We start from the raw sequence: 115343 nt of genomic DNA on the forward strand, positions 1-115343 counted from the left end.
CAGCAAGGAAAGCCCGGAAAGGTCGCACTTGTCGCCGTCATGCGTAAAATGATCATCATCCTAAATGCTAGAATGCGGGACGCAAACGCAACGGTGCTTGACGCCTAACACCGTTGCTTTTTGCATCAGCCTATGCTTGCACTCCTCGGCAAGGCTGGAAATGCTCTAGAACAGCGATGCGATACTCTGAACGATTGCCCAGCCTAGAAACGTTGCCGGTACGCTGAGTGCCGCAAGCATGATGCCGAGAAACACGTAGGCAGCCTCATTGGGCGAGCGCTTTGTTTGCTCCGGGGCCTTGTGCCATTGAGCAGGTACACCATCGAACATTGTATAAATCCTCCTTCTCCCTCAATTTGATTATTGATGAGAAGGCGATATGTTCAAGTCAAAATAAATAGATGTATTTATTGATGTTTTTATGTTAGAAGCAGCCCAATTCACGATGAGGAACATGTGAATATGCCGATCTTTGGACCTTAATTTGTGCTTATATATTTGATAGAAAATAATTTTACTTTTGTACTGTAAGTATCGATATATCCGAAGTTTCAAAAATATCTGAAAACTCGTTTGGTGGCGAGTCTTCTCTGCGTCAAAATGGCACGCAATGGGTGGCCTGATTTTACCGGCCAAATTTGACTGATACTCGGCTCAATAAAAGCTGTTGGGAAAATAGCGCAGGTAGAGCTCAGTCAGCGTGCCTTTCTGCTGCAATGCCTGGAGGGCATTGTTAAAGGCACTGACAAGGGAAGCGTTTTTCTGAGCAACTGCAATGCTAAGACCAGAACCAAGATATTGTGGCGCAAGGTAGGGGCCAGCTGCGAAGGAGCAGCATGCATGACCTTCTGGGCTGTTCAACCACATGGAAAGTGACATGCCGTCGTGGAAAACAGCGCCAACCTTGCCGCTCTTGAGGTCAGCGAGCATGAGTGAAGCATCCGCATAAGGCTTGGCCAGAGCTTGAGGAAAATAGCTTTTCAGCAATTGCTCATGAGCCGTGCCTGCGACCACGCCAACGGTCTTGCCCTTCGTGGCTAAAACTGGATCATCGTTGAAGGCATTTGCATTGGTCGTCGCAAATCGTGCAGGCAGTCGCATATAGGACCGCGAATAGACGAACTGCCCCCGGTTCATTTCGGTTGGCTTCCACCCGGCTATGATGGCTTCTGCCTGTCCGCTAAGCAGTCGTTCTTCAAGTTCATTCCAGGGGACAGCTTCAATCTGACAGATATCGTCGACACCCAGTTGACGGCAAAGGGCTTTGGCAAGGTCGACATTATAGCCTGCAAGTTGGCCCTGATCGCCCAGCATGTTGAACGGGGGGAAGTCGACGGTTGTAATGAATCTCAGACGGTTGAGCGCTTGCAGGGACGGCAATGGCAGGCGCTCCTTCTGGTTGATAAAGGAGGGAGCTTCCGGCTGTCTGTCTGAAGCCTGAGCACCATGAACGCCACATGCAAATACCAGCGCGATCAGCAGTCTTGGAAGGTAGGATTTCATGGCCCGATTTTGCTCCGTTTCCCTATAATTTCGCGTTAACTGAAAAATTGAGCGACGAGCAATATTCAACGAAGGTTCAATGAAAATAAAGGTTGCAATTCTTTTACAGTATAATACCTTCCGATTGTAATTTTACCGCAATAATCATCTAATAAAACTGGCGGTAAATAATATATAAGTAAATTAATAAAACATAACATATGAGTATTCAGTAGTTCGGGGGTGCTATGAGTAGCGGATCGATTGCATTCGATCTGGAGATATGCAGTGCCATATCAGCCAGATTGGAACAATGTGGCGTGTCTAGAGATGCGTTGTTGGCGGCCTATAGTGCGGCCACTCACCATGGAACATCTTATTGCGTGGAATTGGTTCAGCGAGGTGCCGTCGCAGAACCCATCATTTATGAAGCTATTGCCGATCTTCTCGGACTGGAATTCACAAACGAGGCCTTACCGTCTCGCATTTTCGTTTCGGGCGAAGAGAAACCATCGGCTTTCGTTGAGGTCGGGCAGGTTATAGTGCTCGGTGCAGACGGAGGTAGCTACCTCTACATTGCGCCATCGGAAAGCCGTATCAGAACGCTTCGAGATCATATTCTTGCGTCACCGCAGTTGAAGAACCGGATACGTATCTGCACGCCGACACTTTTGAAACAGATCATGCGGCAACGACATCAGAAGGATCTGATAGCAAGGGCCCATGAAATGACGCCGCAGTCACTTTCGGCTGCACGCGTTCTGGATACGCCGCAGGCATTTATCATTGCCATGGCACACTACGCGGTCTTCGCCTGCATGTACAATTGGCCGGGGATCACTCTTCTGGTGCTCCACGTTGCGCTGTCGGTATTCTTCTTCGGTTGCGTGATGATCCGTTTGTTCGCGGCTGTTGCCGGGCAACGATTGAAGTTCCTTGAGATCAGGAAATCCAAGCCACGCGATTTACCGAACTATTCTGTTCTGGTTCCACTCTATCGCGAGCAGGACGTGGTTGGTCAGCTCATCTCGAGCCTGAAGCGATTGAACTGGCCAGCCAGTAAACTCGACATCAAGCTTGTCTGCGAAAAGGACGACTTCGATACAATATCGGCGATACGTCGTGAGCAGCTTCCATTAAATTTTGAATTGGTCCTGGTGCCGTCCGGTGGCCCAAAGACAAAGCCAAAGGCGCTCAATTACGCATTGCAGTTTGCACGCGGCGAGATTGTTGCGGTCTTCGATGCGGAGGATCGTCCGCACCCCGATCAGTTGCTTGAGGCGTGGCAGACTTTTCAGGCGGAGGGCGACAAGCTGGCCTGTGTGCAGGCGCCCCTCATTATCGGAAATTTCCGTCATAATTTGCTGACGCGAATGTTTGCCTTTGAATATGCCGCACTTTTCCGCGGGCTCTTGCCGTGGCTTGCGTCTCGTGGGCTTGTCATTCCGCTCGGCGGTACATCCAATCATTTCCGCCGATCTTGCCTGGAACAAGTTGGCGGCTGGGATGCCTATAATGTCACGGAAGACGCCGATCTCGGTGTGCGGCTCGCTCGATTTGGCTATCGCATTGGCGTCATCACGCGTGGAACTATTGAGGATGCACCCGTGAACTATGATGTCTGGCGCAAGCAGCGAACACGCAGGCTCAAAGGCTGGATGCAGACATGGCTCGTTCACGGACGCCAGCCGCATAACACTTGGCGCGAGCTCGGCTGGTTCAGATTTTCCGTCAATCAGATCTACACATTAGGCATAATCAGTTCGGCGCTTCTACACCCGCTCATGCTGGCCATGTTCGCAATCTTGCTGACCAGCATGTTGTTCGGCCCCCTGACGACACATGGTATCTGGTTGTTGGGGATCGATGTGACGAACATATTGCTGGCTTATCTGAGCTTTTATCTTCTGGGCGCGAGAACGATGGAGCCAACGGAGTTGGGAGGTTATGCATACCTGTTCTCAATCCCGATATACTGGGTGTTGATTTCGATCTCGGCCTGGCGCGCACTATGGCAGCTGGTGCGTGTGCCTCATCTGTGGGAAAAGACGCCGCACCAGCCAAGTTTGTTTTACATTTCCGGGAATGACGAGGTGAGAAATGTAGAACCACGCCCGATGATCGATTGATCCTCGGCCCCGATTGCCTGTAGGTCTCGGCCTTCATAGGGCAATGTCAAAAGGATGCGCCGGATTGCAGCCAGTCTGGCGCGCCTCTTGTCATTGGAGCGAATGATCGTCCAGGGTGAGTAGCCCGTATCGGTCCTCTCGAGCATAGTGTGCAAGGCGTCGGAATAATCATTCCAGCGGGAAATGCCTGCCACATCCATCGGTGAGAATTTCCAGTTCTTGAGCAAGCTATGGCGGCGCTCGTGAAAGCGCTTGAGCTGCATTTCCTGACCGATATCCAGCCAGAATTTGAAAAGGTGGATGCCATCCGTAACGATCATGCGCTCGAAATCTGGTGTTTCGGTCAGGAACGTTTCAAGCTGCGTCGGAGTGCAGAAACCCATCACCCGTTCCACGCCAGCACGGTTGTACCATGAGCGGTCGAAGGTAACGAACTCACCGGCTGTTGGAAAATGCGCGACATAACGCTGGAAGTACCATTGCCCCTGTTCAGTTTCGGTTGGCTTCGGCAAGGCGACATTGCGTGCGGTTCTGGGATTCATGAACTCGCGGATTGTAAAAATGGTGCCGCCCTTGCCAGCAGCGTCCCGGCCCTCGAAAACGCTGATGACGCGTCCGCCCGTCTCTTGAAGCCAATATTGCAGTTTGACGAGTTCAATCTGAAGCCGCTCCAGCGTTTCTTCATATTCGTCCGACTTCATCTTGGAGGGATAGGGGTATCCGCCTGATTGCAATGCGTTGTCATCGATCCATTTCGGCAGCTTCGGATCGTTTATGTCAAACGACTGCGCCTCACCTCCAATTTTCAGCTTGATTGGCTTGTCGCTTGATTTTGCCTCGTCTTTTTTGTCTTTCTTTTTGTTAGCTGTCTTCGAACTGTCACCCACGGCAATTCCCTTTCGTTTATATCAAAGCATGATATGGGCTGTTTGGAAGCCGCGTAAAGGACGTTCGAACATTTCCGGTTAAAGTCGATGCCACAACCGCAGAAGGAAGCAGCATGAGCGAGGCAGGCAACCATACCGATCCAGAACGACCGGCTGAGAAGTCGATTTTTGAACCGCTTCTCCGGGTCAAGGGCATTTTGATTGCCAGCATGGTTCTTGCCGTCTGCGTGCTGGCTCTTGATCTTCCGTTCTGGTTTCGCGCTGGTCTGTTGGCCGTTGTCGTGCTCGGCGCGGTCTGGCTCGCAAGCGAAGTTGCAAGCACAGAACCAGACGACGTGCCAGTAAAGAATATAGTGCCTAACGAAATGGCGGGCGTGTCCGGCGAGCGTCTGGCCGATCTCCTGACCGACCCGATGGTCATCTTCGATCACAGCGGCACCGTGTTGTTCACCAATTCTGCGGCCATCGAAGCATTCCAGTCATTGGAAACCGGCACAGCGCTCTATCTGCGGTTTCGTGCGCCGGAAATGCACGCGCTTATTCAAGGCGTGATCGCAGATGGCGAAGCGCGAAGCATTGAGTATTTTGAGCGCGTCCCGATTGATCGCTGGTTCAAGGCAATGGTCAAGGCTTTGCCGGGCAAGGATGGAAGACCTGAGCTTTTTGTTCTGCTGTTTCGCGACCAAAGCGAGACGCGTCGCATTGATCGTATGCGTTCGGACTTCATCGCAAATGCGAGCCACGAACTGCGCACGCCGCTGGCCTCGCTACGCGGGTTCATCGAGACGTTGCAAGGACCCGCTCGAAACGACACGGCTGCTCGCGACCGCTTTCTGGATATCATGCAGAAGCAGGCCGAACGCATGTCGCGCCTGATCGACGATCTTTTGTCCTTGTCGCGTCTCGAAATGCGGGCGCATCTGACGGTCAATGAATGTGTCGATATGACCTCCATTCTCAATCATGTTGCCGATACGCTGACGCCGTTAGCGGCTGGTCTGGATATCAGTATCGAGCGTCAATTGCCGGATCATTCCGTGAATGTTACAGGCGCACGTGACGAACTCATTCAAGTGTTCCAGAATCTCGTTGAAAATGCTTGCAAATATGGGCAGGCGGGCAAACGTGTCATCGTAAAGCTCGATGAAGACGACAGTGGCAGTTCGCCGGAAGTCGTTGCATCCGTTCAGGATTTTGGCCCAGGTATCGCCGCTGAACATTTGCCACGTCTGACGGAACGTTTCTACCGGATCGACGTGGAGACAAGCCGGGCTCAAAAGGGTACGGGCCTTGGGCTTGCGATCGTCAAACACATCCTCGCGCGCCATCGCGGTCGGCTGGTTGTTCGCTCACAATTGGGCGAAGGATCGACCTTTACTGTGCGCCTGCCAAAGCGAGCGGCGTAAGCTTTATCGAAATTTGCGTAGCAACCGCCATTTCAGTGGACGCAGTTTTTTATAGAACGGCGTCGCGCGCATTCTTTCCAGCGCATGGGCGAGGATAAGAGATATGCGTCCTCGAAGTGTGAGCGGGCGAATATAGTCGCGCAAGAACGTCGTCTGGTCGCAGAGCTCGGTTTTCCAAGGCTCGTCGCCGTAGCCAAGATCGAAACAGGTGTAATCCTGCGCCTTCAGTTCTGATAACAGGCGCAACATCAGTAGTTTCCCCGGCGAGAACCTGCCCCAGTCACCGTTTTCGAACGTTGTAATCATCGCACAATAGTGGCCCTTACGGACGATGCTCCACATCGTGGCCAATATTGTTTCACCAACTTTCAGCGCCGAAAGATGCAAGGCATCACGCTGGGCAAGCTCCTTCGTCGCCGCTTCGAAAAAACGACGCTTTTCGGGATGGGCATCGAAACCAGGAACCATGGTTTCTTCAAAACGTCGCTGTTTCTGGCGCAACATGACGTTCAGAACCAATTGTCTTTCATCTGCGTTCTGCGCGATAAAAAACTGGTATCCTTCCATCCGCCGAAGCGCTCGGTCGTGTTTCTTTAAATTGCCGATACTTCGTATGGAGCGTTCTATCTCGTCCAGGGGACGTGTCAGGGAGATGGCATGTGCAGATGCGCCTGAAGGCAGGTTTGTCACCAGCCATAGATGATTTGCAGAGCCTTCAATGCGCTCCGGCATTTTGCAGAGCGCAATGACATCATGCGAGGGGACTGCTGCGATAACAGCGTTGAGGATAAGTGCTGCCGTTTCGTGTGAAAGCTTCGCTGCTGCTGGAAACACGATGGGCGCGTTATAATCGCTCACGCCGTCATCGATGAATGAAAGCACCCTGGAACCGTAGATACGTGTAACAGAAAGCGGCAGAAAGAGAAGTGGAGTGCCATCGGACTGGCGAACCTCAGTCAGGCATAGCTGCACTCCGGGTTTCTGCCCGTAGGTTGTTTCCCAAGCTTTCAGGAATGATTTGGACTGAAAGACAAAGAATGCGGCGCCGGTTCTGTCATCGGCATCTGGCCAGTCGGCGGATAGCTGTCCCGTACTGCTAAAAACTCGAATGTCAAAATTATTGGTCAGCATAAAAGTCTTTCAGAAACCCCCAGTTTGGGAAATTTCAATTATGTAAGTGCACCGAATCTCATTTTATAGTTGAAGTGTTTAGTAGATTTGAAACCTAAGGAAACTATGAAATGCTAGTGGTCTGATTCCGACATTTGCGTCCCTCTGATACAGGCGCCGAGCAAATGTCGAAATCGCAAAGACCACTAGTAACTTTATGTATCTAGTGGATTTTGCGAATTTGACGTTTGAAACAGCGTCTCATTCAGTCGGGATTCGAACGTCAAATTCAATCCACTAGCTTGACTAACTTCTGCCAATTGATCGCTTCGCATGTGCTTTCTCGCAAATAGGGCAATGATGTCTGTTTCGATTATCATCAAGACTTTGAACGAGGAAAAGCGTATCGCCGAGGCTGTGGAGAGCGCCTTGAGGGCTTTGCCTGGCGGAAAGGTGGAAGTTATCGTAGCGGATAGCGGGTCTAAAGATCGCACGATAGAAATCGCGCGAACCTATCCGATCAAGGTCGTGCAGATCGAGCCCCCCGCGCAAGCCAGCTGCGGTCTCGGCCCGCAACTGGGCTTTCAGTATTCAACACAGCCCTATATCTGTCTGATCGATGGCGACATGATAATCGAGCCGGATTTTTTGCCGGCAGCGCTCGATTATCTCGACAAGCACCCGGATGTCGGTGGCGTGACTGGTCATGTCGTGGACCAGATTCTGGAAAGCCTGGAGTTCCAGCGTCGTGCGAAGCGGCATTCGCCGGAAGCGCGAACAGGTGATATCGACCGCATGAATGGCGGCGGACTTTACAGGCGCAGCGCGATTGAGCAGGCGGGATATTTTTCAGACCGCAATCTTCATGGCCATGAAGAGTTTGATGCGGGTGTCCGCCTGCGCAGCAATGGCTGGAAGCTCTATCGCCTGGATCGGCCTTTTGTGCAGCATTTTGGCTATACGATGAACGCCTACAAGCTTCTGGTTCGCCGCTGGAAAAGCAAATATCTGCGTGGAACCGGTGAGGTGTTGCGCGCTGCGATAGGGCAACCGCATCAGAAAAATCTGTTCCGTGAACTGCCGGAACTACGGCTTTGGGGTGCAGTCTATCTTTGGTGGCTGGCAATCATAGCAGCTCTTGTTTTTCTGCCGGGATGGCCGCTGGCAATTCTGACAGCCGCGGTAATTGCCGTGGTTCCATTTGTGGCAATGTCGGTCCGGTCGCGTAGTATAGAGCTTGGTGTCTATGCGGTGGTGGCATGGATATTCCACGCAGCAGCCCTACCGCTCGGCTTTTTTCAGCCGCGCCGCAAGCCTACAGACTGGATTGAAAGCAAGGTTATAAGAGAGCCTTGATGAGAACCCCGCGACTGGCCATATCCGTTTCACTTCTGGCCCTCGCAATGTCCGGTGCCGTTGCCGAGGAATGGCTTCCGGTCAAAGAAAACAATCTCGAAATTTCCTCAGGAAGCCCACTCGATTTTTCGGGATTTCTGACAAACATCCCGATTGAAGAGAAAAATCGTTTAGTCGCAAATGCCGACGGACGTTTCGCGCAGGCAGACACGCCTGACCAGGCGATGCGACTGCAATGCGCGGCGATTGCCTGGGGGCCTCCATCATCCGGCGTGGTAGATCATGCCTTCATTGATCGATATGTGCGACAGCTTCGTCTGCATGGCTACAATATAGCTCGTTTCCATTTCGTTGATGCCGATCTGATGCTTGAGCAGGCAGGCGATTTCGATTTCCGACCTGATGCTCTCGACCGGATGCGCTACCTTATGGCGGCGCTCAAACGCGAAGGCATCTACTGGATCATTGACGGGCTTACCTCTGAAAGTGGCGCTTTGGGCGGAAAGGACATTGACCGCTGGGGTCCAGAAGGAAATGTGAAGCGCCGAACCTATGTGGACGATGCAGCATTCGATCACTGGTTGCGCTTCCAGAAAGAGGTCTACGCCACAGTCAATCCCTATACAGGCCTTGCACCTTTACAGGATCCCGCGCTCGCACTGGTCATTCCGTTTAACGAAAATGGCATCGAGTTTACAAGCTTTGTGCACGAGCACGACGACGGTACAACATTTTGGCCGGGCTATCGTCCCGCGTTCAATGCATTTCTGAAAAAGCATTATGCGGATAGTTCCACCTTGTCCCGAGCCTGGGGCGGGTTGGCACCCGATGAAAATCTGGAACAACAGACCGTCCAACTGCCCGTAAGCCGTAGTGGTGGAGGGAGACGGCTGCGAGATTTTCAGGCTTTCGTCGTTGAGAGCGAACGTTCGCTGGCGCAACGGATGGAGCAGGCGCTACGCGATCTTGGCTATCGCGGTCTCATCGCCTCCTATAACAACTTGTTCACCGTCCAAACCGCTCTTTCAAGACAAAACCAGAAAGCTGTGGTCGCCAACACCTATCAAGACTGGATCGGAACTCTCAACCCCGGAACGGAAATCAGGCATACGAGTTCGATTGGCGACACTGCTTCCTATGTCAGTGAAATCGCTGTCGGGCGCTGGCTCGGTCGACCGTTTCTTGTGACCGAATACGAGCATCTGTTCTGGAGCCGTTATCGATATGAGGCGGGTCTGGTGTTTCCAGCCTATGCCGCATTGCAGGGCTGGGACGGCATCTGCCGTCATGGGCAAGGACCGTTAACGCTTGCGTTTGATGAGGCCGCCCCATTCCGTCAGCGTATCGTTCCCTACACTTTTGCCGTCGATCCTGTAGCGCGTGCAGGCGAAACGCTGGCATCACTTCTGTTTCGTCGCGGTGACGTAGAAACTGCAGATTTCAATCTACCATTCATGATGCAAGGCAAGGCGAGCCTTGGTGAATCGCTTGAGTTTCGAGAACCGGCCCGGCTCAAGCCGTTAGCACTTGTGGGCGGGGTTGGTCTTGCCACGAAAGAACTGGCTTGGCCGCAAGGCTTGCAAAAAAAAGTCGCGGTCGATTATCGAAATGTATCACTCGATAACGTGTTGCAACGTCTGAAAGCGGCAGGACTTCTTGCAGATGACAACATAACCAACCCTTCGCAGGGCTTGTTTGAAAGTACTACGGGTCAAATCCGGCTCGACCGCAACAAGCTGCGGATGCAGGTCGTTACGCCGAAGACCGAGGCCGTTGCTTTTGCCGAACTGAAAGATCACCTGACTTTGAATGAGCTGTCCCTCGGCAATGCCGAGGAGCGGGGGCTGTTCGCTGTTTCGGCAATAGACGAGAAACTGCTGAAGGATAGCGAAAAGCTGCTGATAATTTTCGCGAGCGACGCTCGCAATAGCGATATGCGTTTCCGCGACAAGGCAGAGAAAATCATAGAGGATTGGGGGCGACTGCCGGTCACTTTGCTACGCAATCGAGTGGACGTAAATCTGGCACAAGACACGGTTTCGTGGACAATTTCGCCGGTCGGTCTTGATGGAAAGATTCATGAAAAGATTGCTGCCGGGTCTGGCCCCATTGCTTTCCGGCTGGATAATGGAGCTGGCAAAGCGGGGCCGACGACGTTCTTCCTTCTTGAACGGAAGCTTGCAGCTCAATAGAAGTCCGTGGACAGTCTGCTCCAGCTTTCGCCGGCAAGCCCGCCAATAAAGATATCATTACGCTGAACGGCGTTCAGCATATCAGCATTTGCTGTGGCCACACAGACATTGGCTTTCAAGCGAAAGAACATGATCGACTGCTGTGAAAGTGCGTTGAGAAAACGCGGGTCAACTCTGCCTTGTGCTGCGATATGCCCCTCATCCTGCAGGTGGAGTAGCATCGCATCGACGGCATGTTTTTCCATTCCGGCTTTTGCGAGGATGTTGAGAACTTCGGCAATGCCATTGGAGCGGACGTAATAACAAAAAAAGCCGCTTGGACTGCCGGTGCGGTCGTTGATCGCACAGAACCGCAAGGTACCGGCAGCCAGATTGTCTGACGCCATCAGGAACAGCCAGTTGATGTCGCTTTCTGTCCAATCTGGATGGGCCGAATAGTTTTGCAGGTAACCGGGAACCAGAGATATCGCTTCTTCTTGCGCAATTTCCGTCACATTCGCCCGGGGCTTGGCGGCCCTCGTGATCGCAGGAATGGGGAAAAGCGGGTTGAGCATTTTGCCCACTGAACTGGTAGCCCATCCGCCGAGGATCGGACGCCGTTCGGCAACGTAACTGGCCACATAGCTGGCAGCTTGGAATACGCGTGTCCATCCAAGCCCATGTGTGCTGAGTGTGATTCCCCCGATCGCTTCGGAATGTTTGAGGCTTACCGGCGCTGCACTGTCGGTGAAGTTGAGTATCTTTTCACTTGGACGCAAAGTGAGTGTCAGTTCGGCGGCACCGCGCGGCGACATTTCCGGCTTCATCATGAAAGCGCAAAGCAATCGCCCCATGATCGATTGGCCATTGACCCTATACGGAATGGGCAGGACCGAGATCGCGCTATCGATCTCACCGTGTTCGTCCTCATGAATCACGCTACCAATCGCAGGGTCGTAGTAGGGGTTTTCAAAAAAGAACTTCTGAAAATACTGATCGAAAGTCTTGTCGCATGACTTTGAGTGTGGACGAAAAACTCGCTGGAACAGCGTGCGGACCGCAGGAATATCATCAATATGCATCGCGCGAACACGTCGCGACTTGATATCACTTGCTGGTGTAGAGATATGCGTCATCTAAGCCCCCGCTTGCTTGAAACCGCCTTTTTTCTCTTCTGCGTCACGACTCCGGCGAACGAGGTAGATAACGCATCCCCATGATGCCAACACGATACTGATTTCAATTACGTAAATGGCTGCGAAAGTTCCTGTAATAGGTGCGTACCAGGTGGCCAGCGCCAGAAGCGGTGCGCCTAGAATATTGCCTGTGTTCAGGACCGCCGTGCGATAGCTGTGTTGGCTCGCAGCCCCCAGAAGATCGACCGCTATCGACCACAGTGCAACAAACACGGTAATCCAGCAAAGCGTTCGGCAGAAGGAAACCAGCGTGTCATATTCACTGCCGAACAGATAGGGTAAATACGGCGCAATGATAAAGACGGCGAGCGAGGTGAATATGCCTATGGCGAATGCAGCGCCGAGCAGACGCATTGTGATCGGTAGAGCATGATGGATGCCGTTTGCGCTGGCACGAGCCAGATGCGGGTAGACGAGACGGTTCATCGCCTCGACGGTCAATGTGCTGCTGTCGATGATGCGGCGCGTAACACCGTAGCTGCCGACAACGCTTGGCGGCATCAATGTCCCGAGCAGCAGAAGGTCGGCATTCTGGCGCACTGCCTTGAAGATGAATTGCGATGCGAACATCACGCCAAGCCGCAGTTCGTCGCGCACGATTGTATATTGTGGCCGACCGAGCCTACGCAGAAACAAGGCATAAACCACGGCAACCAATACATGGACACCGAACTGCCAATAGGCCCATCCGACAACAGTGGAGACACCGAATACAAGGCACGCGATGGCAGCGGCAATGGTGCGCGCAATAGCAAACCCGACCACGGAAAGATTGGCGGATATGAAGTCGGTATGTGCGATGTAAATCTGCTCGACCAGCAGGATTAGGCGCACCAGTACAATATTCGTGACAAGCAGCAGGAACAGCCCAACCAGATTTCCGGAAAATTCAGGAGTGCTGCTCAGCCAGAACGGCAAAATCAGCAGTCCAGCGGCGACGAGGATGACGCCGGTTATTGCGATCAAAATGAGATTGTGACCGAGCATTGCCGGATAAATCGCCCGATCCTGCGCCACACGACGGACGAGACATTCCGCTCCGCCAAGGCCGCAGATGAAGGTGGCGATGCTGGTTACCGCCATGACAGTCACGAACAGACCAAACTCGTGAGAGCCGAGATAGCGCGCCAGAATAGCGAATGTAAAAAGCTGCGCGATGTTTGCCGCAAAGAGGCTGCCGCTAGAAGCTGCGTAGGACAGTAATGTCGACCAATGGCGTTTCAAGTTTCCATACCGAATTTTCGGGCTGCTCGGGCCCAGCGTGCTTCTGGGAGGATGAAAGACGCTTGGAATTTCAAGAGAATATTATGGCAGAGAACCGGATTATTTTCCGTAAAGTTTCCGGTGGTGAGGCACATGCTTCATTTCCTCTTAATCCCGAAGAACATGAGGTGCCAAGCATGTTGCGTGAAATTTATCAGAAACTGCATGAGTAAATGACCTTCATTTGCATTTTAGTGACACTCTTGCAGATGATTGCCTTTCATTAACCGAATTTTTTAATCTTTAAGTCTAAGGAAAACAGTAGCGCCATGTTTGCGCTATCGAGTGAACTTTAGGGGCGACTAATGTACACCTTGCGCGACCTCGCTTCGAAGGCACGGGTAACGGAGACCGCCAGTGAAAGTCTGGTTCCTGTCGACGACCGGCTGCGTGCCGTTCGCAGCGAAACGCATATCGTCTACGAAGAAGAAAAGATCACTGAGACAAGCGCCACCGCAAACAAGGGGCTGATGCTGCCTGAACTTGACCTGTTCGAGGCGCTTGCCTGGATGCGTGCGCGTTGGATTTTGATCGCAGCGCTGGCGATAATCGGCGGTTTGGCGGGGCTTGCTTACGGCATGACGGCAAAGCCACGCTATACAGCCTATACCGATTTGCTGGTTCCACCATCCGGGCTTCAATTGCTGCCCAATGATGTCTATGCCCAGAGCCTTCAGGCCGACAGCCAGATTCTCGACATTGAAAGCAAGATGCGCATCCTGACCTCCGGCAACGTCCTGCGGCGGGTTGTGACGGATTTGAAGCTGAATGAGGATGAGGAGTTTGTTCCCCCGCCGCCGGCTTTTGATCTTCGGGCCATGTTGGGGCTCAGCAAACCGGTGGGGCCGAAAGACGATACGCTGACTGCGGTTCGCGCATTGTCGCAGCGAATTACGGTTGCGCGTCCTGAACGATCATATCTGGTTACGATTGCGGTCTGGACCGATAATCCCGAGAAATCGGTAAAAGTTGCAGATTCTCTGGCCAATGCCTTTCAGGAAGAAATTGCACAGGCGGATGCCGACGGTGCAGGACGCGCTGCTTCGGCTCTGTCCGAACGTTTGGCCTCGTTGCAGAAGGCTGCAACTGAAGCGGAAGAAAAGGTTGCTGCGTTCCGCAGGGCACATGGTCTGCAGACCGCGGGTGGCGAACTCGTCAGCACCCAGTCGATGACGCAGATCAATTCCAAACTGGTCGATGCCAAGGCGCGGCTTGCCGAGGCAAGCACGCGTTATGAAGAACTGACGAGGGACACAGGCAGTACCGTCAGTCCGGCAAGTACTTTACAGTCGTCCACGATGACGAATTTGCGTGGACAATATGCATCGCTGAAGCAGCGCTACGATGCTCTGGCCATGACCTACGGGCCGCGTTATCCGGAACTGATAAATACGGAACGCCAGCTTGCCGGTCTGGAACAGCAGATGGCGCAGGAGCGGGCACGTATCCTGCAATCGGCCAAGGTTGATCTCGATCAGGCAAATGCTGTCGTTGCGGCTCTGAATGCGCAGGCAGCTTCCGCACGTTCCGCTGTCGCACTCGACAATGATGCGCAAGTTCAGCTTTCGGACCTTGAACGTGACATGGCAGCCAAAGTAGCGATCTACAACACATTCCTGACCCGCTCTTCGGAGACCAGTCAGCGCCAGCAGCTCGATGCCACCAACATTCGGATCATTTCGACGGCCATTCCTCCGATTGGTCGAAGCTGGCCACCCAAGACCGTGGTGTTGGGGGCTGCGGGCGGCATTGCCGGGATGGGGCTCGGTGTCGTTCTCGTACTCGGTTTGGGCTATCTTGGCGCATGGCGCAGAAATCGCGAAAATCTAGCCTGACTTGACCGCACTTATCGGTTCATTAGAGCGCCGATCTGATTGAATCAGATCGGCGCTCTAGCTGTTTGTTTTGACACGCATCTTGTTCCGAAAGCCGTTTCACACTTTTCGGGATGCGCTCTAATGTGAGGAGATATAGTCGCCAGCCGTCGGGCGTGCGATTTTTCTGTATGTTCTCATTCATCTGGATAAGCCCAAGTCTCTATCCAGATATTGACGTTGTCACCGGCGCGATTCATCGGAGTACTGATGCCTTAGAGCCCATATTGGCCGGTGCGGGGCATAGTTATTGCGCGCACCGAAACGTCGCGGCCTTCAATCCGCATAATTCTTTTTTGAATATGATGATCAATGCTGGTGTTATCGGTTTAATTCTGACACTTATCTGGGTAACGGCCTTTCCGCATCGATATATTAAGGAAGCGGAAAGCACAGATGACGACCCTATATTAACGCTCCTTCATATTCGCCTTTGGCTTTACGGATTATACATGTCTTGTATGAAAAATACGTTCTTCCAGAATGGTGGGGCATTGTGGTTTTGTATAATGATTGCTGTCTTCGGAACGCGCTTGCAGGCAAAGGCAAGTCTTGACTGAAGCGGCATTTGGGGGAGTTGGGGCACTGGTGGAAATGGATAGTCTCGAGAGGGCACGCAGTCGTCTGGAATGGTATGCCATTCGGCTGAACGATAGTATCAGTCGTCGGTTTCCGCTGCGCCCGTTCTGCCTGCCGAAGAACGAGCGGATCATCACTTTCACATTCGATGATGTGCCTGATACGGCGGAAAGCGCCGGGGCTACTATTCTCGACAAGTACGGGGTCCATGGCACTTTCTATATTGCCGGGAATATGGTTGGCACGAAAGAAGCCAAAAGGAACCTGATCACGCAGGAGGGGTGCAGGAAGCTGGTCGAGCGTGGGCACGAATTAGGGTGCCATACCTATAACCATCTCAAAGTTCCTTACTTCGGCGCTCAGGAAATAGTGTCCGACCTTGATCGCAATACTGCCTATCTCGATGCATTCGAGCCAGATCGTGAGGAACCGCGCAATTTCGCCTATCCATATTGCGCATCTTCCATGATGTCGCGTCGGCTTTTTGCTGATCGTTTCGCAACATGTCGCGGCGGTGGCAATCGCATCAATCGCGGCATGATCGACCTTGCCTTTCTGCAGGCCGTTGAAATCAGGCAGCCGGATGACAATGCTGCGCGCCAGACCCGCTGGATCGATGATCTGAATGCCAATCCCGGCTGGCTCGTTTTCTACACCCACGATGTTAGCGATACGCCGACCGAATTCGGGTGCAAGCCTGAGACATTTGAACGCCTCGTATCTCACGCGGTGAGAAGTGGAGCGACTGTTCTTTCTGTTCGCGAGGCCGTGGCGCGCCTTGGCGCGCAACGAGGTGCTTCTTGACGCATGTAAATGATAAAGAACATCGCCTGCTGGCGATCAACAACTACTTTTATCGGCGCGGTGGCGCCGAAACCGTTTTTCTCGACCATATAAAACTGTTTTCTGAGATCGGCTGGCAAACAGCCCCTTTCGCGATGCAGCATCCAGATAATTTTGCATCCGACTGGTCTTCCTATTTCGTTTCGGAAATTGAGTATGGCCGGGAAAGCAGCCCGCTCACCAAAGTCGTGCAGGCGGGCAAGATCATCTATTCATGGGAAGCGCGCGACCGGATTAAAGCGTTGATCGAACGCTTTCGCCCGAATGTGGCGCATGCACACAATATCTATCATCATTTGTCGCCGTCGATTTTTCCGGTACTGAAGCAAGCTGGTGTGCCGACGGTTATGACGGCGCATGATCTGAAACTGGCATGTCCGGCCTATAAGATGTTGTCACATAACCAGATCTGTGAACGTTGCAAGGGCGGGCGCATCTACAATGTGGCGCTTCACAAATGCATCAAGGATTCAACCGCTCTTAGTGGACTGGTTTTGGTTGAAACCGCAATCCATCGCATGCTCGGCCTTTACCGCAATACACTTGACCGCATCGTCGTGCCAAGCCGCTTTTATATAGCGAAGCTAGCAGAATGGGGCTGGCCGGAAGAGAAGCTGGTCTACATCCCCAATTTCGCCCATACCGACGATCTGAAACCCTATTCGGATGAGGGTGATTATTTCGCCTATGTCGGAAGACTGGCACCCGAAAAGGGGATCGGTACCCTCATTCGTGCAGCGGCCATTGCGGGTCAGAAACTCGTCATTGCAGGCACCGGCCCTGAAGAGCAATCATTGAAGGCACTTGCAATTGAGACGGGGAGCGACGTTACATTCGCAGGCTATGTCTCGGGCGAGCGGTTGCATCGGCTCATCGGCGAAGCGAAGGCGCTCGTTTTGCCGTCTGAATGGTATGAAAATGCCCCGATCAGCATTCTGGAAGCCTATGCACTTGGGGTGCCGGTGATCGGCGCGGACATTGGTGGAATTCCCGAAATGATTATCGAAGGCGAGACTGGAATGGTTTCGCGTGCAGGTGATGTCGATGACCTCGCCCGCGTTCTTGGCGATTTCGCGGGATTATCTCAGCAGTCCCGGCGCAAGATGGGAAATGTAGGGCGGGTCTGGGCCGGTAACGAATTCTCTCCGCAGGCATACAGAAATCGGACATTGGAACTTTATGCCGAGTTGGGGGCGCTTTGATGGTCCGAAACGATAAACGACCTCGCGTCATGATGCTCGGCCTGCGCGGAGTCCCAAACATACAGGGCGGGGTGGAAAAACATGTCGAGGAGCTGGCTCGGCTCTACGTGACGAAGGGATGGGACGTCGAGGTCATCGGGCGCCGTCCTTATCTGGAAAAGAAACGGCCTTATGTCTGGGAAGGGGTGCAAGTTACACCGATCTGGGCTCCGACTTCCATGAAGTTCGAGGCGATTGTCCATACGGTATTGGGCGTGTTGCGGGCGGGTTTCAAACGTCCGGACGTTCTGCATATTCATGCAATCGGCCCGGCTCTCGCCGTTCCGCTGGCGCGTCTGCTGGGCTTGCGTACGGTCGTGACGCATCACGGTTTTGACTATAATCGTCAGAAGTGGGGGCGTCTGGCGCGTACGATGCTGAAGCTTGGCGAATGGTGCGGAATGCGCTTTGCAAATGCGCGTATCGCAGTGTCCAACGACATCGCGCAAACCATGCAACAGCATTACAATGTGCCGATCACTTTCATCCCGAATGGCGTCACACTTCGTCCTGCCTGCCGCGACAAGGCGTGGCTGGAGAAGCATGGCCTGTGCCCCGAGCGGTATATCGCTCTCGTCGCGCGAATTGTTCCGGAAAAACGCCAGCTTGATCTCATCGAGGCTTTCGAAAAGCTGTCCGATCCTTCTTTGAAACTGGCTCTTATCGGGTCGGCGGAATACACGGCCGAATATGCCGGAACGGTTCGCGCAAGAGCTGAAGCTGTGCCGGGTGTCGTTCTGACAGGCGCGCTTCAGGGGGAGGAACTGTCAGCCTTGTTCAGTCAGGCCTCATTGTTCGTCCTGCCATCCAGCCATGAAGGTATGCCGATCGCGCTTCTGGAGGCGATGGGGTATGGCTTGAACGTGCTCGCAAGCGATATTACCGCTAATGTTGAAGTGGGGCTTGCGAAGGAGAGTTATTTTCCGCTTGGCGATGTCGATGCATTGAAGGATGCGCTGCGGCAGAAGATCGATCTGCCGCTGACTAGCGAGCAGTCGCAGGAAATGATTGACTGGATTGCGCGCGATTATAGCTGGACCGGGATCGCCGACCGTACGCTGGACGTTTACACATCCATTTTGAAATAAATGCTGCCTATTAGAGCGTCGATCTGATTGAATCAGATCGACGCTCTAACTGTTTGTTTTAACGCGCGTCATATCCGAAAACCGTTTCACACTTTTCGGGATGCGCTCTAACACAAATGGCCCCGGAGTTTTGCGCTCCGGGGCCATTTGTCTCAAATCTTATGCGCGTATCAACGAGCCCGGCGGCGTTCCGCAGTCGGCTGAAAGGCCATGCGCGAATGATACTTGCAATATGGGCTGGATTCACCCGATTCATGTCCGCAGAAATGGAAATCTTCGTTCAGCGGATCGCCGATCGGCCATTTGCAGGTGCGCTCGCTCAGTTGCAGCAGCGAAAGACGACGCGAAATCGGCACCACCACATCAGAAGCGGGCTTCACCACGGTTTCCGCAACGACGTCTACGGCGTAGTCCATCTGAAGGGCAGTGGCGCCAACCGTCTTGGTGACCGTAGCCGTGCGCATCGTCGTCGTATGCACGCCGGTTGAATGTTGTGCTGCAGGACGTGGCGCTGCGGCAACCGTATTGACCTTCTTGCTGCGCGGAGCAGCGGTCGTGGTCTTGCCACGGCCTGAAAGCTTCAAACGGTGCACTTTGCCGATCACTGCATTACGGCTCACGCCGCCAAGCTGCGCTGCGATCTGGCTTGCGCTCAAGCCTTCGCTCCACAGTTTCTTCAGTAGTTCGACGCGTTCGTCTGTCCAGTTCATCGCCCTGGGCTCCAATCATTTTCGTTATCCGGAATCCACCAGTGTTCTCGGATTACTCCAAGCGCAAACACCATATCTATCCGGGTGACTAGGTCCGCCGCACGAAATGTAGCTTTAATCTCTAAAAAGAAACTACAATATCCAACGACTCCATGACAAGGGATAGCCTTGTCAGGCAGATTCCATTTTTATGGTTTTCCCCAACTTGGGTGTCAAAGACGGTTTTTCTTTGGTCCGCGCCGAAATTTTGCTCGCAATTGCTCCTGAACTGAAAACCCGGATTGTTTCAGGATGGAACATCGCGAACTTGCGGAGCGGACCTGCCGTCTGGCAGCCTCAGCCGAGGAGAGGCCTTTCTCTATAGAGTGTGGACGCGCGCGTAAAGTCACCTTCGACGGGCGATTGTTACAAGAACGCGAAAATGCATGAACTCATGCTGAAAGATGGCCTTTAAACCGTGTTTGCTTTGATTGACATTTTTTCTATGAACGCCAATATACGCGCGAGATAAATATGCCGCCCTGGGGGCGGTTTTTTATTTCTGCCGGATGCTCAGGCGAGAAGCATGAGTTTTCTGGGCCATTCCTCTCATGTCTCATTATACTTTTTGGCAGTTGGGGATGGAATATCGGCGCTTTTTGAAGGGTGGGAACCGTTTCGGGCGCTTGAGGACTGTTTATGGGAAACACAGCTTTGCCGGTGCTGCCGGGTAAGCTGCTAAAAGGGCTTTGGAGGCCTGACGCTATGACCGACGCGACGACCGTGCAACCGCTTTACGACACCTATAATCGTGCGGCTCTGCGCTTCGAGCGAGGTGAAGGCATCTGGCTTATTACCGAAGACGGCGACCGCTATCTCGATTTTGCAGCTGGTATTGCTGTGAATTCGCTTGGTCATTCGCATCCGCATCTGGTGGAAACGCTGAAGAGCCAGGCGGAAAAACTGTGGCATCTTTCGAATGTGTATGAAATTCCGGCGCAGGAAAAGCTCGGACGGCGTCTTGTCGAGAGCACTTTCGCTGACAAGGTGTTCTTCACCAACTCCGGTGCTGAAGCCCTTGAATGCGCGATCAAGACCGCACGGCGCTATCAATATGTAAGCGGCCATCCGGAACGTTTCCGCGTCGTGACCTTTGAAGGCGCTTTCCATGGCCGCACGCTGGCCACAATTGCTGCTGGCGGTCAGGCCAAGTATCTTGAGGGTTTCGGTCCGAAGGTCGATGGTTTCGATCAGGTTCCGTTCGGCGATGAAGCGGCGTTGCGTGCCGCTATCACCGACGAGACAGCAGCGATCCTGCTTGAGCCCGTGCAGGGTGAAGGCGGTCTGCGCGGCTTCCCTGAAGAATTCATGCGCATGCTGCGCCAGCTCTGCGACGAAAAAGGCCTCTTGCTGATCCTCGACGAAGTGCAGACCGGCGTTGGCCGCACGGGCAAGCTTTTTGCGCATGAATGGGCCGGTATCAAGCCTGACATCATGGCTGTGGCCAAGGGCATTGGCGGCGGTTTCCCTATGGGTGCCTGCCTTGCGACCGCAGAAGCTGCCAAGGGCATGACGGCAGGCGTACACGGTACGACCTATGGCGGCAATCCGCTGGCCATGGCCGTCGGCAACGCCGTGCTTGATGTTGTTCTGGCTGACGGCTTCCTCGAAAATGTTCAGGCAACCGCTCTGGTCATGAAGCAGGGGCTTGCTTCCATCGTTGACCGCTACCCGGGCGTCGTTTCGGAAATCCGTGGTCGCGGCCTGCTGATCGGTATCAAATGCGTAGTGCCGAATACCAGCCTCATTCAGGCCCTTCGTGACGAGCATTTCCTCAGCGTGGGCGCTGGCGATAATGTTGTTCGTCTGCTTCCGCCACTGGTTACGACGCCCGAAGAAGCGCGCGAAGCGCTGAAGCGCATCGAAGCGGCGGTCGAACGGCTCGCAACTGCAAATCCGATCAGCAAGACGGCGTGATATTATGGCTAACGATAACGGGATTAAACACTTTATCGACCTCTCTGCCGTTCCTGCGTCGGAGCTTCGCGCAATCATGGAAGACGCCAAGGCACGCAAGGCGCGCCTGAAGGCGGGCGAAATCGAACGACCTTTCGCAGGCAAGGTGCTTGCGATGATTTTCGAAAAGCCATCCACGCGCACACGTGTGTCGTTCGATGTGGGCATGCGCCAGCTCGGCGGCGAGACGATTATGCTGACCGGTTCGGAAATGCAGCTCGGACGCAGCGAAACCATCGCCGACACGGCAAAGGTTCTGTCGCGCTATGTCGATGCGATCATGATCCGCACTACCTCGCATGAACGCATGCTGGAACTTGCCGAATATGCGACCGTTCCGGTTATCAATGCGCTGACGGACGATACACACCCTTGTCAAATCATGGCTGACGTTCTTACATATGAGGAACATCGCGGCCCGATCAAAGGCAAGACCTTTGCCTGGATGGGGGATGGCAACAACGTCCTCCACTCACTGGTCGAAGCTGCGGCGCGTTTTGATTTCAACGTCAATATCGCAACGCCGGAAGGCAGCGAACCCAAGTCGCAATATGTCAATTGGGCGAAAGCCAACGGCGCGAGCATCATGTCTACCATCGATCCGGAAAAGGCGGCCAACGGTGTGGATTGCATCGTGACCGATACGTGGGTTTCAATGGGGCAGGAAGATCATGCTCGCGGCCACAACGTTTTCATGCCCTATCAGGTCAATGCGCGACTGATGGCACAAGCTGACCCAAAGGCGCTTTTCATGCACTGCCTGCCTGCCCATCGCGGCGAGGAAGTGACGGATGAAGTGATCGATGGACCGCAATCGGTCGTATTCGATGAAGCGGAAAACAGGCTCCATGCCCAGAAAGCCATTCTGGCCTGGTGCCTGCAAAGCCGCGATCTGGGAGCATAATTTGGCTGACAAGACCAGCAACGAGCATACAGAAGTCGAAAACATCCAGGTCAATCTGGGCGATTTCGACTTCGCAGGTGATGACGCCGTGGTGCCCTTTCAGGTGGAAGGTCTCGACGTGCGTGGTCGCGCGGTTCAGCTTGGCGCGAGCATCGACGGCATACTGAAACGCCACAACTATCCGGAAGAAGTCGCTCGCCTGCTGGCGGAAGCAACGGTTCTGACCGTTTTGCTGGGCACTTCACTCAAATTCGAGGGTAAGTTCATCTTCCAGACGCAGTCCGACGGTCCCGTCGATATGCTGGTGGTTGATTTCCGCACCCCGCGTTCGGTCCGCGCCTATGCACGTTTCGATGCGGAGCGCTTGCACGAGGCGGTTGCCGCTCACAAGACGAAGCCGGAGGAATTGCTCGGGCGGGGCACACTTGCCTTTACCGTGGATCAGGGTGCTTACACTCAGCGTTATCAGGGCATTGTTGCGCTTGATGGTTCGACACTGGAAGAAATCGCCACGACTTATTTCCGTCAGTCGGAACAGATACCGACCGACCTGAAATTGAGTGTTGCCAAGCTTGTCGAGCGCGGTGCCGATGGAAAGCCTGTCGAGCAGTGGCGTGCTGGCGGACTGATTATCCAGTTTCTGCCGGAATCCGAACTACGCGCACGTATCCCCGATCTGCCAGGTGGCGATGAGGATGAAGCCGAAGTCGCCTTTCATCCGGAAGACGACGCATGGGACGAAGCCCGCTCGCTGGTCGACACGATTGAAAGTTCGGAACTGACGGACCCGCAAGTCGGTTCAGAACGCCTGCTTTATCGCCTGTTCCATGAGCGTGGTGTGCGTGTGTTCGACTCTGTGCCTGTGCTGGACGAGTGCTCGTGCTCGCGTGAAAAGATTTCCGGTGTGCTGTCAGGTTTCACAGCCGAGGAAATTGCGGAAAGCGCAGACAGTGGCAAGATTTCCGTGACCTGTGAATTCTGCTCGAAACGTTATGAGTTCGATTCGGCGGAGTTCGAGAAGTAATGGGCGAATGAATTTTTAGATTAGGAATTTATCCCCATTGTAGGGTGGGCTGTTAATCTTCACAGGTCAACTGTGGAGATACGATATGCCTGACATTTGGTTACCAGTTACCCAGCAGAATCTCGAGATTGCGGCTGGCAGTCCGCTCGATTTTTCGACGGTTCTATCGAATCCGGCGATTAACGAAGAGCGACGGCTCATCGTTAATCCGGACGGTCACATCGCATTGCGAAGCGATCCGTCCGTTCCATATCGGCTGTTGTGTGGCACCATCGGCAGCATTCCCGACAACGCGACGGCTGATAAGATGGCCGTCCAGTTGCGCCGCCATGGATATAACAGTGTCCGATTTCATTTTCTCGACATTGCTTTGATGGACGGACAACTTCAGGAATTCGGATACCGACAGGATATTCTTGATCGGTTCCGCTACTTCATGGCCGTATTGAAGCAGAATGGTATCTACTGGATCGTAGATGGCCTCACATCCAATGCTGGAGCGTTGGGCAGCATAACGGACCGCTGGGGAATTGAAGGCAGGTTGAAGCTGAAGACGCATGTTGAAAATGCGTCTTTTGGCCACTGGTTGCGCTTTCAGGTCGATATATTCGGCACGGTTAATCCTTACACTGGGCTTGTGCCTTTTGAGGACCCGGCAATGGCGGTCGTTGTGCCATTCAACGAAAATGGCTTGTCGTTCAACTCGTGGATTTATGCCGACGGCGATCTACAGGCTTTGACCGAATTGTTGATGCCTTTCAACCAATGGCTTCGCGAACGCTACAGTACGACGGCTGGTCTGGCTAATGCGTGGGGTGGCGAGCTGGCACCGAACGAGAACCTGGAGAACAGCACCGTCGTCTTGCCTGCAAATCGCTATGCCAGCTCGGTTCGACTGCGAGATTTTGCCCGTTTTCTCGTGGATATCGAAACACGCACCATGGAGAAGATGGGCGACTGCATTCGGGCCATGGGCTTCAAAGGCGTCGTGGCACCCTACAACAATTGGACAGGTATCCAGCCTGCCCTGACGCGTGGCAATCAGTCAGCCGTTGCGATGAACACCTATCACGACTGGATTGGCAATGTGTCGCCAGGTGGCCAGATACAGCAGGAGAGTTCGCTCGCCAATGCGGTGGAATACTTCCGTCTTGCGGCCTCGGCACGCGTTTTCGGCAAGCCGTTTGTGGTGACGGAATACGACCATATGTTCTGGAACCAGTTTCGGTACGAGGCTGGCCTGGCGATGCCTTCCTACGCCGCTCTTCAAGGATGGGATGTGCTTTGCCGCCACAGTAATGGAGCGTTGATCCTTGGTTATGGAGGTAGCGACTTCAACGAACAATATATCCGTCCCTATAGAACTGCGCTTGATCCCGTTGCCCGTGCTGGCGAAACCCTGTCGGCATTGCTGTTCCGGCGCGGGGATGTTGCAAAGGCGGCTCATCAGGTCGTGGCGCAAATACAGGATGTCAGTAATCTGGTTGGATTGGACACACAGGAACCGGACGCCGTTACCGTCATGTCTTTGATGACGGGTTTCGCACAAGGAGATGTTGCGCTGGCACCTGGCGCAGTATCGGTCGGATCACCCCGTCAGATAAATTCCGAAGCGGCTGCGATCACGTTCCTGCGTAACAACGGCGTGCTGGCGGCTGGAAATCCCAGCTCAGCGACTTCCGGTATCTATGCCAGCGATACTGGAGAGATCAGACTCGACATAGCTGCAAAGCAGATGAGAGTTGTTACGCCGCATACGGAGGCAGTAGCCTTTGCATCGGTTAACCAGCCTATTTCTCTGGGTCAAATGACTGTCTGGAGTGCTTCCGGCGCGAGCTTGTTTGCGGTCTCGTCGCTTGACGGACAAGCCGTGGCACAAAGCAGCAAACTTTTAATTGTCATGGCTACGAATGCCCGAAATACCGGCATGACTTTTTCCGATGCGGAACAGAAGATCGTCTCCAATTATGGGGCACTGCCTGTCGAAATCAAAGTCGAGTGGGTGCAATTCTCAATACCAACTGATCGCCCATGGAGAATTTCCCCTATCAATCTCGACGGGGTGGTACAGCCACAAGTCGTGTCCGGAGACGGGACTTCTCCAATAGGTGCACAGCTCTGGAACAATGTTTCCTCCCTGTCTGTATCACCTGGGCCGACGACATATTTCCTGCTTGAACGTCTGTAGGAGTTGAAAACGAGCGCCGGTCTTGGCGCTTGTTCCTATTCGCTATGCGCTTTAATCATGCGAGGTTTGGTTCCCGCTGATAGGTCTGTCTTACTGCCGTTGCAGACTTTTTATGCACGGTGCAGGCATGCAGCCGCAAACCCATGACCGCTGTAAGCACGCTGAACCAGACTGGTCCACGCGCGACGAAGAACGGGGTCTCCAGATTAGCGTAGAACATTATGAACAACCAGATCTGAAGATACATGAGCGCCAGACTGGAGGAGTTGCCTGATCGTTGTGCGCGGTGGAAATCGAGAAGGGGGCAGATCCCGATCCACCAGATCAGTGCAGCCAAGCCAATGAAACCCGTCGTAATCGTTATGTTGAGATAGGCATTATGTGCGTGGCCTGCGCGGGCCGCCCATGTTTCAATGTCGTATCCACCATTCACCAGCCGCGAGGTGCCCCAGAAAGCATCGTAGCCATAGCCTACCAGCGGATGGTCCGTAAGTTGCCTGATAGCGAATTTCCATATCTCGGTACGGCCGGTGAAGGTGGGATCGGAGGCGAAGCTTTCGACGAGGCTTTTGGCTGAAGGAAAAAGAACAGTGCCCAACGTCAGATAGGCCGTGATCAGAAGAGGGACATAAACCATCAGCGCTTTCACGGCTAAGCTTCGCGTTCGCAAAAGGCAATATGCGAGGGTAAAGGCCAGTACAACCAGGCCGATCGAGGTCTTGTTGTTTGTTTTGTAAAGAAAAAAGAGCGCGAGTATGGTGATTAGTGTCCCGCTGAGCCGGGTTTTTGACCGCCAAAGATACATGCCGTAGCAGCTCAGTACCACCATTGCTGGTCCGGCGATGTTCTTATGGGCGAAATGTCCGCGCCACGAGCCGGCATTCGTCAACTCCAGCACCTCCGCCAGATTGTGGATGGAAACGGCAGGCAAGAAGATCACGCCGAAATAGGCCAGTCCTAATACGAACAGTGAAAGCGGCTTGATGAGCCGGATGAAATGGTTTTCGTCCTCCGGCAGAAGCAGCCAGGCTAAAGCGGTAATAACGACCGTGACACTGAAAATATAGCGACGAAACGAGAGATCTGGTTGGGTGGAAAGGATTACCGTTATGAACTGCCATCCCAACAGTATAACAAGGTACGGAAACAGCACTTTACCGACCAGATTGCGGTTCTGCCAGAGAACCGCGAGGCTAAGCGCGGTGAGCAGCAGCGAAAGCACCTGTTGCATCGCATTTCCCGCTTCCTGAGCGAGAAGAACATCCGGATTGCGCAGATCAATGAAAGGGGAGAGCGTGATCCAGTACAGACAAAAGATGCCAATGAACAGAATGTTTCTGTATGTTCTGCTCATATGCAATCCGTCGGGAAATAAGGTGAGAAACGCCTCAATTCAGTGTAGGTCGCAGGTCCGGCATGTCAAGCGAGAAGGCGGGAATATCGACCTCGAACAAGCTGCCGCTGTTGCCTTGCATCTGATAGCGCCCAACCATGACGCCTGAAGTGGTGGTCAACGGGCAGCCCGATGAATATTGAAAAGAGTCGCCCGGTTCGAGAGTTGGCTGCTCGCCGACCACGCCAGGGCCGCGCACTTCCTCGACATACCCATTCGCATCGGTAATTTGCCAGTAACGTGAGCGGAGCTGCACGGTTTCCGTGGAGTTGTTGGCAATCGTTATACGATAACCCCACACATAACGGTTTTCGTCGGGCCCGGATTGGTCTTCCAGATAGAAAGGTTCGACCAAAACTTCGATCCCTCGCGTTACCGCTCTATACATGTGCACCCGCCCTACATTCGCATCGGCCTCGGCACCCTGTAATCTGGCGAAGCCGGATCACAATGGTGCTCGTTTATTCAACGGTTCGCCGGTTCTAGGACGCCGTTTTTCATCCCACCTATCGCTAAAGTTGCGGGGGAGGTCAACAATTCGGAGCGGCAAATATGCGGCAATTGCCGAAATGTTCCGGCAATTGCATTGTTTGTGCTTCTGTTTGCAGCCTAAAAGCCACAGTATCGAGATATAGCAGCTTAGCGAGCGATCTTGAGGGCTGCTTCCACGTCTTCCACGAGATCATCGGTATCCTCAAGGCCTAGCGAGATTCGCAGGAGGCCGTCCGAAATGCCGAGTTCAGCTTTCGCCTCGTCGCTAAGGTTCTTGTGCGTCGTGGTTGCCGGGTGAGTAATAAGGCTTTTTGCGTCCCCCAGATTGTTGGAGATGCTGAAGACCTGCAATGCGTTCTGGAACTTGAACGCTGCCTCCTTGCCACCTTCCAGCTCAAGAGCAATGAGGGTCGAACCACCCGTCATCTGCTTGGCGATGATGTCGGCCTGCGGGTGATCGGCCCGTCCCGGATAGATCACGCGCTTCACGCCCGATTTGCCTGCGAGGAAGTCGGCAACCGCGGTCGCCGATAGCGTCTGCTGGCGTACACGCACTGCCAATGTTTCAAGGCCTTTCAGCATGATCCACGCATTGAACGGGCTAAGGCCTGGACCTGTATGACGGAAATAATCCTGCAAGGTGTTTTCAACCCATTCACGGTCGGAGAGAACTACGCCGCCAAGGCAACGTCCCTGACCGTCAATGTGTTTTGTTGCAGAATAAACAACGATATGCGCACCAAGCTCCAGTGGCTTCTGGAAAAGCGGTGTGGCGAAAACATTGTCAACGATCAGCTTGGCGCCCGCTTCATTGGCGATCTGTGCGACGGCAGCAATGTCGATGATTTCGAGCGTCGGATTGGATGGGCTTTCAAGGAACATCACCTTGGTGTTCGGGCGAACAGCCGCTTTCCAGTTTTCAATATCGGAGCCGTCGATGATCGAGATTTCGACGCCGTATTTAGGCAAGATCGTCTCAACGATGTAGCGACAGGAACCGAAAACGGCGCGGGCAGAAATCACGTGATCGCCGGCCTGCACCTGACACAGGATGGCGGCTGCGACCGCCGCCATGCCGGATGCGGTTGCACGGGCTTCTTCAGCGCCTTCCAGCGCGCACATGCGCTTTTCGAACATGTCGGTGGTCGGGTTGGCATAACGCGAATAGATGAAACCCGGGTCCTCACCCTTGAAACGCGCTTCAGCGGCTTCGGCATTGGGATAAAGGAAGCCCTGCGTCAGAAACATCGCTTCGGACATTTCGGCAAATCCGGAACGCAGCGATCCAGCGTGCACGAGTTCGGTTGCAGGGCGAAACTTGCGGGTATTCTCAGTCGTCATTTTTCCAACCTGTCGAAAGCTGGTCGGCCGGGGCAGGGTAATCGAGCCTCGGCGGCCAATAAAAAACCGGCCTTGCGAAAACGCAAAAGGCCGGTAACGAACCGCGGCCTTTTTTAGCGAATTCTTTAACGTGGCTGCAAGCCGGCCGGCCAAATCACCACGGAACAGTTTTTCATTATGCCTGTTGTGTAGAGCCGTCAATGCCGAAGCCGCCCCATTTTGGGAAAATCGCATCCCTCGCGCCGCATCAATGCTCGGATTCCTGCGGAAAACCCGGTTTCAAGCCGTTCCGAGGCTTGGCATTGACGCCGCCAGCGGTCAATGGTCTTTGTCAAGCAAGGGTTAGAGCATGTCTCCCGAAAGTGGGAACCAGTTTCGGAATAAAGGCATGCGTGAAAACAAGAGATTAAAGCATGTCGCTTGAATACGACATGCTTTAGGCTACGGAGTGTGGGGTTGATGATGCAGAAAGATGCTGGGATTCTGGCGGATGCGGATATTTCCGCGCTGTTTGAAAGCGGTTTGCTGGCGTCTCCACGCCCGCTCGATCCCGATCAGATACAGCCTGCAAGCCTTGATCTGAGGCTTGGTGCGAAGGCTTATCGTGTCCGCGCCTCCTTCATGCCGGGGCCGGGAACGCCGGTTATCGAAAAGCTGGAACGACTGAAGCTGCACGAGATAGACCTGACGGCAGGGGCTGTTCTGGAAACGGGCTGCGTCTATATTGTTCCGCTCCTCGAAGGACTGGCGTTGTCGCCAGACCTTTCCGCGTCGGCAAACCCGAAAAGTTCAACAGGCCGTCTGGATATATTCACCCGCGTCATCGTGGACGGAGCGCAGGAATTCGACAAGGTGCCTGCCGGATATAGTGGCCCGCTTTATCTGGAAGTCAGCCCGCGCACATTCCCGATCGTCGTGCGCACGGGGTCTCGCCTGTCGCAAATACGTTTCCGTAAAGGGCGTGCCCAGCTTGATGAAGCTGAACTCGCCGCACTGCATAATGCCGAAACGCTGGTTGCAGCCGAGATGCCGAATATCTCCGGCGGCGGCATCGCTCTTTCGGTCGATCTTTCCGGCGGCCCTGACCGGCTGATCGGCTATCGCGGCAAGCACCACACGGCTGTGGTCGATGTGGACAAGCGCGCAGCGCACGACGTTCTCGATTTTTGGGAACCGATCTATGATCGCGGCGCGCGCGAGCTCGTACTTGATCCGGATGAATTCTATATCCTCGTTTCACGTGAGGCCGTGCATGTTCCACCGCTCTATGCAGCGGAAATGACACCATTCGATCCGCTGGTTGGCGAATTCCGTGTTCATTATGCGGGCTTCTTCGATCCGGGCTTCGGGCATAGTGCTGCAGGCGGAACCGGCAGCCGCGCCGTTCTGGAAGTCCGCAGCCATGAAGTTCCGTTCATTCTGGAGCATGGGCAGATCGTCGGGCGTTTGGTTTACGAGCATATGCTGCACCGCCCATCCGCGCTTTACGGTGTCGATCTCGGCTCCAACTATCAGGCGCAGCAGTTGAAGCTTTCCAAGCATTTTCGTTGACTATATCAGCCTCCTCCAAGCAGATATAATTACGGGTGGAGGAGAGCGACCTAAGTGACAACTGGAATTGAACGGGATCAGGACAGGAAGCTTCAGGCGGCAACGGATGCTCCGCAGCGCAGGCTATCGGTCGGCATTGTTGCATTGCCGGGTTTTACGCTGAGTGCACTTAGCCTTTTCCTCGATCCTTTTCGCCTTGCTGCAGATGATCGCGACAAGAGCCGCCAGATACGCTGCGCATGGAAAATTTGTACTCTATCAGGAGACCCCGTAACCTCCAGTTCTGGCATGGTAATCGAGCCGACTGCGCCCATGGGAGAGCTCGATGATTGTGATTATGTTGCCGTTGTCGGCGGGCTGCTTGCGCAGTATCGGCCAAGGCAGCAGGCACTGATCGATCTCATCAAGCGTGCGGACAGGCGCGGCAAGACCGTGGTAGGTCTTTGTACAGCCGCCTTTCTGCTGGCGGAGGCCGATCTGCTGCCGGATCGCAATTGCTGCGTCAGCTGGTTCCATCGGGACGATTTTCTGGAGCTTTTCGACGGTTATTCCGCCGATACGACCAGCCTTTTTCATCGTAGCGGAAGACATTTCACCTGTGCTGGTGGGCTTGGTACGGCGTCGCTGGCACTTTCAATCATACAGAACGAAATTTCCGAGGAACTGGCGCGCAAGAGCGCATCTATCCTCATGATCCCTTATGAGCTTGTTCGTTCAGAGCAGCCTGCTCTGAGCTTTAACGGCGTGCGCTCGCCAATGATCCGCAAGGCGATCCGTATTTTTGAGGAAACGCTGGAAGATCCGGTGCCGATGATTGACGTCGCGCGGCGACTGGGGATTTCCGTCCGCCAGATGGAACGTGGTTTCAAACTCGCCCTAGAGCGAACGGCATTCGAGGTTCGCGAAGAGCTTCGGGTGAAAAAGGCCAAGGAACTTTTGTCGGAAACGGGTCTGTCACTGCTGGAAGTGGCTGTTGCGAGCGGCTTCACGGATACGCGCAGCATGAACCGCTCATTTTCACGACAAAAGCAGAAAGCGCCGCGCGATTACCGCAAACAGCGATAAACGCGTGTGGAACTTGCGAAGGTTGCACGGACGGCCTATTTCTTGCGCGATGAATCTGTCGCTTTGACCAAAACCACTCAGGAGATTTGCATGTCGGATGGTGTGAACCGTTTTCTTGGCGATACGCCCGCCCGTATCCTGATCAAGCTGGTGCTGATCTCGCTGGTCGTCGGCGTGGTCATGAGTGCGTTCCACTGGACGCCCTATGATATTTTCTATGGCATTCGCGATTTCTTCCTGCGCCTTTGGAATATGGGCTTTTCAGCGATTGCAGGCTTTGTCGATTATTTCATTCTTGGCGCGGCAGTCGTTATTCCTGCCTTTATTTTGCTCCGTATCCTCAGCTACCGGAAATGAACTCAATTCGGTAATTGGATAGCTCAGACAGGCAATGCAGCAAAAACAAGGATTTACACTCAACCGACGTGGTTTTTTGGTCCTGGTCGGTGGGGCGCTGGCGGTATCAGCAGTGCCATTGAACATGGCGCTGGCTGCCGGAGACAATGATCCCACCCCGATTTTCAACGCTATTCGCAAGGCGAACGGTTTGCCTTTGATGGCGACGGATTCCAAGCTTGAGCAGGCGGCGCTGTATCAGGCCAGACGTATGGCGAGTTATGGCAAGATCGGCCACAGTGTTGGTTGGGGGAACGGTTTCGTTGCGCGATTGCGTCAGGCGGGGATTCGCGGACCGGCAGCCGAAAACGTGGCATCGGGACAGCGGGATACACAAGCCGTCTTCGATGCATGGATGAAATCTCCCGGCCATCGCAAGAACATGCTTGATCCGACTTTTGAGCATTATGGCCTTGCCTGGGCTACGCCCGAAAACAAACCCACTTATATATATTGGGCCATGATGCTCGGACTGTAACGGTCTCATATCTCCTGACGGTCCGCTGTCAGGAGCTGCGACAATGCGGTGGCCGAATTATCTGTAGTTCCGATTGATTCCAGAGTAGATGATCCTGATTAGAGGGAATGCATTCGGGACAAGCACAATGGATCAGTCGCTGCAACGTGTTGGTGGCGTAACAAAGCCGTTCGACGTAACGCACCGAATGGTGATGCTGATCGCCATTCCCATGACGCTTGCCGCGATCACGACCCCGCTTCTGGGGCTCGTGGACATGGGTGTTGTCGGCCAAATGGGTCAAGCCGAGCTGATCGGCGGTCTGGCGATTGGCGCGCTCGTATTTGACTTCCTGCTGTCGCTGTTCAATTTCCTCCGCTCCGGCACAACCGGACTTGTTGCGCAGGCCGTAGGTGCGGAAGATGCCGTGGAAGAACAGGCAATCTTCTGGCGCGCGATCATTATCGCGGTGGTGGCTGGCAGCTTGATGATCCTGTGCTTGCCGATCATCATAGCCGTCTCGTCCACCTTCATGCATCCGACGTCCGCCACGCAGGAAGCAATGGCAACCTATGTCTCGATCCGCATGTTGTCGGCACCGGTTGCTCTCATCAACTATTCGATCCTCGGACTCGTCCTTGGTCGCGGACAGGGCCTTGTCGGCCTCGGGCTTCAAGTGCTGCTCAACGGCATCAATATCGTGCTCTGCATCATCCTTGGGCTGGAATTGGGCTGGGGCGTTACCGGTGTTGCCTGGGCCACTGTGACCGGTGAAACCGTTGCAGCACTTGTCGGCATGTTCATTGTGCTGCGGCATTTCCGTAAGGATGCATCGCTACGTCCCAATCGGGCACGAATCTTTCAGAAAGAGGGTATTTTGCGCATGTTCGCGGTCAATCGCGACATCATGATCCGTTCATTTCTGCTTCTCACGGCCTTTGCCTTCTTTACCCGGGCGGGGTCCGACCTTGGCCCGATTACGCTTGCGGCCAATGCTGTCCTGTTGAACTTCTTTCTCGTTGCCGGTTTCTTTCTGGACGGCATGGCGGCGGCTGCCGAACAGATTGTTGGTCGGTCGATCGGGGCGCGTTACAGCCCGGCCTTTGTACGCGGTGCGAAGCTCACATTTGTTTGGGGGCTGGTCATGGCGAGCATTATCGCCTTTTTCTTGCTGGTGTTTGGCGATGCGATCATCGGGCTTCTATCCAAGGCGGAAGATGTTCATGCCGAGGCCCTGAAATATTTGCCATGGGCAGCGCTGACAGGCATTACGGGCTTGCTGGCCTTCCATATGGACGGGGTTTATATCGGCGCCACGTGGTCGCGCGACATGCGCAACATGATGTTCCTGTCGCTCGCATTCTTTCTGGTGGTTCTTTATGCAGCAAAGCCCGTGATGGGCAATCACGGGCTTTGGCTGGCTCTCAATCTGTTTCTGTCAATTCGTGGCGTCACGCTTCTGGCGATCCTGCCACGACGCTATCGTACAGAATTCATCGCGTGATCAAAGCATGTCTCCCAAAGGTGGAACCGGTTTGGGATAAAGACACGCATGACGCCTTATGCAGTCAGTTCGCGCCGGGCCCAGTCTTTGGTGTCCCGGTCGCGCAGTGCGGCGATGTTCGCGACACCTTCGCGTTTTACAGCGGCTGAAAGGCCACGAACGATTTCAGCAGGCAAGTTCGGGCCACGATAGATCAGTCCCGTATAAAGCTGGACGAGATCGGCGCCTGCCTTGATCTTGGTCAGAGCCGTCTCGGCGCTATCCACGCCGCCGACACCAATCAGCGGCATGTCAGGGCCGACGCGCTCGCGCATGCGGGCAAGGACGATGGTGGAGCGGTCGAAAATCGGTGCGCCGGAAAGCCCACCTGTTTCATCGCGGTTGACGGCGCTTTTCAATCCGGCACGTGAAAGCGTCGTATTGGATACGGTGATGCCGTCCAGCTTCTGTTCGGTTGCCTCAGCCGCGATATCGTCCAGTTCTTCGTCTGCAAGATCGGGCGCGATCTTGAGGAAAACAGGACGCTTCAGCGTGCACATCTTGCCTTCTTCGTTTCGGGCTTCCAGTACACGGCTCAACAATTCGCGCAAGCTGTCGCGAGCCTGAAGATTGCGCAGACCCGGCGTGTTGGGCGAAGAGATGTTGACCGTGAAATAACGCGCCAGTTGATAGAAGCGACGGATACCGGCGACATAATCGGCAATGCGGTCTTCGGCATCCTTGTTGGCGCCGATATTGACACCGACGATCCCGCTCTTGCCTGCACGTTGCGACAGGCGTTTAAACGCTGCGTCATGGCCTTCATTGTTGAAGCCAAGGCGATTGATAACCGCTCTATCTTCCACAAGGCGGAAAATGCGCGGGCGCGGATTGCCACTTTGAGGGCGGGGAGTGATAGTGCCGATTTCGGTGAAACCGAAGCCGAGTTTCAATAGCGCATCGGGCACTTCAGCATTCTTGTCATAACCCGCTGCCATGCCGAGCGGATTTGGAAACTGCAGTCCCGCAACCTTGACGGAAAGAGCTGGATCGTTTGGCGCACCGCAGGTAACGAGGCCCGTCTTCAGGCCTGCGATGGAAAGGCCATGCGCCTGTTCCGCATCGAAGGCAAAAAGGGCGCGTCGCCCGAGAGTTTCAAAAAGCCCGCTCATTAATCTTCCAGCTCCGGAAAAATGTGAAGACCATCATCGCCCAGTGGCAAGGGTTCAGCCTTTAAAACCGCTGCAAGCGGCAGCTCGCCGTAAAGATGAGGAAACAGGGCCCCGCCGCGTGAAACTTCAAACTTCAATGCTGCGCCAAGCGCGGAAGCATTCACACTGATCAGAAGCAAATCCTGCTGGCTCGCAAAATGCCTGGCTGCCGTTTCCCGCACCTGTGTTGCGGTAGAGAAATGGATATAGCCATCGGCAATATCAACCGGAGCCCCGGTAAAACTACCAGCCTGTTCTGCTTGTGCCCAAAGGTCGCGTGGAGCGATCTTATAGATGATCTTATTGGTCATGGCTGCTCTCTAGACCGAAATTCTTCGGAAATCAAAGTCCCGCATGTTCGATTTTCGTCGTAAACGTCCCATATGATGGGGACATCTCAAAGAGAAGCTGAAGGGAATTGCATAATGTTGAACAGAAAGACACTGATGGTTCGTAATCTGGCTGCTGTTGCTCTTCTCGGTTCAGCGCTTGCCCCGGCTAATGCGCTTGCGCAGGAAAACGGGCGCTATCGGCTGGAAGGCACCGAGACAGGCTATGTCCGTCTGGACACACGAACCGGAGCACTCTCGACCTGCACGGAACAGCAGGGACAGCTCATCTGCAAGATGGCGACCGAAGATCGCGAAGCTTATGAGAACGACATTGCCGACTTGCAGGATCGCGTGAAGAAGCTTGAAGACAAGGTTTCTACGCTTGAAGGGAAGGGTGGAAGTGCCGCTTCGGGCCTCCCGAGCGAACAGGAATTCGAGCAGTCCATGAGCTATATGGAACGCTTCATGCGCCGCTTCATGGATATTGCGAAAAGTTTCGACAGCGAGCCGGAAAGCCCTGGTGGTGGAGCGACACCTGGTGGTCGGACCTGACGATAAAGAAAAAAGGCGCCACGCGGCGCCTTTTCATTAGAGCATTTCCAGCAAAAGTATGAAGCGATTTTGCGTAGGATAGTGCATAAAAACAAGCAGATAGAGCGGAATAGCGAGCGAATGTGAGTGCTTTCGGCTCTATTGTGCGAAACGCTTTGTTGCCTCGATCAATTCATGGGTGATGCCGGGCTCTGTGACGGCATGTCCTGCATCCTCGACGGTTCTGAGATCTGCTTCAGGCCACATTTTCTTCAACTGCCATGCGTTGATAAACGGCGTGCAGATATCATAGCGGCCATGGATGATCACGCCGGGAATATGCCGGATGCGATCCACATTGCGCAGAAGCTGGTCATCGGAATCGAGGAAACCTCGGTTCTGGAAATAGTGGCATTCGATACGCGCAAAGGCGATGGCGTACTGGTCTTCACCGAAGGCATCGACGCGGGCCGGGTCGGGCAGAAGTGAAATGACCGAGCCTTCCCAACGCGCCCAGCGCCGCGCTGCTTCAAGCTGCACCTGCGGGTCACGATCAGTCAGGCGCTTGTAATAGGCAGCGATCATGTCGCCGCGCTCGGCTTCGGGTATATGCTCCTGATAAGCCTCGAAATGGTCCGGAAAGAGAATACTTGCGCCGTTGGAATACATCCAGTCGACTTCGAAACGACGGATCATGAAGATGCCACGCAGAATAAGCTCAGCCGCGCGATCCGGATGGGATTGCGCATAGGCAAGGCCAAGGGTTGATCCCCAGGAGCCACCGAAGACCTGCCACTTCTCGATGCCGAGATGCGCGCGGATATGCTCCATATCCGCCACAAGGTCCCATGTCGTGTTTTCACGCAGTTCTGCATGTGGGGTCGAACGACCGCATCCGCGCTGGTCGAACAGGATGATGCGATAGCGCTCTGGATCATGCAGCCGGCGCATGGTTGGCGTGATGCCGCCGCCGGGGCCGCCATGGATCATGATGACCGGCTTGCCGTCCGGATTGCCGCATTGCTCGACATGGATTCGATGCAGCGGAGAAACCTGAAGCATCTCTTCCTTGAACGGTTGGATTTCTGGATAAAGCGTATTGCGCGTCATGAAATGCCTTTTTGGTTCCCTTCCATTTGGCTGGTCGGGCCGCTCTTATGTTATTTTCGACACCCAGCCTAACATACAATGCGGCCAGATGGCGGCAATGCGTATTGTGAAAAGGGGTTAGCAACGTGAATTTTGGTTGCCCGAGCCAAAAAACGGCATAAAACGGAGTGATTGGCTGATTGGCCTGCACCGCGAGGGGAGGAGACCTGAAACAATGGCGCGCGAGGCACATGCATTTCATCATCGCTGACGATCACCCGCTTTTCCGGGGAGCACTGAGGCAGGTCCTTTCAGGACAGTCGAAGAGTGTCGAAATCATCGAAGTCGGCGATTTTGACGCCGTCAAGAAACTGGTCGGCGAACGAGAAGATATCGATCTTCTGTTGTTGGATTTGACGATGCCAGGCGGAACCGGGCTTTCCGGTCTGGTGACGTTAAAGGCCTTGCAACCGGCGCTTCCGATCATCATCGTCTCGGCGACGGATGACGCTGCCACGATCCGTCATGCTGTGGAGCTCGGCGCTTCCGGCTTCATCTCGAAATCAGCCAGCATGGAAACCATTGGCGAGGCTGTACATGCCGTTCTCGCTGGCGATATCTGGACACCTGCCGACATTGAGCTGGATCATCCGCACGACCCTGAAATTGAGGCTCTCATTGCGCGACTGCGTACATTGACGCCACAGCAGACGCGTGTGTTGACCATGCTTGCCGAAGGGCTGCTGAACAAGCAGATAGCCTATGAGCTTGGTGTGTCGGAAGCCACGGTCAAGGCACATGTTTCGGCAGTGCTGCAGAAACTTGGAGTCGACAGCCGCACGCAGGCGGTCATTCTTTTGTCGCGCATCGGCAATGATGCGCTGAGCACGGATTAGATATTGCTCTGTTACTGAGCGGCATTCTGTGCAGATGCGTTGTCTTGCCGGGCATGATGAAAATGCGATAATAGGGAACGCAATGCAGCGGGTCTAAGCGGCTTGTGTAAAACCGTGACATTTTCGTCCTCAGCGCGCTGACGGACTTCCTTTGAGCGATCGGCTGTCAGGAGAATGGCGGGTATCTCGACCTGAAAGGTTTCGCGCGCAAAGCCGATCATATCCAGCCCGTTTTCATGTAACAGATGATAGTCTGCGACGATCACGTCGGGAGCGGCGTGGTCGGCACAATAGTTTTTCAATTCTGTTCCGCTGCGTAGCGTCGTGACGCGGCAACCCCACCCACGAAGCAGCGTTTCCATACCCGATAGAATGCTGGCATCATTGTCGATGCAGAGGACGTCAAGCCCGGTCAGTTCCAGCGCCCGTTGCAAGCCGCGACGGTTTTTCACTTCATCGGCGGGCACTTTTTCCTGCGAAATTGGAATGCGCAGGGTGAACATGGTTCCCTTATCGGGCGTAGAGGACAGAGATAGCGGCAGCGACAGCAGCCTTGCGATACGGTCGACGATGGAAAGGCCAAGGCCAAGGCCTTCTGCTTCCCGCATCCCCTCATCCAGTCGTGTGAACTCCCGGAAGACAAGTTTCAGCTTTTGCGGAGGGATGCCTATGCCGGTATCGAATACCTGCAACTCTACAAAGGAGCCGCGACGCCGGACGCCGAGCAAAATACCGCCCTTGCGGCTATACTTGATCGAATTGGAAACAAGATTCTGGATCAGGCGCCGCAGCATGTTGCGGTCCGTTTTGACGACGATGCTTGACGGCACAACGCGTAACTTTAGCCCTTTGGCGGCTGCAAGAGGCGTAAAGTCGGTAGCAATCTGGCTCATCAGCTTGTCGAGGCGGAACACTGAGACGTCGGGCTTGAGCGATCCGGTGTCCAGCCGGGAAATATCCAGCACCATACCCAGGATGGCTTCCACGGCTTCCAGCGAGGAATCGATATTGCGCGCGAATTCGCTGGTTTCCGAGCGTCCGAGTTTTTCAGCGAGCGCGGTGCTGTACAAGCGTGCCGCATTGAGCGGTTGCAGAATGTCGTGACCGGCAGCTGCCAGAAATCGCGTCTTTCCCTGATTGGCTTCTTCCGCAGCGGCTTGCGCCTTGGCGAGCTGCTGGTTGACGCGTGTCAGTTCTGCCGTGCGATCCGCAACCCGCTGCTCCAGCATTTCTGCTGCTTTCTGGCGTGTGACATCGGCTTCGACTGCCGCCGTGATATCGGTATATGTCGCGACAATGCCACCGTCCGGCATCGGATTGGATTGAATTTCCAGTACTTTGCCGGTCGATTTCATGTTGATGCGCCATGGCTGGCGCACAGCAGCGAGCGAGCGGATAACCCCGTTCTGGGCGTTGAACGATATATCGCCGCGGCGGTGCAGTTGTTCCACGATTTCCGAAATGGGTATCCCGACCTGCATCACTTCATCGGGAAGATCGAAAAGCTTGCGGAACTGCCGGTTCCAGAATGTCAGTCTCAGATCCTTGTCGAAAACGGTAATACCCTGTTCCATCTGATCGAGGGCTGTCTGCAGCAGATTGCGGTTTTGCTGCAAGGCGGTCGAAGCGTCATCGAGCAGCTGTCGTGCATCGCGCCCGGACGCCTCATTCTTCTGCAACAACAATGATAGGACAAGGCGGGCCGACGCAGAACCGACAGCCGTGCCGAGAAGCTGCTCCGCATAGCGGATCAGTGGCGTGTCGACGGTCATGCCTGGATCGAGACGCCGCTGTTCTCTGCCTTCAAAGCGAAGAAAGGCGCGTTCGACGCGTTCAGCGCCGAGATAGCGCGCCATGGTGGCTTTCAGTTCCGCGACCGTGACGGTGGTACGGAAGCGCTTGAGTGTCGGTGTGCCGATGAAATAACGCGGCAGGAAGATACTGGCCTGAATGCGTTCGAGCGGTGTCGAGGCGCGTGAAAGGGAACCGAGGATGTAGAACAGCGTGTTGGCCGCAAGGCTCCACAGCACCCCATTGGTCAACGGGAGCGCATTGGTTCCGAAAAGCGCTTCTGGCCGCAGCGCCGTAAAGCCAAGAAAACCGTCGCGTAGGATGGCGGCATTTTCCGGCGCCATCGTTGGCAGCAATAGTGTGTAAGCCCAGACAAGGAATCCGGCTGATAGCCCCAGCATTGCACCGCGTCCATTTGCATTGCGCCAGAACAAACCGCCGATGAAGGCGGGAACGAATTGCGCAATTGCGGCAAAGGACACGAAGCCGATCGAAGCCAGATGGATGTTGTTGGAGGTAAAGCGATAATAGGCGAATGCCAGCGCCAGAATGCCGATAATGGTGAGGCGGCGCGTGTTTAGAATGACCTTGGTGAGGTCGCGTTGTTCTGCAGCCTGTTGCTTTGCCAGTCGTCGGATAAAAAGCGGCAGCACGAGATGGTTGGAAATCATGATCGAAAGCGCAACACAGGCGACGATGACCATCGCGGTTGCTGCCGACAATCCGCCGAGAAACGCCACCAGTGCGAGCCAATGGGCACCCGCTGCCAGCGGCAGTGCCAGAACGTATAAATCTCCGCTGACATTGGCTCCGAGCGTCATCACACCAATCAGGGCGATGGGAAATACGAAGATATTGATGAGGACCAGATAAAGCGGGAAGAGCCAGGAGGCTGTTCGCAGTTCTTTTTCACTCCGGCTTTCCACCACCGTCACATGGAACTGTCGCGGCAGCATGATGATGGCGGCGGCACTCAGTGCGCTTTGCACGATCCAGGTGCCGATGGATGTCTGGTAGTGGAACGCTTCCAGCGCTTCCGGTGATTGGGAAATCTGATTGATGAGCTGCGATGGAGCGCCGAACAGAAAGAAGGTGCAGGCAAAACCAACGGTCAGGAAGGCGCAAAGCTTGATGACCGATTCCAGAGCCACAGCCAGGATGAGGCCGTTCTGGTGCTCCGTGGCGTCGGTATGGCGCGTACCGAAGAGGATTGCAAAGACAGCGAGCACAGCGGCAACGGGCAGCGAAATATCGCCGAATATGAACACTGACGGATCGACTGCCGATCCATAATGCTCCATGACCAGCCCGACACTTCCGGAAACGGCCTTGAGCTGGAGAGCGATATAGGGGATTGAGCCGACGGCTGCGATGCAGGTCGCGAGAGATGCTACACCAAAGCTTTTGCCGTAGCGGGCAGCGAGAAAATCGGCGATTGAGGTGATATGTTCGGACTTCGCCAGCCGCACGATATGCCGCAGCAACCGGTTGCCGAGCGTAAAGACGAGAATGGGGCCGATATAGATCCCGAGGAATTCGAGGCCGCGCTGAGCCGACAGGCCGACCGAGCCGAAGAAGGTCCATGACGTGCAATAAACAGCCAGGCTGAGCGCATAGATATAGGGGCGTGGGGCACTGTTCCAGCGCGAGGTGCGCCGGTCGCCGATGCTGGCTACCGCAAAGAGCAGCAGCAAATATAAAAAGGCGGCGCCAATGATACCCCAGCCCTGCATAAGCGGCTTATTCCCTCACTCCTCGATTATGATTTGACGCAAGCACTTTCGGCAGGTTCGTGCAAGATTAAAGCGCATCCCAAAAAGTGCGAAGTGGTTTTTGGATAAGATGCGTGTGGGAATAAATTGATAGAGCATCTCCAGCGATTCCAGTGGAACTGGAGCCGCTCTGTTGATGAAAAACAGTGCATTTTCGCTGCTTCATCTTTTCTTTGGTAATTTTCGCCTACACACTAGAAGTGTGATCCTGAAAAAGTGCACGTCACTTTTCAGGGTAGCATTTGAAATGGCAAAACGTTTTTCAGTTTCGTATTCGGAAAGTCGGTTTGCCATCCACTGCCAGTTTATCTGGTGCCCGGGTTGATTTGGCGAACGCCACCGCAGCAGGACGGCCCCAACGGTCCGCGTTCGTGAGGGAGACAGGCTTATGCTAAAAGAATTCAAGGAATTCGCCCTGAAGGGCAACATGGTCGATCTGGCCATCGGTGTCATCATTGGCGGGGCGTTCGGCGGCCTCGTCAATTCCATCGTCAACGACATCATCATGCCGATCATCGGCCTGATCACTGGCGGTATCGATTTTTCGAATATGTTCATTCAGCTGGCAGGTGAGCCCAAGACCACACTGGCAGCTGCCCGTGACGCCGGTGCGACGATTGCTTACGGTAACTTCATCACGCTTCTCATCAACTTCCTGATCATCGCCTGGGTGTTGTTCCTTGTGGTGAAAGCGATGAACCGCATGAAGAAGAAGGAAGAAGCAAAGCCAGAACCTGAAGCACCGCGCGAAGAGGTCCTGTTGACCGAAATCCGCGATCTTCTGGCAAAGCAGAAAGCCTGATTGATTCAGAACGGGTAAGTGAAAACGGGGCCTTATGGCCCCGTTTTCTTTTGATCCATAAGTACGCTTGATCGGACCATCACAAAAAGCCGCGTGATTTCGCTGGCTGGCCTTGATAAGCACGAAATCAAAATCGAAGTTCAACGCGGGGAAATCATGACGCTCATAGCCAATCTTCGTCGGGAAGCAGCTCAATCACCGGAAAGCGGGATTGTGGCGGTTGCCAATCACGGGCGCGCGCGCGAAGGGCTTATTCCGCTTTGGGTCGGCGAGGGCGATCTTTCGACGCCCGATTTCATCCGCGCTGCGGCTCAAAAAGGTATTTCTGACGGCGAGACCTTCTATACTTGGCAGGCTGGCATCCCGGAACTGCGGGAGGCGCTGACTCGCTATCACGCACGTCATTTCCCGCTGCCCCTGAAACCGGAGAACTTCTATGTCACCGGTTCCGGTATGCACGCCATCGAAATGGCGCTGACCGCAACCGTTGGATCGGATGAAGAAGCGATTTATCTTTCCCCGGCCTGGCCCAATTTTGTTGGCGCAGCGGGGCTGGCAGGCGCTGTTCCGGTTCCGGTCGAGCTGGAATTCGGTGCCAATGGCTGGATGCTTGATCCCGAGAAGATCGCAGCCGCCATCACGCCGCGCACAAAAGCGCTCTTCATCAATACGCCGTCCAATCCCACTGGCTGGACGGCGGACCGTGAGACATTGCAATTCATCCTTGATCTTGCGCGCAAGCATGGTCTCTGGATCATCGCCGACGAGATTTATACCCATTTCTATTATGGTGGCGGTCGCGCTCCGTCCTTCATGGATATTATGGAGCGGGATGATCGCATCATCTTCGTCAACTCGTTCTCCAAGAACTGGGCGATGACGGGCTGGCGCGTCGGCTGGATGACAGTGCACCCGTCGCTGGGGCCGGTCATCGAGAATCTGATCCAATATTCGAATTCCGGCGTCGCACAATTCATGCAGCGTGGTGCCGTTACGGCTCTCGATGAAGGCGACACCTTTATTTCGATGCAGGTTGAACGGGCACGCTCTACGCGCGACAACCTGTGCGCGGCGCTGTTATCGACCGGTAAAGTTCGCCTGACGCCTCCACAAGGGGCGTTTTATCTTTTCTTCGGCGTGGATGGTGTCAGGGATTCTGTCAAGGCAGCCATTGATATGGTGGATAATGCGAATGTAGGGCTGGCGCCTGGCAGTGCTTTTGGCCTCGGGGGCGAAGGCTTCTTCCGCCTTTGTTTCTGCCGCGATCCGGAGCAGGTGGACGAAGCCGCAAGGCGGCTCGTGAGCTGGATTGAAAAGCTCTGACAAAAAAGGCCGCTTCAAGCGGCCTTATTATTTGAAAATTCTAGAAATTGTCAGCCGCCAGCTTTGGAGACCATCAGCGGAATGATCCGCTCGGAGCTGGCTGGCTGCGAAACCGTCGGTTCGGCGTAAGGAATGCCCAGCGTATTCCAAACCTCCAGCAAGGCATCCTTGAGGCCGTCAATCAAAGCGTCGTCATGCAGAGGCGATGGTGTGATGCGCAGCCTTTCCGTGCCACGCGGTACGGTCGGGTAATTGATCGGCTGGATATAGATGCCATGCACTTCCAGCAAACGGTCACTGGCTTTCTTGCAAAGTTCTGGATCGCCGACCAGAATAGGCACAATATGCGTTTCCGACGGCATGACAGGAAAACCAGCTGCAGAAAGCACATCCTTGGCGCGCTGGGCCTGACGCTGCTGGCCGTCGCGTTCCACCTGCGAAGTCTTGAGGTGCCGGATGGCTGCCGTCGCGGATGCAGCCACTGCCGGTGGCAAGGAAGTCGTAAAGATGAAGCCCGGTGCATAGGACCGTACGGCATCGACAATTGCGCGCGAACCGGTGATGTAGCCGCCGAGAGCACCAAAAGCCTTGGCCAGCGTGCCTTCGATGATATCGATACGATGCGCCAAGCCATCGCGTTCGGTAATGCCGCCGCCACGCGCGCCATACATGCCAACAGCATGAACTTCGTCGATATAGGTCATGGCATTATATTTGTCGGCCAGGTCGGCAATTTTCTCGATTGGTGCGATATCACCATCCATTGAATAGACGGATTCGAAAACGATCAGCTTTGCGCGCGCCGGATCGGCGGCCTTCAAAAGCTGTTCCAGATGTTCGACGTCATTGTGACGGAAAATCTTCTTCTCCGCACCCGAACGACGCACGCCTTCGATCATCGAAGCATGATTCAGTTCGTCGGAAAGGATAAGACAGTTTGGCAGTAACCGCGCAATCGTGGAAATCGAAGCTTCGTTGGAAACGAAGCCCGATGTGAAAACGAGACCGGCTTCCTTGCCGTGCAAATCGGCGAGTTCGTTTTCCAGTTCGACGAGCGGATGGTTATTGCCGGAGATATTGCGCGTACCGCCGGAACCTGAGCCGGCATTGCCAGCCGTATCGCACATAGCCTTGATGACATCGGCGTGGTGCCCCATGCCGAGATAGTCGTTGGAACACCAGACGGTGATTTCACGGGCAGTGCCATTGTTGCGCCAGATAGCTCGGGGGAAACGTCCGACAATGCGTTCAAGATCTGCAAAAACGCGGTAACGCTTCTCGGCGTGCAACTGGTCGATCGCTTCTTCGAAAAAACGGCGATAGTCCATAATGCGCTCCTTAGTCTGTGCCCTAACTAGCGCTTTTGGCACTTGCCGTCCATGGCGCATTGATGGGCAATTTGCCACGTTTGAGTGAAGCAGCATTGATTGAAATCAAGCAAATAGGCTCGACACCCAAAATAGTGGCGACCAATTTTCCATCACGAACCATGACGGAATATCGCGCAGAGTGATCGGCTTTGACACAGAGTTGCTCCAATGCGGCGCTAGGAACTACGGGCGGGGTTTTTAACATTCTTTGAAGGCCCGCACCTTTATGAAACCAACGCACACGATGATGAACTACCCTGCCTCGACGACAGGGGATTGGACAGCATATTGGCGTGCTTCACCGATGCGGCATCTGCGGTTGCGATGGCAGCATGTGCAGCTTTCGGTTCCGAACCGCAAGAACAAGGCAAACTTGATTGCCAGGTCTGGAAGTTTCGAGGCTTTGCATCCAGACGACCTGCCGCTTGTCTGCGTGGTTCGTAATGCTGCACCCTACATGAAATCATTCCTGCGTTACTATCGCGAGATGGGGGTTACTCGTTTCATCGTGCTGGATGACCGGTCTGACGATGGCACGACCGAAATCTTGTCCAGTTCGAGCGACGTTGATTTGTTCTCTTCGAGTGTACGATATGCACAGGCCGACCGTGGGCGTGCATGGCGCGACGCTCTGTTCAATCTCTACGGGCGGGGACGCTGGTATCTTTCGGTTGATGCGGACGAGTTCTTAGTATTTCCCAGAATGGAGCAGCGGAATATCCGTTCATTTATCACCGAGCTGGAGCAAAACGGAATCCGTCGGTGTCTCGCCCCGATGATCGACATGTATCCCGGCGGTTTGTTGCGAGACGGGATCTTCGTCGACGACGGAACCAAATATCCGTTCGAAGTTTCCTCACATTTTGACGGTGACGGCTATACCGCGACACCAGAGAAATTTGGGGTCGCTGTGCGTGGTGGACCGCGTTTACGCCTATTCGGAAGGAGTATGCGGCTTTCAAAATTCCCGCTGATATGGGTCGACAAAAAAACGGATTACCGCCGGGGCAGCATTCACGGGCCGGGGCCGTGTTTCCGGAACTTCCTTCCGGCAACGGGGGCTCTTCTTCATTACCGCTTTTCGTCGCTTTCTCTCAGCGAGTTCAAGCGTATTGCATCGGAAAAGAGCCATGCGGGCGGTGCTGAACATTACAGAGCAATCATCGAAAGCGAGCGTTTCACGGATGACCTCTCGCTCGTCTATGAAGGCTCGGTCCCATACACAGGTGCCGATTGTCTGGTTCAGCGCGGCTTCATGGCCGATTTGGGCGACATCAAGCTTGGAAGCAGGCCGAAGTGCCGAGTTAGCGCGTAAATGTCTTGCGCAGAAACTGCAGCAATATGTCATTGCGCCTGATTGTGAGGCGTGGGATGCCGAACGGATCGTCAGTTGATCGTGCGCGGCGCTTTTCGGTCGTTGTCGCGTTTGTATATCCTGCCGCTTCGACAATTTTGCGTGTTGCTGCATTTTCTCCGCCATAAGGATAGGCGAAAGATGTGACTTCACTGCCGAGCAGGTCTTCGATCTTTATGCGCGATTGCTGTATTTGCGATATGGCTTCCTGCTCGTTTGCTTCCGGCAGGAAGATGTGGTCGAGCGTATGGGAGCCGACCTCGTGACCAAGATCCGCCCATTCGCGCAATTCGGCAACACCCATGCAGTTGGCGCGCGCAACGCCGATCTTCTGATCCCACAGATTGAAGCCGCCGATCTGGTTGGCGACGAAATAGTTTGTGGCCGTGAAACCGAATTCCTGCAGCACGGGCAGGGCGTTGTGGAAAACATTCTCAAAACCGTCGTCAAAGGTGATGACGGCGACTTTGCCCTGCTTCCCGCCGTAGATGTACGGCATTGCATCACGCACCGACAGGCCGCGATAACCCAACCGCTTCAGCCAGGACATCTGCTGGCGAAAGCGATCTGGATGCACGGTCATGCTGCGATAGGGCGCGCGGTGCGCGGGGGGTACGTCAATCTGGTGGTAAAGCAGAATCGGAACGGGCACGGGAAACCTCAGAGATCTGCGCGCGAGCGCGATTTTATCTTCCAGCGATAAAGCGGGCGCAGAATTTCACGCTTCAGCTTGTCCGGCAGGGAGCGCGATTTCTGGATGGTGCTGCCGCCAAGGCGCACCGAGATTTCCTTCACTCCGCCCGGAAGGACTGACAGCGGTTTTAGCCCGGTGACCCAGTTCATCTGAGCTGTGGTATCGACCGGGCGGTCGAAAATTTCTGTGGCCGATAGCAATCGCTGCGCGGCTTCACGCCCGATAAGCTGTGCAACCATGCCAAGACCCACCGGCACTGGCTCGATGATCCGCGAAGTTTCCGTTGTCAGTATTGCACGCCCGCTTTCCCGCTCACGAAACGGAAAGCGGATGAAACTATCGATCTTGAGAACCTGACATGCGGCGGAATAGGCTGCGGCAAATTCCGGCGTCAGTTCCACGTCGTCTTCGAGGACGAGACCGGCATCCAGTCCCTGATCAATGATCGCCTGCCAGGCCTTTCGATGTGAAAGAAAACACGCGATTTCGTTCGTGCTGAGCTGGAATGGATAGTGGGGCTTGTGCGCAGATCGCCGATAGACACGGCTGATCGTTTGCGCATCGAGCGTGCGCCCGTCAACGGCGTTCACCACATCCGTCTTTACCGGCAGCTTTCGAATAAGTTCTTCGACTTGCGGCTGTCGGTCGGTGGCGCGCTCCAGATGGATGATGAAAGCCTTGACGGCCCTCTGTGGGCCGTCATTCGGAGTGATGTCGGGACGCGTTTCGTTCATGGTCCCTATCTACCTTGCAGCGCGCCAAAAGCTCAAGGTATTTTGCAAATCAGACCGGCTTCCAGCCCGGCTCGACACTATCGGCTTCTGCCCGCCACAAATCGGCATAGTCGACGTTCTGCCAATCCTTGAACCACGGGCCGCCGCGCGTGTAATGCACGACTTTCGGCAGCCCGGTTTCCGGCTTCTCGTTCCAGCCTTCCAGCCAGTTGTAGTCCGTTGGCAATGCGCCGATTTCATCATCGGCAGCCCATTGCATACGGTGCAGATAAGCGCCGGTTTCGCTGTTGACCAACTCCGGCGTCAACTGGCGTGTCGAGGGATGTTCGCAGTTGAACAACATGCAGGAGGACCAGTTCTTGCGCGGATAGCTGGTCTGTACCTTGCCATCCATTTTCACGCTGTCTTTGGGTTGATAATCGTGCTGAACGCAATAAACGGCCTTCGAAGGATCATTGTAAGATTGGAGACCAGCAATATCGCCAAGGAAAAGGAAGTCGCAATCGCAGAAAAGCGCCCATCCCTTATAGCCCGCAAGCCATGGCGTGAAAAAACGCGAATAGGTAAACTCTGTCGATGCCAGCGGATCGACGTCCCGTGTGTAGACCCCTTCATCGACAAGGTCCTGCAACTTGATCGGTACGATCTCCAGCGGGATAGAGGAATATTTCAGTGCTGATGCCTTGGCGACTTCATATGCGATGGGTTCGCGAGAATCCCACCCGATGAAAATGCGTAACGGTTCACTCATTCATATGCTCCTTCAAAGAGATTGTGTCGTGATCGTCCCCACGTTTTCTGCCGGAAATTATAATTATGTGCGCGATTACTGGATGAGGCTGATGCGTCCGGATTTGACCTTCTGCTCAACCCAACTGCGCTCATCTCCCCAGGTGTGGCGTTTCCAGCCTTCCCAGGTGAAGCCGCAGATTTTCACGTCCCAGCTTTCCTCCGGACATTTTCCGAGCATGTACCAGATGCCAAAAAAGCCAGTGCTTGGAAAGGCTTTGCTTATATTCTCGTCGGTTACGCCCAGCTCTTTGCACCCGGCCAGATAGAATTGGGGTGGCATGATCCGGATTTCCTTGCCTGCGGAACCAACGACTTCGATGGTTTGCATGGTCCAGTCTCCGCGCCTTCCCTTGAGGCGAGAGAGGAAATTGGGACCGGGGTGATATTTGCGGATGATGCTTGGATGATAAGCAAGCATCACTTCCTTGGCCGCCTTGAACGTCGGTGTTTGTACGAAGCCCGGATCGCGCAGCCGTCGCTGCATGGGCTTGCTGGACGTCGCCAGCATCAGGAGGTCCGTCCGGGTGCCGCTCATGCCGATAGATTGTTTGGGCTCATTGAAACGGACGACAAAATCCGCTGCATCTACTTCGGCAGAAAGATCGCGCGGTAAAGGCGCGTTGCCGACGATGAACAATGTCTTTTTCATGCACTCCAACTTTAATTAAAGCGCATCCCGAAAAGTGTGAAACGGTTTCGGACAAGATGCGCGTTAAAACAAACCATTAGAGCGCCGATCTGATTCAATCAGATCGAAATGCGCTCTTGAATGAATCGGTGCCAGCTTCGACATAGAAGATATAACTAAATTAGAATTACATAATGATTACAATATTGGGAGACTATTTTCTCGGCGACATCGGAAATCCGGGTAAAGCGCTAGGATTTCGCTGCAATCACGGCAGCCATGCAGGATATGCACTTCTCAAAAGGTGGAGAAAGACGGAAGCTCATTGTTGGGAGGAAGATAAAAAAGGGGATACCACCATGAATCTTCGCACCCATTTCCATCGCTGGATGCAGTATCGCGAAAATATTCGCGAATTGAGCGGCTGCACAGATCGCGAGCTTTCCGATCTAGGCCTTTCACGCACCGATATTCATCGCGTCGCACGCGAAGCCGCTTTTGCCTGACGCAACAAATCAGAGCCGGTTTACCATCTCGGCAATCGGCCCTGCTTCAATCTGCAAATTCTTCGAAAACTCACACGTCACCCGGCTTCTTGAAGCGGATGTGGATGTTATCGCTTGCGAGATCGAAGCCTGCATAGTTGCGTTGAAAGGCAATGAGCGCATCGTTGACGCCCTTTGAAAAATCGTCTTCCTGCACGTCGATATGGTGTCGGTAGAGGATTCTGTCGTCCTTATAGAATATAACCTGACCTTCCATCATAGCCTCCTTCTGATAACGCGCAGAGCAGAAATCCGTCGGCGGTTTCAGGCGTCGCGCGCTTTGAAACGGGTGGGTAGAGCAGCGTCTACACACGGGCCTATGGCTGAAGAGGTGCCAAGGGCACTTATCCAGTCGGTATATCTATTTGAAATAGGCGATATGGCGGGCGTTTCAAGATGAAGTGGTGCCGGTTCCGGCTTTGCTCAGCTCGAGCCATGCACGAGCCGCGTGAGACAGGAATGCCCCTTTTCGCCAGATCAGTGCCAAATGCCAGTTCACATTGGCACCTTTGATCCCGTGGATGCGCACGCCCGGGTGATACCGCTGTTCCGCGATCATTTTCGGCAGGAAGCCGATACCCATGCCTGCCGCTACAAGTTCAACGATGAAGTCGATCTGACTGGAGCGGACCGCAACGTTTGGAGAGAATCCATGCGAACGACATGCATCAAGGATGATATGATTGAGGGCAAAGCCGCTCTCGAAAAGGATGAACGGCAAGCTGGCAATATCCTGCAGCGAAACGCCGTCGCCATGTGCAAGCGCGTGGTTTGTCGGAAGCAGGGCCACAACCGGTTCGCATCGCACGTCCTGCCATTCGAAGCTGTCTTCGACGGGCAGAAGCGACGCCGCGAGTTCTACATCTCCGGCAAGCAGCAATTCTTCCAGCCTTCTGCTGCCATGCTCAACCAGCTGAATGTCGATTTCCGGATAGAGCTTCGTATAGGCCGCAAAGACGGGAGCGAAAAGCACACTGGAGCCAATGGGTGGCAGGCCGAGTTTCAGGAGGCCGCGCTTGAGGCCGCGCAACTCGCCCAACTCCGCCAGCATGTCGTCTTTTTCCGCCAGCATGGCAATCGCGCGACGGAAGACAATCTCGCCTGCTGTCGTGAGGCGAGAGGGCGAGATTTCACGATCCAGCAGAACCAACCCCAATTCGTCTTCAAGCTGTCTGACCGCCTTGCTGACGGTGGACTGGGTCGCGTTGATGGTTTTTGCGGCGGCGGAAAAACCGCCCTGCCGCACCACTTCGACAAAAGCCTGGAAGCTGCGCAAGTTCATGAGCCATTCTATTATCGAATAGCTGCAATGAAATCAATTCATTTCTAGAATATGGCGCAAAGGCCTATATCCATCGATGAAAATGCATCAGTCCCCATTGGAAAAGCACATGAACGCCCACAGCCTTTTGATCCGGTTTCGTTACGCACTGCATCACAGCCGTCTGATGCAGATCGCGACGCTGGTTGGCTTCTGGCTGGCTGGTGAGCTTTTCGTCCGACTGGTCGGCTTGCCACTTCCGGGCGGCATTGTCGGCATGGGGCTGGTGCTGGCCTTGCTTCTGAGCGGTCGTGTCAGCCTGTTCAGCATGAAACGCGGCGCAGAATGGTTTCTGGCAGAGATGCTACTTTTCTTCGTTCCCGCGGTGCTTGCCGTTCTCGAACATCAGGAGCTGATCGGTCTGCTAGGCCTGAAAATCATGGCTGTGATTTTGCTGGGTACGTTGACGGTCATGAGTGTCACTGCATTGACGGTTGATCTTTGCTACCGCTGGAGTTTGCGTTATGTCGCTAAGTAACCCGCTTGTAGCGACACTTTTCTGGTCTGCCGCAACGATCCTGCTTTATCTTGCCGCCAAGCGCGTCTACCGCCGCTTTCCCATGTGGTGGCTGACGCCGCTCGCCGTTACGCCATTGTTGCTGATGGCGCTGGTCATTGGGCTCAATCAGAATTATCGCGGCTATTTCAGCGCCACCCATTGGCTGGTCGCGCTGCTTGGGCCTGCAACGGTTGCTTTTGCGATCCCGATTTATCAGCAGCGCGCAACGATCCGCCGCTACTGGCCGGTGTTGCTGGCGGGTGTGGTCGTCGGAAGTTCGTCTGCCATGGCTTCGGCATGGGGTCTGGCGCATCTGCTGGGTCTCAATGAAGCAATCAGCCTCAGCTTGATGCCACGTTCGATGAGCACACCATTTGCGATGACTGTTTCCGGCGACATCGGCGGCACGCCTGACCTGACTGCAATCTTCGTGGTGCTGACTGGTGTATTCGGTGCAGCTCTCGGTGAGGTCATGCTCAACTGGTTGCCGATCCGTTCGGCACTGGCACGCGGAGCCCTTTTCGGCATGGGCGCACACGGAGCCGGTGTGGCCAAGGCTCACCAGATCGGCAGTGAGGAAGGTTCCATTGCAGGACTGGTCATGGTGCTTGTCGGTCTGGTGAATGTGCTTGCCGCCCCTTTGATTGCCCACTTTTTGTAAGAGCCTAATTTTACAGACGATTCTTTAAGAATCGCCCGGTTTCCGGGCGTTTTCTGTATGAGCGAATCTGCCTTTTTCTCGAGCGTCAACGTCTTTGCATAACTGATATGCATTAATGGCCGTTGCTGCAGGGAAGGGGAGCAGGTAAATATCCCTTCATCGAGTTCACTCCTCCTCCCAGAACTCGATAAGGAATACGGCACTCCTCCTCCCAAGCCGTATTCAAGATCAGGCCGCGCATCCTCCTCCCGCGCGGCCTTTTTCTTTTTTCAGCTCCCTGCAATCCTGCTTCGCTTTCGTCTCCATACGTTGACAATGCGTAACCGCGCGGTCCCATAGGCAAGCTCCGTCATCTGCTCTATTTCTGAAGCAAGTTCTGAAACGGGGAGACAGCGTCCATGACAAGCGGCATCCACCACATCACCCTCATCACCCGGAAAGTGCAGGCGAATGTCGATTTCTACGTCGGCTTTCTGGGCTTGCGTATCGTCAAGCAGACAGGCGGGTTTGAAGATGCCGAGCAGTTGCATCTGTTCTATGGTGATCGCTCGGGCACGCCCGGCTCCTTGATTACATTTCTGGTATGGGAGGATGGCTCCAAGGGCCGTGTCGGCCATGGTCAGATTAGCGAAATCGCACTTGCCATTGATCGTACTGCCATCGGTTTCTGGCTCGAGCGCGCCTTGCGTTATCACGTGCCTTCCGAGGGACCGGTTCAGGAGTTCGGCGAGCCCGTTCTGCGCCTGCGCGATCCCGACGGTGTGATCGTCAAGTTGGTCGGTTGCGATCTTGCCGCCAATGATGCGTGGGAAAGCGAGGGCATTCCGGCAGCTTTCGCCGTTAGGCGTTTGCGTGCCGCGACCATTCTGTCCGAAGCGCCGGAACAGACTGCGGGTTTCATCGGACGCTATTTCGGTTTCAAGCCCTCGGCGAAAGAAGGCACGATAGATCGTCTTCTGTCAGATTCCGGCGATGCTATCGACGTGCGCGATGCGGGCGGCTTCTGGCCAGGTATCCCCGGCACCGGCATTGCCGACCATGTCGCTTTCCGTGCTGCCGATACCGGCGAAGTGGAAACGGCGGAGAAGGAGCTTTCGAAGCTCAACTCGAGTGCCGTCAATGTGCACGACCGCAAATATTTCACGTCGCTCTACGTCCGTGAACCGGGCGGAACGCTGTTCGAATTTGCAACCGATGCACCGGGCTTCACAATAGACGAGCCGGTTGAAAAACTGGGCCAGTTCCTGTTTGTGCCGCCGGGCAATGAAGAAAAGGCGGATGCTATCCGGGCACGGATGCCGCAATTCGCACTGCCGGGCGAGGAGCGCATCATCTATCGCGACCTGCCTTTCGTTCACCGGATACACCAGCCGGAAGAGCCGGATGGCAGTACGCTGGTGCTTTTGCATGGTACCGGCGGGAATGAAAACGACCTGATGCCTTTCGCCCGCAAGGCCGCGCCACGCGCAACCCTTCTGGGCGTGCGTGGACGCAGCACGGAAGAAGGTATCCAGCGCTGGTTCCGTCGCTTCGACCTGAAAAAGTTCGATCAGGCCGATATTCAGTTTGAAGCGCAGGCATTCGAGGCTTTCGTTGAAGGTGCCGCCACCGCTTATGGTATCGATCTTAATCGGACGGCCTTTATCGGGAACTCCAACGGCGCAAATCTGCTGGCCGCTTTCATGCGTTTGCATCCGCATGTGGTTTGCACGGCGGTTCTTCTGCGCGGTCAGGAGGTTCTGGAGGAGCAGCCCGATGGCGCGGATTTGTCGGACGCTTCAGTGCTTTTGATGAACGGCGCTTCCGATCCTTTTGGCGATAGGAACAGGACGCTGGAAAAAGTCCTGAGAGAAGACGGGGCCGCTCTCACGATCAGCACGGTCGAGGCCGGGCATGCTCTCATAGATGAAGATATCCGCATCGCAAGCGACTGGCTTCGTGACAAGATATAAGTAAAAGGGCTGCGGAGAATTCCGCAGCCCTTTTTTAAATTAATCAAGCGGTTTCAGGTTTCGCTCGATCGCTTCGCGCTTTCCTTCGAGGAAAGGCGGAAGCGACAGGCTTTCGCCAAGGCTTTCAAGTGGCTCGTCGACTGCAAAGCCGGGACCATCGGTCGCGATCTCGAACAGGATGCCGTTCGGCTCGCGGAAGTAGAGTGAGCGGAAATAGTAGCGTTCGACTTCGCCGCTTGACGGCATGCGCACAGACCGCAGGCGGTCGACCCATTCCTGCATGCTTTCCTGATCCGGCGTGCGGAATGCCACATGGTGCACAGCGCCCGCACCCTGCCATGCAGTGGGCAGGTTAGGCTGTACTGCGACATGCAGTTCGGCTGCAGCACCGCCCGGACCCATGGAGAAGACATGGACGTGACCTTCACCGTCAGGCGAAACGTAATCGCCGGTCTGGCGCATATTCATGACCTTTTCCAGAATGATCTGGGTGGGCGCCAGTTCGGGAACACTGAGCGTGATCGGTCCGAGGCCCCTGATCTGTTTTTCCGCAGGCACAGGACTCCGGTCCCAGCTATGGGCTTCACCCGCTCCGCCGTCATCGGTCAGGCGCAGGTGCTGCCCTTCGGGGTCCTCGCAGTCGAGAACGGCCCGCCCGGCAACTTCGAAAATATCGCCTGTCTGGACGCCTTTATCGTTCAGGTGCTTTCGCCACCATTCCAGGCTTTCAACACCGTTCACACGCAAGCCGGTGCGGGCGACGCTGTTGGTGCCGCGCTGTTCGCGCTGTACCGGCCAATCGAAAAAGGTGATGTCCGTGCCGGGCGAAGCCAGCCCGTCTGCGTAAAACAGATGGTAGGCGCTGGTGTCGTCCTGATTGACGGTTTTCTTGACGAGCCGAAGCCCGAGCGTGTCGGTATAGAAGCGCCGGTTGCCGGGCGCGTCGGCGGTGATGGCTGTCAGATGGTGCAGCCCTGTCAGTTCCAAAGCCATAATGTGCCTCCTTCAGAAACGGAGTTGCTGTTGGCGGATATATCGGTCTGGGCTGGTAGGTAGGAAAGTATCACCTGTTGAACAGTGTGTAACCCATAAGCCGCAATCGCGTTGCGTTCCGACAATGGTGGATAATTGGGGCTTGGCAGAACGTTTCATGTAAAGAATATATTAACCCTCAAAATCCGGGTGTAAGAGACCTGTTGGCGTAGCTTTGAGGGGAGTTTGGTTTTGCGGCGCGTTTTTTCTCGGACTGCCCCTGCATTGCTTGTGCTTTTGTCTCTGCTTGCCGGTTGCGCCAGCCGGCCTGAAGGCGTGCTTGTGCCTGTCGGCAATGCCGCTTCTCCCGGTACCACCAAGGTTGACCTTGTCGTGGCAACCACGCGCCGTCCATCCGACAAACCGGGCATTCTTTTCTCCGGCGAGCGCGACAAGCTCGTGTCGCTCAACGAGATTGTTGTATCCATTCCGCCGGAAAAAAACCGCAAGGCGGGTGAGGTGCAGTGGCCGAAGAAGCTGCCGCCTAATCCGCAGAAGGATTTCACCACCGTCAGCGTGACGCCGCTCAAAACCGATGTGGAAATGGCAGGCTGGGTTCGCCCGCATCTGACCAAGAGCCGCCGCGTGATGGTTTTCGTGCATGGCTTCAACAATACGTTCGAGGATTCCGTCTATCGCTTTGCCCAGATCGTGCATGATTCCGGAGCCGATGTTGCGCCGGTGATCTTCACCTGGCCATCGCGTGCCAGCGTGTTCGACTATAATTACGACAAGGAAAGCACCAACTATTCCCGCGATGCGCTGGAGCAGATCTTGCGCGCCATCGCACGCGAGCCAGAGGTTAAAGACATCACGGTCATGGCCCACTCGATGGGCAGTTGGCTGACGGTCGAGGCTCTGCGTCAGATGGCGATTCGCGACGGTCGCGTGAATACCAAGATTACGGATGTTATTCTGGCATCGCCCGATCTCGACGTCGATGTTTTCTCGAAGCAGTTTCTCGCGATGGGCAAGCCGCATCCGCGCTTCACATTGTTTACGTCGCGGGATGACAAGGCGCTTGCGTTGTCACGGCGTATTTCCGGCAATATTGACCGCCTCGGCCAGATCGATCCGTCAATCGAGCCGTATCGCTCCGAGCTTGAAAAAGCAGGCATTACCGTCATCGATCTCACCAAGCTCAAGTCGGGCGATAGGCTCAACCATGGCAAATTCGCCTCCAGTCCGGAGGTCGTGCAGCTTATCGGTCAGCGTCTCGTTGCTGGTCAGACGATCACGGATTCGCAGGTCGGTCTTGGAGATCGTCTGGGTGCGGTAGCGATTGGTACGGCACAGGGTGTCGGTACGGCCGCCTCGCTGGTGGTAACAGCGCCGATTGCCGTATTCGACCCGAACACACGCAAAACCTATGATGAGCAAATCGATCGTTTCGGTCGCGCTGTCGGTAATACCGTTGGCGCGGTGACGATCCCGACCCAGTAAGTGCTAGGAGTTGTCATATTTGAGCTGACGCTGTAGGACTCGCGGCCATCAGAAGATCGGCCCGCGAGGAGGAACGCGTATGCAGATTATCCGCACCATCGAGGAATTGCGGCAGGTTCTGGTGCCTGCGCGTCGTGCGGGCAAGTGCATCGGCTTCGTGCCGACCATGGGCTATCTTCACAAAGGCCATCTGGAACTTGTACATCGTTCCCGCGCCGACAATGACGTGACCATCGTGTCGATCTTCGTCAATCCGCTGCAATTTGGCGCGAATGAAGATCTCGACAAATATCCGCGCGATCTGGAGCGCGATGCGGCTCTGTTGCGGGGGGCAGAGGTCGATTACCTTTTCGCACCAGCCGTCAGCGACATGTATCCGCGCCCGATGCAGACGGTGGTGGATGTGCCGACGCTCGGCAATCAGATGGAAGGGGAGGCGCGTCCGGGCCATTTCGCCGGGGTCGCGACGGTGGTCAGCAAGCTCTTCAATATCGTCGGCCCCGATGCCGCCTATTTCGGCGAAAAGGATTTTCAGCAACTCGTCATCATCCGCCGCATGGTGGAGGATATGGCCATTCCGGTGCGGGTCGTCGGCGTGGAGACGGTGCGGGAGGATGACGGTCTTGCCTGCTCGTCACGCAATGTCTATCTGACCCCGGAACAGCGCGCTGCTGCCATCATCGTGCCGAAAGCGCTTGATGAGGCCGAACGGCTTTATCGGGCCGGTGTGGACGACCCCGATGCGCTGGAAGCGGCAATTCACGCGTTTATCGCCACAGAACCGCTGGCGACGCCCGAAGTTGTGGCGCTGCGCGACCCCGAAACGCTGGAACGCGTGACGGCGGTGCAGGGGCGGCCCGTGCTGATTGCGCTGTTCGTGCGGCTTGGCACAACGCGGCTTCTCGACAATCGCGTCATTGCGCATGTCGCACAGGAACAGGCGGCCTGACATGAGCGCACCCGTCAAACAGAAGCGACTGACGCCCAAGGCCATTTCAGCCCTGAAGGGCGAGCGCCCGATTGTCAGCCTCACCGCTTATACGACACCGATTGCGCGTCTGCTCGATCCGCATTGTGATCTGCTGCTGGTGGGCGACTCGCTCGGCATGGTGCTCTACGGCATGGATTCTACGCTCGCCGTAACGCTCGACATGATGATCGCCCATGGGCAGGCGGTGATGCGCGGCGCCGAGACGGTTTGTGTCATCGTCGATATGCCGTTCGGTTCCTATCAGGAATCTAAGGAACAGGCGTTCCGCAATGCCGCCCGCGTGATGCAGGAAGCCGGCTGCGACGGCGTCAAGCTTGAAGGCGGCGAGGAAATGGCCGAAACGGTCGCATTCCTCGTCAAGCGTGGCATTCCGGTGTTTGGCCACGTCGGTTTGATGCCGCAGCAGGTCAATACGGTTGGCGGTTTCCGCTCGCTCGGGCGCGGCGACGAGGAAGCCGATCGCATTCGTCGTGACGCGCGGGCCATAGCCGATGCCGGTGCCTTTGCGCTAGTTATCGAAGGCACGGTCGAGCCGCTGGCCCGCGAGATCACCGCATCGCTCTCCGTCCCGACGGTGGGCATCGGCGCGTCGGCTGCCTGTGACGGACAGATACTGGTTTCCGACGACATGCTGGGACTGTTTCAGGACTTTACGCCGCGCTTCGTGAAGCGCTTTGCACAACTGGCGCCGCAGGTTTCGGATGCGGCCAAAGCCTATGCCGAAGAGGTGCGTGCGCGCACATTCCCGGGGCCGGAGCATGTTTTCGGGGCCAAACCGAAAGCTTAGACTGCAAAACTTGTGCCGTATGGCGGTAGCGCCTTGTAATTATTCGTCAATCGCGTTCAATGTCGGAAGTGTTTTCCGGAGTTGCCGTGACCAACGATATTGCCCATACCGAACTGATTGCAGTGCTGGCCGCCGTAACCGGCGAGCAGCCGCGCGTCATGACCGTGCGGCCCAAGGAAACATCAGTGCAGGCGCTACCGTCGGGTCCGTTCGAAAGCGAACACCGTTCGTTGCAATCCGGTCTGCGCGCGTGGGTGCAGTCGGAAACCGCACATCCGGTCGGTTATCTGGAGCAGCTCTACACTTTTGCCGACCGTGACCGTCACGCACAGGGCGAACGCATCATCTCGATCAGCTATCTCGGCCTTGTGCGTGAGAGCGATGCGGCGGCGGGGCAGGCGGGCTGGCGCGGCTGGTATGATTATCTGCCATGGGAAGATCACCGTCAGGGCGAACCGGCCATCATGGAGCATCTCAACAACGCACTCCTTGTCTGGGCCTATCGGGCCGAAACGCCGGAACTGACCGCGCAGCGCATGCGGCGCATCGCCTTCACCTTCGGCTTTGAAAATGGCGAGTGGGGCGGGCGCTGGAACGAAGACCTCGTGCTGCAACGCTATGAACTGCTGTTCGAAGCCGGTCTGGTGGCGGAAGCTGGGATGAAGGAAGACGAGAACGGTCGCTCCATGTTTGCCGATCATCGCCGCATCCTTGCCACCGCCATTGCGCGACTGCGCGCCAAGATCAAATATCGCCCGGTGGTGTTCGAATTGATGCCGGACAGTTTTACGCTTCTGCAACTCCAACGGACTGTCGAAGCGCTGGCGGGCCTGCGCCTGCACAAGCAGAATTTCCGCCGCCTGATCGAGCAGCAGGATCTGGTCGAGGAAACCGGCGAAAGCGACAGCGAAACCGGCGGTCGCCCGGCAAAACTGTTCCGTTTCCGTTACTCGATTGTCGAGGAACGCGCCCTTTCCGAGCGCCATCTGGCCGGAGCCAAGCTGCCAATCTCCCGAGATTGACAATATACTCGAATCGAGTATAAGTTCATAAACATGAAATACTCATATTGAGTATAATGGGTAGGCTCGGGAGGCCCAACCATGAACGATCATGTTTCCGTTTCGCAACTTTATGACCGCGTGGCCAAGGTGCTGCCGAAGGCGGAGTGGCTGGGCTTCGAAGACGATGTCGCAGCCATTCTCGAATTGAAGAAAAAGCGTAATACGGTGATCCTTGCGCATAATTACCAGACGCCCGAAATCTTCCATTGCGTGGCCGATATTGTCGGCGACAGTCTGGCGCTGGCGCGCAAGGCTGCGGAAGTGGAGGCCGATGTGATCGTGCTGGCGGGTGTGCATTTCATGGCCGAAACGGCCAAGCTGCTTAATCCCGGCAAGACGGTGCTGATCCCCGATATGGGCGCGGGCTGTTCACTTGCCGACAGCATCACGCCGGAAGATGTAGCGCTGTTACGGCAGACGCATCCGGGCGTGCCGATCATCACCTATGTCAACACCTCGGCAGCCGTGAAGGCCGCATCGGATATTTGCTGCACATCCGGGAATGCCAAGAAAGTGGTGGAGTCGCTTGGCGTGCCACGCGTGCTGATGATCCCCGACGAGTTTTTGGCGCAGAATGTGGCGCGCGAAACCAATGTCGAAATTCTCGCCTGGCATGGCCATTGCGAGGTGCATGAGCGGTTCACGCCCGACGATATCCGTGAATTGCGTGAAAGCCATCCCGGCGTCGTGGTTCTGGCCCATCCCGAATGCCCGCCGGAAGTGGTGGCGGTCGCCGATTTTGCCGGTTCCACAGCGGTCATGTCGGACTATGTCGGCGAGAAGAAGCCGCAGCGTGTCGTGCTTTTGACCGAATGCTCGATGAGCGACAATGTCGCCGTCGATCACCCGGATGTCGAGTTCATCCGCCCGTGCAATCTCTGCCCGCATATGAAGCGGATCACGCTCGCCAATATTCGCGATGCACTGGAAAACAACCGTCATGAAGTGATCGTCGATGCCGCCTTGATGGAGCCTGCCCGGCGCGCCGTCGAGCGGATGCTAGCGGTATGAGCGCGGCTCCGGTCCTCGTCATTGGCAGCGGCCTTGCCGGTCTGATGACGGCGCTGACGCTGTCGCCGCAGCCGGTCCTGCTGGTGACAGCGGGAAGCCTCGGCCTGTCTGGTTCCAGCACTTTGGCGCAAGGCGGTATTGCCGCAAGCGTTGGCACTGACGACAGCTTGGCACTGCATCTGGCCGATACGATCGCGGCGGGCGACGGCCTGTGTGACGCAGGCGTGGCGTCAGAAATTATCGCGGCAGGCGCGGACGTCGTTGCGGCGCTGGAGGCGCATGGCGTGCGTTTCGACCGCAAGGCGGACGGTTCATTTTCGCTCGGGCTGGAAGCCGCCCATAGTCGCTATCGCATTGTGCATGTGGATGGCGATGGGACCGGCGCGGGCATCATGCGCGCCTTGATTGCGAAAGTGCTGGCGACGCCTTCGATCAACGTCATGGAAAATACCCGCGCCTCGCGGCTCATCCGGCAGGATGGCCGTGTCGCCGGCGCTTGTCTTGAAAATGTCGGTCCGGTTGCAGCGCGCGCCGTGGTGCTGGCGACGGGCGGGATCGGTGGACTTTATAACGCAACGACCACGCCGCTCGGCAATCTCGGCCAAGGGGCCGCATTGGCAGGTCGCGCAGGCGCTGTGCTTGCGGATATGGAATTCGTGCAATTCCACCCGACCGCGCTTGCGGTTTCTGCGCCGCGTCTGCCGCTGATCAGCGAGGCGGTGCGCGGGGAGGGCGCCATCCTCGTCAATCATCGCGGCGAGCGCTTCATGGCGGATATTCCGGGCCGCGAGCTTGCGCCCCGCGATGTAGTGGCGCGCGCCATCGGCAGCGAGATCGCGCAAGGGCGCAAGGTCTATCTCGATGCGCGTACAGCTCTGGGCGCGCGTTTTGCAACCCGGTTTCCCGGTATCGATGCGCTTTGCAAACAACATGGCATCGATCCGTCCAGCGACCCCATCCCGGTCAGACCCGCCACGCATTATCACATGGGCGGCGTCAAGACCGACGCTGACGGTCGCACCAGCTTGCCCGGTCTCTGGGCGGTGGGGGAGGCCGCCTGCACCGGCCTGCATGGCGCCAACCGGCTTGCCAGCAATTCACTGCTTGAAGCCGCCGCCATGGGGCTGCGCGCCGCCCGCGCGATTGGCTGTGCAGAGGCGGTCGCCGTGCGGCATCCCGTGCCTGTCAGCCTGCCGCAGAGCGCGGACGCTGAACCCGTGCGGCACATTGTTTCCCGCCATCTTGGCCTGCTGCGTGATGAAGAAGGTTTGCGTTCTGCAATCACCACCCTTCTCCCCCTCGCGGAGACCGACGATGCCGCAGCCGTGGCGTTGGTTGCTGCGGTTGCGGCATTTGACCGGTGCGAGTCGCGCGGCAGCCATGCCCGCACCGACTATCCCGCCAAAGATGCGGCTCCAGTCCGCAGCTTTTTCACTTTTTCGGCAGCTTTCGCACTGGCACGCGAAATCGCCGCGCCTCACCCTGTTACAAGGACTGCATGATGAACCTGCCGCGCTTGTCTCCGCTTGTCGTCGAACCGCTGGTGCGCGCCGCACTTCTGGAAGATCTGGGGCTTGCTGGTGATATTACTAGCAATGCGGTGGTGCCGGAGGATCACCGCTCGGCCATGCTGTTCAGCCTGCGCCAGCCGGGCGTCATCGCCGGGCTGGATGTGGCCGAAATGGCGTTTCGTCTGGTCGATCCGGACGTCACATTCGAACGTCTGGCGCGGGACGGTCAGTCTCTTGAGAAAGGGGCGGATGTTGCCCGCGTTTCCGGCTCGTCGCGCTCGATCCTGGCGGGGGAGCGGACGGCGCTGAATTTCCTCGGCCACCTTTCCGGCATTGCCACGGCAACGGCGGGTCTGGTGAAAGCGGTTGCGGGCACCGGGGCCTCCATCGTCTGCACGCGCAAGACGACACCGGGGCTGCGCGCCTTGCAGAAATATGCAGTGAGGGCAGGCGGCGGCATGAACCACCGTTTCGCGCTTTATGATGCGGTGCTGATCAAGGACAATCACATCGCGGTCGCTGGCGGCGTGCGCGAGGCCATCGAGCGCGCCAAGGCGGGGGCTGGTCATATGGTCAAGATCGAGGTGGAAGTCGATACACTGCAACAACTCGAGGAAGCGATGGCCATCGGCGTGGACGCCGTATTGCTCGATAACATGTCGCCTGCGCAATTGAGTGAGGCAGTATCGATCATCGATGGTCGCGCCATTTCAGAGGCCTCGGGCGGTATTACGCCTGAAACGGTGGCGGCCGTTGCGGCTAGTGGCGTCGATCTGATTTCAGTCGGCTGGACCACGCACAGCGCCCCCAATCTCGATATCGGGCTCGATTTTGAACTGAATAACTGAGGCTTTATGCCTTGAGTAGCGTGGAAGGTAGTCTCTCCCGCGCCACCAAATTCCAAATGCGTTCTGCTATCAAGCCCAACCCAACTCACGGTGTTGGGTCTTGCGCATTTGAGGTGACGGTTTCCTCCAAACTGCCGCAAAGTATTCCATAAAAACATGATTGATTCATTCATATTTTCGTGTCACAACACAAATGACTGATAGTCAGTCATGAGTCGTGCGGTGATTCAGCGGCTTGCTTGTGTGCGTGCCGGTTGCCGGATTGCCGTCACGGCTCAAAACATCGCAGCAGCGAGTTTGATAGATATCGAGCAGGAGGGAAGCGTGATGCTTCACCATAAGGAAAACTGGCCTTACGTCGTCACCCTGTCGACGGGCGCATCGACCTTGGAAGAAACGCGTGAATTCTTTGATGTCTGGAACCGGTGGCTTGATGCGGGAAAGCCCTTTATCACGATCCGCCGTTTTCTAGATGAGGATGCTCTGGCACATCCCGAAGGTTCGGCGCGCGAAGTCAAGCAATGGCTCCAGCAGAATGCGCAGCGCATTCGCGAACAGGTGATGGGCATGGTGAACATCGTGCCGGAATCGGTATATGAACAGGCAAGCCGCATGGATGCCGAAAAGCTGTTTCGCGTTCCGGCGGGCACATTTTCCAATGTCGATGCGGCACTGCATTGGCTCGAAGACCGTGTCGTTCGGCCAAATCAGCTTGATTTTGACCGGGCAGCGATCCGGGATAGATTGGAAGTATCCTGAAATTTCGGAGATCGATTTGCCGTCCACCGCCATCAAGCCCAGGCCTCGTACCAAACCAGCGGAAATACGTCGTGACGAGCTGATGGCCGCAGCTGAAGCCCTCTTCCTCGAAAAGGGCTTCGCGGCGACAAGCGTGGATGAAATCGTGCGCTTGGCGGACGTTGCCAAAGGTACATTCTATCTGCATTTTCGCAGCAAGGACGACATCCTGCTGAACTTGCGGGAGCGCTTCATCAATGGATTCTGTGAAGGGCTGGAGCGCCAGCTAGATCTACTTCCAGCAGACGACTGGCAGACAAAACTGGCTGTCTGGGCCGAAGCCGGAATTGCCGGTTATCTTGACAATTACAAGCTGCACGACATGGTGTTTCACGATTTTCATCCGCCCATGCGCCGCATGAAGCAGGAAAATCCGGCGGTCGTCCAGCTTGATGCGTTGTTGACCGATGGTAATGCTGCAGGCGCATGGAAAATCGCCGATACGCGTCTGACTGCAGTGCTTCTGTTCAATGCGCTGCACGGTGCGGTCGATGAGACCATCTCCAACCCGGATATGATGGACCGAGCCGAGATGGTTGCCGGTGTTAAAGCATTTTTCCTGCAGGCGGTGAGCGCTTAGCAGTCACGCTCAAAGAAAAAGGGAGGCTGGATGCCTCCCTTTATTGGTTTTCCAGCCTCTTTAGTCGGGCCTACTTTTCAACGAAAGCCTTTTCGATAACGTAATGTCCGGCTTCGCTCTGGCTGCCTTCCTTAAAGCCGCGCTCTTCCAGAATCTGCTTTGTTTCGGCCAGCATTTCAGGGCTGCCGCAGAGCATCATGCGGTCGTCGTCGTGGTTAAACTCCGGCAGACCGACATCGGTAAAGAGCTGCCCCGAACGAATAAGGTCGGTCAGACGACCGCGATTTTTGTAAGGCTCACGCGTAACGGTTGGATAGTAGATGAGTTGGTTCTTGACCATCTCACCAAGGAACTCGTCCTGCGGCAATTCATTGGCGATGAAATCGGTATAGGCAAGCTCTGCCACCTGACGCACGCCATGAACGAGAATGATCTTCTCAAAACGTTCATAGGCTTCCAGATCGCGGATGATCGACAGAAATGGCGCGAGACCGGTGCCGGTCGAGAGCAGCCAGAGATTTTTTCCCGGCTTCAGATTGTCATAGAGCAGCGTACCGACCGGCTTCTTGGACAGGATGATCTGGTCGCCAACTTTCAGGTGCTGAAGCTTTGAAGTCAGCGGACCGTTCGGCACTTTGATCGAGAAGAATTCCAGCCCGTCTTCATAGAGGCTCGAGGCAATGGAATAGGCGCGTGTGAGCGGCTTGCCGTTCACTTCCATACCCATCATGATGAACTGGCCGCTCTGGAAGCGAAAACCGGGGTCGCGCGTCGTGCGGAAGGAAAACAGCGTGTCGGTCCAGTGATGGATGTCGGTGACGGTTTCCTGATTGAAGTTACTGCTCATTTTCGGAACTGTCTCTGTCTTGCTCCTGCACCGCTTGGGAGGACGGCGTCCAGGGATTTGGATTGGTCGGTTCGGTCTTATCGGTCATTGCTGCATTTTGCCCGCAGTCTTGCAGCTTCGTGGAGACTGCATCAGCTGCAGGCAAAACGCCTTGATCACAATCAATGTAAGCGCGTCATGCTGCCTTCAGGGTGGCTTCCGCGAATTCGTAATTGGCCAGCTTGTCGAGGAAATTCGTTACATAGTCAGGCCGACGATTACGGAAATCGAGATAATAGCTATGCTCCCAGACATCAAGCCCTAATAGCGCCTTGCCTTCGCCGGTTGCCAGCGGATTGGAGCCATTCGGCGTCTTGGTGACCTTGAGCTTGCCGTCATTGGCCAGAACCAGCCATGCCCAGCCCGAGCCGAACTGGCCGACAGCTGCGGTTTTGAAGGCTTCCTTGAACTGGTCGATGCTGCCGAAATCCTCGACAATCTTCTTTTCCAGAGCGCCCGGCAGGCGTCCACCGGTTGCCGACAGGTTCTGCCAGAACAGATTGTGGTTCCAATGCTGGCCGGCATTGTTGAACACCGGAGCGAGATCGGCCTTGTCCTTGGCGAAGAGGACGATTTCTTCGAGCGATTTGCCCTTAAGCGCGTCATTCTTTTCAACGAAACCGTTGAGCGCAGTCACATAGGCCTGATGGTGCTTGCCGTGATGCAGCTCAAGCGTTTCCGTGCCCATTCCGACGCCTTCAAGTGCGTTGGTTGCAAAGGGAAGTGGTGGCAAAGTGAAGCTCATTTTAAAACTCCTGATCGCTTGAGCATAATCACCGTTCGGCATCCTGAGGATCGAATCCGGTGTCGACTCTGGCTTTGACGAAAGCCGGTTTGAATACTGAAAATTCAGAATTATCTTGCTTCGACAGGCCTAATCACCTATTTAACAAGATAATCCTTCTTTAAATAGAAAACGGCACATATGTCAAGGAATGACTTTCTAAATACCGATGAATTGGGGGCACGTTCTCCTGCGAAGAGGGTCATGCTCTCCCTCAAGATGCGGGGAGCGCAGACCGCCGCGACCATCGGGGAACATTTGGGAACCACAGGCGAGGCCGTTCGCCAGCAGCTCGTGCGTCTTGCGGAGGAGGGGCTTGTTTCCTCGCATTCCGTGTCGCAAGGCGTCGGCCGGCCTTCATTGTTCTGGGATCTGACCGAAGCCGGTAACAAACGTTTTCCCGATACGCATGCTGATCTGACTGTTCAGCTTCTTCATTCGGTGCGTACCATTCTTGGAGACGATGCACTGGACACGCTGATCGCCCATCGCGAGACCGAGACGCGCCGTCAGTACCAGACGCGCCTGAAGGATTTGTCGCTCGACCAGCGCGTGAAGGAACTTGCCGACATCCGTTCCGCCGAAGGCTACATGGCTGATACCGAAAAACGGGAAGACGGTTCCTGGCTGCTCATAGAAAACCATTGTCCGATCTGTGCCGCTGCCGATGCTTGTCAGGGCTTTTGCAGGTCGGAGCTTCAGGTATTCAGGGCCGTTCTTGGCCCTGATGTTTCGGTAAACCGCACCGAGCATATTCTGGCCGGTGCACGGCGCTGTGCTTACGTTATTGCGCCAACCGCCTAACCATCCTTTCAGCCCTAACCATTCTTTCAGCATTGTGCCGGTTGCGATTGCCTCGCGCTGCGGACGAGAGCAAGTGCTGACACGAACGCCAGTGCAGACAGAATGGCAAAGCCGGAGAAGAGCCAAAGTGCGGCATGTGCGGTGCCGGTAAAGCCACCGGGATTGGTGAGGCCAGCCATATTGGCAACCATTCCGGCAAGTGCTGCACCAAGGGCGGTCGTAAAAAGCTGCACCATGGTCACTGAGGCGGATGCCAGGTTCTGATCCTCTGCGTCGGCACGTTTGAAAATGCGGGTCAGCAGATGCGGCCATGTCAGGCCGACGCCGAAACCGATGACCGCCAGTGCGATACAGATCGGCAGCAGATCGTACCAATGTCCATCGCTGCCAGTCGGAATGAGGACGGCCAGCGTTACCATGCCCGCCACGCCCATGACGGGGGCAGCCAGAATGACACGATCGGTGCGCCCGGCGGCAATTCCTGACGATCCGATGGAACCAAGTGTCCAGCTGCCACCCATAATCGCTGCCAGATAGCCTGCAACAAGCGGCGATTGATTGTGCAGCACCTGAAAGAACAGCGGCACGAAGACTTCGGAACTGGTGACGGATGCGCTGAGGAAGGCAAGGGTGAGATAGAGTGCGCCGAGTTTCCGAATGCTGAACGAGCCTTTCGGGAGGATACGACGGCTGGCTTTCTTTTCCACGGCAGCGAGGAGAAGCAGCAGGACAATCGCGAGCACAACGCCGCCGGTATTCAGCGCCAGCTCCGATGAAATGCTTCCGGCAGAAACGGCAAGGACTGCAGCGGTCAAAAGGATGAGCTGCGGCCAAGCAAGCCGGTCATTGCTGGCGGCGGAGCCGGATTCACGCGGCAGCACCGTCATGGCCATGATGGTGAAGACGGCAATCACCGGCGCAAGCGACCAGAAGGCAGCGCGCCAGATGCCAAGCTCTGCAAAGACGCCGCCGATGGCTGGACCGACAAGCGTAGCCACGCCCCACATGCCGGAAACGAGACCGATGGCACGTGGCCACAGCGCTTCGTCGAAAACGATGCGGATCATGGAATAGGAGAGCGCCAGCATCATGCCGCCTCCAAGACCCTGTATGGCGCGCCCCGCCAGCATGACGGGCATGGATGGAGCGAGGCCGCAAGTCAGGGTTCCAGCAGCAAAGATGACGGCAGCGATCAGATAGGCGCTGCGCGGGCCTGCCTGGGAAAGCAGACGCGGCACAAGCGCCGAGCCGAGAATGGATGCCGTCACGAACAGCGCCGTGTTCCAGGCATAATAATCCATGCCGCCAATATCGGCGACGACCGTGGGCAGAATGGTTGTAGCGATGAATACGTTGATAGCGTGAAGCGCCACGCCGCCAACAAGCGTCAGCGATACGATAGCGTTTCTACCTGCGAACAGATCTCCCCAACCGGCGGTCGGCTTGTGATCCTGCATTTCATTTTCCTTTGACTATCCTTGTGCGGGCGAATGCCTGAGAGCCTGTTCCAAAAATCACCATTTTCGCCACGGCTTGCCGCTTTTTGATTCAGGCTCTGAATAAGGTCGCCCCGAACATGAAATAATGGCTACGCCCGCACCCATAATTTGTCAAGTGAATGCTTGTTTAATTAAACTGACGATACTCGAGAATCTGTAGCAAGCCGTCTTGTGGGGTGGAAGCCATTTGTCCGGGCAAAGACTTTCAATGAAAACGACAGTGCAAGCGGGAGCGAGGGGGAAGGGGTTCAAATCCTCGCAAAAAGGCCTATATGAGGCTCACCCGCTGAAGGTGGGCAGGAAGTGGAGAAGTAATCCGCGATAGCTTGTGGGGAAATTTTTTCCCGATAATGCTGTGGCGGATTTGTGTTTCTGTCACAAGCTTCCTATAAGCCTTCGAATAATTTGGGAAACTACTTATGTGTTTCCTCAACTTGGCAAACCAGCCTTGCTGGCAAGGCCAGATTTCCCCTTGGACGACCCGGAACGCTCATGATCCAGACGCCTTACTATCTGATCGACAAGACCAAGCTGAAGCGCAACATGGAAAAGGTTGCCTATGTGCGCGAGAAATCCGGCGCCAAGGCGCTGTTGGCGCTGAAATGCTTTGCCACCTGGTCGGTATTTGATCTGATGAGCGAATATATGGATGGCACGACATCGTCTTCGCTCAACGAAGTGCGTCTCGGCCGTGAAAGATTCGGCGGCGAAACCCATGCCTATAGCGTGGCCTATGCCGATAACGAGATCGACGAGGTCATCAGCCACGCCGACAAGATCATCTTCAATTCGATCGGTCAGCTTGAGCGCTTTGCCGACAAGGCAGCACATATCAAGCGTGGCCTGCGCCTCAATCCGGGTGTCTCGTCCTCGAGCTTCGATCTGGCCGATCCGGCGCGTCCGTTCAGCCGCCTTGGCGAATGGGATGTGGCGAAGGTCGAGAAGGTCATGGACCGCGTGACCGGCTTCATGATCCATAACAATTGCGAAAATTCCGATTTCGGTCTTTTCGACAAGATGCTGACCGATATCGAAGAAAAGTTCGGCTCGCTTCTGCACCGCGTTGAATGGGTCAGCCTTGGCGGCGGTATCCACTTCACTGGTGACAACTATCCGGTCGATGCGTTCTGCGCGCGCCTCAAGTCCTTCTCGGAAACATTCGGCGTGCAGGTCTATCTGGAGCCGGGCGAAGCCTCGATCACCAAGACCACGACGTTGGAAGTGACGGTTCTCGACACGCTGTTCAACGGCAAGAATCTTGCCATCGTCGATAGCTCAATCGAAGCGCATATGCTCGATCTACTCATCTATCGTGAAAAGGCGAAGATGGCTCCGAACAACGGCGAGCATAGCTATATGGTGTGCGGCAAGTCCTGCCTTGCCGGTGATATTTTCGGCGAATTCACTTTCGACAAGGAGCTCTCCATCGGCGACCGCCTCTCGTTTGAAGATGCGGCCGGTTATACGATGGTCAAGAAGAACTGGTTCAATGGTGTGAAAATGCCAGCCATTGCCGTGCGTGAACTGGATGGCACGGTCAAACTTGTCCGCGAATTTGATTACGCGGATTTTGAAGGGTCGCTTTCGTAAAGATCCTGTTGCGATTTCAAACCGCAACGAACCCACATGTTCCGAATGAGAAGGCAGTCGGGACAGTTAACAGATGGCGGGGAACCGCTGGAAGAGGAAGCATCGACAGAAAATGAAGAAGAACGTTCTCATTATCGGCGCCGGGGGCGTGGCACAGGTTGTTGCACATAAATGTGCGCAAAACTCTGACATATTGGGCGATATCCATATTGCGTCCCGCACGGTTGAGAAATGCCGCAAGATTATCGATAGCGTGCATGAAAAGAAGAGCCTCAAGACCGAGGTGAAACTGGAAGCGCATGCTTTGGACGCGCTGGATATTGAAGCTACCAAGGCTCTGATCCAGAAGACCGGCGTTCAGATCGTCATCAATGTCGGCTCGGCCTTCCTCAATATGTCGGTTCTGCGTGCCTGTATCGATACGGGCGTGGCTTACATGGACACCGCGATCCATGAAGACCCGAAGAAGATTTGCGAAACCCCACCATGGTATGGCAACTACGAATGGAAGCACCTGCAGGAATGCGAGGAGAAGGGCATCACCGCCATTCTCGGCATCGGCTTTGATCCGGGCGTGGTCAATGCCTATGCACGCCTTGCGGCAGATGACTATCTCGATGAAGTGAAGTCCATCGACATCGTTGACATCAACGCCGGTTCGCATGGCCGCTGGTTCTCGACCAACTTCGACCCTGAAATCAACTTCCGCGAATTCACCGGCACGGTTTATTCCTGGCAGAAGGGTGAATGGCAGTCGAACAAGATGTTCGAAGTCGGCCAGACGTTCGATCTGCCCGTTGTCGGCCCGAGCAAGGCCTATATGACTGGCCACGACGAAGTGCATTCGCTGTCCAAGAATTACCCTAATGCCGATGTGCGTTTCTGGATGGGCTTTGGCGATCACTACATCAATGTCTTCACGGTGCTGAACAATCTCGGCCTTCTGTCGGAACAGCCAGTCAAGACCGCTGAAGGTCTGGAAGTCGTGCCGCTCAAGGTGGTCAAGGCTGTTCTGCCTGATCCGTCGTCGCTGGCACCGGATTACACCGGCAAGACCTGTATTGGCGATTTCGTGAAGGGCACCAAGGACGGCAAGGAGAAGGAAGTCTTCATCTATAATGTTGCCGACCACAAGGACGCCTATAACGAAGTGGGTTCGCAGGGCATTTCCTACACCGCTGGCGTTCCGCCGGTTGCAGCCGCAATCCTGATTGCCTCGGGCGAATGGGATGTGAAGAAGATGGTCAATGTGGAAGAGCTTAATCCAAAGCCTTTCCTTCACATCCTGAATCAGATTGGCTTGCCATCGCGCATCAAGGACGAAGACGGCGACCGTGCATTGGATTTCGCGTAAGGATACCGCTTTATACTATTGGAAAACCCCGCTTTGGCGGGGTTTTTTATTGCGCCCTGATTCGGCTTATTCAGGCATATTTGGCCACGTATCCGAAAGCCGATACCCATCCGGAAACGGATCGCTCGGATCAAGCATGAGCTGCGAAGTCCCTGTCACCCATGCGCGACCGGAAATGATCGGGCTGATGGCAGGTTTGCCGCCGAGTTCCAGCGCCTTGTCCAACCGACAATGAAACTCCGTGCCTAGTACCGACTTCCCGATGAATTTCTCTCCGACCTTCATCTGGCCTTTTGCATGAAGCACGGCCATGCGCGCCGAACAGCCAGTGCCGGTCGGGGACCGGTCGAGTTTGGCCGGGCGAATGGCAACGGTGTTCACGCCGGTCAGCACATCGCCCTCGCGCGTCACCGGCTCGGTGATCTGACAGAAGGAAATGTGGTTCCAGTCTTTTTCAGGATGGCGGAAACCAAGCTGTTCATTGGCGGCTTTGGTGATCTTCACGCCGATCTCGGCGAGTTCCCGCGCCTGGCCCGGCTCGATCTTCATTCCGATAGAAGCTGCATCGACAATCACGAAACTGTCGCCGCCATAGGCCGTATCGACGGTAACAGTGCCAAGTCCTTCAACTTCCAATGATGCATCCAGACGATCGGCAAAGGACGGCACGTTGCGGACACTGATACGCTCGGCCTTGCCGTTGCGGCATTCCGCTTCCACTTCGATGATACCGCCGGGGGCTTCCAGCACCATGCGCGTCACCGGCTCCTGCATGGGAACGATGCCGCTATCTAGTAGAACCGTGGAGACGCAGATCGAGTTGGAGCCCGACATCGGCGGCGTATCGGCGGGCTCCATGATGATGAAACCCATCTGCGCGCGCGGGTCTTTCGGTGGCACCAGCAGGTTGACGTGGCGGAATACGCCGCCGCGAGGCTCGTTCAGGACGAAATTGCGTAAGGTCTCGTCATTGGCGATGAAGCGCGATTGCTCCCACACCGTATTGCCGGGAGGCGGCGCCACCCCACCGACGATGACATCGCCGACTTCGCCCTCCGCATGACAGCCGACTATATGGATGACTTTGGTACTGCGCATGACGCCTCCTGCAATTAATACAATCATTCCTATCGGTTAGGCCACAAGCGTCAATCCTTTATCGGACGGGCAATTGCGCTTTCGTGTCAGAATGAGGATTTCATTCCTCTATGTGTCCGGAGGCGAAAAATCCATTTCGAGATGTGTTGCTTCTTTGAGCAAGTCTGATATCCATGTTGCTCTAATTTTGTGCAAATCGATGCGCAGCCCGCTTGGCTCCGGATCAGTTTCTGGAACATACACAACGTTCCCAATAGAAATTGAGCAACCCGAAAAATGGGGTGTGTTCGCTCTATGAGCGATGACACCCTTAGCCTGCATGGGACGGTCGATGATCGTATTTCTGCGCCTCTTCTCAGATTGACATGGTCTCTGATGTTCCGGGGCGTGGCCTCAATCAAAATGGAGCATCCGGCGGATTGACGGCCCCGGATGTTTCGGGGAGCGGACTATGGACAGGACAATCAATGCGGGTTTTCAGCAGCCCCATGAATCCGGCATGCAGCGTTGGGGCAGGGAGATGGCCGCCGCGCTGACGCTCGGCTGGCCGCTGATCTTCACCAATCTTTCGCAGGCAGCATTGACCGCGACAGACGTTATCTTCATCGGCCGTCTTGGCGCGGATACGCTTGCCTCGGCCCTGCTGACGACGAGCTTCTATCACACGCTGATGATCTTCTCGATGGGGCTTGTCTCGGCCGTGATGCCGATGATCGCCATCGCGCTTGGCAAGAACCGCCATTCGGTGCGCGATGTGCGCCGTACTGTGCGTCAGGGTTTCTGGACCGCAATCATGATCGCGATTCCGGTCTGGATCGTGCTATGGCATTGCGAGGAGATTTTCCTGTTTCTCGGCCAGCGTCCGGACATTGCTGCCCGTTCGACCGATTTCATGCACACGCTGCAATGGGCGCTTCTGCCTTATCTCGGTTATATCGTTCTGCGCTCATTCTTTGCGGCCATGGAAAAGCCGATGTGGACGCTGTTGATCGCAGCGCTTGCCATCGGCTTCAATGCGCTTGCCGGTTGGACGCTGATTTTCGGCCATTTCGGCTTTCCGCGCATGGAACTGCACGGCGCCGGTATCGCCACCACAGCGTCAAGCACGATGATGTTCCTTGGACTTGCATTCATCACACTGCGTCATCGCCGTTTCCGCCGCTATCACCTGTTCGGTCGCTTCTGGCGTCCCGACTGGGCTCGCCTGCTCGAACTGTGGCGCATCGGCATTCCGATGGCGCTGACATTCGTGTTCGAAACCTCCATCTTCTATGCTGCCGTTGTCATGATGGGCCGCATCGGACCAACGGCGATGGCGGCTCACGCGGTGGCGATCCAGATCGCATCGCTCAGCTTCATGGTGCCACTCGGTTTCGGACAGGTTGCAACGGTGCGCGTGGGCAGGGCCTATGGTGCAGGCCATCCCAAGGCAATTGCCTATGCGGGCTGGAGCGCCTATGCCCTTGGCGTTGGTTTCATGTCTGTCACGGGACTGCTCATGATCCTCATTCCGCGCGTGTTCATCGGCGTTTTCCTCGATCTGCACGATCCGCAGAATCTGCCGGTGATGGAACTGGCCGTGACTTTCCTTGCGCTGGCAGCACTCTTCCAGATCGTTGACGGCGCGCAAGCCGTTGCCGCAGGCATGCTGCGCGGTTTGCGTGATACGCGCGTACCGATGTTTCTGGCGCTGTTCGGCTATTGGGGGGTGGGGCTGCCACTGGGTGCCTTGCTTGCATTCAAGTTCGAGCTCGGCGGCGTGGGTATCTGGCTCGGCCTTGCTGCCGGTCTCGGCATTGTCGCGGTGTTGATGACATTGCGGTGGCGCAGGCATCTTGCCCATGTCTCGGCGCATCCCGCCTGATAAAAAAGCCATACGACGTCACGTCGTATGGCTTTTGATCATAGTGCCGAGATTCACTTCGTCAGAGCGGTGATGCGATCAAGCGCTGCGCCGAAGCCTTTGAGCGAAACCTTGAAGGCGACAGGTTGGCTTGGGCTCAAGGCCGTCGTGGTGACGTTGATATTCGTGCCAGCCTTGAGCGCTGCAACCTGCTTTGCTTCAAAGCTTACTGGCGCCAGGCAACCCTGTGGTAGGCAGGTCGAGAAAGCGAGATTAGGTCCGGCAACATCATCGATCTTGAGTGAAGCGCCTTTTGCCAGGTCGAGACCGAATGGCATCAACAGAACGCCTTCGACCTTACCGGCAGTGTTATGCAATTCTGCAGTGAGCACGCGCTGGCCGGTCTGCGTGCTGCTCTGGTCCTGACGCATGACACAGATGCTTGTTTCCTTCTGGTTTTGACAGGAAACAGTCCAGTCCTGATAGGTCTCCTGAAGGGTGCTTGCTCCACCGGGAAGGGGAGCGGCCAGCGCTGGTGCGCCCGAAATGGCAGCGAACGTGAATGCAAGACCGATTGCGCGATAGCTTTTCATAAATAGATTCTCTCTGAAATTAATGAGTCCCAGAACCGTATACTCGGACGCGGTGTCCAAGAAAACATTATGGAGCATAAAATATTCGTGTCTTCAACTAGGATTTATTGTTTATATTTTAGTTATATAAATAGATATGAATATATTATTGGTTGTGCAGGCCTCTTTTTCTATGGGCAAGGTTTTGTTCATTGTCCCCTTTTCCTTGGGATGCGGGAACTTTAAAGTCACTAGGGTCAGGACTTACAAATTTGGTGACATGGTGTGAGGCCATCCGTTTGGATACGAGGAGAAAAGGCGAAGGAAATGTGGTTCATTTTCAAGCCTTTTTGACGCGGTAGCCAAGCGGATGGACCACATCCTTCGGACACCGAAATGCCAAGGCGGATGTTGGCGATCTGCCGCGTCGAACCGCTCGACCGGGGGCTCCCCCGTTCTTCGCGCCTCTCCTTGTATATTTGGTCATTTCAGATGCCATTGTTACCAAATTAGTAAGTCCTGACCCTAGATGACAAGTCGGATTGCCGACCGGGAGGAGAAAACGTGACGCTGCGCTATCAGATCGTTGCACTGGCGATTGTGCCGCTCATCGTGGCTATTCTGACGGTCACGGCCTTTATCACCTGGCAATCTGCAAATCTCGTGCAGAGCAGCATCGCGACCTTCGAGAAGAACATGCTCAAGGCCAAGGAAACCGAGCTGCTCAATCTCACCAATCTGGCGCTTTCCTCCATACAGCAGATTTACGATGAGGCTGGTCCCGACGATACCGCTGCCATGGAAAAGGTACGGGAGATTCTGACCTCGCTCGATTACGGTCGTGACGGTTATTTCTTCGTCTATGATTACGATGGCAACAATGTCGTCCATCCGCGCCAGACCTTTCGGCCCGGCCATAACTGGCTCAACCTTGTCGATCCCGATGGGGATCGCGTTATTGCCAACCTGATCGGCAAGGCGAAGGAAGGCGGAGGATTGCACCAGTATAAATGGGAAAAGCCATCCAGCGGCGAAATGGCCGACAAGCTCTCTTTTGCCGTTGGTCTGGATAAATGGAAATGGATGCTCGGAACGGGCGTCTATCTCGATGATGTCTATGTGCAGACGGCTGCCGCCAATGCGGATTTTCGCGCCAATATCCGCACGACCTTCCTCATTGTCAGTCTGATCGCCGTGCCTGCCGTGATGCTCGTTTTCGCAACCTGCATGCTGCTCAATCTGCGCGAGCGACGCATGGCCGACAACAAGCTGAAGGAGTTGGCGCAGCGCATCATCGACACGCAGGAAGAAGAACGAGCGCGTCTGGCGCGCGAGCTTCACGACGGTATTTCCCAAAATCTCGTCGGTGTTCGCTATGCCATCGATCTTGCAAGCCGTCAGGTGAGAATGGGCAGCGGAGGTGCGCCGCTTGCTATCGAGAAAGCATCGGATGCGCTTAATGGTGCGATCAAGGAGGTTCGGCGGCTTTCACATGATTTGCGCCCGCGCATTCTGGACGATCTTGGGCTGACGGTAGCTCTCAAAGCCCTGTGCGAGCATTTTTCGGAGCGAACCGGTATTGAAACGCAGCTGGAAGCAAGCGGACTGAACGAGACGTTAAAGCCGGAAGCAAGTACGGCGCTTTATCGCGTGGTGCAGGAAGCACTCACCAATGTCGAACGCCATTCTGGCGCCAGTCATGTAGGAATCCGGCTTTGGGGTTCAAATGGCAAGGTTACAATGACCGTTGCCGACGACGGCAATGGTTTCACCGCGCGTGATCTGAAGGATCAGTTGTCGGGATTGGGCTTGCGCAATATGCAGGAGCGAATGGCACATTTCGGCGGCGTGCTCTTGGTTGAAACCAGCGCAGATGGTACGCAACTCACCGCGCGTTTGCCGAAATCGGCAACAGAAAGAAGGCGGGAACCGGAAGTCGCATGACGAACCAATGCAAGATTCGCGTATTGCTCGTGGATAATCATCCGCTGGTGCTGGATGGTCTGCGCGCTGTGCTCGAAACCTATGACGATATCGATATTACAGGAGCGGCTTCCAATGCGCGAGCTGCACTGGAACTGGCGCTTTCCGTCAATCCCGACGTGGTTTTGATGGATATCAACATGCCGCTTCTCAATGGTATCGACGCTATCGAGCTGTTCAAGAAGCAATTGCCTGGCATTCGCATCCTCATGCTGTCCATGCATGATAGCCGCGAATATATCTCTACCTCCATCATGCGCGGGGCTTCCGGCTACGTGCTGAAGGATGTGTCGACGACTGAAATCGTCGCCGCCATTCATGCGGTCGCTTCGGGGGGGACATATTTCTCATCCGGTGTTTCGGAAGCACTGCTCGACAGCGGCGACAGGAAGTCGGAAGGCTTGTCTTTGCGTGAAAATGATGTGCTCGTGCTGGTGGCTGAAGGCGGAAGCAATCGGGAGATTGCGATGAATCTCGGCATTTCGGAAGCGACCGTTGAAACTCACCGCAAGAACATCAAGAAGAAGCTTGGAATTGGCAGCACAGCTGGGCTTACACGCTATGCCATCGAGAACCGGCTGCGCCTGTCTTCGCAGTAACCTGTATTCTTCCCAACCCCGCATAGCGCCTTACCCACTAATGGGTAGAGCTTTGTTTCTTAGAACTTTCGTCAACTTGCGACGTCGAATCGCCGGTCCTATCATCCGCTCCAAAACCGCTTGAGGAGGCGGAAAAGGAGGGGAGGAGCGATGTCAGTCTTGCTGGCGTTGTCGCGTGCTATCGACGCGGCCAATAATTTTATCGGAAAATCCGTGTCGTGGCTGATCCTGGTGGCGGTGCTCATCAGTGCGATCAACGCAGTCTCGCGCAAGCTGTTCAATCTCAGTTCGAACGCATGGCTGGAAGCGCAGTGGTATCTGTTCTCGGCGGTCTTCCTGATCGCAGCCGGATACACGCTTCTGCATAGCGAGCATGTGAAGGTCGATCTGCTCTACAGCCGCTATTCACGGCGAACCCAGCTTCTGGTCGAGATTTTCGGCACGATCTTTTTTCTCCTGCCTTTCTGCCTCATCACGATTTACCTCTCCTGGCCCATCGTGGCAGCCAAGATTGCCAGCGGTGAAACCTCCAACAATACGGGCGGACTGGTTTTATGGCCGGTCTGGATGCTGATCCCCATCGGCTTCGGCTTGCTCGCATTGCAGGGCATTTCCGAACTCATCAAGCGCATCGCCATCCTTCAAGGGCGGATACCGGACACGGTCGCCCTTGAAGATGCAGAAGCCCAGGCGCTCTGAGGGGAATGGATATGATTGCTTTTATTGCGGAAAATCTCGCGCCGTTGATGTTTCTGTCGCTGGTGGTCGTGTTGTTGCTCGGCTACCCTGTGGCTTTCGCACTGGCCTTTGTCGGTTTTGCCTTCGGTTTCGTCGGCATCGAAATGGGGCTTTTGCCGGTCAATCTGTTCGGAGCGATACCGGACCGCATCTTTGGGCAGATGTCGAACGAGACATTGCTTGCCATTCCGTTCTTTACGTTCATGGGGCTGATACTGGAGCGAAGCGGCATGGCAGAAGAACTGCTCGATACGATCGGGCAGCTTTTCGGACCGGTGCGTGGAGGGCTTGCTTTTGCGGTGATTATCGTCGGCGCACTTCTGGCTGCAACCACCGGCGTCGTTGCCGCTTCGGTGATTTCAATGGGGCTGATTTCGCTCCCGATCATGCTGCGCTACGGCTATGATCGCAAAGTGGCGAGCGGCACGATTGCCGCCTCAGGCACGCTGGCGCAAATCATTCCACCGAGCCTTGTTCTGATCGTTCTAGCCGACCAGCTCGGCCGTTCGGTTGGCGATATGTACAAGGGCGCGCTGGTCCCCGGCCTGCTGCTTGTCGGCTTCTACTGCGCTTTCATCATTGGCATGTCGATTTTCCGGCCTGATACGGTCCCGGCACTACCGCCTCAGGCTCGTACATTAAAGGGCTGGAAACTGGCGCAGAAAGTGGTGATTTCGCTTGTGCCGCCGCTCGTACTGATCTTCCTTGTTTTGGGAACGATCTTCATCGGTGTTGCGACCCCCACGGAAGGTGGAGCCATGGGCGCGGTCGGTGCGTTGCTTCTCGCCATCATCAACCGCCGTCTCAACATGACGATACTGACCTCGGCGCTCTACGCCACGGCAAAGCTCTCGTCTTTTGTTATCTTTATTCTGCTCGGCGCGCGCGTTTTCTCACTCACGTTCTATGGCGTCAACGGTCACGTCTGGGTCGAGCACCTGATGACGTCGATTCCCGGCGGTGAAGTGGGCTTCCTGATCGTCGCCAATATTCTGGTGTTCTTTCTGGCCTTCTTCCTCGACTATTTCGAGCTTGCCTTCATCATCATCCCGCTTCTGGCGCCGGTAGCCGACAGTCTGGGCATCGATCTGGTCTGGTTCGGCGTCATGCTGGCAGTCAACATGCAGACATCGTTCATGCATCCGCCATTCGGCTTCTCGCTGTTTTATCTGCGTTCGGTTGCTCCGTCCCGACCCTACAAGGACAAGGTGACTGGCGCGACCATCCAGCCGGTAACGTCCGGACAGATCTACATGGGTTCGATCCCGTTCCTGATAATCCAGCTTGTCATGGTCGGTATCATTATCAGCTTTCCGGGAATCGTCACTCACTACAAGAGCGGCCATCCGCAGGCTGACCCGGCATCGATCCAGATCAATGTGCCGATGCCCGATGCGGGCGGTGGAAATCCGTTTGGTGCGGCACCAGCACCTTTCGGTGCGCCGTCGCCGTCTACTGAGCCTCTGCCTGCGCCGTCATTCGGCTCACCGCAACCGAGCTTCGGACAGGACAAGGATCAACAGCAAAAGCCTGCGCAATGAGGGGAAAACGAGCATTGCGTAGGTTTCGATAAAACCAGAACATCTTAGGAGGAGACACATGAAACAGGATTTGAGCCGTCGCACATTTCTGACGAAGGGTGCTGCAATCGGCGCTGCCGCAGCGACAAGCGGAGCTGCTCTTGCAACTCCGGCAATCGCGCAGGAATTGCCGACGCTCCGCTGGCGTCTAACCTCGGGCTTCCCGAACAATCTGGACACCATCTATGGCGGCGCGGTCTTCATGGCAGACGCCGTATCAAAGATGACGGAGGGCAAGTTCCAGATACAGGTATTCCAGGCCGGTGAAATCGTGCCCGGCCCACAGGCGATCGATGCCGTGCAGGCGAATACGGTCGAAATGGCGCATACATGCGGCTATTACTTCACCGGCAAGAATCCAGCCTTCGCCATCGGCACGGCAATTCCTTTCGGCATGAACACCCGTCTGCAGAACGCCTGGCTTTATCATGGCGGCGGCAACGAGCTTTATAATGCGTTCCTCGCCGATTACGGCATTGTCGGCATTGTCGGCGGCAACACGGCAGCCCAGATGGGCGGCTGGTATCGCAAGGAAATCAAGAGTCTCGCGGATCTGAAGGGCCTGAAGATGCGCATTGCGGGCGTGGCTGGTGAAGTCATGTCGCGTCTCGGAGTCGTCCCGCAGCAGCTTCCCGGCGGTGACATCTATCCGTCGCTGGAGCGCGGCACAATTGATGCGGCTGAATGGGTCGGTCCGTATGACGACGAGAAGCTCGGCTTCTACCAGATCGCGCCTTATTATTATTATCCGGCTTTCTGGGAAGGTGGCGCCTCGGTGCACTTCTTCATCAACAAGCAGCAATATGAAAGCCTGCCGGAAGCCTACAAGGTGGCGCTGAATACAGCGGCTGAAGCCGCGACTCAGAACATGATCGCACTTTACGATGTGAAGAACACCGCGGCGATTCGTTCTCTCGTGTCGAAAGGGGTCAAGTTGCAGCCCTTGCCGCGAGACGTTCTGGACGCCGCCTACAAGGTCGCATTCGAACTCTATGCGGAATACAACGAGAAGAATCCGGCCTGGGCGAAAATCTATCCGAGCTGGAAAAAGTTCCGCGACGAGGGCTTCGAATGGTTCCGGGTCGCCGAGTATACCTATGACAGCTATGTCTATGCGCAACAGGCCGCAGGAAAATAACGCCGATATCACAATAGGTTACGAAGTGAGCGGGGCTGTTTCAGCCCCGTTTTCTTTTGGTTTCATTGTATTAGCGTTGCCACAGAAGCAATCATGTAATTGCTAATGATAAGTAATATGGTAATTATTGTTGGTGATATTAAATAATAAATAAATAGCTATAAAGTAAAGCAATTTATAATTAGTGTCTTAATTGGCACAGTGGCCAATCTGTGTCTGATTTATGCTTAAAATTGGAATTGATGTATTTGGTTGATCCATTCTAAGAGGCCTCGTCTGAAAATTTCTGGAGGCAATGAAATGAAGATCAAGAGCTTGTTGTTCGGTTCGGCTGCGGCACTGGTTGCAACCACGGGCGCATATGCTGCGGACACCGTCGTGACGCCGGAACCGGAATCTGTTGAATATGTTCGCGTCTGCGACGCCTATGGTGCGGGATATTTCTATATTCCAGGCACCGAAACCTGCCTGCGTGTATCCGGCTATGTTCGTTACGACGCTACGGGCGGCGACAATGTCTACGGCCGTGGCTTCGTTGATCGCAACGGTAGCGTTGATACGCGCCGCAATTCTTGGGATAACAAGGCTCGTTTTACGCTGCGTCTCTCTACTGCTTCGGAAACCGAACTTGGCACTTTGAAGACCTTTGCCGAAACCCGTTACGATTGGGGCAATGGTGTTGAGGGTTCCTCCGGTTCGCTGCGCTTTGCCTATATCCAGCTTGGCGGCCTGCGTGTCGGTCTTGATGAATCGGCCTTTGTCACCTTTCCGGGCTACCTCGGTGATGTCATCAACGATGACGTCATCCTCGCTGGCGGCTATCGCACGGGCCTGATCAGCTATACCTTTACCGGTGGCAATGGCTTCTCCGCCATTCTGTCGCTCGAACAGGGCAACAATGTCGATACGGACGGCAAGTACGGCTATGATGGCGTCATCAAGGATTACACGCCGCATGTTGTCGGTGGCCTGAAGTATGAAGGTGGCTGGGGCAAGATTGCAGGTGTTGCAGCATATGACGCTCGCAACGAAGAATGGGCCGGCAAGGTTCGCGCCGACGTGAACGTTACGGACCGCTTCTCGGTCTGGGCCATGGGCGGTTACAAGTCCAACAAGGACCAGTACATCAACGCGACCAATGGCAATGGCGACGTGATTGGTCCCGTTCGCGCGATCAGCAGCTTCTACGGCACCTGGGGTGGCGATTGGGCTGTCTGGGGCGGTGCGGCATTCAAGGCTACCGACAAGGCCGTCATTAATGCGCAGGTCGCCTATGATGGCACCAGCACTTTCGCAGCCACTGCCAACGTGGCCTACGAAATGGTTCCGGGTTTCACGGTTACGCCGGAAGTCTCCTATACCAAGTGGAGCGACAGCAAGTCCTATCTTAACGGCAAGGATGCCGTTCAGGGCATGATCCGTTTCCAGCGCTCGTTCTAATTGCATCTGGAACCCGCACTAATGCCGATCTGGGAGGCCGGTTCCGGCCTCCCGGTTTTGCCTGAAAATTAAAACAAACAGTTCATCCCGATATACTGCTTGATAGTTAGGCTTAAGGTTTACTATTCGTGTGCGATATTGAACCGAAGAAATATGATTAAAGAATAAAATGCATTTTAGTTTATCTGTTATTGATATAACAAAATTGTAATTTGCATTCCGTTATATCTGTACTATTTTTAAAGAACCATTCGATAGCGTAGAAGGACTGCGTTGTTTATAAATCTGATCTCCAGTCGGAAGAATGGTACGGCGAGCTTCGGCTCGCCGTTTTTGTTTTTAGAGCACGCCCCGAAAAGTTTGAAACGATTTTGGGATTAAGACATGCAAAAAAGCAATGAGATAGAGCGGTTCCGTTTTTAACCGGAGCGCCTTAGGCCGATCATCTGGCCAGAAATGATAAAGGCCGGATTGATCCGGCCTTTATCATTATCTGAGTACATTTGACGATATGATCTGATCTTCGATCAGTTTGCTCTCCTATCGGGAGAGCTTCATATGACGGTTGACATCCTTGTAGAGCAGGTATCGGAACTTGCCGGGACCACCAGCATAACAGGCCTGCGGACAGAAGGCGCGCAGCCACATGAAATCGCCTGCTTCCACTTCCACCCAGTCCTGATTGAGCCGATAAACTGCCTTGCCTTCCAGCACGTAAAGCCCGTGTTCCATGACGTGGGTTTCCGCAAATGGAATGACGCCGCCCGGCTCCAGGGTCACGATGGTGACATGCATGTCATGGCGCAGATCGTTCGGATCGACAAAGCGGGTCGTTGCCCAGGCGCCGTTGGTGTCCGGCATCGGGTTGGGCGCGATATCCTTTTCGTTGAGGAATAGGGGGTCGGGAACATCAAGCCCGTCGACATATTCATATGCCTTGCGCACCCAATGGAACCGCGCTGTTGCCGCGCCATTGTTGCGGAGCGTCCAGCCGCTCTTCGGTGGCAGATAGGCATAGCCGCCTTCGGTCAGCGTGTGTGTCTTGCCTGCCACGGTGACGGCAATCTCACCCTCAACAACGAACAGCACACCTTGCGCGCTTTCATCCAGCTCGGCACGGTCGCTGCCGCCACCTGGCTGCACTTCCATGATGTATTGCGAGAAGGTCTCTGCAAAGCCAGAAAGGGGGCGCGCAATCACCCAAAGCCGCGTCTTGTCCCAGAAGGGAAGGAAGCTCGTTACGATATCGCTGAACGTGCCCTTTGGGATCACTGCATAGGCTTCGGTGAACATGGCACGATCGGTGAGGAGTTGGGTCTGCGGCGGCAGTCCGCCAGTCGGTGCATAATAGGTGCGATTGTTCTTGTCGTTGCCCATATGGGGAATTCCTTATGTGAGAACCTGAGCAATCACGGCGAAACAGGTACCGTGAAATCATCAAATGAGAGCGCCCGGAAGCCGACCTTCCAGACGCTGGGGATCAGTAAAGCGCTTCCGGCAGAATATCCTTGAGGCGCAGGAGGGCGATGCGCTCCACCTGAGCACAGGCCGTTTCAAATTCCGTGTCGCGGTCGTTGGAAACCCGGCGCCGGAAAGCGTCGAGGATTTCCTTCTTGTTGCGACCCTTCACGGCAATGATGAACGGAAAGCCGAACTTCGCGGTATAGGCGTCGTTCAGTTCGGTGAAAGCCTGCTTTTCCGCATCAGTCAGTGCATCGAGACCGGCCCCGGCCTGTTCGGCGGTCGATTCCGCGGTCAGCCGCTTGGCCTGCGCAAGCTTGCCGGCGAGATCCGGATGCGCCTTCAAGACCGCAAGCCGTTCATCCGCCGAGGCCGCGCGAAATGCCTTCGTCATCGCGGAAGCTAGGCCGGATGCAGTGTCTTCTTCCGGGGTGAAACCGGCATCATATGCACGCTCGGCGATCCACGGCGAATGCTCGAAAATGCCGCCATAACGCGCGACGAACTCATCCTTGCCTGCTTTCGAAGGCATGACATCGGCAGCGACCGGCTTATAGTTTTCATGCCAGTGGCGGGCAATGTCGATACGTTTGGCGACCCAGACCCTTTCATGGCTTTGCACATAGTCGAGGAACCGCTCAAGCGCGGCCACACGGCCCGGACGACCAACAAGGCGGCAATGCAGGCCGATGGACATCATCTTCGGCGAACCTTCCGCGCCTTCGCGGTAGAGTACGTCGAAGGTATCCTTCAGGTAGGTGTAGAACTGATCGCCGGAATTGAAGCCCTGCGGAGTCGCAAAGCGCATGTCGTTTGCATCCAGCGTATAGGGTACGATCAGGTGCGGTCCCTTCGGACCTTCAACCCAGTAAGGCAGCTCATCGGCATAGGAGTCGGCGGAATAGAGAAAGCCGCCTTCTTCCATCACCAGTTTCAGCGTGTTGTCGGAAGGCTTGCCCTGATAGATGCCGAGCGGGCGCGAGCCGGTAAGTTCGGTATGGAGGCGAACCGCATCGCGGATGTGCTCGCGTTCGATCTCTTCGGGAACGTCCTTATATTCCCACCAGCGCAATCCGTGGCTGGCGATTTCCCAGTCGGCTTCCTTCATCGCTGCAACGGCTTCCGGGTTGCGCGCCATGGCAAGCGTTACGCCATAGACGGTGACGGGCATGTTACGGCGGGTGAAGGCGCGCCACAGGCGCCAGAAGCCGGAGCGTGCGCCATATTCATAGATGGATTCCATATTGAGGTTGCGTTGGCCCTTCCAGGGCTGCGCGCCGACAATCTCGGAAAGGAGACATTCGGAGGACGGATCACCGTCAAGAATGCAGCATTCGCCGCCTTCCTCGTAGTTCACGACGAACTGAACAGCGATATTGGCTCCGCCCGGCCAGCGCGGATCTGGCGTGTTGCGTCCATAGCCGACGAGATTGCGCGGATATTTCATTGCGGGTCTTCCCTCGTTTTCGTTCGTTTTACCCATGATAATAAAGATTTATCGCTATTATTCCCCTTCAAAAATTTGAAAGACATCCAACGATAACCATCTTTCACAATGAGAAGGATCGCGAAATACTGAATGCTGGGAACATGGTGTGGTTTGCGGCCCCCACAGCCAATGGCGACGTTGGGCCGAAATAAACCACCGGAAATCAAAAGCTTGTAACATTTTCCAGTCTACTTGATTAGAGAATCAGCAAGCTGCAGGAGTGCAAATGGGTCAGGAAAAGAGCGGTAATGGCCGGTTGACGACGCATGTCCTCGACACGGTAAGCGGCAAACCGGCTGCAAATCTGCGCATCGAATTGCGTCGCGTCGAGAATCAGCAGGCCGAACCGATCCGGGAAATTCGCACCAATGACGATGGCCGTTGCAGCGAGCCGTTGCTGTCGGGCGAGAATCTGCGGACCGGCTCCTACGAGCTTCTGTTCCACGTCGGCGAGTATTTCGGCAAGACCGATGATGCCATTCCGTTCCTCGATGTTGTCCCACTGCGCTTTGGCATTTCCGATGAAAAAGCGCATTATCATGTACCGCTTCTCGTTTCGCCGTTTTCCTATTCCACCTATCGCGGGAGCTAAGCGCCATGAACCAGTCAGTGCACCAGTCCGTGCGACATACGATCCGCTTTCTTCTGAACGGTGAAAAGATCGAACTCGACCGTGTTTCCCCGACCGAAACGCTGCTCGACTATCTGCGGCTGTCCGCCAAACTGCGCGGCACCAAGGAAGGTTGCGGCGAAGGCGATTGCGGCGCATGCACGGTGCTGGTCGGCAAGATTTCCAACGGCAAGCTCGTTTACGAGAGCGTCAATGCCTGCATCCGCTTCATGGGTTCGCTGGATGGCTGCCATGTGGTGACCATCGAGCATCTGCGCGGGGCCGACGGCGATCTGCATCCGGTGCAAAAGGCGATGATCGAGTTCCATGGCTCGCAATGCGGCTTCTGCACGCCGGGCTTTGTCATGTCGCTCTACGCCTTGTGGATGCGCGAACCGAAGCCTGCCGATACGCAGATTGAGAAAGCCTTGCAGGGCAATCTTTGCCGCTGCACGGGCTATGAGGCGATCATGCGCGCCGCCCGCATCATTTCCGACTATGGTACGGTCATGGAAGACCCGCTTGCAGCCGAGCGCGCCCATGTTCTTGAACAGCTGACCGCCATGCATGACGGCGTGCGGGTGGAAGTGGGCGAAGGCAAGGATCGCCTGATTGTGCCCGGTGATATCGATGATTTCGCCACCATTTTGGCGGCGGAGCCGAAGGCAACCATCGTTGCTGGTTCCACCGATGTGGGCCTGTGGGTCACCAAGATGATGCGCGATATTTCCCCGGTCGTCTTCATCGGTCATCTGGAGGAGCTGCGTTCCATCCGCGAGGAAAACGGTGTCGTTACCATCGGCGCAGGTGTGACCTACACAGAAGCGTTCGGATTTCTCGCCAGAAGCATCCCGCAGCTCGGGAGCCTCATCAACCGTATCGGCGGCGAGCAGGTGCGTAATATGGGAACCATCGGCGGCAATATCGCCAATGGTTCGCCAATTGGCGACACGCCGCCGCCGCTGATCGCGCTCAATGCAAAGCTGACGCTTCGCAAAGGGGCGGAGCGCCGCACCATACCTCTGGAAGAGTTCTTTATCGCTTATGGCAAGCAGGATCGCCAGCCCGGCGAGTTTGTCGAGGCCGTGCATGTGCCGGTGCCGCGCGAAGGTAGCCATTTTGCCATTTACAAAGTGTCGAAGCGTTACGAGGAAGACATTACGGCGACGCTGGGTAGCTTCTATCTGACGCTCGACGCAGCCGGCAATGTGGAAACAATTCGCATCGCCTATGGCGGCATGGCCGCAACGCCGAAGCGCGCCAGCGCGGTGGAAGCCGAACTGACGGCCAAGCCCTGGACCGAGGCTACGGTTGAAGCGGCATTGGAAGTCTATTCACAGGACTATACGCCCTTGAGCGATATGCGCGCGACAGCGGATTACCGGTTGCTCGCGGCGCGCAATCTGTTGCGGCGTTTCTTCGCCGAAACGGAAGGCAGTTACACGCCGCTGCGTGCGGCTGAAATCGCGGCGGCGTGAGGAGGCAATCATGAACAAGCATCCTGCAAACGCATTGAAAGCTGCCCGCATTGTCGGCGGCGTCGCGACCGACCAGAAGCACGATTCCGCGCACAAGCATGTGACGGGAACGGCTGTCTATATTGACGATATACCGGAGCCCGAAGGCACGTTGCATATCGGGGTCGGCTATTCCTCCGTCGCACATGGATCATTCAAGTCGATTGATTTGTCGGCAGTGCGCGCCGCTCCCGGTGTGGTCGACGTGCTGACCTACAAGGACGTGCCTGGCGAAAACGATGTTTCGCCATCGGGCATGCATGACGACCCGATCTTTGCCGTCGACAAGGTCGAGTTCCATGGCCAGCCGATCTTTGCGGTTATCGCGAAAACCCGCGATCAGGCGCGCCGCGCTGCCCGTCTGGCGAAGATCGAATATGAGGAAGCAGCGGGCATTTATTCCATCGATGCGCTGGACGGTCTGAAGGACCGGCTTGTCACCACGCCATTGACGCTGAAGCGCGGCGATGCACGTGCGGCCATAGACGCCGCGCCGCACCGTATCAAGAACCGCATGTATCTTGGCGGGCAGGATCATTTCTATCTGGAAGGCCAGGTTTCGCTTGCTATTCCCGGCGAGGATGAAGACGTCACCGTCTATTGCTCCACGCAAGGACCGAGCGAAACGCAGCATCTGGTTGCCCATGCGCTGGGCGTGCCGAGCCATTCCGTGACGGTGGAAGTGCGCCGGATGGGTGGTGGCTTCGGCGGCAAGGAAACACAGGCCAACCAATGGGCGGCCATTGCAGCCATTGCGGCCAAAAAGCACAAGCGCGCCATGAAGATCAGGCTCGACCGCGACGAGGACATGACCTCAACCGGCAAGCGCCACGGCTTTGTCATCGACTATGAAGTCGGCTTCGACGATGACGGCAATATTCTGGGCATCGATTATCTGTTTGCCCTCAATGCCGGTTTCTCGGCAGACCTTTCCGGGCCGGTCGGCGACCGCGCATTGTTTCACTGCGATAATGCCTATTTCTTCCCGGCAGTTCATGCGCAGTCGGCACCGCTTTACACGAACACCGTGTCGAATACGGCATTTCGCGGTTTTGGCGGCCCGCAGGGCATGGTTGGTGCTGAACGCGTCATCGATGAAGTGGCTTTCGCTGTCGGCAAGGATCCGCTCGAAATCCGCAAGCGCAATTTCTACGACGAGATGGGTAAGGATGGGACGCGCAACGTCACCCCCTATCATCAGAAGGTCGAAGATTGCATTATTCAGCGCATCGTTGCGGAACTTGAGGAAAGTTCCGATTACGCAAAGCGCCGCGAAGCAATCCGCGAATTCAACGCGAAAAGCCGTTATGTGAAACGCGGCATGGCGTTGACGCCGGTGAAATTCGGCATTTCCTTCACCAAGACGGAGTCCAACCAGGCTGGCGCTCTGGTGCATGTCTATAATGACGGCTCGGTGCATATGAACCATGGCGGCACGGAAATGGGGCAGGGGCTCCATATGAAAGTGGCGCAGGTCGTGGCCGAGGAATTCCAGATCGACATCGACCGCGTGAAGATCACCGCGACGACGACCGCCAAGGTGCCGAACACGGCGCCGACGGCAGCTTCTTCCGGTGCCGATCTCAACGGGATGGCTGCACAGGATGCTGCTCGCCAGATCAAGAAGCGTCTCATCCATTTTGCGGCACAGCAATATCAGGTGCCGGAAGATCAGGTCGTGTTTCTTCCCAACCGGGTTCGCATCGGCAATCAGGAAATCAGCTTCAACGATCTCGTAAAGCAGGCCTTTATCGGCCGCGTGCAGCTATCGGCGGCAGGTCACTACAAGACGCCGAAAATCCACTGGGACCGTGCCAAGGGCCGGGGCCATGCCTTCTATTACTATGCTTACGGAGCAGCCTGTTCCGAAGTTTCCGTCGATACTCTGACTGGCGAATATGTGGTGGAGCGCACCGATATTCTGCATGATACCGGGCGTTCCCTGAACCGCGCCATCGATATCGGTCAGGTTGAAGGCGGCTTCGTGCAGGGTATGGGCTGGCTGACGACCGAGGAGCTTGTGTGGGACGACAAGGGGCGGCTTCGCACCCATGCGCCTTCCACCTACAAGATTCCGTTGGCGTCTGACCGGCCCAAGATCTTCAATGTCGCGCTGACCGACTGGTCCGAGGCTTATGAGCCGACGATCCATCGTTCCAAGGCTGTCGGCGAACCGCCGCTGCCGCTTGGGCTGTCGGTGCTGCATGCCCTGGCCGATGCCGTCGCCAGCGTGGCCGATCACAAGGTCTGCCCGCGTCTCGATGCGCCTGCAACACCGGAACGTGTGCTGATGGCCATCGAACGGCTCCGCAAGCAAAAGGGCTAGGACGATGCCGGGTGCACGCGACGATATCCGGGCTTTTCTCAACCGGCGTCCCGACAGTGTGCTGGTTGAAGTCACCGATGTGAAAGGCTCTGCGCCCCGCGATGCCGGGGCATGGATGCTGGTTGCCCGCGATATGATCTTCAGGACCATCGGCGGCGGTCAGCTCGAATATATGGCGATCGACCATGCCCGGAAAATACTGCTCGGTGGCAGGGACACACCGATGGATGTGCCACTCGGCCCTGAAATCGGCCAGTGCTGCGGCGGACGGGTGGGCCTGAGCTTCAGGCGTGTCAGCCGTGGGCTCACCGACGAGCTTGTCAGCAAGGTCGATGCGGAAATAGCCACGCGCCCGCACGTCTATGTCTTCGGCGCGGGCCATGTTGGCGATGCGCTGGCGAATGCGCTTTCGTTTACGCCTGTCCGGGTTGTTCTGGTGGATACGCGGGAAGCAGAGCTGATGGCCTGCGATGTGCCGGGTGTAGAAACCTGTCTTTCGGCGATGCCCGAGCAGGTGGTGCGCTCCGCGCCGCCGGGCAGCGCTTTCATCGTCCTCACCCATGACCATGCGCTGGATTTTCTCATCGTCACGGAGGCTTTGCAGCGGCGCGATGCCGTCTATGTCGGCATGATCGGCTCGAAGACCAAAAAAGCGACTTTCAAAAATTGGTTGAAACGGGAAGTCGGTAACGACAATCTTTTTAAAAATCTGATCTGTCCCGTTGGTGGGGCAGTTGTGAAGGACAAGAGACCGGAAGTCATTGCGGCATTGGCCGCAGCCGAAGTTCTGACGGCAGTTCTGACTTCCGTACGTGTCTCGCAACCCGCCTGATCAGGCGGGTTTTTCTTTGAGTATTTTCAGCAAAGGCGCGAAACCGTTTCGCGCAATACAATAATTGAAAACAAAGGTTTAGAGCGGTTTTAGCCGCCCTAAACCAAAGCCTCGCGGATCAATCGCTGGCACCGTTCCGTCATGAAATCGATGATCAGACGCACCTTTGGATCCTGAAAGCGCTTGTGCGGGTAAATCGCAGCAAGCTGGATCGGCGCAGGTGGCGTGCTTTCGAGGATGGGGACCAGCCGTCCGTCGCGGATATATTCCTTCACTTCGAACAGCGGCTTGTTGATGATGCCGCGTCCACCGAGCGCCCATTGCGTCAATACGTCGCCGTCATCCGAGTCATATGGCCCGGTAACTTCGAACTTGCGCAAGCCTTCCGCCGTCTGCAGCGACCAGTAATATTCCTTCGAGCCCGGAAAACGCAGCAGAAGGCAATCATGCTTGTCGCCAAGCAATTCGTCCGGCGACTGCGGAACCCCATGTTTTTCCAGATATTCAGGCGCAGCACAGATCACGCGCTCGCAATTCATGATGCCACGCATGCGCAGGTTCGAATTCTCCAGAACACCGAGCTTGAAAGCAACGTCGACGCCTTCGCTCATGATGTCGACTTCATGATCGGACAAGCGAAGCCGCACTTCGATGTCTGGATATTTGTCGTGAAACTCCGGAATCCCTGATGCAATCAGCCGTCTTCCGAAGCCAAGTGGGGCTGTGATGCGAATCGATCCCTTCGGATTCTTCGCCAATTCCGCCACAGCCGCTTCCGCTTCATCCACGGCTTCGAGGATTTTCAATGCTCCGTCGTAGAATACGCGACCGTGTTCTGTCGGCGTGAGCTTGCGCGTCGTCCGGTTGAAGAGCCTGACCCCCAGGTGCTTCTCCAACTCCTTGATTCGATTGCTTGCAACCGCTGGCGATGCGCGCTGGTCGCGACCCGCCGCAGATAGATTTCCCAATTCGACAACGCGCACAAAAACGCGCAGATTATCAAGATATGACATACGTCCCCTCCACGATTGTCTAGATTTTTTTGAAAGTGCTGGTCGTGATGTGACGTTCCCTGAACCTGATTCCTTTGGCACATAATGCAACAACGAACAATGGGGCCCAAAATTGGGTCAAGAAATGAGCCGAGAAATGGGAGTACCTGATGTATGATTTCGCTGTAGCCTGGGACTGGCTGGGCTTCGCAGCGCGGTGGCTGCATGTGATTACCGCGATTGCGTGGATCGGCTCGTCCTTTTACTTCATTGCGCTTGATCTGGGTTTGCGCCAGCGTCCCGGCTTGCCGGAAGGTGCGCATGGTGAGGAATGGCAGGTCCATGGTGGTGGCTTCTATCACATCCAGAAATATCTGGTTGCGCCTGCCGAAATGCCGGAACACCTGACCTGGTTCAAATGGGAATCCTACGCCACCTGGCTGTCGGGTTTCACGCTGCTCTGCATCGTTTATTACGCCGGAGCTGATCTTTACCTGATCGATCCGAATGTTCTCGATGTCTCGCGCCCCGTCGCCATCGGCATTTCGATCGCTTCGCTGGCCTTTGGCTGGATTGCCTACAACACGATCTGCAAGCTCATGCTCGGCAAAAGCGATACGCTGCTGATGGTGATGCTCTATGTCGTGCTTGTGTTTGTTGCCTGGGGCTATACGCATCTGTTCACCGGACGCGCAGCCTTCCTGCATCTTGGCGCTTTCACCGCGACGGTTATGTCTGCCAATGTGTTCATGGTCATCATTCCGAACCAGAAGATCGTGGTGGCGGATCTGATCGCAGGCCGCAAGCCGGACCCGAAGTACGGCAAGATCGCCAAGCAGCGCTCGACGCATAACAACTATCTGACGCTGCCTGTTCTGTTCCTGATGCTGTCGAACCACTATCCGCTGGCTTTCGGGACGCAATTCAACTGGATCATCGCCTCGCTGGTGTTCCTGATGGGCGTCACGATCCGCCACTGGTTCAACACGCAGCACGCCCGCAAGGGCAGTCCGACCTGGACCTGGCTGGTCACGGTGATCCTGTTCATCATCATCATCTGGCTGTCGACAGTGCCGAAAGTTCTGACCGGTGAGCCGGAAGAACAGAAGGTCTCGGCATTGCAGCAATCTTTTATCTCGGACCCGCACTTTGAAAAAGTGCGGGATACCGTTCTCGGGCGCTGCGCCATGTGTCACGCCAAGGAGCCAGGCTGGGAAGGCATCATTGCACCGCCCAAGGGTGTCGTGCTGGACACCGACCGCGATATCGCGGCCCATGCGCGTGAAATCTATCTGCAGGCAGGCCGCTCGCATGCCATGCCGCCCGCCAATGTCACCGGCGTGAGCGAGGAAGAGCGCCAGCTTCTTGCCTCCTGGTACCAGTCTGCCACGCAAGGCCCGAAATAAGGACCAATTTGATGACCAAGCTTCTGATCCGCGGCCGCGTGCTGACCTTTCGTGACGAACCGCAGAGCCTCGATGACAATGCCGCTTATCGCTACATTGAAGACGGTGCCGTGCTGGTCGAAGATGGCCGCATATTGCGTCTCGGAGACTATGCCGAAGTCAGTGCCGAGGTAGGCAGCGACGTCAACGTCGTCGACCATCGCCCGCACCTGATCCTGCCCGGTTTCATCGATACGCATATCCATTATCCGCAGACGCAGGTGGTTGCTTCCTATGCCGCCAATCTCCTGGAGTGGCTCAACACCTATACATTCGTCGCGGAGCAGAAATTTGCCGACGAGCAGCATGCCGAATTCATCGCGGAGCGCTTTCTTGACGAGCTGATCCGCCACGGCACCACCACGGCGGTTGCTTATTGCTCCGTGCATCCGCAGAGCGTCGATGCCTATTTCCGTGCTTCACAGCATCGTAACATGCGCATGCTTGGCGGCAAGGTGATGATGGATCGCAATGCGCCGCCTGCACTCTGCGACACGGCACAGTCCGGATATGACGATACGAAGGCACTGATTGCGCGCTGGCAGGGCAAGGGCCGCCTCGATTATGTAATCACGCCACGCTTTGCCATTACGTCGACGCCGGAGCAGCTCGAAGCAAGCCAGGCGCTTGTTCGTGAGCATCCCGGCAGCTACATCCAGACGCATCTTTCCGAAAATCACGACGAAATCTCTTTCACCAAGTCGCTCTATCCCGATGCGCCTGATTATCTCGGCATTTACGAGCATTACGGCCTGTTGGGTGACAAGACCCTGCTCGGCCACTCGATCCATCTGGAAGAGCGCGAAGTGCGCGTCATGGCGGAAACGGGTTCGATTGCCGTTTTCTGCCCGACCTCGAACCTGTTCCTTGGTTCCGGGCTTTTCGACCGCGACCGACTGAAAGCGTCAGGCGTGCGCATGGCGGTGGCAACCGACGTTGGCGGCGGCACGAGTTTCTCCATGCTGCGCACCATGGACGAGGGCTACAAAGTCCTGCAACTGCGTGAACAGCGTCTGAACCCGTTCCAGTCATTTTACATGATGACGCTTGGCAATGCCCGCGCGCTCTCCATGGAAGACAAGATCGGTACGCTCGATGAGGGCACGGAAGCCGATATCGTGGTGCTGGATTCGTCCGCAACATCGCCAATGCGACTTCGCATGGCGGCTGGCGCGACGCTGGAGCAGGAACTGTTCCTGTTGCAGACGCTAGGCGATGACCGCGCCATCGTCGAAACCTATGCGGCTGGCAAGCCGCTCAAGGCCGAACTGGCCTGATACCCCAATCCTTGGAGGAGGATGACCCGTGGCGGAGCGATCCGCTGCGGGTCTTTTTGTTAAAACTCTTCCGGGCGTTTGCCGCCCATGGCGCGGGTCAGCTCATCAGCGGTGGAGCGGATGAGCGGCCCGAATTCCTCGAGCTTCTTTTTCGGCAGACGCACGGCAGGGCCAGAAACGGAAATACCGGCAATCGCCTCGCCATACTCATTGAAGATGGGAGCGGCAATGCAGCACATGCCAAGCGTATGCTCCTCATCGTCGACAGACCAGCCGCGCGTGCGGGTCGCCTGAATATCTTTCAGTAGCGCAGGCAGGTTGTCGAGTGTGCGCTGCGTAAAATGTTCAAGCGTACGACCCGAAAGAACGTGCGCAATTTCCTTGTCCGACCAGGTGGACAATATGGCCTTGCCGATGCCGGATGCATGGATCGGCCCGCGCCGTCCGGGCCGGAAAAAGGCTCGCATCGGCGCATGGCTTTCGATCTGCGAGATGAACACGACATCGCCGCCATCCTCGACGCCGATATTGGCGGTCTCGCCGCTCGTTTCCATCAATGTCTTGAGATAGGGCCGCGCCAGAATGCCGAGCTTGCGGAAGCGGCGAAAGGCATTGCCGATTTCGAAAGCCTTGACGCCGATGGTCCAGTCTCCGCTTTCCAGATCGTGGGAAACCATACCATGATTGGCCAGCGACGACAGAAGGCGGTGCACGGTTGAGGGCGCCATGCCGCTCTCATCGGCAAGGTCGGTCAGTGTCGAGCCGTCATTCTCGGCAATCAGCGCCAGCAGCTTCAGGCTTCGGTCCAGAACCTGCACAGACGAGGGCGCGGCGTTCTCCGCCGCCTTGCGGCCCCGCTTTACCTTTGCCTGTTCCATCACCGTCTCCGAATCCCGTCTAAACTCAGGAATTATCACTATCGCATCGATTGCTACTCGGAAAGGGAGCGGCGGATTATCTCCATTACGTTGAAAATCTTTATTTCCATATAATGGTATGCATTTCCATTTTTTGATATTAGCATTTGTAAATGGAGATGAATTCCACAAATCATTTCCAGCAAAAGTGCGTAAGCCTTTTGCGTCTGGAAATGCGTGAGAAAAAGAAACAAAGCGGCAATAGCCGTTCCAGCGGAACGGACGCTGCTTGAGGAGGGAGCCGTCATGGCCAGAATGCGTGCAGTCGATGCAGCCGTGCTTGTGCTGGAAAAAGAAGGGATCAATTGTGCTTTCGGTGTACCGGGCGCGGCGATCAATCCATTTTATTCGGCGATGAAAGCGCGCGGCTCGATCCGCCACATACTGGCGCGTCACGTCGAGGGTGCGTCGCATATGGCCGAAGGCTATACCCGCGCCAAGCATGGCAATATCGGTCTGTGCATCGGCACCTCCGGCCCCGCTGGAACGGATATGATTACGGGCCTTTATTCGGCTTCTGCCGACTCGATCCCGATCCTCTGCATCACGGGCCAGGCGCCACGTGCACGTCTGGACAAGGAAGACTTTCAGGCGGTCGATATCGCCAAGATCGCAGCGCCCGTCACCAAGTGGGCGGTCACGGTCATGGAACCCGCACTGGTTCCTTATGTCTTCCAGAAGGCGTTCCATATCATGAAGTCGGGCCGTCCCGGTCCGGTTCTGATCGACCTGCCAATCGATGTCCAGCTTGCGGAAATCGAATTCGACATCGACACCTATCAGCCCATGGAAGCCTACAAGCCGGCGGCCACGCGGGTGCAGGCCGAAAAGGCGCTCGCCATGCTGAACGAGGCGGAACGTCCGCTGATCGTCGCAGGCGGCGGCATCATCAATGCCGATGCCTCCGATCTTCTGGTCGAGTTCGCCGAAATCACTGGCATTCCGGTCATCCCGACCCTGATGGGCTGGGGTGTCATTCCTGACGACCATCGCCTGATGGCGGGCATGTGCGGTCTGCAGACCTCGCACCGCTATGGCAATGCCAATCTGCTGGCTTCCGATGTCGTTATCGGTATCGGCAACCGCTGGGCGAACCGTCATACGGGTAATGTCGATACCTACAAGAAAGATCGCAAATTCATCCATATCGACATTGAGCCAACACAGATCGGTCGTGTCTTTGCACCGGATTTCGGTATCGTCTCAGACGCAGGCAAGGCGCTGAAGCTGCTGCTGGACGTTGCGACCGAATGGAAGTCTGCCGGTAAGCTGCGCGACTGGTCCGACTGGGCCAGGGAATGCGGCGAGCGCAAGCGCACCATGCTGCGCAAGACGCATTTCGACCAGACGCCGCTCAAGCCGCAGCGGGTCTATGAGGAGATGAACAAGGCGTTCGGCCGCGATACCTGCTATGTCACGACCATCGGCCTCAGCCAGATTGCGGGCGCGCAATTCCTGCATGTCTATCGTCCGCGCAACTGGATCAATTGCGGTCAGGCTGGTCCGCTCGGCTGGACGTTACCAGCAGCGCTCGGTGTCCGTGCTGCCGATCCTGATCGTCCGATTGTTGCGCTTTCCGGCGACTATGATTTCCAGTTCATGATCGAGGAACTGGCGGTCGGCGCACAGCACAAGCTGCCCTATATTCATGTGGTCGTGAACAATTCCTATCTCGGCCTCATCCGACAGGCGCAGCGCGGCTTCAACATGGATTTCGAGGTGAGCCTCGCCTTCGACAACATCAATGCCGATGGCGATGCAGAAAAGGGTTACGGCGTCGATCACGTCGCCGTCGCAGAGGGTCTCGGCTGCAAGGCGATCCGGGTTCGCAGCCCCAACCAGTTTGCCGAAAGCTTTGAACAGGCAAAAGCGCTGATGGCGGAACATCAGGTGCCGGTGGTTCTGGAATTCATCCTGGAACGCGTTACCAATATCTCCATGGGTGTCGACATCGATCAGGTTGTCGAATTCGAGGAACTGGCCGAACGTGGCGAAGATGCGCCTACCGCTATCGCAGCTTTTTTGGATTAAAATTTAAAGGAGGCGAAAATGCCTAGATTTGCAGCCAATCTCACAATGCTCTTCAATGAAGTGCCTTTCATGGATCGCTTTGCGCTGGCCGCGAAGGCCGGGTTCACCGGGGTGGAGTATCTCTTCCCTTACGAGTTCAACCGGCATGAGCTGAAGGCGGCGCTGACCAAGCATAACCTCGCGCAGGTCCTGCACAATCTGCCTGCGGGCAACTGGGCTGGTGGCGAGCGCGGTATTGCGGTTCTGCCGGATCGCATCGATGATTTCCGGCGCGGTGTGGCTGATGCCATCAACTATGCCACGACGCTCAACTGTTCGCAGGTCAATTGCCTTTCCGGCATTGCCCCGCAGGGTGTCGATCCGGACGTCTTGCGTGCCACTTTCGTCAGCAATCTGCGTCTGGCCGCAAAGGAACTGGGCAAGCACGGCATTCGCCTGCTGATCGAGCCGATCAACCACTATGACATTCCGGGCTTCTACCTCAACACGGTAGAGCAGGCGGTTTCGATCATCGATGAAGTGGGCAGCAACAATCTGTTCATCCAGTACGACCTCTACCATCAGCAGCGGACACGCGGCGAACTGGTTGCGACTTATGAACGTTACAAGCCGCTGATTGCCCATATTCAGCTTGCCGACAATCCGGGTCGCAATGAGCCGGGCACTGGTGAGATCAATTATCCGAACGTGTTCGAAGCACTGAAAAATGCCGGATACAAGGGCTGGATCGGCTGTGAATACAAGCCGAAGACCACCACGGAGGAAGGTCTGGGCTGGTTCAAAAACTACGAAGCCGAACGGCTGACTGCATAGATTGGAGCGCATCCCGAAAAGTGTGAAGCGGTTTTCGGACAAGATGCGCGCAAGCAAATGATTGGAGCGCCGATCTGATAAAGTCAGATCGAAAAGCGCTATTAGGGAGTAAACGACATGGCCAAGATAGGCTTCATCGGACTGGGGATCATGGGCACGCCGATGGCGCGTCATTTGCAGGATGCGGGACATCAGCTTTTCACCTCCCGGTTCAATCCTCCACCGCGTCAGGAGCTGATCGATAACGGTCTGCAAATTCTGGAAACGCCGAAGGCTGTTGCCGAAGAGTGCGACATCATCATCCTCATGCTTCCGGACACGCCGCAGGTGGCCGAAGTCATCTTCGGCGAGGGTGGAGCGATCGGTGGACTTGGCAAAGGCAAGCTGCTCATCGACATGAGCTCGATTTCCCCCATCGAGACGAAGGAATTCGCGAAAAAGGTCCGCGCAACCGGCGGTGAATATGTTGATGCGCCGGTTTCCGGCGGCGAAGTCGGTGCAAAGAATGCCAGCCTTTCCATTATGGCTGGCGGCTCGCAGGAATCGTTCGACCGCGCTCTGCCGCTCCTGAAGCTCATGGGCAAGAACATCACGCTCGTCGGTGATTGCGGCGATGGCCAGACCACCAAGGTTGCAAACCAGATCATCGTCGCGCTCAACATCGAGGCTGTTGCCGAAGCGCTGGTTTTCGCTTCCAAGGCGGGCGCGGACCCGGCAAAGGTGCGCGAAGCCCTGATGGGCGGTTTTGCATCGTCCCGCATTCTCGAAGTGCATGGCGAACGCATGATCAAGCGAACCTTCGATCCGGGCTTCCGCATCTCGCTGCACCAGAAGGATTTGAACCTTGCACTGCAAGGCGCAAAGGCGCTCGGTATTTCGCTGCCGAACACGGCCATGGCACAGGAACTGTTCAACTCCTGCGCGGCGCATGGCGACGATGGTCTCGACCACTCCGGTCTCGTGCGTGCACTTGAACGCATGGCAAACCACGAGGTAGCCTAACTCAGGGATTTGATTTCTCTGGAGGGAGAGGGTGGAGCTGGCTGCTTGGAGGAAGTGGCCGGCTCCATTGATTTTATATGCGTGGCACGAAATAGTGCCGTCAAACGATAATCAAGGCCGGGAATCTCATGACAGCCATCGCCGATCCGAAGAAATTTCTGACCAGCCTTTTTGATGCCGCTGTTGCGGCCGCCGATCCTGAACTTGTGATCCGTGCCAATCTTCCGGCCAGGCCGAAGGGGCGCACGATTGTCATCGGTGCGGGCAAGGGTTCGGCGCAGATGGCGGCGGCTTTCGAGCGCGCCTGGGCCGAAAAACACGATGCTCCGCTGGAAGGGGTCGTGGTCACACGTTACGGCTATGGCGCGCCCTGCGAGCGTATCGAGATCATAGAGGCCGCACATCCGGTTCCCGATGAAGCGGGGCTCGCCGCCTCGAAGCGGCTGTTCGATGCCGTGTCGAACCTGACGGAAGATGATCTCGTGGTGGCGCTTGTTTCCGGTGGTGGGTCTGCCTTGCTGCCGTCGCCGCCGGAAGGGCTGACGCTTGAGGACGAAATCGCCGTCAACAAGGTGTTGCTCGCATCCGGCGCGCCGATTTCGGCCATGAATGCGGTCCGCAAGCATCTGTCGATGATCAAGGGCGGCAGACTGGCAGCAGCGGCGCATCCGGCAAAGGTTTTCTCGCTGGTCGTCTCGGACATTCCGGGCGACAATCCGGCCTTCGTGGCTTCCGGCCCAACTGTGCCGGACGAGACAAACCGCGATGAGGCTTTGAAGATCATCGAACGCTATCGGCTCGATCTGCCAGAAGCGGTGCTTGCCCACATCAAGAGCGAGAAGGCTCATGCGCCGAAGCCGGATGACAAGGTTTTTGCAGGCAATGAAGTGCGCGTCATTGCGTCGGCTGCCGTTTCGCTGGAAGCGGCGGTGAAGGAAGCTGCGCGTCACGGCGTCGAAGCTGTGATCCTGTCCGATGCGATGGAAGGTGAGGCGCGGGAAGTGGCGCATGTTCATGCGGCGATAGCCCGCGAAGTGGCCGACCGTGACCGCCCGTTCAAGAAGCCGGTCGTCATTCTGTCAGGCGGTGAAACGACCGTCACCATTCGCGGCAAGGGCGGTAAAGGCGGGCGCAACAGCGAATTCCTGCTGTCTTTCGCGCTTGATATTGATGGCTATGACAATATTCATGCACTGGCCGCCGACACGGACGGCATCGACGGTTCGGAAGACAATGCGGGCGCTTATGCCGATGGTTCCACTGTTTCGCGTCTGCAAAAAGCGGGCGAGGATGGCGCGGCGCGGCTCAACGCCAATGATGCCTGGACGGCATTCGACGCCGTTGGTGATCTGTTCATACCGGGGCCTACCGGCACGAATGTTAATGATCTACGCGCGATTTTGATAACGGGCTAGTTTCGTCATCAAGGAGAATGCGGTTCGCCGCTCCGTCCAGATCGTCGTACTGGCCGTTTTTCAACGACCAGAGAAAGGCGACAAGGCCGAGCAAGCCTAGAAACAGCGCGATGGGAATGAGAAAGAGAAGTCCGCTCATTTATGCGCTTCCTTGATGATAGCAACAGGCGCGATAGTCTTTTGCGTCTGTTGCTTTTGTTTTCCGGCCCGCAACCGCAATGCATTGCTGACCACCACGATGGACGACAGTGACATTGAAAGTGCCGCCACCAGCGGGGTGACATAGCCGAAAATCGCAATCGGGACGGCTATGATATTATAGCCGATGGAAAGCGCAAAGTTTTGGCTAATCAAGTGTCCCGCTTCCTTCGATACGGCAAAGGCTAGCGGCACTGCCGACAGGCTTTCACGCAGGAAGACGAAATCCGCAGCATTGCGGCCAATATCGGCTGCCGTCGCGGGGGCCATGGAAACATGGGCGGCGACAAGGGCCGGAGCATCGTTCAATCCGTCGCCGACCATCAAAACCTTGCTGCCTTCGTTCGACAGCTTCTGCACCAGCTCCGACTTGTCGGCAGGCAGCACTTCGGCTTTAAAATTATCGACGCCGAGATAGCCCGCAAGCTTTTGCACGGCGGGCAGCCTGTCACCGGAAATGATGCCAAGCTTCAGGCCGTTGCGCTTCAGTGTGGCGATGGCTCCGGCAGCGTCTTCGCGTGGCTGGTCCTCAAAGCGGAAGATTTCAACCAGCTTGCCATCAATGGAAAGACAGGTTTCAGGGCCATCAGCATGAGGCATGGCAGCGTTATTGTCCGCCCAATCCCGTTTGCCAAGCCGATAGATGGAACCGTTCAGTTCTGCTTCGATGCCGGCGCCCGGTACTTCCGCGATATGGGTAAAGGCCGTCATCGGTTTTGCACCTGAGAACAGCGCAAGCGCCCGCGACAGCGGATGGCGCGAATAAAGCGACAGCTCGGCTGCGACCTCCAGATTGCGGGGATTAATCGCATCGGCATTGATCAGTCTCGGCTGACCGAGCGTCAGAGTGCCGGTCTTGTCGAAAATGGCGGTGTCGATCTCGGCCATACGCTCCATGGCGGAGCCATCTTTGATCATGATGCCATTTTCAAACAGGCGTCTGGCCGCAACCACCTGCACAATCGGCACTGCAAGGGCAAGCGCGCAAGGGCAGGTGATGATGAGGGTGCAGATCGCGATATAGATCGAGCGATACCAGTCGCCGCCCGTGTAGACCATCCAGCCGACAAAGGCCGCAAAGGCGATGGTGTGGACCATCGGCACATAGAGTTCGGAAGCGCGGTCGGCAAGACGACGGTAATAGGCGCGTCCACCTTCGGCGACATCCATCAGTCGCACCATTTCAGCGAGGAAGGAATCCTTGGCTTCCGCCGTCGCGCGGATGATAAGCGGAGTGGAGAGATTGAGCGTGCCCGCGCGAATATCCGAGCCGGGGCCGACGGGAACCGCATCGCTTTCACCTGATGCAATGGCGCAATCAAGTTCCGAACGGCCTTCTTCTACTTTCGCATCGACAGGTACTCGTTCACCTGCCGCAAGAATGATGCGCATTCCGGGGCGGATTTCGTTGACCGGCAGGTAATTGCGTTCATCATTCTCGCCGATCACCACGGCGCCGCGGCTGCCGAGCTGTGCCAGTCCGCGCACGGCCGAGCGTGCACGGGCGCGCATCATGTAGTCGAGCGTGCGACCGATCAGCAGGAAGAACAGCAATGTCACCGATGCATCGAAATAGGCGTGCTGGCCATGATGCAGGGTTTCATAAACGCTCATGCCGAAGGCAAGCGTGATGGCGAGTGCAATCGGCACATCCATATTCACGCGCCGTGCGCGCAGCGCATTCCAGGCTGAAACATAGAAAATCCGGCCGGAATAGATCAGCGTCGGCAGGGCGATGAGGCCGGAAATCCAGTGAAACATGTCGCGGGTCGCAGCGTCCGCACCCGACCAGACGGCAACGGACAAAAGCATCACATTGCTGGAAGCAAAGGCCGCGACGCCAAGCGCGATCAGAAGCCGCGTGAAGGTCGGGTCCTTATCCTGCGCCATGTCGAAGATATGTGCTTCATAACCGAGCCTGCGCAGCGGATCGACAACATCGGGCGGCGTCTCGCCATCTTTCCAGCGCACAGTCACGCGGCGCGCTGTCAGGTTGACGCGGACATAGGCAACACCTGTGATCTTGCCGAGCGTCTCCTCGATATTCTTGATGCACAGACCACAATGAACGCCGGGAACCGACAGGTCGAGCTGGCGAAAGCCGTCTCCAAGCGCACGGCTTGCGACCTGCATTTCATCTGCCGAAACGGCCTGAACGACGGTCGCTATCTGTGCATTCTCGACGCAGCAGCTCATAATATCCTCCCGTCCTTCACCAGAACACGGATGATGTGGCGGTATGGGTCTTCAAGGCCGGCATCGGCATTCACTTCCATGATCCATGCACCCTCGCCAAGTTCCAGCGGGGCGGTCAGTATGCCAGGCTCACGAACCGTCAGTGTGACCTTGGTGTCGTGTTCATCGCCGACCGGGCGTTTGAACTCCACCGTACCGCCGGTCATGGCGACGGCCTTGCCGTCACGGTCGGCCAGTTGCCAGGTGAAGATGCCTTTTTCAAAAGCAGGCTTTGACTGCCATTGCAGGGCGGCCTGCTCCTTGCCGGTCTGGGCTTTGTCGTTGAACTCCTGGCTGGCGACATAGGTGTTCTGCACAACCAGCCCGCTCCAGCTATGGATGGCATTGTAAGCCATGGTCAGATTGACGGCGATAATGACACCGAAGAAAGCGACCATGATGCCCAGCATATGCCAGCCGGTAAACGTGCCTGAGGTTTTCGACTTGATCGACATTATCTGCCCTCCGGTGCCATGAACGTTGCCTTGTAGCGTGCGTGTTCCGCGCCGTTTGCGTCGCGCACTTCGATTTCATAGTCCTTGCGATGATCGGTTATCGCATCATGCGGCATGGTGACGAAGACGCGCAACGTCTTCAGACGGTCCGGTTCCACCGGCACGTCGTAATTGCCGTCTGTATCCGCTGTCTCATCCTGAACGGTCAGCGTTGCGCCCGGCAGGCCTTCGATGGAAAGGCGGAAGGTGCGCGGCGTCGGGATCATGTTGAGCAGCTTGACCGTATAACCGTTGCGGATCGAGCCGTCCGACAGAAGCACATATTGCGGCGTGCGATCGTGCAGCACGTTGATGCCGATGCGCTGGCGGGTTGAAAGCGAGATGACGAGGGTGAGGCCGATCAGCGCCCAGACCGCGAAGTAGAACATGCTGCGCGGACGCAACACCTTCTTCCACGACAGGTTCTGCACCTTGTCGGAGAAAGTGTTCGGCGCCTTATAGACGCGTGCGGGGTCGATGGGAGCGGTACCGTTATTGGTTGCAAGCGCCATGTTGAAGTCGTAGTCGGCCAGTGTCGCATAGGAGATGAGGCCGCGCGGCTTGTCGATCTTGTCCATCACGGAATTGCAGGCGTCTATGCACAGCGCACAGGTGATGCATTCCAATTGCTGCCCGTCGCGAATGTCGATCCCCATCGGGCACGCGGCGACACAGGCATTGCAATCCACGCAATCGCCCACGGTTTCGCCTGCGGCAATCGCCTTCTTGGAATGGCGTGAGCGTGGCTCGCCGCGCCAGTCATTATAGGTGACTGTGAGCGAATTTTCGTCCAGCATCGCGGCCTGAATACGCGGCCACGGGCACATATAGGTGCAGACCTGCTCGCGCATCAGTCCGCCGAAAATATAGGTGGTGGCGGTAAGGATGGCGACGGTGAAATAGGCGACGGGTGCGGCCTGACCGGTCACGAAATCCATGAGCAGCTTCGGCGCGTCGGCGAAATAGAAAATCCATGCGCCTCCGGTCAGGACACCGATGACGATCCAGATCGAGTGTTTGGCAACCCGCTTCCAGATCTTGTCGAAGGTCCATGGACCCTTGTCGAGCTTCATGCGCGCGTTGCGATCGCCTTCTATAGCGCGTTCGACAACCAGATAGAGATCGACCCAGACGGTCTGTGGGCAGGTATAGCCGCACCAGGCGCGGCCCGCGACGGAGGTGACGAGAAACAGACCAAGGCCCGCCATGATGAGCAGGCCCGCGACGTAGTAGAATTCCTGCGGCCAGATTTCGACGAAGAAGAAATAGAAGCGGCGGTTGGCAAGATCGATCAGCACCGCCTGATCGGGTGCATAGGGGCCGCGATTCCAGCGCAGCCAGGGCGTCAGATAGTAGATGCCCAGCGTAATGAGCATGACAATCCATTTGAAGCGCCGGAACTCGCCCTGCACGCGCTTCGGAAAAATCTTCACCCGCGCCGCATAAAGCGATTGGCGGGTCTTGGGGGAATTGACTGCCTGAACGTCAATGCGTTCGACATCGTCTGACATTTTTCGCTCCTTTGGAGCAGGGCAGTAGGGCAGTAAGGCAATAGGGCAGTATGTGATGGCCGCGATCAATACAGTCCCTAATTCCTTATTTTCCCTACTGCCTTACTCCCCTATTGCCTTACTGCCCTGTAGCTAGGCCTTGTGGCCTGGCTACTCGCCTCCGCCCAGCGAATGGACGAAGATGGCAAGCTGCTTGACGGTCGCATCGCCGAGGCGTGTTTCCCATGCGGGCATGACGCCATGCTTGGGATGCGACACCTGACGCACGATGGCGTCTTCGCCGGAACCGTAGAACCAGATGGCGTCTGTCAGGTTCGGCGCACCGAACTCACGCAGGCCCTTGGCATCCGCGCCATGGCAGACAGCACAGTTTTCGGCGAACACCTTCTTGCCTTCCGGCACCATTTTCGGATTGTGCGGCGTGCCGGAGAGGCTCACCACATAGGCTGCGACATCGCGGATCTGCTGTGGTTCCAGCACGTCGACAAAAGCCGGCATTTCGGAAACGCGGGTGTCGGCATCGTCCTTCGAGCGCACGCCATGACGGATGGTCGTCAGGATGTCGTCGATGGAGCCGCCCCACAACCAGTCGTCATCGTTGAGGTTTGGATAGCCGGGTGCGCCCTGTGCGCCAGAACCGTGGCACTGCACGCAGTTGACGCGGAAGGCAGCAGCGCCACCGGCAATCGCATATTGGCGCAGGTTTTCATCCGCCAGAATCTCGTGCACGTCCTTGGCCTTGATCTGGTCGATAATGCCCTGGCGCTCACTATCGATCCTCGCGGTTTCTTCCCAGAAAGCGCCACGGCTCGACCAGCCGAGCATGCCGCCGGTGGAGCTGGAAATCAGCGGCCAGGCCGGATAGGCGATGACATAGGCAATCGCCCAGAAAATGGTGGCGTAGAATGTCCACAGCCACCAGCGGGGCATCGGATTGTCGAGTTCCTTGATGCCGTCCCATTCGTGGCCGGTCGTCGCTACACCGGTGACATCGTCGATTTGCTTGTCAGTCATTTGCGTCATCCTTGAAAGGAATGTCCTTCGCGTGGTCGGCTATCTGCTTGCTGCCTGGCCGGAAGGCGTAGAAGACGACGAAGAGGAAAAAGAGCGCCATGCCGAGCAGACCCCAGCTATCGGCGAAAGTGCGCATGGTATTGTAATCCATCGCTAAATCTCCGCTTTATCTCGCTTTGGGGGACTGGTCGTAGGTCGAGAAGTCGACCAGCGTGCCGAGCATCTGAAGATAGGCGATGAGTGCGTCCATCTCCGAGATCATCTGCGGGTTGCCGTCGAAATCACCGATCTTGGCCTTGGGATAGCGGGCCTCAACACCGGAAGTATCGGCATCGGGCGTGGCCTGCGCCTTGAGATCGTCCAGCGCACTGTCGATCATTTCCTGGCTGTAGGGCACGCCGACCGCCACATTGGCCTTCAGATTGCCAGCAATATTGGAGGCATCCAGCGGGCGGTCCTTCAGGAAGGCATAGCTCGGCATGACCGATTCCGGCACCACGTCGCGCGGGCGGACAAGGTGCTGCACGTGCCATTCGTTCGAATAACGGCCACCGACGCGCGCAAGGTCAGGCCCCGTGCGCTTGGAACCCCATTGGAACGAATGATCGTACATGGATTCTGCGGCAAGGCTGTAGTGACCGTAGCGTTCCACCTCGTCGCGGAACGGGCGGATCATCTGGCTGTGGCAAAGGTAGCAGCCTTCACGCACATAGACGTCGCGGCCCGCAAGCTCCAGCGGCGAGTAGGGGCGCATGCCCTCCACTTTCTCGATGGTGTTCTCGAGATAGAAGAGCGGTGCGATTTCAACGATGCCGCCGACCGTGACCACGGCGAGCGATGCAATCAGCAGCAGCGTTGCGTTTTTCTCCAGCTTGGAGTGGTTCTTTAGTATCGACATAAATCACACGCTCCTTATTCGGCAGGCTGCATGGCGGTGCCAGTTGCAGGCTGCGCACCGCCCATCGGGGCTTCGTTGCGCAGATTGCCGCGAATGGTCTGATAGACGTTCCAGGCCATCACGAAGCCACCGGCGAGGTAGAGCACGCCGCCAAGCGTACGGATGACGTAGTATGGGAACATGGCGAGCACGGTTTCCGCGAAGGAATAGACGAGGAAGCCCTGATCGTCGTATTCGCGCCACATCAGGCCCTGCTGGATACCGGCAACCCACATGGCAGCCGCGTAGAGAACGATGCCGAGCGTCGCCAGCCAGAAGTGCCAGTTGACCATGCGGATCGAATAGAGCCGCTGGCGGTTCCACAGCTTCGGTGCAAGGTAATAGACGGCGGCAAACGAGATCATGCCGTTCCAGCCAAGCGCGCCCGCATGAACGTGACCGATGGTCCAGTCCGTATAGTGCGACAGCGAGTTGACGGCCTTGATCGAAAGCATCGGGCCTTCGAAGGTCGCCATGCCGTAGAAGGCGATAGCTGCAACCATCAGTCGGATGATCGGATCGGTGCGAACCTTGTCCCATGCGCCCGAAAGCGTCATCAGACCGTTGATCATGCCACCCCAGGATGGCATCCAGAGCATGATCGAGAAGACCATGCCGAGCGTCTGCGCCCAATCGGGAACAGCGGTGTAATGCAGATGGTGCGGACCGGCCCAGATATAGAGGAAGATGATCGACCAGAAGTGCACGATCGACAGGCGGTAGGAATAGATCGGACGCTCTGCCTGCTTCGGTACGAAATAGTACATCATGGCCAGGAACGGCACCGTCAGGAAGAAGGCAACGGCGTTATGGCCATACCACCACTGCGTCACCGCATCCTGAACGCCGGAGAAAGCCGAATAGCTCTTCACGCCGAGGAAAGAGACCGGGATCGCCAGATTGTTGATGATGTGCAACATGGCGATGGTGATGATGAAGGACAGGTAGAACCAGTTCGCCACATAGATATGCGGCTCTTTGCGCTTCAGGATCGTGCCGAGGAAGACGACCAGATAGGCGACCCAGACGATGGTGAGCCAGATGTCGACATACCATTCCGGTTCGGCATATTCACGGCTCTGGGTGATGCCGAGCAGATAGCCGGTTGCAGCCATGACGATGAAGAGCTGATAGCCCCAGAACACGAACCATGCGAGGTCGCCGCCGATGAGACGGGCGCGGCAGGTGCGCTGCACGACATAGAATGACGATGCAATAAGCGCATTGCCGCCGAATGCGAAGATCACCGCAGAGGTGTGCAGCGGACGCAGGCGGCCGAAATTCAGATAGGGTTCCAGATTGAGATCGGGAAAGGCGAGCTGCGCGGCGATAACCACACCGACCAGAAAACCGGTCACCCCCCAGAAAACCGTTGCGATGACACCGTAGCGGATCGGACCATCCATATAAGTGGATTGATCGACCTTTTTCGGCGTCAGGCCGTAATCGGCATTTCGCATCAGAAGAATGGTGAAGATGGCCAGTGTAGCGAACAGAATCCACATATGGGTTCTGAACAGCTCATCATGGGAAAATCCGGCCAGAAGCACGGCAAAAAGTGCTCCCAGACCGGAAAGGACTGTTCCAGCGGCGTAGTTCATGAAATCCCCTCGCAGCGCATGACAAGAGCCACCTCGGATGAGGCAGCAATAGCGATAGGTTCCCTATCTGCGCTCTGGATGCAAGTGTCATTGATCTAAATCAAAGACAGCTGCTAAAAGGCCCGAAAATAGGGGAGATCGGCGCTCAGGATTCGTCGTCAACCCGCTCAAGCTGGATCATGATGTCGACCTTCCTGATCGTGTATCCAGCAGGCGGTGCGGGAAGTGGGCCGATGCTTATCGATTCAGACGGAATATCGATGACGCGGTCTTCTGCAGCGATATAGAAATGCGTGTGATCGCCGGTATCGGTGTCGAAATAGGTCCGTTCGCCATTAAGGGATATCTTGCGGACCAGGCCCGCTTCGGCAAACTGGTTCAGCGTATTGTAGACAGTTGCCACCGAGAGCAGTTCTCCCGCCAGCCGTGCCTCTTCATAAAGCAGGTCCGGCGTCACATGCCTATGTTCGTCCCAAAACAGCAATTGACCCAATGCCAGGCGCTGGCGCGTCGGGCGAAGGCCTGCTTGCTTGAGGATCGATCTGACCTTTTGAACAAGCTGCTCTCGGGAACTTTTGCCTTGTCCTGCAGGGTCCGGTTTGAACAGCATGCTCGGCCTCAGTGGTCCTGTCTGGTGGGATAGCTCGCGTCAAAACCATGCTTTGCTATAGACAGTCGAAGCCGCCGCGGTTTCAGACGGATGAAAAGCCTGTCACGGCGAAGGTCATAGGGCTCGAACCAGTTACGTCTCGAAAGAAAAGCCATTATCATTTTATATTGCAAATGATTTGCAGTTGCAAATTAAAGCAAGAGGGTCGTAAGTCAACGGCGATAATGCGAGACGCGGTATTATGTTATCCGATAATCATGCCCGGCACGACAATCGAGGCGCTTAGTCCGCCTTGCGGACGATTGGATAGATGCAGCTCGCCGCTCATCCGCTCAGCTGCCATTTTCACGATTGCGAGGCCAAGGCCGCTGCCGGTTTCGTTGCGATGTGTGCCGCGAAAGAAACGCTCGGTCACGTGCGGCATTTCGCTTTCGGGAATGCCGGGGCCGTCATCTTCGACGATGAGCCTGACCTTGCCCGCTTCGGCTTCTGTCCGGCAGCGTACGGTGCCATCCCTGGGCGAGTGATTGACGGCATTTTCGATCAGATTGCGTGCCGCAAGCGTGAAGAGATGCGGGAAGGGCAGTTGCACCATAGGCATGGTTTCCGGCAGTTCGATGGAAACTCCGCGCTGGGCTGCAAGCATCCGCATATCGGTGGAAACCGCGACCAGAAGCTGGCATGCCGGTTCAAAAGTCGGCGTTTCAGGCTCGTCGCCGGTCTCGAGCGCGGCGAGATCGAGAAGCTGGTTGACGAGGCGGCTGGTGCGGTCAACACCCGCCGCGATCTGGCGCACCGCATTGGCGCGCATTTTCTCGTCCTTTGCGCCTTCGGCAATTTGCGCCTGCGTCTTCAGTCCGGCGAGCGGCGTCTTCAGTTCATGCGCGGCAAAGATCGCAAAGTTGCGCTCGCGTTCGCGCGCCTCCTCGACACGATGGAAAAGCCCGTTCAGCGCGGTGACGGCAGGCGCGATCTCCTTGGGCAGGTTCTGTTCGGGCAGTGGCCGCAAATCCTCCGCCTGCCGCTTGGAAAGCACGGAGGCAAGACGGCTCAGCGGATCGAGGCCGCGCCGCACGCACAGCCAGATCATGAGCGCCAGAACAGGCAGCATCAGCAGGGCTGGCAGAACAAGACCCGTCACCACATTCTGCACCAGCCTTTCGCGAACGCTCAGGCTGTCGCCGACCATGACACGCAGGCCGAGCTGGGTATTCTCCACCGCGAACACACGCCAGCGGTCGCCCGCGACTTCCGTATCGGAAAACCCGTTCGCGACATTGGTGAGCCGCACGCCCGGCGCGCTTTCGGAGCGTCCGACCAGCCTGCCGTCAAGCGCCCATATCTGGCAGAACAACTGCCGGTCATAGAGCGGAAAATCCGGCATCGGCTTCAGCGACAATTGCCCGCCATCTCCTTCCGGCCCCACCTCAACGCGATGCTCGGTCAGAAGCGAATTGACCATGCGTGCGGCCTCCATCAGGCGCGCATCGAGCACTTTTTCAAGCTGTGACTGGGTGCTGATGTGAATCCACACCACTGCGAAAAGCCAGACAATACAGGTAACGCCGATGAGGATACCGGTGAGGCGGCTGCGAATGGAATTCATGCGTTTGCCCCCGCCAGACGGTAGCCGACACCGCGCACCGTTTCGATATAATCGGAACCGAGTTTCGAGCGCAGGTGGTGGATATGCACTTCCACCGCGTTGCTTTCCACTTCCTCCTGCCAGCCATAAAGCGCTTCTTCCAGCGAGGATTTGGAGAAGGTGGCGGTCGGCCGTTCCATCAAGGCGCGCAGGATCGAGAATTCGCGTCGCGTCAGCCTGACGGGTTCTCCATTGAAGCGCACCGACATTTCCGCCGGGTCCAGTTCGACGCCACGCCATTCAAGCAGGGCATTTGCACGCCCGGCACCGCGTCGGGCGACGGCACGCACGCGGGCTGCAAGCTCGTGCAGATCGAAGGGCTTGCCGACATAATCATCGGCACCTGCATCAAGGCCGGCAATGCGCTCGGGCACCTGATCACGGGCAGTCAGCAGCAGCACAGGGGTCTCGTCGCGACCGCGCCGCATCGTCTTGAGGATGTCGAGACCCGAACCATCGGGCAGCATGAGATCAAGTACCACGGCGTTGTAATTCTGGGCGGCAAGGGCTGCTTCCGCATCACCGCAATTGGACACGGCATCCACAGTGAAACCGGCAAGCCCCAACCCTACGGTTAGTCCGTCGAGGAGGATCGTGTCGTCTTCTACCACGAGTATGCGCATGAGTTCCTGTTTCCGCCTTTATTGACAATTAGAAGCACGCGGGCTTTTCACCGCGCCAGCTTAAGGCTGCCTTAAGGTGGCGGGGACATTCGCTTCTTGCAACATGATAAATTTGCCCCGAATCGAATTTATGCGGAAAATCGTAATGCGTTTCTTTGCGAGCCTTGTCGGCTTAATCATCAGTTTGTTTCTTGCGCTCGGCCCGGCATTGGCAGCGAACCCGCTGCCGGTCGATCAGGCTTTCCGCCTGAGTGTGCTGAAGGATACGGATGGCCGTCTCGTGCTCAACTGGCAGATCGCGGATGGTTACTATCTTTATCGCGATCACATAGAAGCGAAGGACGGGCAGGGAAATGCGCTTGCTGTCGACACGCAACCCGGCATGCCCAAGGACGATCCGAATTTCGGGCGGCTTGAAGTCTATTATACCCATGCCACGGCAAGCGTAAAAGCAGATGCGCAGCCGCTGGCGCTGACCTATCAGGGCTGTCAGGAGGACGGCATCTGCTACCGTCCGGAAACCAGAACCGTCGATCCGGTCACGCTCGCCATATCGAGCGAAATGGGGCAGAAGGCCAAGGCGCTGACGCAGGCATCGGTATTTGCACCGGCTGACGTACAACCCGTGGAGCAGAATACGGCGTTCGCTCTGGCACCCGAAAAGGGCATGGTCGAAGGACTGCTCGATCAGGGCGGCACCGGGCTGGTCATCGCGGCATTTCTGGCTTTCGGCGTTCTGCTTGCTTTCACGCCTTGCGTTTTTCCAATCTATCCCATCCTTGCCGGAACACTGGCACGCGAAGGTGAGAAACTGACGGCAAAGCGCGGCTTTGTGCTTTCAGCCGTCTATGTTGTCAGTCTGGCACTGGGTTTTGCCGTGGTGGGCGCAATTGCAGGCTGGTCGGGGCAGAACCTGCAGATGGTGCTGCAATCGAAATGGACCGCGCTCGTACTGGCCGGAATATTCACGCTTCTGGCGCTCTCCATGTTCGGCCTGTTCCAGATCCAGCTTCCAAATTCATGGGTCAGCGCGGTTTCCTCGCGGACTGGTCCCCATGGCCAGCAGCGGACAGGTTCCAAGCGATCAGCTGCCATTCTCGGCTTCTCGTCCGTGCTGATCGTCGGCCCTTGCGTGACGGCACCTCTCGCAGGCGCGCTGCTCTATATCGCGCAGACGGCCAATGTCGCGCTGGGCGCTTCCGCGCTCTTTGCGCTTGGCATCGGCAAGGGATTGCCGCTCATTGCTTTCGCCACGCTTGGCGCGGGTACGTTTCCGCGTGCAGGCGCATGGATGGAAACGGTGAAGCAGATTTTCGGCTTCGGTTTTCTGGCGACCGCAATCTTCATGGCCGCTCCGCTTCTGCCGCCCGGCGTGGACATGGTGCTATGGGCGCTCCTGCTTTTCGGGGCTGCAAGTTTCGCGTTTCTCAAGGTTCCGGGGCGCAGCGTTGTCGCGCGAACAATCGGCACGGCAGCTTTCGTTTACGGTGTCATTTTGATGCTTGGCGTGGCTTCGGGCGGAAAAGACCCGTTGCAACCGCTGGCCGCATTCGCTAACCGTGGCGGCAACCAGAATCTGGCCGCGCTGCAATTTGCGCCGGTCGAGACTGTTTCTTCCCTTCAGGAGAAACTTGTTGAAGCGCGCGGCGACAAGCCGACGCTTATCTATTTCACGGCGGACTGGTGCGTAAGCTGTTCCACCGTTGAGCGCCGGGTTTTACCCGACGCAAGCGTGAAGAAGGCGCTGGGTGGCTATCAGCTCATCAAGGCGGATATTTCGCAGCTCACCAGCGGCAATGCCGATCTTATGGCAAAGCTTGGTGTGGCGGGGCCACCGACGATGATCTTCTTTGATCGCATCAGCAAGGAACCGGAGGGGACAAGACTGGTGGGCGATGTCACAACCGCCTCTATCGAACGTTCGGTCGGCCTTGTGAGCGACGGCCGGAAACAATGATCAATGTATTGAAACGGCCGGGGGCTTTGAAATTGACTGTATCTGATGAAAAGCGGGGTGCGCGGGCATCCCTGATGCGGATCGCGCTTGTGGCCTGTCTGCCTTTTGTTGCCGCAGCATGCACGACGGCATCCGCGGATCGGCCGATTGCCGTCACCATGCCGCAGGCTGTTGCCTTCACGCCAGAGCCTGTTGCCGTTGAACCAGCCAGAGAACAGGTTGGCGAACCGGCACCAGAAGTGCAGACGGTAAAGAGTGAATATGAGACCATGTATGGCGCGGTGAACGACCGCGGCAATCTCATTCCCGCACTTGATGTCAGCAAGATTGCGGATCGTAACCTGCGCCGGGAAGTCGATTATGTCACGACGGAACCGGTCGGGACCATCGTGGTCGATCCCTATGCGCGCTATCTCTACCTCGTGCAGCCGGGCGGCAAGGCGATCCGCTATTCGGTGGGGGTCGGTCGCGCCGGACTGACCTTCTCAGGGGATGCCAAGGTTGCCTACAAATCGCAGTGGCCGCGCTGGACGCCGACCGCCAACATGATCAAGCGCAATCCGGACCATTACGCAAAATACGCGAAAGGCCTTGAGGGCGGCATCCGTAATCCGCTCGGTGCCCGCGCGCTCTATCTCTATCGCGATGGCAAGGATACGCTTTACCGCATTCACGGCACCAACGAGCCCTGGTCCGTCGGCAAGGCTGCGTCGTCTGGCTGCATACGTCTCTACAATCAGGACATCCTCGATCTCTACAAGCGCGCTACCGCCGGTGCGCGTGTCGTCGTGTTGGATAAATCCCAGTCGGGCAAAGGAGCAAGCTCATGATGAACCGTCGTCAGATACTGGCCGCAACGGCAGCCGGTGCCGCAACGATTGCGATCTCAGGCGGCGACAGCCTTGCGCAGCGCGTGCCGACGGTTGCGGAAGTGCTTTACGACAAGGAAATTCCGGTTCTGGGCAACCCGAACGGCAATGTGACCATCGTGGAGTATTTCGATTACCAATGCCCTTACTGCAAGAAGGGGCATGGCGAGCTGATGCGCGTGGTCAAGAATGACGGCAATGTTCGCCTTGTTATGAAGGACTGGATCATCTTCGGCGACACGTCGGCTTATGCCGCACGTCTCGTCCTGGCTGCAGAAAAGTCCGGCAATTATGTGAAGGCCATGGAAGCGTTGATGGCAACGCCGGGTCGTCTCACGCCGGAACAGGTGGATGCGGCACTGAAGAAGGGCGGGCTCGATCCGGCAAAGCTCAATGCAGCCTATAAAGCCGATTCAAAGCGCATCAATGCCATTCTGGAACGCAATATGGATCAGGGTGAAGCCTTCAATTTCGGCGGCACACCCTCCTTCGTCATCGGTACCAAGCTTTATGGCGGCGTCATGAAGGAGCCGGAACTGATCGAAGCGATCAAGGAAGCGCGAAAGTCTTGAGCTGATACCAGTAATGAAAGGGCGGAGTAAAACTCCGCCCTTTCTGATTCAAAACGGATAATGCTGCGGGCCTTCGATGGTGATCCAGCGCAGATCGGTAAATTCGTTGATGACGGCCTTTCCGCCGAAACGGCCATAGCCGGAAGATTTCACGCCGCCGAAAGGCATTTGCGCTTCGTCAGCAACCGTCGGGCCGTTGATATGACAGATGCCGGTTTCAAGCTTTTTCGAAAGCGCCAGCGCCCGTTTCACATCCTGACTGAAGATCGCCAACGAGAGGCCATATTCGGTGTCGTTTGCCACGCGGATTGCCTCGTCGGCATCCTTGACGCGGATGACGGGTTTTACTGGCCCGAAGGATTCCTGCTTATAGATATCCATATCCGACGTCACGTGATCGATGATCGTCGCCTCGACGATTGAACCTTCGCGCTTGCCACCTGCCAGAACCTTGCCACCTTTCGCCACCGCATCCTTGATGAGCGCGTCCATACGCTCAGCCGATTTGAGGTCGACCAGCGAACCCAAAACGACATTGCCGCGCGGATCACCGGCAGGCAGGGATTTTGCCTTGGCGGCAAGCTTTTCTGCAAAGGCATCAGCCACCTTCTCATGCACGATGAAGCGCTCCGTAGACATGCAGATCTGGCCCTGATTCATGAAAGCGCCAAAAGCCGCGGCATCGACTGCCTGGTCGAGATCGGCATCTTCCAGCACGATGAAGGGCGCCTTGCCGCCCAGTTCCAGCAGCACAGGCTTCAGATGTTCTGCGGCCTGTTTGGCGATGATCTTGCCAACATGGGTGGAGCCGGTGAAATTGATGCGGCGGATGGACGGATGGGCAACAAGGGCCGCGACGATTTCCGGCGCGTCCTCCGGCGCGTTGGAGATGACATTGACCACGCCCGCCGGAAAACCTGCATCGTTGAGTGTCCTGACGATCAGGTGATGAACGCCGGGGCAGGATTCGGACGAACGCAGGATAACCGTGTTGCCGCAAGCAAGTGCTGCTGCAATAGCGCGCACGCCGAGAATGATCGGTGCATTCCATGGCGC

At 56.0% G+C, this 115343-nt stretch carries 103 protein-coding genes, 1 pseudogene and 1 riboswitch (1 of these 105 running past the window's edge); of the genes and pseudogenes, 61 read left to right on the forward strand and 43 right to left on the reverse strand.

Annotated elements, in window-relative coordinates:
• Positions 1–108 (forward strand): annotated as a pseudogene (locus HWX93_RS08355) (IS110 family transposase); the annotation flags it as partial.
• Positions 109–165: 57 nt separating this feature from the next.
• On the opposite strand, the gene HWX93_RS08360 reads toward HWX93_RS08355, so the two are convergent.
• On the reverse strand, positions 166–330 hold the full coding sequence (locus HWX93_RS08360) for a hypothetical protein (protein WP_167522179.1): 165 nt from the start codon (positions 328–330) through the stop codon (positions 166–168).
• Positions 331–654: 324 nt separating this feature from the next.
• A complete protein-coding gene (locus HWX93_RS08365; protein ID WP_176037136.1) occupies positions 655–1503 on the reverse strand; it encodes a transporter substrate-binding domain-containing protein in 849 nt (282 codons plus the stop codon).
• Between the two features lie 227 nt (positions 1504–1730).
• On the opposite strand from HWX93_RS08365, the gene HWX93_RS08370 reads away from it, so the two are divergent.
• Positions 1731–3611 carry a glycosyltransferase family 2 protein gene (locus tag HWX93_RS08370; RefSeq protein WP_176037137.1) on the forward strand — a complete coding sequence of 627 codons (1881 nt, stop codon included), beginning with the start codon at positions 1731–1733 and terminating at the stop codon, positions 3609–3611.
• On the opposite strand, the gene ppk2 is transcribed toward HWX93_RS08370, so the two are convergent.
• The gene (gene ppk2, locus HWX93_RS08375; RefSeq protein WP_151554370.1) at positions 3554–4498 is read right to left on the reverse strand and encodes a polyphosphate kinase 2; all 945 of its coding nucleotides are present in this window, start codon (positions 4496–4498) and stop codon (positions 3554–3556) included. The genes HWX93_RS08370 and ppk2 overlap by 58 nt on opposite strands.
• A gap of 113 nt (positions 4499–4611) precedes the next feature.
• Between ppk2 and HWX93_RS08380 the strand changes: the two genes are divergently transcribed.
• Entirely contained in the window at positions 4612–5904 is a 1293-nt protein-coding gene (locus tag HWX93_RS08380) for an ATP-binding protein (RefSeq protein WP_151652450.1), read from the forward strand.
• Positions 5905–5907: 3 nt separating this feature from the next.
• Here the strand turns inward: HWX93_RS08380 and HWX93_RS08385 are convergent, their stop codons facing one another.
• Complete coding sequence (locus HWX93_RS08385) at positions 5908–7035, reverse strand: GNAT family N-acetyltransferase (protein WP_151652449.1); 1128 nt, start codon at positions 7033–7035, stop codon at positions 5908–5910.
• Positions 7036–7374: 339 nt separating this feature from the next.
• On the opposite strand from HWX93_RS08385, the gene HWX93_RS08390 reads away from it, so the two are divergent.
• Positions 7375–8370, forward strand: a complete 996-nt coding sequence (locus HWX93_RS08390; RefSeq protein ID WP_151554367.1) for a glycosyltransferase — start codon at positions 7375–7377, stop codon at positions 8368–8370.
• Positions 8370–10562 (forward strand): glycoside hydrolase, encoded by a 2193-nt coding sequence (locus tag HWX93_RS08395; RefSeq protein ID WP_151652447.1) that lies wholly within the window; start codon positions 8370–8372, stop codon positions 10560–10562. The genes HWX93_RS08390 and HWX93_RS08395 overlap by 1 nt, the downstream gene beginning before the upstream one ends.
• On the opposite strand, the gene HWX93_RS08400 is transcribed toward HWX93_RS08395, so the two are convergent.
• Together HWX93_RS08400 and HWX93_RS08405 are read right to left on the reverse strand one after the other, a co-directional pair.
• Positions 10556–11677 carry a hypothetical protein gene (locus HWX93_RS08400; protein ID WP_151554365.1) on the reverse strand — a complete coding sequence of 374 codons (1122 nt, stop codon included), beginning with the start codon at positions 11675–11677 and terminating at the stop codon, positions 10556–10558. The two genes, HWX93_RS08395 and HWX93_RS08400, sit on opposite strands and share 7 nt — an antisense overlap.
• Complete coding sequence (locus tag HWX93_RS08405; protein ID WP_151677378.1) at positions 11678–12961, reverse strand: lipopolysaccharide biosynthesis protein; 1284 nt, start codon at positions 12959–12961, stop codon at positions 11678–11680.
• An 83-nt stretch (positions 12962–13044) separates the two neighbouring features.
• Here HWX93_RS08405 and HWX93_RS23155 point away from each other — a divergent pair, with 83 nt between their 5' ends.
• The 6 genes from HWX93_RS23155 to HWX93_RS08430 all read left to right on the forward strand — a co-directional run bounded on the left by HWX93_RS23155 (position 13045) and on the right by HWX93_RS08430 (position 18625).
• Positions 13045–13173 carry a hypothetical protein gene (locus tag HWX93_RS23155; RefSeq protein WP_268878399.1) on the forward strand — a complete coding sequence of 43 codons (129 nt, stop codon included), beginning with the start codon at positions 13045–13047 and terminating at the stop codon, positions 13171–13173.
• Between the two features lie 132 nt (positions 13174–13305).
• Positions 13306–14835, forward strand: a complete 1530-nt coding sequence (locus HWX93_RS08410) for a GumC family protein (RefSeq protein WP_151554363.1) — start codon at positions 13306–13308, stop codon at positions 14833–14835.
• A 170-nt stretch (positions 14836–15005) separates the two neighbouring features.
• Positions 15006–15434 carry a hypothetical protein gene (locus tag HWX93_RS08415; RefSeq protein WP_235912776.1) on the forward strand — a complete coding sequence of 143 codons (429 nt, stop codon included), beginning with the start codon at positions 15006–15008 and terminating at the stop codon, positions 15432–15434.
• Between the two features lie 34 nt (positions 15435–15468).
• Positions 15469–16257 (forward strand): polysaccharide deacetylase family protein, encoded by a 789-nt coding sequence (locus HWX93_RS08420; RefSeq protein ID WP_235914686.1) that lies wholly within the window; start codon positions 15469–15471, stop codon positions 16255–16257.
• Positions 16254–17498: a glycosyltransferase gene (locus HWX93_RS08425; RefSeq protein WP_151652443.1), complete on the forward strand. Its 1245-nt coding sequence runs from the start codon at positions 16254–16256 to the stop codon at positions 17496–17498. The genes HWX93_RS08420 and HWX93_RS08425 overlap by 4 nt, the downstream gene beginning before the upstream one ends.
• Positions 17498–18625 carry a glycosyltransferase family 4 protein gene (locus HWX93_RS08430; protein ID WP_176037138.1) on the forward strand — a complete coding sequence of 376 codons (1128 nt, stop codon included), beginning with the start codon at positions 17498–17500 and terminating at the stop codon, positions 18623–18625. The genes HWX93_RS08425 and HWX93_RS08430 overlap by 1 nt, the downstream gene beginning before the upstream one ends.
• Before the next feature lie 170 nt (positions 18626–18795).
• On the opposite strand, the gene HWX93_RS08435 is transcribed toward HWX93_RS08430, so the two are convergent.
• Positions 18796–19335, reverse strand: a complete 540-nt coding sequence (locus HWX93_RS08435) for a GcrA family cell cycle regulator (RefSeq protein WP_061344986.1) — start codon at positions 19333–19335, stop codon at positions 18796–18798.
• 744 nt (positions 19336–20079) lie between these two features.
• Between HWX93_RS08435 and HWX93_RS08440 the strand changes: the two genes are divergently transcribed.
• From HWX93_RS08440 to HWX93_RS08455, 4 genes are all read left to right on the forward strand, one after another.
• Positions 20080–21291, forward strand: coding sequence for an aspartate aminotransferase family protein (locus HWX93_RS08440; protein WP_151554360.1), 1212 nt, complete (start codon positions 20080–20082; stop codon positions 21289–21291).
• Between the two features lie 4 nt (positions 21292–21295).
• Positions 21296–22234, forward strand: a complete 939-nt coding sequence (gene argF, locus HWX93_RS08445; RefSeq protein ID WP_151554359.1) for an ornithine carbamoyltransferase — start codon at positions 21296–21298, stop codon at positions 22232–22234.
• 1 nt (position 22235) lies between these two features.
• Positions 22236–23258 carry an Hsp33 family molecular chaperone gene (locus HWX93_RS08450; RefSeq protein ID WP_176037139.1) on the forward strand — a complete coding sequence of 341 codons (1023 nt, stop codon included), beginning with the start codon at positions 22236–22238 and terminating at the stop codon, positions 23256–23258.
• An 85-nt stretch (positions 23259–23343) separates the two neighbouring features.
• Positions 23344–25446, forward strand: a complete 2103-nt coding sequence (locus HWX93_RS08455; RefSeq protein ID WP_151554357.1) for a glycoside hydrolase — start codon at positions 23344–23346, stop codon at positions 25444–25446.
• A 55-nt stretch (positions 25447–25501) separates the two neighbouring features.
• Here HWX93_RS08455 and HWX93_RS08460 read toward each other — a convergent pair whose 3' ends face one another.
• The 3 genes from HWX93_RS08460 to HWX93_RS08470 all read right to left on the reverse strand — a co-directional run bounded on the left by HWX93_RS08460 (position 25502) and on the right by HWX93_RS08470 (position 28672).
• Positions 25502–26800 (reverse strand): O-antigen ligase family protein, encoded by a 1299-nt coding sequence (locus HWX93_RS08460; protein ID WP_151554356.1) that lies wholly within the window; start codon positions 26798–26800, stop codon positions 25502–25504.
• A gap of 34 nt (positions 26801–26834) precedes the next feature.
• Positions 26835–27227: a Co2+/Mg2+ efflux protein ApaG gene (apaG, locus tag HWX93_RS08465; protein WP_151652439.1), complete on the reverse strand. Its 393-nt coding sequence runs from the start codon at positions 27225–27227 to the stop codon at positions 26835–26837.
• Positions 27228–27478: 251 nt separating this feature from the next.
• Entirely contained in the window at positions 27479–28672 is a 1194-nt protein-coding gene (locus HWX93_RS08470) for an O-succinylhomoserine sulfhydrylase (RefSeq protein ID WP_151554354.1), read from the reverse strand.
• Between the two features lie 91 nt (positions 28673–28763).
• Positions 28764–28843: riboswitch (SAM riboswitch) on the reverse strand.
• A gap of 288 nt (positions 28844–29131) precedes the next feature.
• On the opposite strand from HWX93_RS08470, the gene HWX93_RS08475 reads away from it, so the two are divergent.
• The 5 genes from HWX93_RS08475 to HWX93_RS08495 all read left to right on the forward strand — a co-directional run bounded on the left by HWX93_RS08475 (position 29132) and on the right by HWX93_RS08495 (position 33645).
• Positions 29132–30223 carry a 2'-deoxycytidine 5'-triphosphate deaminase gene (locus HWX93_RS08475; RefSeq protein WP_061344994.1) on the forward strand — a complete coding sequence of 364 codons (1092 nt, stop codon included), beginning with the start codon at positions 29132–29134 and terminating at the stop codon, positions 30221–30223.
• Between the two features lie 54 nt (positions 30224–30277).
• Positions 30278–31288 carry a GlxA family transcriptional regulator gene (locus tag HWX93_RS08480; protein ID WP_151646127.1) on the forward strand — a complete coding sequence of 337 codons (1011 nt, stop codon included), beginning with the start codon at positions 30278–30280 and terminating at the stop codon, positions 31286–31288.
• A 90-nt stretch (positions 31289–31378) separates the two neighbouring features.
• On the forward strand, positions 31379–31645 hold the full coding sequence (locus HWX93_RS08485; RefSeq protein ID WP_105543134.1) for a DUF6460 domain-containing protein: 267 nt from the start codon (positions 31379–31381) through the stop codon (positions 31643–31645).
• Positions 31646–31679: 34 nt separating this feature from the next.
• Positions 31680–32162: a CAP domain-containing protein gene (locus tag HWX93_RS08490; protein ID WP_176037140.1), complete on the forward strand. Its 483-nt coding sequence runs from the start codon at positions 31680–31682 to the stop codon at positions 32160–32162.
• 127 nt (positions 32163–32289) lie between these two features.
• The gene (locus tag HWX93_RS08495; RefSeq protein WP_176037141.1) at positions 32290–33645 is read left to right on the forward strand and encodes an MATE family efflux transporter; all 1356 of its coding nucleotides are present in this window, start codon (positions 32290–32292) and stop codon (positions 33643–33645) included.
• A gap of 56 nt (positions 33646–33701) precedes the next feature.
• Here the strand turns inward: HWX93_RS08495 and HWX93_RS08500 are convergent, their stop codons facing one another.
• Together HWX93_RS08500 and HWX93_RS08505 are read right to left on the reverse strand one after the other, a co-directional pair.
• Positions 33702–34796, reverse strand: coding sequence for a quinone-dependent dihydroorotate dehydrogenase (locus HWX93_RS08500; RefSeq protein WP_176037142.1), 1095 nt, complete (start codon positions 34794–34796; stop codon positions 33702–33704).
• Complete coding sequence (locus HWX93_RS08505; RefSeq protein WP_151554349.1) at positions 34796–35146, reverse strand: DUF952 domain-containing protein; 351 nt, start codon at positions 35144–35146, stop codon at positions 34796–34798. The genes HWX93_RS08500 and HWX93_RS08505 overlap by 1 nt, the downstream gene beginning before the upstream one ends.
• A gap of 114 nt (positions 35147–35260) precedes the next feature.
• Between HWX93_RS08505 and HWX93_RS08510 the strand changes: the two genes are divergently transcribed.
• A complete protein-coding gene (locus HWX93_RS08510) occupies positions 35261–35719 on the forward strand; it encodes a hypothetical protein (RefSeq protein ID WP_176037143.1) in 459 nt (152 codons plus the stop codon).
• 138 nt (positions 35720–35857) lie between these two features.
• Here HWX93_RS08510 and pip read toward each other — a convergent pair whose 3' ends face one another.
• Entirely contained in the window at positions 35858–36808 is a 951-nt protein-coding gene (gene pip / locus HWX93_RS08515; protein WP_151554348.1) for a prolyl aminopeptidase, read from the reverse strand.
• 230 nt (positions 36809–37038) lie between these two features.
• Here pip and HWX93_RS08520 point away from each other — a divergent pair, with 230 nt between their 5' ends.
• The gene (locus HWX93_RS08520; RefSeq protein ID WP_151554347.1) at positions 37039–37683 is read left to right on the forward strand and encodes a response regulator transcription factor; all 645 of its coding nucleotides are present in this window, start codon (positions 37039–37041) and stop codon (positions 37681–37683) included.
• An 11-nt stretch (positions 37684–37694) separates the two neighbouring features.
• On the opposite strand, the gene HWX93_RS08525 is transcribed toward HWX93_RS08520, so the two are convergent.
• Positions 37695–41207 carry a PAS domain-containing hybrid sensor histidine kinase/response regulator gene (locus HWX93_RS08525; protein WP_109986036.1) on the reverse strand — a complete coding sequence of 1171 codons (3513 nt, stop codon included), beginning with the start codon at positions 41205–41207 and terminating at the stop codon, positions 37695–37697.
• Positions 41208–41634: 427 nt separating this feature from the next.
• Between HWX93_RS08525 and mscL the strand changes: the two genes are divergently transcribed.
• Together mscL and HWX93_RS08535 are read left to right on the forward strand one after the other, a co-directional pair.
• Complete coding sequence (gene mscL, locus HWX93_RS08530) at positions 41635–42048, forward strand: large conductance mechanosensitive channel protein MscL (RefSeq protein ID WP_006471056.1); 414 nt, start codon at positions 41635–41637, stop codon at positions 42046–42048.
• Positions 42049–42204: 156 nt separating this feature from the next.
• The gene (locus HWX93_RS08535) at positions 42205–43371 is read left to right on the forward strand and encodes a pyridoxal phosphate-dependent aminotransferase (RefSeq protein ID WP_109986263.1); all 1167 of its coding nucleotides are present in this window, start codon (positions 42205–42207) and stop codon (positions 43369–43371) included.
• A gap of 50 nt (positions 43372–43421) precedes the next feature.
• Here the strand turns inward: HWX93_RS08535 and hemA are convergent, their stop codons facing one another.
• Positions 43422–44699, reverse strand: a complete 1278-nt coding sequence (hemA, locus tag HWX93_RS08540; RefSeq protein WP_109986037.1) for a 5-aminolevulinate synthase — start codon at positions 44697–44699, stop codon at positions 43422–43424.
• A 268-nt stretch (positions 44700–44967) separates the two neighbouring features.
• Here hemA and HWX93_RS08545 point away from each other — a divergent pair, with 268 nt between their 5' ends.
• Positions 44968–46056, forward strand: a complete 1089-nt coding sequence (locus HWX93_RS08545; protein ID WP_176037144.1) for a glycosyltransferase family 2 protein — start codon at positions 44968–44970, stop codon at positions 46054–46056.
• Here HWX93_RS08545 and HWX93_RS08550 read toward each other — a convergent pair.
• From HWX93_RS08550 to HWX93_RS08565, 4 genes are all read right to left on the reverse strand, one after another.
• The gene (locus HWX93_RS08550) at positions 46046–46747 is read right to left on the reverse strand and encodes a polysaccharide deacetylase family protein (RefSeq protein WP_109986039.1); all 702 of its coding nucleotides are present in this window, start codon (positions 46745–46747) and stop codon (positions 46046–46048) included. The two genes, HWX93_RS08545 and HWX93_RS08550, sit on opposite strands and share 11 nt — an antisense overlap.
• Positions 46748–46755: 8 nt before the next feature.
• Positions 46756–47523, reverse strand: coding sequence for a glycosyltransferase family 25 protein (locus tag HWX93_RS08555; RefSeq protein ID WP_109986040.1), 768 nt, complete (start codon positions 47521–47523; stop codon positions 46756–46758).
• Between the two features lie 49 nt (positions 47524–47572).
• Positions 47573–48274: a glycosyltransferase gene (locus tag HWX93_RS08560; RefSeq protein ID WP_109986041.1), complete on the reverse strand. Its 702-nt coding sequence runs from the start codon at positions 48272–48274 to the stop codon at positions 47573–47575.
• A 75-nt stretch (positions 48275–48349) separates the two neighbouring features.
• Entirely contained in the window at positions 48350–48964 is a 615-nt protein-coding gene (locus HWX93_RS08565; RefSeq protein ID WP_109986042.1) for a glycosyltransferase family 29 protein, read from the reverse strand.
• Between the two features lie 338 nt (positions 48965–49302).
• Between HWX93_RS08565 and HWX93_RS08570 the strand changes: the two genes are divergently transcribed.
• Positions 49303–49449 (forward strand): DUF1127 domain-containing protein, encoded by a 147-nt coding sequence (locus tag HWX93_RS08570; protein WP_010658239.1) that lies wholly within the window; start codon positions 49303–49305, stop codon positions 49447–49449.
• A gap of 70 nt (positions 49450–49519) precedes the next feature.
• Here the strand turns inward: HWX93_RS08570 and HWX93_RS08575 are convergent, their stop codons facing one another.
• Together HWX93_RS08575 and HWX93_RS08580 are read right to left on the reverse strand one after the other, a co-directional pair.
• Positions 49520–49705: a hypothetical protein gene (locus tag HWX93_RS08575; RefSeq protein WP_104756125.1), complete on the reverse strand. Its 186-nt coding sequence runs from the start codon at positions 49703–49705 to the stop codon at positions 49520–49522.
• Positions 49706–49879: 174 nt separating this feature from the next.
• Positions 49880–50770 (reverse strand): LysR family transcriptional regulator, encoded by an 891-nt coding sequence (locus HWX93_RS08580; RefSeq protein WP_109986043.1) that lies wholly within the window; start codon positions 50768–50770, stop codon positions 49880–49882.
• A 109-nt stretch (positions 50771–50879) separates the two neighbouring features.
• Between HWX93_RS08580 and HWX93_RS08585 the strand changes: the two genes are divergently transcribed.
• The 3 genes from HWX93_RS08585 (at position 50880) to HWX93_RS08595 (ending at position 53921) form a co-directional block, all read left to right on the forward strand.
• Entirely contained in the window at positions 50880–51287 is a 408-nt protein-coding gene (locus tag HWX93_RS08585) for a CidA/LrgA family protein (protein WP_109986044.1), read from the forward strand.
• Entirely contained in the window at positions 51274–51969 is a 696-nt protein-coding gene (locus HWX93_RS08590) for an LrgB family protein (RefSeq protein WP_109986045.1), read from the forward strand. The genes HWX93_RS08585 and HWX93_RS08590 overlap by 14 nt, the downstream gene beginning before the upstream one ends.
• 398 nt (positions 51970–52367) lie before the next feature.
• A complete protein-coding gene (locus HWX93_RS08595) occupies positions 52368–53921 on the forward strand; it encodes a VOC family protein (protein ID WP_176037145.1) in 1554 nt (517 codons plus the stop codon).
• Between the two features lie 39 nt (positions 53922–53960).
• On the opposite strand, the gene HWX93_RS08600 is transcribed toward HWX93_RS08595, so the two are convergent.
• Positions 53961–54914, reverse strand: coding sequence for a ring-cleaving dioxygenase (locus tag HWX93_RS08600; RefSeq protein ID WP_176037146.1), 954 nt, complete (start codon positions 54912–54914; stop codon positions 53961–53963).
• 225 nt (positions 54915–55139) lie between these two features.
• Between HWX93_RS08600 and HWX93_RS08605 the strand changes: the two genes are divergently transcribed.
• From HWX93_RS08605 to HWX93_RS08645, 9 genes are all read left to right on the forward strand, one after another.
• Positions 55140–56396 carry an alpha/beta hydrolase gene (locus HWX93_RS08605; protein WP_176037147.1) on the forward strand — a complete coding sequence of 419 codons (1257 nt, stop codon included), beginning with the start codon at positions 55140–55142 and terminating at the stop codon, positions 56394–56396.
• Between the two features lie 79 nt (positions 56397–56475).
• Entirely contained in the window at positions 56476–57345 is an 870-nt protein-coding gene (panC, locus tag HWX93_RS08610; protein WP_109986048.1) for a pantoate--beta-alanine ligase, read from the forward strand.
• 1 nt (position 57346) lies between these two features.
• Positions 57347–58174 carry a 3-methyl-2-oxobutanoate hydroxymethyltransferase gene (panB, locus tag HWX93_RS08615; protein ID WP_109986049.1) on the forward strand — a complete coding sequence of 276 codons (828 nt, stop codon included), beginning with the start codon at positions 57347–57349 and terminating at the stop codon, positions 58172–58174.
• Positions 58175–58233: 59 nt separating this feature from the next.
• A complete protein-coding gene (locus HWX93_RS08620; RefSeq protein ID WP_109986050.1) occupies positions 58234–59196 on the forward strand; it encodes an NUDIX hydrolase in 963 nt (320 codons plus the stop codon).
• Between the two features lie 81 nt (positions 59197–59277).
• Positions 59278–60249, forward strand: a complete 972-nt coding sequence (nadA, locus tag HWX93_RS08625; protein WP_109986051.1) for a quinolinate synthase NadA — start codon at positions 59278–59280, stop codon at positions 60247–60249.
• Positions 60246–61751: an L-aspartate oxidase gene (locus tag HWX93_RS08630; protein ID WP_176037148.1), complete on the forward strand. Its 1506-nt coding sequence runs from the start codon at positions 60246–60248 to the stop codon at positions 61749–61751. The genes nadA and HWX93_RS08630 overlap by 4 nt, the downstream gene beginning before the upstream one ends.
• Positions 61751–62608 (forward strand): carboxylating nicotinate-nucleotide diphosphorylase, encoded by an 858-nt coding sequence (gene nadC / locus HWX93_RS08635; protein WP_109986265.1) that lies wholly within the window; start codon positions 61751–61753, stop codon positions 62606–62608. The genes HWX93_RS08630 and nadC overlap by 1 nt, the downstream gene beginning before the upstream one ends.
• A 327-nt stretch (positions 62609–62935) precedes the next feature.
• On the forward strand, positions 62936–63367 hold the full coding sequence (locus tag HWX93_RS08640) for a hypothetical protein (RefSeq protein ID WP_176037286.1): 432 nt from the start codon (positions 62936–62938) through the stop codon (positions 63365–63367).
• Positions 63368–63383: 16 nt separating this feature from the next.
• A complete protein-coding gene (locus HWX93_RS08645) occupies positions 63384–63986 on the forward strand; it encodes a TetR/AcrR family transcriptional regulator (RefSeq protein ID WP_109986053.1) in 603 nt (200 codons plus the stop codon).
• Positions 63987–64056: 70 nt separating this feature from the next.
• Here HWX93_RS08645 and HWX93_RS08650 read toward each other — a convergent pair whose 3' ends face one another.
• The gene (locus HWX93_RS08650; RefSeq protein ID WP_109986054.1) at positions 64057–64833 is read right to left on the reverse strand and encodes a ferredoxin--NADP reductase; all 777 of its coding nucleotides are present in this window, start codon (positions 64831–64833) and stop codon (positions 64057–64059) included.
• Between the two features lie 175 nt (positions 64834–65008).
• Complete coding sequence (locus HWX93_RS08655) at positions 65009–65617, reverse strand: superoxide dismutase (protein ID WP_109986055.1); 609 nt, start codon at positions 65615–65617, stop codon at positions 65009–65011.
• Positions 65618–65860: 243 nt separating this feature from the next.
• On the opposite strand from HWX93_RS08655, the gene HWX93_RS08660 reads away from it, so the two are divergent.
• Positions 65861–66460, forward strand: a complete 600-nt coding sequence (locus HWX93_RS08660; RefSeq protein ID WP_109986056.1) for a helix-turn-helix transcriptional regulator — start codon at positions 65861–65863, stop codon at positions 66458–66460.
• Between the two features lie 26 nt (positions 66461–66486).
• Here HWX93_RS08660 and HWX93_RS08665 read toward each other — a convergent pair whose 3' ends face one another.
• Positions 66487–67917, reverse strand: coding sequence for an MFS transporter (locus HWX93_RS08665; RefSeq protein WP_109986057.1), 1431 nt, complete (start codon positions 67915–67917; stop codon positions 66487–66489).
• A gap of 534 nt (positions 67918–68451) precedes the next feature.
• Between HWX93_RS08665 and nspC the strand changes: the two genes are divergently transcribed.
• Both nspC and HWX93_RS08675 read left to right on the forward strand, forming a co-directional pair.
• Positions 68452–69549: a carboxynorspermidine decarboxylase gene (gene nspC, locus HWX93_RS08670; RefSeq protein ID WP_109986058.1), complete on the forward strand. Its 1098-nt coding sequence runs from the start codon at positions 68452–68454 to the stop codon at positions 69547–69549.
• Positions 69550–69661: 112 nt separating this feature from the next.
• Positions 69662–70903, forward strand: a complete 1242-nt coding sequence (locus tag HWX93_RS08675; RefSeq protein ID WP_109986059.1) for a saccharopine dehydrogenase family protein — start codon at positions 69662–69664, stop codon at positions 70901–70903.
• A 66-nt stretch (positions 70904–70969) separates the two neighbouring features.
• On the opposite strand, the gene HWX93_RS08680 is transcribed toward HWX93_RS08675, so the two are convergent.
• On the reverse strand, positions 70970–72001 hold the full coding sequence (locus tag HWX93_RS08680) for a trans-3-hydroxy-L-proline dehydratase (protein ID WP_109986060.1): 1032 nt from the start codon (positions 71999–72001) through the stop codon (positions 70970–70972).
• 451 nt (positions 72002–72452) lie between these two features.
• Here HWX93_RS08680 and HWX93_RS08685 point away from each other — a divergent pair, with 451 nt between their 5' ends.
• On the forward strand, positions 72453–73865 hold the full coding sequence (locus HWX93_RS08685) for an MATE family efflux transporter (RefSeq protein WP_109986061.1): 1413 nt from the start codon (positions 72453–72455) through the stop codon (positions 73863–73865).
• A 53-nt stretch (positions 73866–73918) separates the two neighbouring features.
• Here the strand turns inward: HWX93_RS08685 and HWX93_RS08690 are convergent, their stop codons facing one another.
• Positions 73919–74437, reverse strand: coding sequence for an invasion associated locus B family protein (locus HWX93_RS08690; protein ID WP_109986062.1), 519 nt, complete (start codon positions 74435–74437; stop codon positions 73919–73921).
• Positions 74438–74980: 543 nt separating this feature from the next.
• On the opposite strand from HWX93_RS08690, the gene HWX93_RS08695 reads away from it, so the two are divergent.
• The 6 genes from HWX93_RS08695 to HWX93_RS08720 all read left to right on the forward strand — a co-directional run bounded on the left by HWX93_RS08695 (position 74981) and on the right by HWX93_RS08720 (position 81894).
• The gene (locus tag HWX93_RS08695) at positions 74981–76360 is read left to right on the forward strand and encodes a cache domain-containing protein (protein WP_109986063.1); all 1380 of its coding nucleotides are present in this window, start codon (positions 74981–74983) and stop codon (positions 76358–76360) included.
• Entirely contained in the window at positions 76357–76998 is a 642-nt protein-coding gene (locus tag HWX93_RS08700) for a response regulator transcription factor (protein ID WP_109986064.1), read from the forward strand. The genes HWX93_RS08695 and HWX93_RS08700 overlap by 4 nt, the downstream gene beginning before the upstream one ends.
• A gap of 150 nt (positions 76999–77148) precedes the next feature.
• The gene (locus tag HWX93_RS08705) at positions 77149–77697 is read left to right on the forward strand and encodes a TRAP transporter small permease subunit (RefSeq protein WP_109986065.1); all 549 of its coding nucleotides are present in this window, start codon (positions 77149–77151) and stop codon (positions 77695–77697) included.
• Positions 77698–77708: 11 nt separating this feature from the next.
• Complete coding sequence (locus HWX93_RS08710) at positions 77709–79277, forward strand: TRAP transporter large permease (RefSeq protein WP_109986267.1); 1569 nt, start codon at positions 77709–77711, stop codon at positions 79275–79277.
• A gap of 58 nt (positions 79278–79335) precedes the next feature.
• Positions 79336–80454, forward strand: coding sequence for a TRAP transporter substrate-binding protein (locus HWX93_RS08715; protein ID WP_109986066.1), 1119 nt, complete (start codon positions 79336–79338; stop codon positions 80452–80454).
• 300 nt (positions 80455–80754) lie between these two features.
• Entirely contained in the window at positions 80755–81894 is a 1140-nt protein-coding gene (locus HWX93_RS08720) for a porin (protein ID WP_109986067.1), read from the forward strand.
• A 540-nt stretch (positions 81895–82434) separates the two neighbouring features.
• On the opposite strand, the gene HWX93_RS08725 is transcribed toward HWX93_RS08720, so the two are convergent.
• A complete protein-coding gene (locus HWX93_RS08725; protein WP_109986068.1) occupies positions 82435–83271 on the reverse strand; it encodes a bifunctional allantoicase/(S)-ureidoglycine aminohydrolase in 837 nt (278 codons plus the stop codon).
• 103 nt (positions 83272–83374) lie between these two features.
• The gene (puuE, locus tag HWX93_RS08730; RefSeq protein WP_109986069.1) at positions 83375–84802 is read right to left on the reverse strand and encodes an allantoinase PuuE; all 1428 of its coding nucleotides are present in this window, start codon (positions 84800–84802) and stop codon (positions 83375–83377) included.
• A gap of 268 nt (positions 84803–85070) precedes the next feature.
• Between puuE and uraH the strand changes: the two genes are divergently transcribed.
• Genes uraH through xdhC form a run of 4 tightly spaced genes read left to right on the forward strand, consistent with a single transcriptional unit; the run spans position 85071 to position 90129 of the window.
• The gene (uraH, locus tag HWX93_RS08735; protein ID WP_109986070.1) at positions 85071–85436 is read left to right on the forward strand and encodes a hydroxyisourate hydrolase; all 366 of its coding nucleotides are present in this window, start codon (positions 85071–85073) and stop codon (positions 85434–85436) included.
• Positions 85437–85453: 17 nt separating this feature from the next.
• Positions 85454–86932, forward strand: coding sequence for a xanthine dehydrogenase small subunit (gene xdhA, locus HWX93_RS08740; protein WP_176037287.1), 1479 nt, complete (start codon positions 85454–85456; stop codon positions 86930–86932).
• 10 nt (positions 86933–86942) lie between these two features.
• The gene (gene xdhB, locus HWX93_RS08745) at positions 86943–89297 is read left to right on the forward strand and encodes a xanthine dehydrogenase molybdopterin binding subunit (RefSeq protein WP_109986072.1); all 2355 of its coding nucleotides are present in this window, start codon (positions 86943–86945) and stop codon (positions 89295–89297) included.
• Positions 89298–89301: 4 nt separating this feature from the next.
• Complete coding sequence (gene xdhC / locus HWX93_RS08750) at positions 89302–90129, forward strand: xanthine dehydrogenase accessory protein XdhC (RefSeq protein ID WP_109986073.1); 828 nt, start codon at positions 89302–89304, stop codon at positions 90127–90129.
• A 98-nt stretch (positions 90130–90227) separates the two neighbouring features.
• Here the strand turns inward: xdhC and HWX93_RS08755 are convergent, their stop codons facing one another.
• A complete protein-coding gene (locus tag HWX93_RS08755) occupies positions 90228–91142 on the reverse strand; it encodes a LysR family transcriptional regulator (protein ID WP_109986074.1) in 915 nt (304 codons plus the stop codon).
• A gap of 149 nt (positions 91143–91291) precedes the next feature.
• On the opposite strand from HWX93_RS08755, the gene HWX93_RS08760 reads away from it, so the two are divergent.
• Positions 91292–92527 (forward strand): urate hydroxylase PuuD, encoded by a 1236-nt coding sequence (locus tag HWX93_RS08760; RefSeq protein ID WP_109986075.1) that lies wholly within the window; start codon positions 91292–91294, stop codon positions 92525–92527.
• Positions 92528–92538: 11 nt separating this feature from the next.
• Positions 92539–93843 (forward strand): guanine deaminase, encoded by a 1305-nt coding sequence (guaD, locus tag HWX93_RS08765; RefSeq protein WP_109986076.1) that lies wholly within the window; start codon positions 92539–92541, stop codon positions 93841–93843.
• 59 nt (positions 93844–93902) lie between these two features.
• Here guaD and HWX93_RS08770 read toward each other — a convergent pair whose 3' ends face one another.
• Entirely contained in the window at positions 93903–94721 is an 819-nt protein-coding gene (locus tag HWX93_RS08770; protein ID WP_109986077.1) for an IclR family transcriptional regulator, read from the reverse strand.
• A 285-nt stretch (positions 94722–95006) separates the two neighbouring features.
• Here HWX93_RS08770 and gcl point away from each other — a divergent pair, with 285 nt between their 5' ends.
• From gcl to HWX93_RS08790, 4 genes are all read left to right on the forward strand, one after another.
• Positions 95007–96791: a glyoxylate carboligase gene (gcl, locus tag HWX93_RS08775; protein ID WP_109986079.1), complete on the forward strand. Its 1785-nt coding sequence runs from the start codon at positions 95007–95009 to the stop codon at positions 96789–96791.
• 18 nt (positions 96792–96809) lie between these two features.
• Entirely contained in the window at positions 96810–97604 is a 795-nt protein-coding gene (hyi, locus tag HWX93_RS08780; RefSeq protein ID WP_176037149.1) for a hydroxypyruvate isomerase, read from the forward strand.
• Between the two features lie 117 nt (positions 97605–97721).
• Entirely contained in the window at positions 97722–98606 is an 885-nt protein-coding gene (gene glxR, locus HWX93_RS08785; RefSeq protein WP_109986081.1) for a 2-hydroxy-3-oxopropionate reductase, read from the forward strand.
• A 128-nt stretch (positions 98607–98734) separates the two neighbouring features.
• Positions 98735–100021 (forward strand): glycerate kinase type-2 family protein, encoded by a 1287-nt coding sequence (locus HWX93_RS08790; RefSeq protein ID WP_109986082.1) that lies wholly within the window; start codon positions 98735–98737, stop codon positions 100019–100021.
• On the opposite strand, the gene ccoS is transcribed toward HWX93_RS08790, so the two are convergent.
• The 11 genes from ccoS to HWX93_RS08845 form a co-directional block, all read right to left on the reverse strand.
• Positions 99987–100160, reverse strand: a complete 174-nt coding sequence (ccoS, locus tag HWX93_RS08795) for a cbb3-type cytochrome oxidase assembly protein CcoS (protein WP_061345049.1) — start codon at positions 100158–100160, stop codon at positions 99987–99989. The two genes, HWX93_RS08790 and ccoS, sit on opposite strands and share 35 nt — an antisense overlap.
• Entirely contained in the window at positions 100157–102415 is a 2259-nt protein-coding gene (locus tag HWX93_RS08800) for a cation-translocating P-type ATPase (protein WP_109986083.1), read from the reverse strand. Before HWX93_RS08800 ends, ccoS begins: the two co-directional genes overlap by 4 nt.
• Positions 102412–102909, reverse strand: a complete 498-nt coding sequence (locus HWX93_RS08805; protein ID WP_109986084.1) for a FixH family protein — start codon at positions 102907–102909, stop codon at positions 102412–102414. Before HWX93_RS08805 ends, HWX93_RS08800 begins: the two co-directional genes overlap by 4 nt.
• A complete protein-coding gene (gene ccoG / locus HWX93_RS08810) occupies positions 102909–104459 on the reverse strand; it encodes a cytochrome c oxidase accessory protein CcoG (protein ID WP_109986085.1) in 1551 nt (516 codons plus the stop codon). The genes HWX93_RS08805 and ccoG overlap by 1 nt, the downstream gene beginning before the upstream one ends.
• A 150-nt stretch (positions 104460–104609) precedes the next feature.
• Positions 104610–105473 carry a cytochrome-c oxidase, cbb3-type subunit III gene (ccoP, locus tag HWX93_RS08815; RefSeq protein WP_109986086.1) on the reverse strand — a complete coding sequence of 288 codons (864 nt, stop codon included), beginning with the start codon at positions 105471–105473 and terminating at the stop codon, positions 104610–104612.
• Positions 105466–105624 carry a CcoQ/FixQ family Cbb3-type cytochrome c oxidase assembly chaperone gene (locus HWX93_RS08820; protein WP_010658290.1) on the reverse strand — a complete coding sequence of 53 codons (159 nt, stop codon included), beginning with the start codon at positions 105622–105624 and terminating at the stop codon, positions 105466–105468. The genes ccoP and HWX93_RS08820 overlap by 8 nt, the downstream gene beginning before the upstream one ends.
• Positions 105625–105639: 15 nt before the next feature.
• On the reverse strand, positions 105640–106371 hold the full coding sequence (ccoO, locus tag HWX93_RS08825; RefSeq protein WP_109986087.1) for a cytochrome-c oxidase, cbb3-type subunit II: 732 nt from the start codon (positions 106369–106371) through the stop codon (positions 105640–105642).
• 14 nt (positions 106372–106385) lie between these two features.
• Complete coding sequence (gene ccoN, locus HWX93_RS08830) at positions 106386–108011, reverse strand: cytochrome-c oxidase, cbb3-type subunit I (RefSeq protein WP_109986088.1); 1626 nt, start codon at positions 108009–108011, stop codon at positions 106386–106388.
• Between the two features lie 145 nt (positions 108012–108156).
• Positions 108157–108621, reverse strand: coding sequence for an iron response transcriptional regulator IrrA (gene irrA, locus HWX93_RS08835; protein ID WP_109986089.1), 465 nt, complete (start codon positions 108619–108621; stop codon positions 108157–108159).
• Positions 108622–108865: 244 nt separating this feature from the next.
• Entirely contained in the window at positions 108866–110227 is a 1362-nt protein-coding gene (locus HWX93_RS08840) for an ATP-binding protein (protein WP_109986090.1), read from the reverse strand.
• The gene (locus tag HWX93_RS08845) at positions 110224–110889 is read right to left on the reverse strand and encodes a response regulator (protein ID WP_109986091.1); all 666 of its coding nucleotides are present in this window, start codon (positions 110887–110889) and stop codon (positions 110224–110226) included. Before HWX93_RS08845 ends, HWX93_RS08840 begins: the two co-directional genes overlap by 4 nt.
• Before the next feature lie 145 nt (positions 110890–111034).
• On the opposite strand from HWX93_RS08845, the gene dsbD reads away from it, so the two are divergent.
• The 3 genes from dsbD (at position 111035) to HWX93_RS08860 (ending at position 114287) form a co-directional block, all read left to right on the forward strand.
• The gene (dsbD, locus tag HWX93_RS08850; RefSeq protein WP_176037150.1) at positions 111035–112846 is read left to right on the forward strand and encodes a protein-disulfide reductase DsbD; all 1812 of its coding nucleotides are present in this window, start codon (positions 111035–111037) and stop codon (positions 112844–112846) included.
• 74 nt (positions 112847–112920) lie between these two features.
• The gene (locus HWX93_RS08855; protein WP_176037288.1) at positions 112921–113676 is read left to right on the forward strand and encodes a L,D-transpeptidase family protein; all 756 of its coding nucleotides are present in this window, start codon (positions 112921–112923) and stop codon (positions 113674–113676) included.
• Entirely contained in the window at positions 113673–114287 is a 615-nt protein-coding gene (locus HWX93_RS08860; protein WP_176037151.1) for a DsbA family protein, read from the forward strand. Before HWX93_RS08855 ends, HWX93_RS08860 begins: the two co-directional genes overlap by 4 nt.
• 48 nt (positions 114288–114335) lie before the next feature.
• On the opposite strand, the gene HWX93_RS08865 is transcribed toward HWX93_RS08860, so the two are convergent.
• Positions 114336–115343: the 3' portion of an aldehyde dehydrogenase gene (locus tag HWX93_RS08865; protein WP_176037152.1), read on the reverse strand. Its footprint extends 438 nt past the window's final position; only the last 1008 of its 1446 coding nucleotides appear in the window; the start codon falls outside the window, past its right edge; it ends in the stop codon at positions 114336–114338.

It is taken from the genome of Brucella tritici (assembly GCF_902825325.1).
Lineage (GTDB): Bacteria > Pseudomonadota > Alphaproteobacteria > Rhizobiales > Rhizobiaceae > Brucella.

Bases quoted from the DNA above. Each gene is read 5' to 3' on its own strand.
- xdhB (WP_109986072.1), top strand. From the start codon at position 86,943: ATGAACAAGCATCCTGCAAACGCATTGAAAGCTGCCCGCATTGTCGGC.
- panC (WP_109986048.1), top strand. From the start codon at position 56,476: ATGCAGATTATCCGCACCATCGAGGAATTGCGGCAGGTTCTGGTGCCT.
- HWX93_RS08700 (WP_109986064.1), top strand. From the start codon at position 76,357: ATGACGAACCAATGCAAGATTCGCGTATTGCTCGTGGATAATCATCCG.
- HWX93_RS08420 (WP_235914686.1), top strand. From the start codon at position 15,469: ATGGATAGTCTCGAGAGGGCACGCAGTCGTCTGGAATGGTATGCCATT.
- HWX93_RS08665 (WP_109986057.1), bottom strand. From the start codon at position 67,917: ATGCAGGATCACAAGCCGACCGCCGGTTGGGGAGATCTGTTCGCAGGT.
- uraH (WP_109986070.1), top strand. From the start codon at position 85,071: ATGGGTCAGGAAAAGAGCGGTAATGGCCGGTTGACGACGCATGTCCTC.
- nadA (WP_109986051.1), top strand. From the start codon at position 59,278: ATGAACGATCATGTTTCCGTTTCGCAACTTTATGACCGCGTGGCCAAG.
- ccoG (WP_109986085.1), bottom strand. From the start codon at position 104,459: ATGTCAGACGATGTCGAACGCATTGACGTTCAGGCAGTCAATTCCCCC.
- HWX93_RS08585 (WP_109986044.1), top strand. From the start codon at position 50,880: ATGAACGCCCACAGCCTTTTGATCCGGTTTCGTTACGCACTGCATCAC.
- HWX93_RS08805 (WP_109986084.1), bottom strand. From the start codon at position 102,909: ATGTCGATCAAGTCGAAAACCTCAGGCACGTTTACCGGCTGGCATATG.
- argF (WP_151554359.1), top strand. From the start codon at position 21,296: ATGGCTAACGATAACGGGATTAAACACTTTATCGACCTCTCTGCCGTT.
- HWX93_RS08570 (WP_010658239.1), top strand. From the start codon at position 49,303: ATGAATCTTCGCACCCATTTCCATCGCTGGATGCAGTATCGCGAAAAT.
- HWX93_RS08710 (WP_109986267.1), top strand. From the start codon at position 77,709: ATGATTGCTTTTATTGCGGAAAATCTCGCGCCGTTGATGTTTCTGTCG.
- HWX93_RS08720 (WP_109986067.1), top strand. From the start codon at position 80,755: ATGAAGATCAAGAGCTTGTTGTTCGGTTCGGCTGCGGCACTGGTTGCA.
- HWX93_RS08470 (WP_151554354.1), bottom strand. From the start codon at position 28,672: ATGACGACTGAGAATACCCGCAAGTTTCGCCCTGCAACCGAACTCGTG.
- puuE (WP_109986069.1), bottom strand. From the start codon at position 84,802: ATGAAATATCCGCGCAATCTCGTCGGCTATGGACGCAACACGCCAGAT.
- HWX93_RS08435 (WP_061344986.1), bottom strand. From the start codon at position 19,335: ATGAACTGGACAGACGAACGCGTCGAACTACTGAAGAAACTGTGGAGC.
- HWX93_RS08630 (WP_176037148.1), top strand. From the start codon at position 60,246: ATGAGCGCGGCTCCGGTCCTCGTCATTGGCAGCGGCCTTGCCGGTCTG.
- HWX93_RS08430 (WP_176037138.1), top strand. From the start codon at position 17,498: ATGGTCCGAAACGATAAACGACCTCGCGTCATGATGCTCGGCCTGCGC.
- guaD (WP_109986076.1), top strand. From the start codon at position 92,539: ATGACCAAGCTTCTGATCCGCGGCCGCGTGCTGACCTTTCGTGACGAA.
- HWX93_RS08790 (WP_109986082.1), top strand. From the start codon at position 98,735: ATGACAGCCATCGCCGATCCGAAGAAATTTCTGACCAGCCTTTTTGAT.
- HWX93_RS08855 (WP_176037288.1), top strand. From the start codon at position 112,921: ATGCGGATCGCGCTTGTGGCCTGTCTGCCTTTTGTTGCCGCAGCATGC.
- ccoP (WP_109986086.1), bottom strand. From the start codon at position 105,473: ATGACTGACAAGCAAATCGACGATGTCACCGGTGTAGCGACGACCGGC.
- panB (WP_109986049.1), top strand. From the start codon at position 57,347: ATGAGCGCACCCGTCAAACAGAAGCGACTGACGCCCAAGGCCATTTCA.
- HWX93_RS08400 (WP_151554365.1), bottom strand. From the start codon at position 11,677: ATGACGCATATCTCTACACCAGCAAGTGATATCAAGTCGCGACGTGTT.
- ccoO (WP_109986087.1), bottom strand. From the start codon at position 106,371: ATGTCGATACTAAAGAACCACTCCAAGCTGGAGAAAAACGCAACGCTG.
- HWX93_RS08510 (WP_176037143.1), top strand. From the start codon at position 35,261: ATGTTGAACAGAAAGACACTGATGGTTCGTAATCTGGCTGCTGTTGCT.
- ccoS (WP_061345049.1), bottom strand. From the start codon at position 100,160: ATGAGCGGACTTCTCTTTCTCATTCCCATCGCGCTGTTTCTAGGCTTG.
- nspC (WP_109986058.1), top strand. From the start codon at position 68,452: ATGATCCAGACGCCTTACTATCTGATCGACAAGACCAAGCTGAAGCGC.
- apaG (WP_151652439.1), bottom strand. From the start codon at position 27,227: ATGTATAGAGCGGTAACGCGAGGGATCGAAGTTTTGGTCGAACCTTTC.
- hyi (WP_176037149.1), top strand. From the start codon at position 96,810: ATGCCTAGATTTGCAGCCAATCTCACAATGCTCTTCAATGAAGTGCCT.
- HWX93_RS08655 (WP_109986055.1), bottom strand. From the start codon at position 65,617: ATGAGCTTCACTTTGCCACCACTTCCCTTTGCAACCAACGCACTTGAA.
- HWX93_RS08460 (WP_151554356.1), bottom strand. From the start codon at position 26,800: ATGAGCAGAACATACAGAAACATTCTGTTCATTGGCATCTTTTGTCTG.
- HWX93_RS08440 (WP_151554360.1), top strand. From the start codon at position 20,080: ATGACCGACGCGACGACCGTGCAACCGCTTTACGACACCTATAATCGT.
- HWX93_RS08575 (WP_104756125.1), bottom strand. From the start codon at position 49,705: ATGGAAGGTCAGGTTATATTCTATAAGGACGACAGAATCCTCTACCGA.
- HWX93_RS08755 (WP_109986074.1), bottom strand. From the start codon at position 91,142: ATGTCATATCTTGATAATCTGCGCGTTTTTGTGCGCGTTGTCGAATTG.
- HWX93_RS08555 (WP_109986040.1), bottom strand. From the start codon at position 47,523: ATGAACGAAACGCGTCCCGACATCACTCCGAATGACGGCCCACAGAGG.
- HWX93_RS08590 (WP_109986045.1), top strand. From the start codon at position 51,274: ATGTCGCTAAGTAACCCGCTTGTAGCGACACTTTTCTGGTCTGCCGCA.
- HWX93_RS08800 (WP_109986083.1), bottom strand. From the start codon at position 102,415: ATGAGCTGCTGCGTCGAGAATGCACAGATAGCGACCGTCGTTCAGGCC.
- HWX93_RS08820 (WP_010658290.1), bottom strand. From the start codon at position 105,624: ATGGATTACAATACCATGCGCACTTTCGCCGATAGCTGGGGTCTGCTC.
- HWX93_RS08415 (WP_235912776.1), top strand. From the start codon at position 15,006: ATGTTCTCATTCATCTGGATAAGCCCAAGTCTCTATCCAGATATTGAC.
- HWX93_RS08660 (WP_109986056.1), top strand. From the start codon at position 65,861: ATGCTCTCCCTCAAGATGCGGGGAGCGCAGACCGCCGCGACCATCGGG.
- HWX93_RS08620 (WP_109986050.1), top strand. From the start codon at position 58,234: ATGTCGGAAGTGTTTTCCGGAGTTGCCGTGACCAACGATATTGCCCAT.
- HWX93_RS08535 (WP_109986263.1), top strand. From the start codon at position 42,205: ATGACGCTCATAGCCAATCTTCGTCGGGAAGCAGCTCAATCACCGGAA.
- HWX93_RS08495 (WP_176037141.1), top strand. From the start codon at position 32,290: ATGGATCAGTCGCTGCAACGTGTTGGTGGCGTAACAAAGCCGTTCGAC.
- HWX93_RS08410 (WP_151554363.1), top strand. From the start codon at position 13,306: ATGTACACCTTGCGCGACCTCGCTTCGAAGGCACGGGTAACGGAGACC.
- HWX93_RS08505 (WP_151554349.1), bottom strand. From the start codon at position 35,146: ATGACCAATAAGATCATCTATAAGATCGCTCCACGCGACCTTTGGGCA.
- pip (WP_151554348.1), bottom strand. From the start codon at position 36,808: ATGACGCGCAATACGCTTTATCCAGAAATCCAACCGTTCAAGGAAGAG.
- HWX93_RS08640 (WP_176037286.1), top strand. From the start codon at position 62,936: ATGCTTCACCATAAGGAAAACTGGCCTTACGTCGTCACCCTGTCGACG.
- HWX93_RS08685 (WP_109986061.1), top strand. From the start codon at position 72,453: ATGGACAGGACAATCAATGCGGGTTTTCAGCAGCCCCATGAATCCGGC.
- HWX93_RS08365 (WP_176037136.1), bottom strand. From the start codon at position 1,503: ATGAAATCCTACCTTCCAAGACTGCTGATCGCGCTGGTATTTGCATGT.
- HWX93_RS08455 (WP_151554357.1), top strand. From the start codon at position 23,344: ATGCCTGACATTTGGTTACCAGTTACCCAGCAGAATCTCGAGATTGCG.
- HWX93_RS08705 (WP_109986065.1), top strand. From the start codon at position 77,149: ATGTCAGTCTTGCTGGCGTTGTCGCGTGCTATCGACGCGGCCAATAAT.
- glxR (WP_109986081.1), top strand. From the start codon at position 97,722: ATGGCCAAGATAGGCTTCATCGGACTGGGGATCATGGGCACGCCGATG.
- HWX93_RS08565 (WP_109986042.1), bottom strand. From the start codon at position 48,964: ATGAAAAAGACATTGTTCATCGTCGGCAACGCGCCTTTACCGCGCGAT.
- ccoN (WP_109986088.1), bottom strand. From the start codon at position 108,011: ATGAACTACGCCGCTGGAACAGTCCTTTCCGGTCTGGGAGCACTTTTT.
- gcl (WP_109986079.1), top strand. From the start codon at position 95,007: ATGGCCAGAATGCGTGCAGTCGATGCAGCCGTGCTTGTGCTGGAAAAA.
- HWX93_RS08500 (WP_176037142.1), bottom strand. From the start codon at position 34,796: ATGAGCGGGCTTTTTGAAACTCTCGGGCGACGCGCCCTTTTTGCCTTC.
- HWX93_RS08485 (WP_105543134.1), top strand. From the start codon at position 31,379: ATGTCGGATGGTGTGAACCGTTTTCTTGGCGATACGCCCGCCCGTATC.
- hemA (WP_109986037.1), bottom strand. From the start codon at position 44,699: ATGGACTATCGCCGTTTTTTCGAAGAAGCGATCGACCAGTTGCACGCC.
- mscL (WP_006471056.1), top strand. From the start codon at position 41,635: ATGCTAAAAGAATTCAAGGAATTCGCCCTGAAGGGCAACATGGTCGAT.
- HWX93_RS08650 (WP_109986054.1), bottom strand. From the start codon at position 64,833: ATGAGCAGTAACTTCAATCAGGAAACCGTCACCGACATCCATCACTGG.
- HWX93_RS08395 (WP_151652447.1), top strand. From the start codon at position 8,370: ATGAGAACCCCGCGACTGGCCATATCCGTTTCACTTCTGGCCCTCGCA.
- HWX93_RS08680 (WP_109986060.1), bottom strand. From the start codon at position 72,001: ATGCGCAGTACCAAAGTCATCCATATAGTCGGCTGTCATGCGGAGGGC.
- HWX93_RS08675 (WP_109986059.1), top strand. From the start codon at position 69,662: ATGAAGAAGAACGTTCTCATTATCGGCGCCGGGGGCGTGGCACAGGTT.
- HWX93_RS08690 (WP_109986062.1), bottom strand. From the start codon at position 74,437: ATGAAAAGCTATCGCGCAATCGGTCTTGCATTCACGTTCGCTGCCATT.
- xdhC (WP_109986073.1), top strand. From the start codon at position 89,302: ATGCCGGGTGCACGCGACGATATCCGGGCTTTTCTCAACCGGCGTCCC.
- HWX93_RS08385 (WP_151652449.1), bottom strand. From the start codon at position 7,035: ATGCTGACCAATAATTTTGACATTCGAGTTTTTAGCAGTACGGGACAG.
- irrA (WP_109986089.1), bottom strand. From the start codon at position 108,621: ATGCTGTTCAAACCGGACCCTGCAGGACAAGGCAAAAGTTCCCGAGAG.
- HWX93_RS08390 (WP_151554367.1), top strand. From the start codon at position 7,375: ATGTCTGTTTCGATTATCATCAAGACTTTGAACGAGGAAAAGCGTATC.
- HWX93_RS08725 (WP_109986068.1), bottom strand. From the start codon at position 83,271: ATGGGCAACGACAAGAACAATCGCACCTATTATGCACCGACTGGCGGA.
- HWX93_RS08845 (WP_109986091.1), bottom strand. From the start codon at position 110,889: ATGCGCATACTCGTGGTAGAAGACGACACGATCCTCCTCGACGGACTA.
- HWX93_RS23155 (WP_268878399.1), top strand. From the start codon at position 13,045: ATGGCAGAGAACCGGATTATTTTCCGTAAAGTTTCCGGTGGTGAGGCA.
- HWX93_RS08370 (WP_176037137.1), top strand. From the start codon at position 1,731: ATGAGTAGCGGATCGATTGCATTCGATCTGGAGATATGCAGTGCCATA.
- HWX93_RS08595 (WP_176037145.1), top strand. From the start codon at position 52,368: ATGACAAGCGGCATCCACCACATCACCCTCATCACCCGGAAAGTGCAG.
- HWX93_RS08760 (WP_109986075.1), top strand. From the start codon at position 91,292: ATGTATGATTTCGCTGTAGCCTGGGACTGGCTGGGCTTCGCAGCGCGG.
- HWX93_RS08840 (WP_109986090.1), bottom strand. From the start codon at position 110,227: ATGAATTCCATTCGCAGCCGCCTCACCGGTATCCTCATCGGCGTTACC.
- HWX93_RS08360 (WP_167522179.1), bottom strand. From the start codon at position 330: ATGTTCGATGGTGTACCTGCTCAATGGCACAAGGCCCCGGAGCAAACA.
- nadC (WP_109986265.1), top strand. From the start codon at position 61,751: ATGAACCTGCCGCGCTTGTCTCCGCTTGTCGTCGAACCGCTGGTGCGC.
- HWX93_RS08545 (WP_176037144.1), top strand. From the start codon at position 44,968: ATGAAACCAACGCACACGATGATGAACTACCCTGCCTCGACGACAGGG.
- HWX93_RS08600 (WP_176037146.1), bottom strand. From the start codon at position 54,914: ATGGCTTTGGAACTGACAGGGCTGCACCATCTGACAGCCATCACCGCC.
- HWX93_RS08525 (WP_109986036.1), bottom strand. From the start codon at position 41,207: ATGCAGGGCTGGGGTATCATTGGCGCCGCCTTTTTATATTTGCTGCTG.
- HWX93_RS08560 (WP_109986041.1), bottom strand. From the start codon at position 48,274: ATGAGTGAACCGTTACGCATTTTCATCGGGTGGGATTCTCGCGAACCC.
- HWX93_RS08475 (WP_061344994.1), top strand. From the start codon at position 29,132: ATGATGCAGAAAGATGCTGGGATTCTGGCGGATGCGGATATTTCCGCG.
- HWX93_RS08380 (WP_151652450.1), top strand. From the start codon at position 4,612: ATGAGCGAGGCAGGCAACCATACCGATCCAGAACGACCGGCTGAGAAG.
- HWX93_RS08770 (WP_109986077.1), bottom strand. From the start codon at position 94,721: ATGGAACAGGCAAAGGTAAAGCGGGGCCGCAAGGCGGCGGAGAACGCC.
- dsbD (WP_176037150.1), top strand. From the start codon at position 111,035: ATGCGTTTCTTTGCGAGCCTTGTCGGCTTAATCATCAGTTTGTTTCTT.
- HWX93_RS08860 (WP_176037151.1), top strand. From the start codon at position 113,673: ATGATGAACCGTCGTCAGATACTGGCCGCAACGGCAGCCGGTGCCGCA.
- HWX93_RS08490 (WP_176037140.1), top strand. From the start codon at position 31,680: ATGCAGCAAAAACAAGGATTTACACTCAACCGACGTGGTTTTTTGGTC.
- HWX93_RS08715 (WP_109986066.1), top strand. From the start codon at position 79,336: ATGAAACAGGATTTGAGCCGTCGCACATTTCTGACGAAGGGTGCTGCA.
- HWX93_RS08580 (WP_109986043.1), bottom strand. From the start codon at position 50,770: ATGAACTTGCGCAGCTTCCAGGCTTTTGTCGAAGTGGTGCGGCAGGGC.
- HWX93_RS08520 (WP_151554347.1), top strand. From the start codon at position 37,039: ATGCATTTCATCATCGCTGACGATCACCCGCTTTTCCGGGGAGCACTG.